Origin of the sequence: Micromonospora sp. NPDC053740 (assembly GCF_040677775.1) — a bacterium.
Taxonomy (GTDB): Bacteria; Actinomycetota; Actinomycetes; order Mycobacteriales; family Micromonosporaceae; genus Micromonospora; species Micromonospora alfalfae.
In genome coordinates, this window is record NZ_JBFASO010000010.1 from 172,232 (window position 1) to 284,925 (window position 112,694).

A 112,694-nucleotide genomic window follows, 5' to 3' on the forward strand; every position below is an offset into this window, starting at 1 on the left:
GCCGCCTGGCGGGGCTGGGTCACCGCCCAGCGCCACGCACCCGAGCCCACCACAGCGCCGGACGAGGCCGCGCCGGCCGCTGACGGCCCGCTGGACGGCCCTGCACGCGCGGGGGGTGTTGGGGCGCGGCGGTGGACGCCGGTGGTCGTACCGGCCGTCGTGGCGGTCGCGCTGACCGTCGGGGGTCTGCTGGTGCCGGTCGCCACCGCCGGGTCCGGCGACACCGTCACCGTGGCGATCGTGCAGGGCAACGTGCCGCGGCTGGGCCTGGACTTCAACGCCCAACGGCAGGCGGTGCTCAACAACCACGTCGACGCCACCATCGAACTGGCCGGTCGGGTTGCCGCCGGGCAGCAGCGGCGACCCGACCTGGTGGTGTGGCCGGAGAACTCCAGCGACATCGACCCGCTGCGCAACCCCACCGCCGGTGCGCGTATCTCCCAGGCCGCCGACACCATCGGCGCGCCGATCCTGGTCGGCGCGGTGCTGCTGGGCCCCGACGCCGGGCAGGTCCGCAACGCGGGCATCCTGTGGCACCCCGGCACCGGCGCGGACCTCGACCAGCTGTACACGAAACGCCACCCGGTGCCGTTCGCCGAGTACGTGCCGCTGCGCGACGTGGCCCGGTTGGTCAGCAAGAAGGTCGACCTGATCCGCAACGACTTCGTGCCGGGAAGCACCCCGGGCGTGGTACGCGCCGGCACCACCGTGCTCGGTGACGTGATCTGCTTCGAGGTCGCCTACGACGAGGTGGTCCGCGACACCGTCACCGGCGGCGCGCAACTGCTTGTGGTGCAGACCAACAACGCCACCTTCGACGTGGCGGAGGCCCGCCAGCAGATGGCCATGGTGCGGTTGCGGGCGGTGGAGCACGGCCGGCCGGCGTTGATGGCCTCCACGGTCGGAGTGTCCGGGTTCGTCGCACCCGACGGGCGGGTAAGCGATGCCACCGGGTTCAACACCCGGGAGGTCGTGGTGCGGCAGTTGCGGCTCGACGACGGACGCACCCTCGCCACCCGCCTCGGCTGGTGGCCGGAGGTGGCGCTCGCCGCGCTCGCCGCGGCGGCCCTGGTCGGCGCGGCGGTGCTGCGCCGGCGGCAGCGGGTCAGGCCCGGATAGCAACAGCCGGTACGCCGGCGGGAGCGGAGGAACCGTGATCCAGGCGACCGATACGATCCGACGCGCGGACGAGGTGCCCGGGGTGGGCCGGGTGCTGGTGGTGATCCCCACCTACAACGAGGCCGACAACATCGCCGTGATCGTGGGCCGGGTCCGGCGGGCCGCCCCGGCGGTGCAGATCCTCATCGCCGACGACAACAGCCCCGACGGCACCGGCGCGATCGCCGACGCCCTCGCCGACGGCGACGCGCACGTGCAGGTGCTGCACCGTCAGGGCAAGCAGGGCCTCGGCGCGGCGTACCTGGCCGGGTTCGGGTGGGCGCGCGAGCGTGGCTACCAGGCGGTCGTGGAGATGGACGCGGACGGCTCCCACGCCCCGGAGGACCTGCCGGCGCTGCTGGATGCCGCCCGCGACGCCGACGTGGTGATCGGCTCCCGGTGGACCAACGGCGCCCGGGTGCTCAACTGGCCGCTGCGGCGGCTGTTGCTGTCGCGCGGCGGCAACCTGTACGCGCGCCTGGCGTTGGGCATGCCCGTCTCGGACGCCACCGGCGGTTACCGGGTGTACCGGATCAGCGCGTTGGACGCCATCGACCTGGAGTCGGTGACCTCCCAGGGCTACTCGTTCCAGGTGGAGTTGTCGCGGCTGGCGCACCGGGCCGGGGTGCGGATCGTGGAGGTGCCGATCACCTTCGCCGAGCGGGAGCGCGGCGACAGCAAGATGAGCCCGAAGATCGTGGCCGAGGCGCTGTGGCGGATCACCGCCTGGGGGGTGCGCGACCGCCGCCAGGCGGTACGCCGGGGCCTGCACGGCACCGCCACCGGCCAGGCGCGGTGGCCGTGAGCGGGTCAGGCACGGTGGCCGTGAGCGCGGCCGTGTCATGCTGGATGAGCGGAACACGTCCGTGGTGTCCGCAGGAATGGCGATGAGGTGAGATGCGCCGAGGACTGAGGTTCGTACCGTTGGCCCTGTTGCTGGCGGTGGTGCTGGAGCTGGCGGTGTTCGTCGGCGTGGGACGGGCGCTGGGGTTCGGCGCGGCGGTGTTGCTGGTGTTCGCCGCGTCCCTGCTGGGGTTGGTGCTGCTGCGCCGCGAGGGGATGCGCGCCTGGCGTGGTTTCCGTGCCGCGGCGGCGGCCGGGCAACCCCCGGGTGGCCAGGTGACCGACGGGCTCGTCGGGCTGGCCGGCACGCTGTTGCTGGCGGCGCCCGGCCTGGTCAGCGGGCTGGTCGGGTTGCTGCTGCTGGTGCCGCCGGTGCGTCGACTGGCCCGCGCCGGGGTGCGCCGCGCCACTGAGCGGCGGGTGTCGTCGATGGTCGCCGGTGACCTGTTCGGGCCCCGCACGGTGCGGGTGCGCCAAGGTGCGCCGCAACCCGCCCCGCAACCGGAGCAACCGGAGCAGCCGGTGGTGGTCGACGGCGGTCGGGCCATCGAGGGCGAGATCGTCGAACCCGGCCGGCACTGACACCAGGCCAGACAGACATGACGGCGCCCCCGGGGATAACCCCGGGGGCGCCGTCATCGTGCGTCGTGCGGCTCAGGCGCGGCCGCGGCGGGTCCGAACCTCCTGCAGGCGCTCCTCCAGGATGTCCTCCAGCTCGGCGATGGAACGCCGCTCCAGAAGCATGTCCCAGTGGGTACGCGGTGGCTTGGCCTTCTTCTGCTCCGGCTCGTTGCCGTCGACGAGTCGGGCGACGCTGCCGTCGAACTTGCATTCCCAGGTCGTCGGGACCTCGGCGTCGACGGCGAACGGCACCTCGAACTGGTGGCCCTTGGCGCAGAGGTACTCGCGGGTCTGACGCGGCGCGAGCTCCGTGTTGCGGTCGGATTCGTAGCTCACCGCGCCAAGGCGGCTTCCGCGCAGCATACGCTCGCCCATGATCGACTTCCCCTCGTTCGTGGTGCTGGTCTTCTGGGTGTAACGGTGCGTCCCCGTCGAGCCATTCCCGCCCGAGGGCGTGAGGCGTCCACGGGTGGGCCGGGACCAAGGGTAGCCGGCCGGGACGCTCACCCGGTGAGGTGATCCCCGGGCGGGTCGGGACAACGGTGTGTCCGCTGCCACCGGGGAGGTTAACCGCCTGAGCCTACCGAAGGTTGCGCCACGATGATCAGGTGGCGTCGCCGGGAGTGGCAGCGCCGAGGCGTGCCAGCGCCAACGCCAGGTCACTGACCTGGTCGCCGAGCTGCGCCACCCGCCGCTGGGCCAGGTCCCGGTCGGTCTCGGCGGCGTCGAGCCGTACCGTCAGTGCGGTGCGATGACCCTCGGCGGTCGCCGCGGCCTGCCGGGCCACCGTCAGCTCGGCGGTGAGCGTGTCGCGCTGGGCGGCCAGGGCCGCCACCTCCGCGCGCAGCCGCGCGGCCAACTCCGCAGCCTCCTGCCGGGCGTCGTCGGCCTGCCGGGCGGCGACCTCGGCGCGGTCGCGGGCCCGGTCGGCCTGCTCGCGCGCCCGGGCGGCGTCGGCGGCCTCCGCGCGGGTCCGCGCCGCGTCGGCGCGCGACTGCTCGATCTGGCGCCGAACGTCCTGCACCTCGGCCTGCCACCGCCCGGCCCGCTCGGTCGCCTCGGCGGCGGCGCGGCTGGCCCGTTCGGCCTCGGCGCGCAGCGCGTCGCGTTCCACGCCCAGGTCGGCCACCCGCTGCCGATCGGCGTCACGCTGTGTGCGCATGTCCCGCGCCTCGGCCCGGGCCTGGTCGCGGTCGCGTTCGGCCTGGGCGCGCAGCGCCTCGGCGGCGCTGGCATCGTGGCGCGCCTGGTCGCGGGCGGCCTCAGCGTGCCGCGCCCGCTCGTCGGCGGCGGTGACCTGCCGCTGCGCCAGCTCGGCGCGCTGGCGGGCGTCGTCAGCCTCGGCGCGGGCCCCGCGGGCCTGCTCGCGGGCGCGCGCCGCGTCGGCCGCCGCGGTCTCGGCGTCGTCGCGGGCCTCGTCGCGTTCAGTCTGCGCCGCCGCGATCTCGGTGGCGGCCTCCGCGCGGACCTGTGCGAGCTGCCGCTGCACACCCACCGGGGACAGCTCGGCGTGCAGCGACTCGGTCAACGTCTCGACGATCTGGTCGAGTCGGTCCACCGCCTCCCAGGTGCGGGCCACCTGCCCGGGCAGACCGGGGGCGTTGCGGTGGCGCATCCGGCTGTTGCGGGAGGCGCGCTGGCAGGCGCCGTCGTTGTCGCGGCAGTAGCGAAACGGTCGACCCGCGCCGACACGCTGCGGCACCGGCGCTCCACAGTGGGCGCACGGGCGGGTCTCGGTGGTGCTGGGCTGGGCGTCCATCGAGGGCGAAGTCTAGTGCCGGCCGATCAGCTCGCGGCCCGGGCCGTCGCGTCCAGGGTGTAGCGGCGTTGCAGCAGCAGCGCCGCGAGCATCGCCACCGCCGGCAGCAACCCGAAGCCGTAGCGGACCGCCGCGAGCGCGGCGTCCGGCTGCACCGGTGACTCACCGGCGGTCGAGGCCACGAAACCACCCACTGTCAGGCACAGCGCGTACGCGTACGGGCCCAGGGCCGCGCCGGTGGCCTCGGTGGCCGTCCACACCCCGGTGTAGGTGCCGGCCCCGGTGCTGCCGGCGTTGCCGGCGGCGCGGATCACGTCGGGCAGCATCGAGAACGGCAGCAGCTGCATGCCGGCGAACGCCACCCCGAGCACCGCCACGGCGGCGACCAGCACCGGCAGGCCGGCCGGTCGGCCCACCGCCAACACCAGCGAGCCGATCGCGAACGCGCCCTGCGCGCCGAGCAACGCCCGCTGCTTGCCGACGCGGCGGGCCACCACCAGCCAGGCCGGGGTGACCAGCAGCGCCGGCGCCACGAACGCGGCCACCAGCACCGTGGTCAGGCCCGGGGCGCGCAGCTCGTACTCGGCGTAGTAGGGCACCCCGGCGAGCACCAGGTGGGTGGTGGTGGACATCGCCAGGTACGCGGCGACCAGCCACCGGAACTGCCTGTCGCGCAGCGCCGTGCGCAACGCCCGCCACCCGCCGTGCCCGGAAGCGGTGCTGACCGGGGCGGACCCGCGCAGCCGGGCGATGCCGGCGACACCGACCAGCATCGCCGCCAGCATCCCCACCGCCAGGACCACGCCCATCCGCTGGTAGCCGTCCCGCGTCGCGGCGTCGCCCCCGGTGAGCAGTGGGGCCAGCAGCCCGGAGACCAGGATGCCCAGGGTCAGCACCACCATCCGGAACGCCATCAGCCGGGTGCGTTCGTGGTAGCCGATGCGCAGGTCGGCCGGTGTGGACAAGTAGGGGACCTGGTAGGCGGCGAAGAGCAGGTTGCCGGCGATGAAGAACACCGCCACCCACGCCGCGGCCGGCGCGCCGGTCAGACCGCCGGGCACCGCGAAGAGCGCGGCGAACGCGACCGGCAGGGCGCAGCCGAGCAGCAGCAGGCGACGACGGTCGCCGCGTCGGGTCTGCTCGACGTCGGCGCGGTGCCCCACCCAGGGGTGCAGCAGCACGTCGGCGATCTTCGGCAGCAGCAGCGCCAGTCCGGCCAGCCACGGCCCGACGGCCAGCACGTCGGTGAGGAAGTAGAGCAGCAGCAGGCCGGGCACTGTCACCCAGACACCCATGCCGAGCGAGCCGGCCGCGAAGCCCGCCAGCGGGCCGCGCGGCAGCGTCTCGTCGGTGGCGGCCGCGGGCCGCCGGTCCAGCCCGGTCATCGCCGCATCCTCTCCGCAATCCAACAGTTGCTGGATTCTAGGGGCAGAATGGCGGCCATGACCATGCCCCGCCGCCGCCCGGGCCGGCCCCGCCGCGACGAGACCCGGCCGACCCGCGAGGTGGTGCTCACCGCGGCGACAGCGCTCTTCGCCGAGCGGGGCTTCGACGCCGTCGGGCTGCGGGAGGTCGCCGCCGCCGCCGGGGTCGACGTCGCCACTGTCGCGCACCACACCGGTACGAAGGCAGCGCTCTACGAGGCGTGCTTCGCCCGGGTGTTCGCCGCCGAGCGGGACGTGCTGACCGAGGCCGCCGCGCAGGCCCGTGCCGCTCTCGACGCCGGTCCGGATGCGGCGCTGAGGGCCCTGCACGAGCTGGTCGACGTCTTCGTCGACTTCCTGGAGGACCGCCCCGAGACCACAGCGCTGTGGCTGCGCCGCTGGTTGGAACCGCAGCGGCACGCCGAGCTCGACCAGCGCTACGCCGACCCGTTGTACCGGCTGGTCGCGGAGCTGCTCACCGCCGCCGCGGCGACCGGGGCGCTGGCGGAGCCGACCCCGCACATCACCGTGCGGAGTCTGGTGTGGGCGACGCACGGGCACGTGGTGGCGCTGGCCGCCGGCGCGCCCGGCGCTCGGGAAAGGCGCGAGTTCCGGGCGTTCGTGCACCGCCTGCTCGACGGGCTGTACGGATCGCCGACCCCTTGACGGGCCGCCACCGCGCGACGATTATCCATCGGACGTTGGATTAATGGGGGCGGCAATGGGCGTACCACAGCGGGTGGCGGTGATCGGGGCCGGCGCCGCCGGCCTCGCCGCGATCAAGGCACTACGCGACGCCGACGTGCCAACCGTGGGCTTCGAGGCCGCCGCGCAGGTCGGTGGCCTCTGGGTCTACGGGGCGCCCGACTCGCCCGCGTACCGCACGCTGCACCTCAACACCAGCCGTGGTCGCACCCAGTTCGCCGACCACCCGATGCCCACCGACTGGCCCGACTACCCCGACCACCGTCGTGTCGCCGGTTACCTCGCCGACTACGCCACGCGTTTCGGGCTGGCCGACACCATCCGGCTGCGCCACACCGTCGAGCGGGTCACCCAGCACCCCAACGGCACCTGGACGGTGGTCGCCAGCGGCCCGAGCGGCCCGGTCGAGGTCACCGTCGACGCGGTGGTCGTCGCCAACGGGCACAACCGGGTGCCCCGGCTGCCCGACCCCGGCTACCCCGGCACCTGTACCGCCGAGCAGATCCACAGCCACGACTACCGGGGCCCGGAACAGTTGGCCGGCAGGCGGGTCCTGGTCGTCGGCGGCGGCAACTCCGCGATGGACATCGCCGTCGACGCGTCGTACGCCGCCACCCGCACCCTGCTGTCGCTGCGCCGGGGCGTCTGGGTGGTGCCGAAGTATTTGCTGGGTCGCCCCTCGGACACCCTCAACGGGGCGTTGGCCCGCCGGCTGCCGTGGCGTCTGCGTCAACGCATCAGCCAGACGATGCTGAGCGCCACCGTCGGCAACCCCACCCGTTACGGGCTACCCGCGCCGACGCACGGCTTCCTACAGGACCACCCGACGCTCTCCGACGGGTTGCTGTCGCGGCTGACCCACGGTGACGTCGAGGCCCGACCCGGCGTCGCCGCCCTCGACGGCGACCGGGTGGAGTTCACCGACGGCCGCAGCGACAGCGTCGATCTGATCATCTGGTGCACCGGTTACCGGGTGGACGTCCCGTTCCTCGACCCGGCGCTGCTCGCCGGGGGCGCCGACACCCTGCCGTTGTACCGGCACGTGTTCCACCCCGACGCCCCAGGGCTGAGCTTCGTCGGGCTGATGCAGTCCACCGGTTCCGCGTTTCCCCTGGTCGAGGCGCAGGCCAAGCTGATCGCGGCGCACCTCGCCGGCCGGTACGCGCTGCCCGACCCGGAGCGACAGCGCGCCGCCTGCCGGGCCGAACTGCGGGCCGCGACCGCCCGCTGGGGTCAGCGCCGCCCGGCGATGCGGGTGGACTTCGACGTCTACCTGGCCGAGTTGGCCCGGGAGTTGACCGCCGGAGCCCGCCGCGCCCGCTCCGGCGCGGCGCCCTCGACGGGGGCACCCCGGTGAGCGGCCGATCACTGGCCGGTCGGCGGGTGCTGGTCACCGGGGCGAGCGGGACCTTCGGCCGCCACCTCGGCGCCGCGCTGAGCGCGGCCGGCGCCCGAGTGGTGGGGCTCGACCTGCACGCCCGTCCCGACGACGACGTGCCGGTGCTGGGCTGCGACCTGACCGACCCCGACGCCGTACCGGTGGCGGTTCGGGCCGCCGTCGACCGGCTCGGCGGGCTCGACCTGCTGATCAACAACGCCGGGGTCGGTGGTCCCGCGCCGGCCGAGTTGCCGCCCGACGAGGTGGTTCGCCGGCAACTGGAGGTCAACCTCCTCGCCGCCTGGCGCACCACCGCCGCCGCGCTGCCGCCGTTGGTCACCGCACGCGGACGGGTGATCTTCGTGGCCAGCCGGATGGCGGTGTTGCCGCTGCCGCTCGCCGCCGCGTACGGGGTGAGCAAACGGGCAGTGGTCGCCTACGCCGACGCGCTGCGCCACGAGGTGGGCACCCACGTCGGTATCAGCGTCGTCTACCCGAGCATGGTCGCCTCCCCAATCCACGACAGCACCGCCGAGGCTGGGCTTTCCCTGCGGGGGGTGTCGCGACCCGAGCCCGTCGAAGGGGTGGTCGCGGCGATCCTGCGGACCGCCACCGCCCGGCGGGCGCCCCGGGACGTGGCGACCACCGCTCGCGGCCGGCTGGAGATGGCCGTCGGCCGGCATGCGCCCGCGTTGGCCGACCGGCTGGTACGCCGTACCCTCGCCGCCCGGCTCGCCGCCGGTGACCTGGACGCCGCGCCGCTGGCCGCCGGGATGCTCGACCGCCACCGGGGCCGCTGACCGCCCGGGTCAGGGCGTGGCGACCGCCGCGCGCGAGCGGTCGGCGGCGATGCGCACGGCCAGCGCCGCGAGCGCGGTGCCGGTCACCCACCGCTGCACCCGCAACCACACCGGTCGGCGGGCGAAGAACCCGGCCAGCGAGCCGGCGCTCAGCACGATCAGCGCGTTCACGCTCAGCGCCACGACGATCTGGGTCAGACCGAGCAGCAGGCTCTGCGTGGCCAGGTGCCCCCGCGTCGGGTCGATGAACTGCGGGAGCAGCGACACGTAGAGGATCGCGATCTTCGGGTTCAGCAGATTGGTGATCAGGCCCATGGTGAACAGCCGCCGGGGCCGGTCCGGCGGCAGCGGCGCGGGCCGGAACGGCGAGTGCCCACCCGGGCGCAGCGTCCGCCAGGCCAGCCAGAGCAGGTAGCCGGCGCCGGCCAGCTTCACCACCGCGTACAGCGTCGGCACCAGGACGAAGACGGTGGCCAGCCCGGCGACCGCCGCCGCCAGGTAGACGCCGAAGCCGGCGGCCACCCCGAGCAGTGAGACCAACCCGGCACGACGGCCCTGCGCCACGGAGCGCGACACCAGATAGACCATGTTCGGGCCGGGCGTGAGCACCAGCCCCAACGCCACCAGCGCGATGCCCAGCAGTGCACCAGTACCCACCACGACGCTTCCCCCGCTCGGTAGTCCTCACACCGACCGTAATCGGGATGAACATCCCACCCCAGGGCCACCTGGCAGGCCGTGGCCTGCGATCGGGGTGATCCACTCGCGTTCGGTGCAACGGCAGCGGCACCGGCGGGAATGCTCACCGTGGCGGACGCGCTGACCCCTGGCAAGTGCGTGTCGCCGGCCGGAGGCGGCGCGTTACGGTGGCCAGGGAGGTGCCGCACGGTGACCGAGGCGTGGGAAGCGTCAGTGGAGGCGAAGATCCAGGATGCCGTTCAGCGCGGCGAGTTCGACGCCCTGCCCGGCATGGGCAAGCCGATCCCCGGTCGGGGGGCGCCGTACGACGAGGCGTGGTGGATCAAGAGCTTCCTGGAGCGCGAGGCACTCCCCAGCGACCTGCTCCTGCCCACGTCGCTGCAACTGCGCCGGCGCATCGAGCAGGTCCCCGACGAGGTCCGTGACCTGCCCACCGAGCAGTCCGTCCGCGACTTCGTGGGGCAGCTGAACGTGCAGATCGTGTCGTGGCTGCGCTTCCCCGACGACGGTCCCCGGGTCGCGGTGCGCCCGGTGAACACCGAGGACGTGGTGCGCCGCTGGCGCGCCGAACGGGCCCGCCCCAAGCTCACCTCGACCGTCACCGAACCGGCGACCGTCGTGAAGCCGTCGCGCCCGCGCCGCACCTGGTGGCAGCTGTGGCGCCGCCGTCGGGGCTGACTCCCCGGCCATGACCACGGCAGACTGTGCCGATGCTGATCGAATCGCGGACGCCCGACACACCCTCGACGCCGGGTGTCGCACTGCGTCCCTGGTGCGCCGACGACCTGGATGAGCTCGTGCAGGCGTACCGGGATCCGGTCCTGCGCCGCTGGACCAGAGCCCCGGTGACCACCGCCGCCGAGGCCCGACGGTGGCTGGAAGGCGCACTGCGCGACCGGGCCGACGGCCGGCGGTACACCTTCGCCGTCATCGAAGAGCAGGCCGACGGCGACCGGCTGGTGGGCAACGTGGTGCTCAAGGGGGTCACGCCGGAGCGCCCGGCCCCGGAGGTCGGCTACTGGACGGCGTCGTGGGCACGCGGTCGCGGCGTCGCCCCGCGCGCGGTCACCGCGCTGAGCCGCTGGGCGTTCGACCGGTTCCCTGAGGTGGCCCGTCTCGACCTGCTGCACCAGGTGGACAACGTCGCGTCCTGCCGGGTGGCGCAGAAGTGCGGCTTCGCGTTCCAGGAGGTGTTGCCGGCCCGGCCGCCCTTCCCGCTCGACGGCCACCGGCACTCGCTGCACGCTTAGTCGTCAGTCCACCCTGGCGTGCCAACTCCAGGACGTGCGCCGGTCCCGACCCGGCAGCTCACCGCGCCCGGTCAACCAGAGCAGCACCTCGGGTACCGCCCCGGGCGGGGCATCCGGGAAGAGTCGGTGCAGCACCAGCGCGCTCAACCGCTGCGGCGGCTGCCACCGCACACCGAGGCCGAGGGTGATGTCGTACGTGTGCAGCAGGGTCTCGGCCACACCCATGGCGGCGAACCCGGTCGGATCGCACGGGCCCCAGTGCCAGGCGCGCGTGTCAGACGGGGCCGCGTCGACGGCGGCGGCGAGCAGACCGGCGCAGGCCCGCACCACTGTGAGCACCTGCGTCGGGCTCGCCTCGGTGGAGACCCGCAGGTCGTACGGGAGATAGCCGTCATCCGGACGGCCGGTGACCTGCCCCGCGTACGCGAGGAGGTCGTGCGCGACGTGCGCCGCGGTGGTCCAGCAGCTCCAGCTCAGCGAGCCGGCCGGCGCCGACCAGTCGCGTTCCCGGTGTGGCAGCAGCACCCGGGTCATCTCCTCGGCCGCCTCCCGCACGTCGGCGCCGGTCACCGCCGACATTCGCCAACCCACCGGGCAGCACCGGGCGTGGGAATCTCGTCGTGGGTAATGGGCATCGAGGCATGCAAGAATCCATCCTCGCATGTGGGGGGAGGCGAGCGGAATGTTGCCCAACATGGTGGTGGACACGACTGTGTTGCCCCCGGCGGACCGGTTCGCGTTCTGGTATGCCCTGGTCGCCCAGGAGACGGCGCCAGCGCACATCAGCAGCGGCCACCTGGACAATTTCGTGGCCTACGCGCAGGCAATCGATCTCGGCCGCATTCGGATGACCTCGCTGCGCTACCCGTCGCTGGACTCGATCCGGCCGACGAGACTCGTCCGCCGCGCCGAGGGGGATGTGTACCAACTCGCGCTCCCACTGACGGGACGCAGCACGTTGATCCAGGACCGCACCGAGTCCACGCTGGAAGCCGCCAACCAGTTCACGCTGTTGGACACCGCGCGGCCGCACGTCGCCCGGCACTACGCGGACGGCCCTGGACTCGCCACCACGATCACCGTGCAGATACCGCACGCGGCGCTGCCACTGGCCTCGGACCGGCTCCGCCGCCTACTGGCCACGCCGATACCGTCGCATCTGGGCGTCGGCGGGCTGTTGGTCCACCACCTGCGCAGCATCGCGGCACACCCGGAGCAGTTCGAGCCGGCCCAGGCCGAGATCCTGGGCGGGGTGGCGGTGGACCTGCTCACTGCCGCGCTCGCTCAGTACCTCGACATCGAGGACACCCTGTCACCGGAGGCGCGGCACACCGCACTGCGGGCCCGGATCGTCAATTTCATCGACCGCCACCTCGACAGCGACGAACTCACCCCTCGCAGCGTCGCCGCCGCCCACCACATCTCGCCGCGGTCGCTGCACCGCCTGTTCGAGGCGGAGGCGACGACCGTTGCCGAACTCATCCGCACCAAGCGCCTGGAGCAGTGCCGGCGTGATCTCGGCAACCCGCTGCTGCGGCAGCCGATCCACACCATCGCCGCCCGTTGGGGTTTTCCGGACAAGGCCCACTTCAGCCGCCTCTTCCGTGCCCACTACGGACGTTCGCCGCAGGAGTACCGCGCGGGCGTCGCACGCCAGGGCCGGTGACCCGACCGACCGCTACCGTCGGCGGTCGGTCGGATCGTCCTCGACGAAGTCCCGGACCGCGGCGCGGATGCTCTCGCCGTACGGGTCGTCCGGTAGCAGCAGCAGGTGTTCGCGGGCTCGGGCGAGGTGCTCCCGGGCCACACCGGCGTTGCCCAGGCGGCGGTGGCAGTCGGCCAGGTTGAGGTACAGCGACGGCAGGAACGCTTGGACCTGGAGCGAGGGCAGATACCGCTGGGCGCGTTCGTCGGTCAGGTCGGACACGGCGGCCAGGGCACGTTCGTCCCAGGTCAGCTCCGCCTCGGTGGTGTCCTGAAGGTCGGCGAGGTAATGCGCCAGGGTGCAGCGGTGCAGGGCGTCGCCGGTGGGGCCGAGTTCGTCCCACAAGGCGGTGAGCAGCTCACGCGCCCGGTCAGGCGCGCCGCTCTGGCCGAGCTGCACGGCCTCGATGATGCGGGTCATTGTGCTGTCGGCGGTCGCGTGGTCGGTCATGTCGCCGATGGTTGGGCCTCAACCCGGTCGAGGGTCAAATCCGCGCCGGCGTAAGGGCTGGGCCCCTCGGCGCCCTGCTCGCCGCGATGTACGTCGCCACCCGTCGGATGACCCGGGCGATGCTGCGCTGACGACCCCCTGGGCCGGGACGGGTCCTCATCGTTGGGCGACGATGGTCTCGAGCACCGCGCGAACCGGGGTCGGGCGGTGGCCGATGACTGTCTCCAGCGTCGGATCGGTTACGGCGAACTCCTTTGCGCGCGCCGCGCGGTACATGCCGAGAGTGAAGTCGGCCGCCGACTCGGGCATGCCTCGGGCGATGGCGGACGCCCGCCACTCGTCGTCATCCGCGACGACACGTTCGACGGTACGGCCCGTGATGTCGCTGAGGATGGCGGCCACCGCTTCGAGGTCGAGCATCTCCGGCGCGGTCAGCGGAGCCGTGACCCCGTCGAGTACGCCGTCCTCGGTGAGGGCGACGGCTGCGGCCTCGGCCAGGTCGGCATGTGCGGTCCAGGACACCGGGCCGTCCGCCGGCGCCACGAGTTGACCGGTCTCCAGCGCCGTGCCGATGGAGAGGCTGAGTGTGCTTGCGTAGAACCCGTTGCGCAGGGCGGTGAAGGGAACCCCCAACCCGGCCAGGTGCTCCTCGGTCGCGGCGTGGGTTGGCTGGGCGGCGAAGAGCGAGTCCCGGGAGGCGGCCTGGTGGCTGGTGTACAGGATTCGGTTCGCTCCCGCGGCGCGGGCGGCGTCGATGGCGGCGCGGTTCGCGGCGATCGCGGCGTGGCCGCGGATGGAGGCGGACACGACGAGAACCTTGTCGGCACCCGCGAAGGCGTGCTCCAGGGTGGCCGGGTCGGTGAAGTCTCCGGCGCGCACCCGAACCCCACGCTCCGCGAGGCCGGCGGCCCTGTCGACGTCGCGCACGCTCACGCCCACGGCGTCGGGTGGTAGCCGGTCGAGCAGCCGGTCGACGATCTGGGACCCGAGCTGACCAGTGGCACCGGTGACGACGAACATGATGAACACTCCCTTGTTATCGACGTTACGGCGTGAACGTTAGCACTGATATTCCAGAGATAACAAGGCGCTGTTAGCATTGGTCCATGGTGACGACGCAGGACACCCGCGACGACGTCCGTGCGGGCATCGTCGCGGCGGCGACCCAACTGCTGCGCGAGAAGGGTGCGAACGCGGTCACGACACGCGCCGTCGCCCAGGCCGCCGGTGTGCAGGCACCCACCATCTATCGCCTGTTCGGCGACAAGGACGGTCTCATCGACGCCGTCGCCGAGCACGTCATGGCCAGCTACGTCAGCGGTAAATCGGTCGCAGCGGACGTAGAGACGGGCGATCCGGTCGCGGGCCTGCGCTCCGGATGGCGCGCGCACGTGGAGTTCGGCCTGACAAACCCCGAGCTGTACGCGCTGATCGCCGCCCGGGGGAGCGGCGCACCCTCGCCGGCGACTGTCGCCGGCCTCGACGTGCTCCGCCGCCGCGTCCGGCGACTCGCCGCGGCCGGCCTGCTCCGGGTCGACGAGCAGCGCGCGCTCCTGATGATCCACTCGGCGGGCAACGGCACCATCCTCACCCTGCTGGGAATGCCCGCCGACCAGCGCGACCTCGGTCTGGGCGAGGCCATGCTCGATGCCGTGCTCACCAGCATCCTGACCACGACTCCGGCGACCCCCGACACCACCGCGAACGCTGTCGCGGTGACCTTCGCGACGGTGCTGCCCGACCTCCCGGGGCTCACCGCCGCCGAACGCGCGCTGATGGCCGAGTGGCTGCACCGATCACTGACCCACCGAGCACCATGATCACCTGGCGGAGAAACAAGTCGACGGGATCGCGCCGGGGGAGATAGGTTGCAGGTGACCGCGACACGGCCCGAGGAGGTGAGACCCATGAACGTTGTAGCGATGTGGGTGCTCCCCCCTGCCGTCCCGGTCGGGCGATTGACGTAGGTGTCGCCGGGAGCGCCCTGCCAACACGGCACTCCCGAAAGGCAGCACCTATGCACTCTGCGCACTTCACCGCCGAGCCGTCGTCGACCGATCCGGTCGAGCGCGACTCCACAGTGAGCGATGTCAGCCCCGCTCCATCGGACCCGCACACCGATCGCGCGCCCGGCAGATACGACGTGATCATCGCCGGCTGTGGGCCGACCGGCGCGATGCTCGCCGCCGAACTGCGACTACACGACGTACGGGTCCTCGTTCTGGAGAAGGAGACCGAGCCGGTGTCGGCCGTGCGCATCGTCGGCCTGCACATCCGCAGTCTCGAGCTGATGGCGATGCGCGGGCTGCTGGAACGCATCCTCCCGCACGGGCGGCAGCGTCCGGCCAGCGCCTACTTCGCCGCCATCGCCAAGCCCGCGCCCCGCGGCCTGGATTCCCGGTACGCCTACCTGCTGGGTATCCCGCAGCCCGTCATCGAACGTCTGCTCGAAGAACACGCCACCGAACTGGGTGCGCAGGTCCGGCGTGGTTGCGCCGTCACCGGCCTCGCGCAGGACGACGAGGGCGTCACCGTCGAGTTGGCCGACGGGGAACAGCTGCGCTCGCGCTACCTCGTCGGCTGTGACGGCGGGCGCAGCACGGTGCGCAAACTGCTCGGCGTCGGGTTCCCCGGCGAGCCCGCACGGACCGAGAGCCTGATGGGCGAGATGGAAGCGGGCGTGCCGCCGGAGGAGATCGCCGCCAAGGTCGCCGAGATCCGCGAAACCCACCAACGATTCTGGCTCCGGCCAGCAGGCGCTGACGTTTACAGCGTCCTGGTGCCCGCGGCCGGCGTCAGTGACCGCGCCGAACCGCCCACCCTCGATGATTTCAAGCGCCAGTTGCGCGCCATCGCCGGGACCGACTTCGGCGTGCACTCGCCGCGCTGGTTGTCCCGCTTCGGCGACGCGACCCGACTGGCCGACCATTATCGGGTCGGGCGAGTGCTGTTGGCCGGCGACGCGGCGCACATCCATCCGCCCATCGGCGGACAGGGCCTCAACCTCGGCGTTCAGGACGCAGTCAACCTCGGCTGGAAACTCGCCGCGCGGATCCGTCGTTGGGCGCCGCCGGCCCTGCTGGACACCTACCAGGCCGAACGCCGGCCGGTCGCCGCTGAGGTGCTGGACAACACCCGAGCCCAGACGGAGCTGTTGTCCACCGAACCGGGCGCACAGGCCCTGCGGAGGCTGCTCACCGAGCTGATGGACTTCGACGAGGTGAACCTGCATCTGTTGAAGAAGATCACCGCAATCGGTATCCGCTACGACTTCGGCGCTGGGCCCGACCTACTCGGTCGTCGGGTGCCTGACATCGCTGTGAAACAGGGCCATCTCTACGGTCTGCTGCACCGTGGACGCGGTCTGCTGCTGGATCGCACCGAACGCCTGACCGTCGGCGGCTGGTCAGACCGGGTCGATCACCTGGCGGATGCCACCGCTGAGCTGGACGTCTCCTGTGTTCTTTTGCGCCCCGACGGGCACATCGCCTGGGTCGGTGATGATCAGCAGGACCTGGACGAGCACCTCTCCCGCTGGTTCGGCGAGCCCGTCCACTGATCTCAGGCCGGCGACCAGGTGCGGAACGGGTCGCGGTCTTGCCCCGTCCGGGCTTTCGGCTACGGCCCGGACGGGGGAGACATCGCTGCCGCCCGACACCTGGTGAGCTTCACCGCTCACCACAAGGTCGAGGTAATCGCTGCTGACCGTGCTCCACCGACGGCTTGCGGTGCCGCAGCGCATGGGACGTGGACGGTCGAAGTCTCAGTGTTCCTGAGGCAACTCGGTCTGTGGCCTGCTGCTTCGTGGCTGCCGATCGATCGCGGTGAGTTCGCTGAGAATCGGGTGCAGCCGATCGGCCAGGGTCGGGTCCGTGCGGGTGAGTTCCGCGGTCAGGGCCCTTGCGGCGGCCGCGAGCGCACGGCGTAACTCGGTCTCATCAGTGGAACGGACCAGGGTCGTTTCGAGCGGGCCGGTGATGTCGGGGGGTAGTAGGTGAGCGCCTTTGGCGTAGCTGGTGGGGTGGCCCAGTCGCTGGCAGGCGAGTGCGATTGTCTGGGCGCGCATGGCGCTGATCCAGTGCTCCGCCTGCCAGTATCTGCCTCGTTCGATGCTGATCCGTGCGTGCAGCGCGTGGTGCCACGCCAGGCCGGCCGTGCCGTCGTGACCGCTCGGCGCGGAGGCCCGGGGTGGCGTGGCTCGCCCGAATATGAGTCGCCAACTCGGGCCTCGCGGCCCGAACTCGACTTCCGGGCTGAACGAGAGGTCGACTTCCAGGCAATGAGGCAGCAGGAACACCCGGTAGATCGCTGACCCGGACGTCAGATCCCAGTGGTGGACCGCCGCGAAGTCCTGATACATCTGCTGCGTCCATCGACCCATGACGGCGTCGAGCGGGTCGCTGACCCCGAAGGCCAGATCGATGTCCGACCAGCGATCCTCATCGTTCGTGGCATGCGACCCGGTGATCGCGGCGGCGACGACACCCGGGTCCTGTTCCGCCAGATGCAGCAGCCGCCGCTGGATCAGGTCGCGTTCCTCTACTGAGAACATCGGGTCACGCTGGTCCGACACCAACGTGCCCCGGCTGCGGGAGACGTCCGGCAGAGCCGGCGGCGAGCCGTTCTCGCTCTCGCCATGGCTGGCAGGTCGCGTGCGTCCATGACGACATCATGCCTCGCCACTCGCAACGGAAAATCGCCAGTGCGTCGAACCAGCGATGGATCCGTCGCATGGTGTTCTGTGCCTGCTGGCAGACTCATCGCATGAGAGGTCTGACCGCCGAGCTCGTGGTCGATGGCTGCGCTCCGCAGACCCCGGCGCTCGCCCCGAACGGGCGTCTGCTCTGCTACGTCCTCGCCCCCACCAGCCGCACCGGTGACCACCTCGACACCGAACTCTGGCTCGTACACACCGATGGCGCCGTCGCGTCGCGCCGGGCGACCGCCGACACCGCAACCGAATCCCTGCCACGCTGGTCGGCCGACTCGGAGACGCTGTTCTTCCTGTCCGACAGCGCCGACCGCGGTACCCCGCAACTGCACGGGCTCACCCCCGCCGACGGCACGATGACCACGTTGACCAGCTGGCCCGCCGGCGTCATCGATCACCTGCCGCTCATCCACCCCAACCTTGTCGCGCTGCTCGCCGAGGACGAACCCACCGAGCAGGACGCGCGCCGCGCCCGGGACCGCGACGACGTCATTGTCGTCGGCGAGCGCGAACCACGTGCCCGGTTGCGCCTGCTCGACCTGCGCACCGGCCGGGTCGCCACCCCGCAGGTGTTCGCTGACCGGCACGTGGTGGAAATGCGGCAACGTCCCGACGGCGGCCCACTTGCCGTGCTGACCTGGGCCAGCGCCGACAACGACCACGGCCCGCGCACCGGCCGACTGCACCTGTTCGATCCCACCACGGGGACTGCCGAGGACCTCGGACCGGTCGAGGTCGACGCACGATCGCTGGCCTGGTGGCCGGGCGAGGACGGTTGGCACCTCGGTTACCTCGCGCTCACCCCACCGGTGCTGCAGGCCGGCACCGCCGTGTTCGATCTGGCCGTGCGCAGCCGTGTCCTGCGCAACCGCACCGCTGGGCTCTCGATGTGCCCCACCGAACTCTGCCAGACCGGTGCAGCCCCGCTGGTGGTGTTCGCCGACGGCCTGAACACGACAGTGGCCCGGCTCGCCCCCGCCGACCTGACGACCCTGTCGCACCACCCGGGACGCCTCGACAACCTCACCGCCACCCCCGCCGGCGACGAGATCGCGGTGCTTACCGGCACCCGCTATCAGCTCCCGAACGTTCACATTGGAGCGCCAACCGGGCCGCTGCGAAGAATCACCAACACCCGGCCCGAACTGGACGACGTCGTACTCGGCACGCAACAACCGCTGGCCTACCGCGCCGCCGACGGCCTCGACCTGGACGGCCTGCTCGTCCTGCCGGTCGGCAGGACCGCGTCGGAGGGTCCGTTCCCGCTGGTCACGATCGTGCACGGAGGCCCCTACGATCGCTACGCCGATCGTTGCCAGTTGTTCTGGTTCCCGAGCGCGCAGTGGTTGGCCGCCGCCGGCTACGCGGTGTTGTTACCCAACGCGCGCGGCGGCCAGGGCCATGGCCACCAGTTCGCCGCCAGCGTCGCCGGCCAGGTCGGCCAGCAGGAGTGGACCGACATCCTGACCGGCATCGACCTGCTCATCGCCGAGGGCATCGCCGACCCCGACCGGCTGGGCATCGCCGGCTGGAGCCACGGCGGCTTCATGTCCGCCTGGGCCGTCGGCCAGACCGATCGCTTCCGCGCCGCGCTGGTCGGCGCGGGCATCGTGGACTGGGGCATGCTCGCCGCGACAGGGGAGAACGGCCAGTTCGAGGCCGCGCTCGGTGGCAGCACCGGCTGGTCCGGCATCGGACCCCACCGACATGACGCGGTCAGCCCAATTTCCTTCGCCAGCAACATCCGCACCCCGGTGCTCATCCTGCACGGCGCCGAGGACACCAACGTCCCCCTCGGACAGGCCGTGTACCTGCACCGGGCGCTGCGGCACTTCGACGTCGCACACGAGTTCGTGATCTACCCGAGAGAGGGCCACTCGATCCGGGAGCGCAACCACCAACTGGACGTCCTGCGCCGGACCCGCGCCTGGTTTGATCGCTGGCTCCAGACGTGATCTGAGCTGACTGTGCGGCTGGACGGGCTGTACGCCACCGGCGCCCGCAAGGTCCGAGCTGTGCAGGGGCGCCGCAGAAGGTGGAGTTCTGTCACCTGGTCGGCACGCCCGGCGAGATCCCAACCGATCAAACGGGCTTGATGTATCTTCGGGGTCATGGGGCCACCAAGTCACACCGCGCCGCCATTCGTCCGGCTGGCCGCACACCCACTGCGCTGGCACATGCTGACCGAACTCGCCCGTAGTGACCTGCGGGTCCGCGAACTGGCCAGCCTCCTGGCCCAGCCGCAGAACCTGGTCTCCTACCACCTGCGACTGCTGCGCGACGGCGGCCTGGTCACCGCCACCCGCAGCAGCTTCGACGGCCGCGACAGCTACTACCACCTCGACCTCGACCGCTGCGCCCACGCGCTGGCGGGCACCGGCACCGCGCTGCACCCCGCCCTGCAGTTGGGCGCGACTCCACCGGCCCCACCGGTTCACCCGCCGCGAACCGTGCTGTTCGTGTGCACGGGCAACAGCGCACGTTCACCCATCGCCGAAGCCCAGCTCCGACGCCACAGCGCCGGGCACGTGCAGGTGACCAGCGCCGGAACCCGCCCCCGGCCGCAACTACACCCCCATGCTGTGCGGGCGCTGCGCGAGAACTTCGGCGTCGACGTCGCGGACCGGCGCCCGCGGCACCTCGACACGCTCACCGGCCGCCGCTTCGACTACGTGATCACCCTGTGCGACAAGGCCCGAGAAGTCTGCCCCGATTTCGGCAACCCGGCCGGCAAGCTGCACTGGAGCATTCCCGACCCCGCCGCGGCCGGCACCGGGGACGACTACCCCGCCTTCCTGCAGGTTACGGCCGACATCGACACCCGCGTGCGGCATCTGCTGCCCGTCCTCGTCACCGAACCCGAGGAGACCAGACCGTGAGCACAGCCGAGCAATACGTCAGCGTCCGTTACCTCGTCGACGATGTGCACGCCGCCGTCGAGTTCTACACCGCCCACCTCGGTTTTCACCTGAAGACCAGCGCGGCCCCGGCCTTCGCCGACGTGGTCCGCGGCTCGCTACGACTGCTGCTGTCCGGACCCGCCAGCTCCGGCGCCCGCGCCACTCCGGACGACGCCAGCAGCCCCGGCCGCAACCGCATCCACCTCATCGTCGACGACCTGGACGCCGAGATCGACAGGCTCCGCGACGCCGGCCTGGCGTTCCGCAGCGAACTGGTCTCCGGGCCGGGTGGCCGTCAGATCCTGCTCGCCGACCCCGCCGGCAACCTCGTCGAACTTTTCCAACCCGCCGGCCGGGCCAGCCCCGTCAACATCTGAGCCCAGTCGCACTTCGCCACTGCGCCAAGGCAAAGCCGATGTTCCTCAGCGCCGACTCGGCCGCAGCCCAGCCGCTCATGCGCGGGATCTCGCGCATCCAACGCACGCCGTGTGGGACCAATCGGGGCACTGGTGGCCTAGGCGACATCCCGGCCCAACTGATCGGCGTGCGCGGTGATCCACCTCGCGTCGCGTCGGTAGAACCCGACGTGACCGCGAATGTTCTCCTGTCCCTGATCAGCCCGCGCCTTGGTGAAGGCGGCGAGGTCATTTAGTCGATGGACTGCGACCTGGAGGATGTGAGCAGGGTCCTGCCCCGAGCCGTAGGCATCGCAGAGCATGCGCAGCCGACGTGTCCGCTCGCCCAGATCACTGTCGATTGCGTCGCCGTTGTCGGGATGGGCCAGCGGCACCAGCCGGTAGGCAAGGTAGGCAAGATCCCACGACCGGGGACCGGGCGACGCCGTGTCCCAGTCGATGACGCCGGTGAGCCGCCGGTCGGTGAAGACCATGTTGTACGGCGCGAAGTCGTTGTGACAGATGACCTCAGCCGGTTGCCGTACCGGGAACTGCCAAACTCCTCCGACGGTGTCGAAGCTGGCGCTGGCCTGGTGAAGTTGTGCGAGGTGGACACCCGCATCGGTGAGGACACCATCGCTCCAGATCCACTCCGGCAACGGGTACTGCGGCACGATGCCCGGCAGGTACGAGACGCTGTCTCGTCCTTGTTCATCCGTCCCGAGCGCTTGCGGAGCCCAGGTGACGCCACGCTCACGCAGATGTCGTAGCAGGCGTTGAACCGTCGAGCTCCATGCCCCGGCACCGCGCCGAACAGTGGCACCGACACGTGTTGCGCCCCCCATGTTGCCGCCGGGCAGCGCTTCCTCCTGCTCGCCGACCGCGTTCGCGCTGTGGTGATTCATGCCGACATCCTCAGCGCGTGGGGCCGGCAAAGCCACCACGTTCCCGAGGCGGGCTGGCGCAGGGGACCGAGGCCAGCGGAGCCAATTACTGGATTGTTATTAACAACAATCCAGTAATTACCTGGGACAAAGGGGACGATACGTACACGCACCATAATGACAGTTCTTGTGCGTAAGGAGGCAGTGTGGTGTAAGCGTTCCCGTAGGCCGGTGCAAGCGCCTCGGCCTGAGGGCTCAGATGACCTCTCGGGGCGGCACGGAGGGCGGCTCCGACTGCAGGTAGTCCAATGCGCGGCGCAGCGCCTCCGGGCCGTCTCGGAAGTGGCCGAGCGCCGAATTGCACCCGTTGCAGAGCAGTCCGCGAACGGTGGTGGTGCCGTGGCAGTGATCCACGACCAAGCGGAACGCCGAGGCTGAGGGCTTCCCGTCCTTTCGGGGGCGACCAGCGAGAGTTGCCGGGAGGTCATCCTCATGGATGCCGCAGATAGCGCAGCGAAATCCTTGCCGTGACCTCAGTTCGTCGTAGAAGGCCTCGGTGATCCGGTACTTGGTCCAGAGATTCATCGCTCGGTCGGAGCCGGGACGGGCGTCCCTACTGGCCTGATTCACGCGGCGGGAATACTCGCGGCATGGTTGACAGGAGAGCATTGTGCGGCCGGTCGCGCTGACAAAGGACTCCGGCGGCCGAAGCTGCTTGCACCGCCCGCACTTCTTGGACTCGTTCACGATCCCCACAACTACCGACTTGAGTGGCGGTCCCGACATCGGACCGCGTGGAGGGCTGACTACGAGCGGCCGTACGCGGCGCGGGCCTGGGCTACCTCGGCAGCCTCGCGTTCACGCCAGCGGCGCTGGGCCTCCCGGTTGCAACTGCGACAGACCCGGCGGTACCGGCCGGTGGCCGGGTCGAGTTCGCGGTCGTGGCCGTTGCGGCACTGTGCCAACTGGTTGCGGCTGCGGCAGGCGTCGGCCCGGCTGAGCTGGCGCAGATGTGTCGGCTCGATGCAGTCGGCGACACCGCAGGTCTGGTCGACGTCGAGGGCGGGGTCGTACCCGCCGACGAGGACGACGTACGCGGCGATGTGTGCCCACGCGCGACCGGCGACCTTTTGGTGCACCCCGCGTCGCCGCCCGTAACCTTCGATGACCAGGCAACCGTTCTCGGTGCGGTGTGAGCGCTCCAGCAGGTGGGCGCGCAGCGACTCCTCGGTGTGGTAGCGGGACAGACCCTTCACGGCCGAGAGCACGGTGTCACCGTACCCACGTCGCGCAGCCTCGTCGAACGACGGCGGACACGCCGACGCGCCTGCTCGGCGAATGGTCGCGCTCCGGCCGTGCTGTCCGCACCCGAAGCTGCCGTAGCCTCGCCGGGGTGGGTCTGCTGTTGGTGCTGCGCGCTCCGCAGCCGCGTCCGAAGAGCCTCCGTCGCGCGACCCGCGCGCAGCGGCGGGAACGCAAGCGCGCCGACGCCGACGAGTGGGCAGCGGCGCAGGAGCGCGGTTTGCTGCTCGACGTGCCGGTGGAGGAGTTGCTGCCGCTGCTGAACGCGGCCGGCGGTAACCGACTTCCGGTGTTGGGTCAGCTCCACCCGTGGTCGGACGGCGTACTCGTTCATGAGGATCTGCCGCAGCTCGCCGCTGACGTCGACCGTCTCGGGGCGGCGGCGGCTGACGACGCGGAACGTGGGCTGGTGGCGGCGCTGAAGGCGTTGTTGGCGCGGTGGCGTGACGAGCCTGGCCTGACGCTGCACTGGTATGGAGAGTGACGGAGATGCGAAAGGTCGCACAGAACGCGCCGGCGTCACCGACATCCGTCGGGGTCGGTGACGCCGACGACCGTCTCAGGTGCGGATGCGGTAGTGCAGGGACGCCACACCGTTGCTGAGTCGGCGGTTGCTCACTAGTTCCAGCCCAACCCGGGTGGCGCTGGGCAGCCCGGGCTTGCCTCCGCCGACGAGGATGGGGTGGATCAGCAGGTGGCACTCGTCGACCAGGCCGGCCTGGAATGCCTGCGCCGCGAGGTGTGCGCCGCCGATGATGAGGTCACTGGTGGCCGAGGTTTTCATGGCGCGTACCGAAGCGGGGTTGAAGCTCGTTTCGAGCCGGGTCCTGGCGGTGGAGGTCGCGTCCAGCGTGGTGGAGTAGACGACCTTGTCCGCTGTCTGCCAGACGTCGGCGAAGTCGGCGGTGAGCTTCGACTGTTCGGCCAGGGCGGGGTTGGTTTCCCAGAGGGACATCGACTCGTACAGGCGTCGGCCGTAGAGGTAGGTGCCGATGGGCCGGAGCAGGTCGGTCATGAACGCGAGGTACTCGTCGTCGGGTGGGGTCCAGTCGAATCTGCCGTGTTCGTCCTCGATGTAACCGTCGAGGGACACGTTGGTCACGTAGATCAGCTTGGCCATGGCGCTACACCTCGACGTCGACGGCGACGGGATGGGCATTCCGCAGTGTGGCGTCCAGTTTGGAGAAGGCTTCGTCCCAGCCCTGGTTGGCGGGGCCAGCCACCCGCCCCGGGAGCCACTGACGGATCTCGAGGCGCGTTCGTCCATCGGCCTCGTCGTGGAACTCGACCCGCATCCTTGTCTCGTGCGGCTCAATGCCCTCCGGCAGCTGCCCGGTGACGTGCGCGACGCCGTCGAGCAGTTCGCCGTCCACGACATCGGTGAGGTCGATGCGGACCTCGACTCGAAGGCCGGGTTGGGTTGGGAAGACCTCGGTCCAGCGCTGGTGGCCACCGGGCCGGATGTCGAACTCCATCTCGTCACGGGGCAGTGAGTTGCCGATCGGCCCCCACCATGCGGCCAGGTGGTCGGGGTCGGTGAAGGCGCGGTAGACCAGCTCCCGTGGCGCGTCCACCACGCGTGAGATGACGATTGGCGGTTTGTCGCTGTCCATCAATTCTCCTTGTCGTGAGCCTTGCTCGGGGATTCCCGGTCGGGAAACGCCGGGCCGTGGGTCGTTCGGTCCGTTGGGCGGTCGGCTGCCTGCACGGCCGCGAGGTGGGCGTCGAGGCGGGTGAGGGACGTGTCCCAGAACCGCCGGTAGCGCTCGATCCACTCGGCCGCTTCGCGCAGCGGGGCGGCCTCGATGCGACTCATCCGCAACTTCCCCGACCGGGTGCGTGAGATGAGCCCGGCGCGCTCAAGCGCCTTGAGGTGCCGCGACACCGCCGGCATCGAGATCGGGAGGGGTGCGGTGAGCTCGGTGACCGTGGCGTCGCGGTCGGCCAGCTCGGCGAGGATCGCCCGTCGAGTCGGGTCGGCGAGAGCCGAGAACACCGCGCTGAGTTGATCGCTGCCAGACACCAGAGCCTCCAGTCACTTAACCAACACGTTAAATGTAGTGCCGGATGGACGCGTGTCAACACGCCGAGACATCGGGCTTGGACCGTCGCGAGTACGGCGCATCGACCTGGCGCCCGGCGTCCGGTGGCGGTCATGGAGGGCGGCGAAGGTCACCGAGCTGGTCCGGGTCAAGCCGGCGGGCCCGGCGTAGACCATCGGGCAGTCACCGCCTACGCGCTTGCGCGCTAACCCCAGGGCGGCAGCCAGACCTCGATGTCGGGGGCCTGCACTCGCCGGGAGGCGAGGTAGTCGCGCAGTGCCCGCAGCCCGGGATGCGGGTTGTCGTCGCGCCAGATGAGTGACATGGGGTAGATCGGCGCCGGGTCGCGCACTGGTACGCGGCGCAGGTCGTAGCTGTCCGGCCACAGGTACCTGGTGCGTTCCCCGGCGAGGGTCGCCAGCTCCGCGGAGTCGGCGATCTCGGCCAGCAGGGCCTCGTTGCCGAAGACCGGCCCGACCAGATCGATGGTGAGACCGAAGGCGGCGGCCAGTTCGTCGTAGTAGGCGGCCCATTCGGTGCCGGGGGCCATGCCGGGCATCCAGATCCGGTGCTCGGCGAGTTGTGTGGGCGTGACGGTGCGGGCGTTGGCGAGCGCGTGGCGGGGGCCGACGAGCAGTTCGTGGTGCTCGTCGATCACGCGGGTGGTTCTGATCGCGGCGGGAAGGTGACGCGCGGCGACGGTGACGGCGTGGAAGGTGGCGTCGACAGTCCCCGCCTCGACGGCGGCCATCGCGGCGTGGACGTCGGCGTCGAGGGTGACGACGTCCAGCTCGATGCGGGGATGTGCGCGGTGGAAGTCCTGCAACAGCACCGCTGGTGCGATCCGTCGGCTGTGCACGTCGACGCGCAGTGCCCGCCGGCCGGGGCGTACGGAGGCGTCGGCGCGCGCCTCGGCTCGCAGCAGTTCACGGGCGTGCGGCAGGAAGGTCTGGCCGTCGACGGTGAGGTGGGTGCCGCGCGCCGTGCGGGTGAACAGCCGTACCCCGAGGTCCTTCTCCAGAGCGGCGATGCGCTTGGAGACGGCCTGCTGGGTGATCGACAGCGCGGCGGCGGCGTCCTGGAACTGGCCGGCGTCGACGGCGGCGACGAAGGTGCGGACGGCGTCGAGATTCACCTGACAAACCCTACTGACACAACCTTGGGTTGTGCCGCGCCGCTCATCCGGTTGTTTGATCCATGGTCGCCGGCCTTGCTTTGATCCTGACGGTCAACGCTGAGTTGTTGGGAGCGGGAGGAGTGGGCTTGTCGACGAGACGATCCCTGGGGCGGCGGTTCGGCTGGTTGTGGGCGTCGTACGCGGTCAGCGCCTACGGTTCCGGGCTGGGCTTCGGGGCGTTGCCGTTGATCGCCGTGCTGGTGTTGCAGGCCAGCCCCGCCCAGGTGTCAGTGTTGGCCGCGCTGGGGCCGGCGGTGGGCGCGCTGCTCGCGTTGCCGCTCGGGCCGTGGGTGGAGTTCCACCGCAAGCGGCGGGTGATGATCGCGATGGACCTGGCCCGGTTCGCGGCCCTGCTGACGATCCCCATCGCGTACGCGATGGGCCGGCTCAGCTTCGGGCAGTTGCTTGTCGTCTCGGCCGTGGTCGCCACCGCCAAGATCGCCTTCAACGCCGCCAGCGGCGCCTTCCTCAAGGCCCTCGTGCGGCCGGACGACCTGCTGGCGGCGAACGCGCGGTTCGAGTCGACCACCTGGAGCTCGATCGCGCTCGGGCCACCGCTGGGCGGCGCGGCGGTCGGCTTGTTCGGGCCGGTGGTCACCGTCGTGGCCGATGCGCTCAGCTATCTGCTCTCCGCGCTGGGCCTCACCGCCATTCGCGACCCCGAAGACCACCCCCGGCGCACCGTCGCAGGCCGGGTACGGGCCGGTGAGCTGCTCGACGGCTGGCGGCACCTGCTGACCCACCCCGGCCTGCGGGCGCTCTACCTCAACCAGTTGCTGGTCGCCGGGCTGATCATGGCAACCGAGCCGCTGCTGGCCGTGCTCCTGCTCGGCGAGTTGGGCTTTCCACCCTGGCAGTACGGCCTCGCCTTCGCCGTGCCCTGCGTCGGTGGCCTCATCGGGTCCCGCCTGGCCCGTCGGGTGGTGGCACGCTACGGCCAACATCGGATCATCCGCACCGTGGGCACGCTGCGCGCGATCTGGCTGATCGGCCTCGCCTTCGTCCAGCCCGGCGTCGTCGGTCTCGCCACTGTGATCACCGTCGAGTTCGCGATCATCATCAGCATGAGCCTGTACAACCCGGTGCTCGCCACCTACCGCCTTCAACAGACTCCGAAGGATCGCATCGTCCGTACCCTGTCGGCCTGGTCGATCGGCAGCAGCGCGACCATCGCCACCCTCAGCGCGCTCGGCGGGCTGCTCGCGCAGGCCACCAGCCCCCGCACGGCGATCATGGTCGCCGGGCTGGTGATCCTCGCGAGCCCGCTGCTGCTGCCCCGGCGCCCGGACCCCGATCGGCCGGCACCGCAGCCCCCCGCTCGGGTCTCTACGATCGCGTGATGTTCCAGCCGACCTACCCGATCCGCACCGCACGGCTCGTCCTGCGCCCGGTCACGGTCGACGACCTCGACGACGTGTACGCGTTTCAGCGCCGACCCGACGTGGTGCGCTGGATGCTCGGGGCGGAGCCGCGTACCCGTGAACAGTCCCTGGCGTCGGTGCTCGCCATGGCGGGCGAGGACGCGTGGCACGCGGAGGGTGACTGCCTGACGGTGGCCGCGGTCACCGACGCCGGGGTGATCGGACTCGTGGAGCTGGTGTGGCGCAGCCAGCTCGACCGTACCGCCGAACTCGGGTTCGTCTTCCACCCCGACCACGGCGGTCGCGGGTTGGCCACCGAGGCCGCCACAGCGTTGCTGGCCTGGGGGTTTACCGAGTTCGGGCTGCACCGGGTCTACGGTCGGTGCCACGCCCGCAACGCCGCGTCGGCCCGGATGATTGCGCGACTCGGCATGCGGCAGGAGGCCCGCCATGTCGAGAGTTACCTGTTCCGGGGGGAGTGGGCCGACCGGCTCGTCTTCGCGATCCTCGCGCACGAGTGGCGGGCCGCGACTGGCACGTCACAGGGTGGGACACGCCGGTAATCGGCCTTGCCCCGTACCCGCGCGTCGCGGCGGCGGTCGATCGCCGCCGCGAGACGCGGGGTGTGTGCCTGTTCAGACCTGGCGGCCGAGCCACTCCCGATAGGCGGTGGGGGCGATGACGGCGTCGTCGCCTGCGATGAGGACATCGCCGGACATGGCGGCGAACATGCCGGCGGTGTTGTCGGTGGTGACGGTGCGCTGGTCACCGCGGGCGGCGAGCGTGATCCGCCCCAGCTCGTCGAGGGCGAAGACGTCGGGCCCGGCGACGTTGCGGATGCCCCGCAGCGGCGCGCCCATGCTGACCTCGGCGACGGCCTGCGCCACGTCGGCGGCGGCCATCGGCTGCACCGGCGTGCTGGGCAGGCGGACTGTGGTGTCGTCAGCCGTCCAGGACAGGATCGACTCGACGAACTCGAAGAACTGGGTGGCGCGGACGATCGAGTACGGAATCGGACCGGCCGTGAGGATCTCCTCCTGGAGGCTCTTGGCGCGGTAGTAGTCCAGGTCGGGCACCTGGTCGACGCCGACGATGGAGAGGATCACCGCGTGGCCGACGCCGGCGTGAGCGGCTGCGGCCAGCAGGTTGTCCATGGTCGTCTGGAAGAAGGCGGGCGAGGCCTCGTCGAAGGTCGGCGAGTTCGTCAGGTTGACGACGACCTGGGCGCCTGCGAGCCCGTCGGACAGGCCCTGCCCGGTGAGCAGGTCCACCCCGGTGGACGGCGAGAGCGGCACCGCCTCGTGCCCCGCGGCCTTCAGGATCTTGACGACCTGCGACCCGATGAGGCCGGTCCCGCCCAGTACGGCGATCTTCATGCCTGTGCACCTTCCCGTGAGTGTGGTCCGACCGCTGAGGTTCAGCCGATACTCGGACCTCTCTTGTCCGAGAACTATACTCGGACACAATGAGTCCGAGTAACGGGGTGACTAGGGTGACGTCATGAAGATGTCCGGCGGGGTCGAGTGGGCGCTGCACTGCTGCGTTGTGCTCACCGCCAGCCACACGCCCGTTCCGGCGGCCAAGCTCGCGGAACTGCACGACGTCTCCAGCAGCTACCTCGCCAAGCAGCTCCAGGCGCTCGCCCGCGCCGGCCTGATCCACTCGGTGCAGGGCAAGTCGGGCGGCTACGTACTGACCCGCGCGCCGGAGAGCATCACCCTGCTCGACGTGGTCCGGGCCGTCGACGGACCCGGCCCGACCTTCGTCTGCACCGAGATCCGCCAGCGCGGCCCGTTCGCGACGCCGGCCGACGCCTGCGCCACGCCGTGCCCGGTGGCCCGCGCCATGTGGGCGGCCGAGGACGCGTGGCGCCAGGCGCTCGCCGCGGTCACGATCGCCGATCTCGCCCGCGACGTCGACGCCACCTCCGGCCCCGAAGCCCTGGTCGGCATCCAGGCATGGCTGACCGGCGGGGCCAGCTGACACTGGCTGACCAGCCAAGCCGGTGGTGCGCTGTCAGCCGGTGTGGCGTACCTCGGTGTCCCAGATCTGGGCCCACGGACGCCGCAGCCCCCGGCACACGTGGATCGGGCCGCCGTTCTCGTCGTTCTCCACCTCGACCCGCTGGTCCACCCGCCCGGCGAGGGCGCACTGCTCGAACCAGGTGTTGAGCTGGTCGGGGCGCTCCCAGCCGACGGCGATGACCACGTCCGCGTCGGCGGGCGGCCGACCGAAGTCGACCATGCTGTTGTGCCCGGAGTACGCCCGCGGCAGACCACGGGCCGGCCCGTAGCGGGCCACAGCGCCGGCCTCGCCGTAGTTGCCGGTGAGAACGACCGCCCGCGAACGATCCTGCGGCGGCAGTCCCCGATGGACGGCGGCGAGGGAGTCGGCGAACTCCGGCCAACCGATCGTCTCGCCAGCGTCGTAGTTGACGTCGACCACGAAACCGGGCAACCGGTCGGCCGGCAGCACCGGCAGCAGCAGCACGACGTTGGGCAGCAGGAACGGCACCACGCCCAGCGTGAGCAGCCCCCGACGCCACCAGAGCGACCCGCGCGAGGCCCACGCCACGGCGACCAGCGCCCCGGCGGCGGTGAGGACCAGCAACAGTGGCGCGTCGTAGTAGCCCTTGCCGCCGACGATCAGCACGATGCCGACCACCACCAGCCAGGCCCAGCCCACCGCCCGGTAGGCGCGCCACGCCGGTCGACGTAGCAGCGCGACGAGGCCCGCGATCCAGATCGGTACGGCGTACGGGCTGATGATGACGAACTGGAGGGTCAGCGCGTCGAGCCGACCACTGTAGGAGCTGTCACCGTCGGAGATGGACGCGGCCACACCGAGCTGCGGAAAGCCGTGCGACGCCTGCCAGATCAGGTTCGGTGCGGCCAGCAGCACGGTGATCCCGGCGGCGGCGACCACCCACCTGTCGCGCAGCAGCCGGCGTGGCCCGGCGATGAGCACCCCGACGACAAGACCGACGGCCAGCAGCGCCGGCAGCAGCTTGCTGAGCATGCCCACACCGAGCGCCAGCCCGATGCCCAGAGCCCAGCGGCTGTCACCGGTGCGCAGCAACCGCACCGCACACCACGCCGCCACCAACCAGACCAGCAGGTCGATGGTGGTGGTGCTGAGCAGGTGACCACTGGCGAGCACGATCCCGGAGAGCGCGGCGAGCACCGCCGCGAAGAGCTGCCCGCCCCGGCCGGCGCCCAGCTCGCGGGCGATGGCGGCGACCAGCAGCACCGCGCCGCCGGCCAGCACCGCCGACGGGGTACGCAGCACCACCAGGTTGCCCGGGGCGATCGTGTCGAGCAGCCGGGCCAGCACCGGGACCAGGGGCCCCTGATCGACGTAGCCCCAGTCGAGGTGCCGACCGGCGAGCAGGAAGTACAGCTCGTCGCGGTGATAGCCGTAACGGCCCGCGAGCAGCAGCAGCGTCACGGTGGTGGCGGCGGCCACCAGCCATGGGCCACGGGTACGAACGCCGGGCTGCGGCGGTCGCCCCGACGGCGGCGACTGGGTCGGCCGCTCAGGTCGGTCGATATCGATCGCGGGCTCGCTCACCCGCTCATGATGACCCTCGCGGCGGCCGCGTGGGTGCCCCTACCAGCGTTCGGCACGGTCCCGAATGCAGGTGGTCGAGGCGGGTGCGAAGATCAGCTTTGTCACTCGGACCGAAAGGACGATATGCGCTATCGCACTCTGGGCAACACCGGCACCCTGGTGTCCACCCTGTGTCTGGGCACGATGACCTTCGGCGCGGAGACCGACGAGGCCGGCAGCTTCGCCCAACTGGACCGGTTCGTCGAGGCTGGCGGCACCTTCATCGACACCGCCGACGTCTACTCCACAGGTGTCTCCGAGGACATCATCGGACGCTGGCTGCGCAGCCGACCCGACCTGCGTGACCGCCTGGTGATCGCCACCAAGGGGCGGTTCCCGATGGGCCCGGGGACCAACGACGCCGGCCTGTCCCGGGTGCACCTCACCCGCGCCCTGGACGCCAGCCTGCGCCGGCTCGGCGTAGACGCCATCGACCTGTACCAGGCGCACGCCTGGGATCCGCTGACCCCGCTGCCCGAGACGCTGCGGTTCTTCGACGACGCGGTGAGCGCCGGCAAGATCCGCTACGCGGGGGTCAGCAACTTCACCGGCTGGCAGTTGCAGAAGGCCGCCCTGCTCACCCAGCACCTCAACCTCACCCCGATCGTGACCCTGCAACCCCAGTACAACCTGCTGGCCCGGGAGATCGAGTTCGAGTTGGTGCCGGTCTGCGAGAACGAGGGCATCGGCATCCTGCCCTGGTCACCGCTGGGCGGCGGGTGGCTGACGGGCAAGTACCAGCGCGACAGCACGCCCACCGGAGCGACCCGGCTCGGCGAGAACCCGCAGCGTGGCGTCGAGGCGTACGCGGGTCGCAACGCCGAGGAACGCACCTGGCGGGTGCTCGACGCGGTCCGCCAGATCGCCGGGGACCGCGAGGTGTCCATGTCGGCGGTGTCGCTGGCCTGGCTGGCGGCCCGGCCGGCGGTCACCTCGGTGATCCTCGGCGCGCGGACCACCGAGCAGCTCGACGACAACCTGACCGCCGCCGACCTGGTCCTCGACGCCGATCAGATGCGGCTGCTGGACGAGGCGAGCGCCCCGCTGGTGGGCGACTACCCGTACGGCGCGGCCGGGGTGCGCCAGCGCGCCCGTGACCTGCCGGCCGGGTCATGACCTCGTTCCCCAAGCCCACCGACCCGGCCGGCAGCCGCACCGAGGTCTTCCTGCGCTACCTGGACTACTTCCGCGAGTCCACCGTGGCCAAGGCGTCGGCGCTGGCCGAGCCGGAACTGCGGCGCAGCCGGCTGCCGTCCGGGTGGACGCCACTGGAACTGCTCACCCACCTGCGCCACGTCGAGCTGCGCTGGATCGAGTGGGGTTTCCAGGGCCGGGACGTCGCCGAGCCGTGGGGCGACCGCCGCGACGACCGCTGGTACGTCGCCCCCGACGAGACCCGCGCGGAACTCGTGGCGGCGCTGCGGGCGCAGGGCGCGCACACCACGGCCGTGGTGACGGCACACGACCTGGCCGAGGTCGGCGCGCCGGGCCCGCGGTGGAACGGCGCGGACCCGGCTTCGCTGGAGCGGGTGCTGTTCCACCTGGTGCAGGAGTACGCCCGCCACCTGGGCCACCTCGACGTGGTCGCCGAAATCGCGGGCGGCCCGACCGGCGAGTGAGACCGTCGGCTCGACGATGGTCTGATGTCGCTGCTCGGCGCTTCGTTCGTGAACGGGTGTGCGTGACTTCTGAGCCCGGGCCGAGCGGTTTGTCGGGCAGCGGCACCAGATCTTGGACAGTTTCCGTTACGTCCTAACGGAAACTGTCCAAGATCTGCACCGAGTAGCGGGACCGGTGTCGTCGTGCGGGCGGAGACAGTTGACGGTTGGACGGCCGCCAGCGGATGATCCAGCGATGTGTCGCTCGGGTCAGCGAGCCGGGACGCTGGATCTGACGGGCGACATGATCGCCGTCATGCGGTGGCTTCAGGAGAGCGGATTCCATGAAGTTTCTTCTCACGTCGTCGGGCATCTGCAACCCGAGCATCGCCGACGCGCTCGTCGACCTGCTGGGCAAGCCGATCGCCGAGGCCACGGCCCTGTTCATCCCCACCGCTGTCTACCCCTTCCCCGGCGGCGCCGGGAGAGCCTGGAAGGCGATCCACGGCCATGACTCGATCCCGCTGACGCAGCTCGGTTGGAAATCCCTGGGGATCTTGGAGCTCACCGCGCTGCCGACCATTCGAGAAGAGAACTGGGTCCCCGCGGTCCGGGAGGCCGATGCCCTCCTCGTCTGGGGCGGCGATGTGCTGTACCTGACCCACTGGCTGCGCCAGTCGGGCCTGGCTGACCTCCTGCCGTCGCTCAGTGACACGGTCTATGTGGGGGTCAGCGCCGGCAGCATCGCCGTCACCCCGTACAACTGCGACGCCGAATTCGACAGTCAGTTCGTCCCGGACGGCAGCGACATGGCGCAGGGCGCCGACCGGGCGCTGGGGCTGGTGGATTTCACGCTCTACCCCCACCTCAACCATCCGGACATGGAGGACACCGAGCTGTCCACCATCCAGAAGTGGGCGTCCGGAATCCCGGTCCCGACCTACGCCATCGACGACAACACCGCCATCACGGTGGTCGATGGCACCGTTGACGTCATCTCCGAAGGCGACTGGAAACTGATCAACCCCTGACCGGGGGTGGTCTCCGAACTCGCCGGCAGCCCGCCCGGAGAGTGAGGCCGCCGGCTCGATAATGGGCGAATGCCGCTGCTCGTCGCACCCGCCCTGCCCGCCGGTAGCCTCGCCGCCCAGGAGCAACCCCACCTTCCGGTACGCCCCGGCCTGGCGCTGCGGCCGTGGCGTGACCACGACGCTCCGGCCGTCCGGGCTGCCTTCGACTGTCCGGTGATCCAGCGATGGCACGTGCGCCGCATCGACAGCGACGACGAGGCGCGATCGTGGACAGCGCAGTGGGCCGGCCCTTGGCGCGACGAGAGCGCCGCCAGTTGGGCGGTCGTCGACGCCGACGACCGGCCCGTCGGTCAGGTGGGGTTGCGCGACGTGCTGCTGACCGAGGCGTCGGCGCAGGTGTCGTACTGGGTGGTGCCCGCCGCGCGCGGTCGGGGCATCGCCACCGGGGCGCTGCTCGCCATGACCCGGTGGGCCTTCACCAGCGGCGGGTTTCACCGGCTGGCGCTGGAGCACTCGACCGGCAACGCGGCGTCCTGCCGGGTGGCCGCGCGCACCGGGTTCACCGAGGAGGGCGTGGCGCGCGGGTCGGTGCGTCACGCCGACGGCTGGCACGACATGCACCGGCACGCGCGGTTGGTGACCTCGATGGCATCAGGAGCCGACCGGGACGGTGGTGGTGGTTTCCGTGGGTGTCGGTGACCCTGACCTCGGTGGCGGTCGCGGGCAGGAGCGCCGACCGTCAGTAGGGGCAGGTGCGCTTGTCGCGCACCATCTGCGCGTACTCGGCACCGGTGATGCGCAGCCGATCGGTAGTGCTGCCGTCCTTGGCCCGACAGCCGTTGAGCGGGTTGAGGTAGATCGAGGCGTAGGCCGCGTCGTCCGCGCGCCCGGTCACCTCGAACGGCTTGTCGCCGGGCGCCGACACCACCATCGTCTGACGTCGTCCGTCGGCGAGGTAGTCCAGCTCCAGTCGCCATCGGCAGTGCTGCTTGGCGCTGAGGGCTCGTACCTGGATGACGTTCTTCTCCCCCCTGGGCAAGGTGATCTTGTTCGTGGCGAAGAACGGGGCACCGGCATCCTCGCCACCCGGATCCTCGATGAGCATCCGGGGATTCGCTTGATCCACGTGTGTCACCAGGACGAGCTTCTCGGAGGCGCCCTGGGATTCGTTGGGATCCCGGACCCCGGTGAGCGGGGGGCGGCAGGGTTCGACGAGGACGGGCCGGAGGTCGACGGCCTCCACTGCCTCGTCCCGGGTGCCGACGAGGGTGATCTCCCAGGTGCTCCGTCCGATGTCGACCGCGCCGGCCTCGACGGTCGGATCGGCCGGCCGCTCGGCGTCCAGACGAGCCAGGTCGGCGCCGGCGGGGTAGACGTAGTCGAGCGCACCCTCGTCCGGGTAGGGGACGTGCTTGACGTCCAGGACGACGAGTGGCCCCCGGCCGGCCAGCTCCTCGGCCAGCTCGTTCGCGGGCTTCCACTGGTTGAACATGCCGAGGAGAACGGCACCGAGCCAGGCGCCGACGGCACCGACCACGATCGTCAGCAGCCAGGTGACGGGGCGTTTCCACCAGGCGACGGGTGCCGGCGCGGGAGCCCTACGGCGACGCGGACGCTTGTTACGTGGACTCATGGACCGGAGTCTCCTGCATTTCGGTGGACGTACCAGTAGATGTGTCGGTGTCGAGGAGCCGGCGGGCCAGCAGCACGGGCAGCGCCACGAGCCAACCCCACGCCGCGCCGAAGCGCAGTGCGGCGGTCAGTTGGAGGCCCAGGGACTCCCACGGCGCGCAGCCGGTCGGGGAGTCCGACACCGCGCAGTCGACCAGGACGTCGGACGTCGCGATCAGCGCGGACGCCGCGATCGTGGCACCCCAGCAGACGACGACGAGCCCGAGGCGATGCCCGGAGTTCGGCAGGCCGGCGAGCAGCACCCAGAGCAGGAGCCAGAGCACCAACAGCAGGGCGACGGCGAGCACCGACCTGTGTATCCACTCGTCCAACGACAGGGAGTTCGGCTCGATCTCGTGAGTCAGTCGGTACTCCACGTCATCGTGTGCGCGTGGCGGCGGGGACAGGGCGGGGCGGTACAGGAACACCCTGAGCAGCGCCACGAATCCTCTCCCGGTGTAGCTGTCCCAGACCGCCTGGGTGCCGTTGACCAGCATGAGCACCAGCACCGGAAGGACACCGGACAGGGCAAGGTTCGCGCTGCGTCCCCGCACGTCGCCGATCAGCGGAACCCAGCCCGCCGGATCGGCGTCGTCAAGCGATTCCTGAGCCTCGTCGTCGACCGCGTCCTGAGCCTCGTCGTCGCCCTCGTCGGTGTCCTCGTGCAGCTTGTCCAGCAGCAGTCTCGCCAGGCTGGAGCAACCCACAAGGGATGCGTTCATGCCCGCGAACAGGCAGCCGAAGAAGAGGGCGTCGGACGTCCAGCCCGTCAGCGTCAGGTGCGCGCTGGCGAGAAGCGTGGAGTGGTCCAGTGCCTCGTTGGCGTACCAGCCGGTGGGGGCGGAGTGGACACGGAACACCAAGGTGGCCCACCACAGCAGGTCCCCGACCGCCGTGGCGGTGAGGGCGGCGGCCGCGCCGGTCATCGCCGCGACGAAGGGATGCGTCCGTCGGGTGACCAGGCCGCAGGCCAGGTACGTCGAAACCCCGATCAGCAGGATCACGGCCCAACGGATCAGCGGCGTCACCGCGTCCATCATGGGAGCGGTCGTGGGGTCGAGGGGGGCGAAGAAGACGTACCCCTTCGCGACGAGGGTCGGGAAGTCAACGGCGGTCCGCGTGAAGGTGATCGGCCCCGTCATCGAGCGGACCTTGAGGGTGACGCTCAGGTAGATCAGGGTGGCGGCCACCGCGGCGAGCACGGCCACGGCGATCCTGAACGGGCGGCTCATCTGGCCGGCCTCATCCCGGGGCGGGTCGTCACGCCGTCAGTCTCCCGCATCGCGCTGCCTCGCACAGACCCGTGCGTGCCCCGCTCGGCGGTGGCTGAGGCCGGGTCAGCGGATTTCCGCCCAGCCGACGAAACGCGGCGTCAGGTCGGGCAGCGTGACGTCCGGGTTGAGCTTGGTGAGATCGGCGGTGGCTTCCTCCTGGACCTTCGCCAGGTGGATCAACAGGCCCGGTCGGTCCTCGCGATACTCGCCGAGCAGGCGTAGCTTCGCGGCCGAGCACGGCCAGAGGATGCCGCAGACCGGGCAGCGCCAGGACGGCCGCAGCGGCGTGTGCTTCGGTCGCTCGTGCATCAGCCGACCCCCACTGTCACGCAGCGCCGGGCCGGTGTGGACGGATCGGCGTGGACCTGCACACCGTGGCGCATCACGAACAGCTCGCGCCGTGCGACCGCTTCGCCTTTCCTGCTCAGCTCGTACGCGTCGAGCCAGAGCCAACCGTCGTAGGTGTACCGGTCGGGCAGTTCGCGGATGACCCGCACGACGATCGGTTTGCTGAATTGGACGCTCGCGGCGGTGGTCAACAGGACCACGTCGCCGGCTCTGAGAGCACCCCGTACCTCGTTTCGCACAGCTTCTCCTTCTCGTTGCAGCACCGTCTACACCGCACTTTGCCGGGAGTTGCTGGACAAACACACAGCGTTACGTAACCTCTTCATCGCAGCGGATTTGTTCCAGGGGAGGGACGGCATGAACCACGCCTTTGTCGCAGCGCTGGCCGCGGCGGGTCACACCGCCGAGAGCCTGGCCGGTCAGCTCGGCGTGCACCCGAAGACCGTCGCCAGGTGGGCAAACCCGGGGCACATTCCCCAGAGCCGACACCGTGCGACAGTGGCGGGGCTGCTGGCAAAGGACGCCGACGCGCTGTGGCCGGACGTGGTCCGTCGGCGCGAGCCGGTGTGGTTCCGGCCGTGGGTCGACCTGGAACGCGAGGCAGTGACGCTGCGGTCGTTCGAGCTGACGTGGGTGCCCGGGCTGCTGCAGACCGAGGCGTACGCCCGGGCGACCCTGGCCGGTGGGGTGCTGACACCGGAGGCGGTCGCCGAGTTCGCCGAGGCGCGCATCCACCGGCAGGCGATCCTCGGCCGCAGCGGCGGACCGTTGCTGATCGCCGTGCTCGACGAGGGGGTGCTGCGGCGGCGCGTCGGCGACGACCGCGCGTTGATGGCGACGCAACTGGCGCGCCTGCTCGCGCACGCCGAGACGGGCACCATCCAGCTCCACATCATTCCGGCGGACGCGCCCAGCTATCCGGGGCTCGACGGACCCTTCACCATCGCCGACATGCCGGACGGGTCGCGGGTCGCGCACGTCGACAGCGCGGCACGGGCGCAGATCCTCGACCAAACGTCGGATCTTGTTAGCCTGGAGCGGCGGTGGGAACGTATTCGCGGCGAGGCCCTGCCCCGAGGGCGTTCGTTGGAACTTCTCAGAGAAGCGGCAGCATCATGGACATGACCGGTGCGCAGTGGCGGAAGAGCACGAAGAGCGGCGGCAACGGTGGCAACTGTGTCGAGGTTGCCGACAACCTTCCGGGCGTGGTCCTGGTTCGCGACACGAAGGACCGCGACGGCGGCACGCTGACCTTCAGCCCGCAGTCGTGGCGTGGCTTCGTCGCGATGACCCGCGACGCCGGCTGACCGACCACATCGGACGGAGGCTCCCGGCCATGCCGGGAGCCTCCGTCGTGGGTGGGCGGGACGTCGGCGTCGCGCACCGACGATCGATGGGATCAACGAACAACGGTGGTTCGGCCGGTTGCGGTTGCGGGGTTGCCGGCCAGGTGAGTCGGCGTACGCCCGGAACGAGCGCGGTGCCGGCGCAGGAGGCGAGGACCAGCAGGCCCGCGACGGCCAGCGGGACGGGTGCGCCGAACGCGTCGGCGGCCAACGGCGCCAGCGCGTAGCCCAGCGGCATGGCGCCCAGCGAGACCAGCCAGTCGTACGAGGTCACCCGGGCCAGCACCTCTGGCGGGAAGTGGTGCTGCACGACGGTCTCCCACACCGGGTTGAGGTAGCCGAGGGCGGTCAGCGCCACCGCGTAGGCGACGATCACCGCGGGGGCGGGCGCGGCGACGGCGAGCAGGAACAGTGGCGCGGCGTAGCAGGCCAGCCCGAGGTTGGCCAGCAGCACCGGCCGGTGCAGCCGGACCCGCCCGGCCAGCAGCGAGCCGGTGAGCATCCCGATCGCGCCGGCCTGCAACAGCAGCACCCAGGTCGTCTCGCCACCCAGGCGGTCGATGGCGACGGCTGGCCCGAGGGTCATCAGCACGGCGGCGGCGCCGTTCCACACGCCGTGCCCGAGCAGGCTGGTCCAGAACCAGTCGCGGGCGCGTACCTCGCCGAAGCCGTGCCGCAGGTCGGCGAGGACGGAACGGCGGGGCACCGGCACGTGGCGGACCCGCACCAGCGCGAGGAGCGCGGCGCTGAGTGCGAACGACGCGCCGTCCAGGATGAACGCCCAGCCGGGTCCGGCGGCCCAGATCAGCGCGCCGGCCAGGGCCGGGCCGGCGAGGCGGCTGGTGTTGGCGGTGATTCCCATCAGGGCGTTGGCCCGCTGCCTGTTCGCCGATTCGACGGTGCCGGCGACCAGCGGAGACGCGGTCGGGATGGCGAACGCCGAGGCGGTGCCGCCGAGCGCGGACGCCACCACCACTGTGGTCAGTGACGGGTCGCCGCCGAGCAGCTCCACGCCGACCGCGAGCTGCGTGGCGCAGCGGACCAGGTCGGCCAGGAGGGCGACCCGGCGGGCGTCGAACCGGTCGGCCACCACCCCGCCGAACGGCAACAGGACCAGCCGGGGAATGACCGCCGCGGCGAGGACGACGGCCAGCGCGCCGGTGGAGCCGGTGGCTCGCAGCACTGCCAGTGCCAACGCGGCGGGCACCACCGCGTCGCCGAGGGCCGAGATGGTGCGACCCAGGAACAGCAGCCGGAAGGAGTGGTCGCGCAGTGGATGAGCCATTGCCACAACATACTTCGACATCAAATATTTCGGCAATGAATATTTCGACGCTGAGGTAAGCTGGCACGGTGACCACCACTCCGGACGCCGTCGACCGGCACATTGAGCGCTGGCTGCCCGTGGTGCCCGACCTCGACGCGGACGTCGAGGGGGCGGTGACCAGAATGATCCGACTGACCCGGCACCTGCGGGCCGTCAAGGAGCGCGTCCTGGTCGACCTCGACCTGCCGGCCCACGAGTACGACACCCTGCACGCCCTGGCCGGCCGCGGTGGCCGGGCCGCGCCCTCGGACCTCGCCGCGGACCTCACGATGGCCCCCGCCTCGATCACCGCGCGGGTGGACTCGCTGCTGCGGCGGGGCTTCGTTCACCGGATTCCGTCGACGGTCGACCGGCGACGCGTCGACGTGGAGCTCACCGAGGCGGGTCAGGCCGCGTGGCGCGGAGCGATGGAGGTCCAGGGCGCCGAGGAGCATCGCCTGCTCGGCGCGCTCACCGCTACCGAACGGCGACACCTCTCCGACCTGCTGCGCCGGGTGCTGCTCGTCGCCGAAAAGCCACAGAGCACGCCGCAGACCGACTGAGCGAGGCCGAAATCGCCTGGCGGCCCGCGTACCGCTGATGCAAGGGTGACCGGCGTGACTGCGCATGTGCTGGCCGGGGCCCTGGCCGACGACGGACGGCGACGGATCTTCGCGGCGATCGTGCTGGGTGCGACAACCGCGACCGAGGTCGCCGAGCGGACCGGCCTGCCGGCGCGGGTGGTGCTCACCGGGGTCCTTCCGGCTCACCGACGTGGGCCTCGTCACCGGCGCGGACGGCACGCTCGCGGCCGACGAGGCGTCGCTGCGGGCCACCGCGCGCGACGGCGGCCCGGCCGACGACGCCGAACCCGGCGTCGACCCGGTGCTGCGGACCTTCCTGCGCGCGGGCGTCCTGGTGAATCTTCCGGCGCAGCGCGGTCGACGGCGGGTCCTGCTGGCGCACATCGCCGAGCAGTCGTTCGAGCCGGGCACCCGCTATCCGGAGCGGGCCGTCGACGACGCGCTCAAGCCGTGGTGCGCCGCAGGCGGGTCGGATCACGCGACGCTGCGCCGGTATCTGATCGACGAGCAGTTGCTGACCCGCGAGCACGGCATCTACCAGCGGCTATGAATGTCCGCCGCGCGAACGGTCCGGTTGCGGAAGATCTTGCTAGCCTCGGCGCATGACCTCCTGCACGCCCTCCGATGGCCCGCCGGACCTGTTGTTCCTGCTCTCCTGGGCGAGTCACGCGTTGCAGACCGAGCACGCCGCCGGGCTGGCCGAGCTGGGCATCTCGCCGCGGGCGCACTACGTGCTGGCGCAGGCCCACACCGGTGAGCTGACCCAGCGGGAGATCGGCGAGCGGTGCGGTGTGGACAAGACCACGATGGTGGTGACGCTCGACCAGTTGGAGCGGGCCGGGTTGGCCGAGCGCCGTCCGGTGCCGACGGACCGACGGGCCCGGATGGTCGCTGTGACGCCGGCGGGGGAGCAGGTGCTGCGGCAGGCGCAGCAGGTGGTCCGGCGCATCCAGGACGACCTGCTGGCAACCCTGCCCGAGCAGGACCGGGAGGTGTTCCTGCGGGCTCTCCTCGGGCTGGTCAGCGGACCACTGGCCAACACCTCCCCGTACGCGCCGGGAGCCCGCTCCGGCTGTTAGTTCTGACAAAGATAGTTCCGAACAAGACTATCTGTTACGGTCGTACTCGTTCGTTTCCCCTGAACGAGGAGCCGTCATGAGCGCTGCCACCGTCACGACCCCCACCCCCTCGCCACTGCGCCGCCGCGCCCTCGGCGTCGCCGCCGCCGTCGTGGCCCCCCTGGCCGTCTGGGCGATCGGCGCGCTGGCCGGAGTCGACTACACGGTCGAGAGCCCGGGCCAGCCCGCCACTGTGATCGGGGCTGGCGCGATCGCCATGATCGCCCTGGGAGCCGCCCTGCTCGGCTGGGCGGCGCTGGCGTTGCTGGAACGGTTCGCCAGCCGGGTCGCGCGACCGGTCTGGATCTCGCTGGCGATCGTCGTGACGGTGCTGTCCTTCGTCCCCGTGCTCAGCGTCGAGGCCACCGGCGGCGCCAAGCTCGCCCTCGGCGCGACGCACGTGGCAGTGGCGGTCGCGTTGATCGCCCTGCTGCCCCGCCCCCGCCGGTAAGCGTCGCGACATCGCCGACGCCCGTCCGGCGGCACCCGGGACCGGCGAGCCGTCGACACCGGACGCGTGACCGGATAATGCCGTTGACCGGGCGGTGATGATCAACAGGTGACCATCACCGCCCGGCCCACCTGGACGACCAACACCAGCCGGCCCGACCACCCCGACGCCCTGCTGCTGCTGCGCGAGTACATGACCGAGATGGTGGTTCGCTACCACCGTCGCCCAGCCCTGCCCGGCGAGGTCGACGCGGCGCTGGTCGAGTTACCCAGCGACGACCTGACCGCGCCGAGCGGGCTGCTCCTGCTCGCCCACCACGGCACCGAACTGGCCGGCTGCGCCGGGCTGCGCTGGCAACCCGGCTGGGCCGAGCTGACCCGGGTGTTCATCCGCTCCGAGCACCGTGGCGCCGGTGGGGGCGCCGCGCTGCTGGCCGCCGTAGAGGAGCAGGCCCGCGCGGCCGGGGCGGGCCGGATCCGGCTCGACACCCGCCACGACCTGGTCGAGGCTCGCGCCCTGTACGCCCGGCACGGCTACGCCGAGATCCCGGCGTACTCGCGAGGCCCCTACGCCGACCACTGGTTCGAGAAGCAGTTGACGTCGGCGCATGGACGCGCTAAATAAGAAGTAGAAGTTGAGTCACCAAGGCTCAACTCATCACCTTCGGCCAGGAGAACCGAGGAGGCATGACGATGTTGATGCGTACCGACCCGTTCCGCGAGATCGACCGGCTCACCGAGCAGTTCTTCGGAACGGTGGCCCGTCCCGCGACGATGCACCTGGACGCCTACCGCGACGGCGACCACTTCTACGCGGCGTTCGACCTGCCCGGCGTCGATCCGGACACCATCGACTGCACCGTCGAGCGCAACGTGCTCACCGTCCGCGCCGAGCGTCGCCGGCCCGCCGGCGACGGCGTCGAACTGGTCGCCGCCGAGCGCCCGATGGGCACCTTCACCCGGCGGCTGTTCCTCGGCGACACGCTCGACACCGACAAGCTGGAGGCCGGCTACGAGAACGGGGTGCTGACGCTGCGCATCCCGGTCGCCGAGCGGGCCAAGCCCCGCCGGGTGACCGTCCAGGCCAACGGCGGCTCCCGCCGAGAGATCAACGCCTGATCCGACACGGTGACGGGTGGGACCGGCGCGCCTGCACGCCGATCCCACCCGAGGCTGAGAGCCTTTTTCACATGGTGTTCTCCGACGCTCCGGTGCTCGCCCGCCCGTCCGCGCCACCGGCGCTGCCGAGCGGGCCGGTCGAGGTCACCGAGGCGTGGCTGCGCAACCGGCGGCTGTCCGAGCACACCCGCGACGCCTACCGGCGTGACGTCACCGGCTGGCTGCGCTGGTGCGCCAGTCACGACCTCGACCCGCTGCGGGCGACGTTCCTGCACGTCAACGAGTACGCCCGAGCGTTGGAGAGCAGCGTCGGCGCGCGCAGTGGCCGCCCCCTGACCCCGGCGACAGTCGCGCGCCGACTCTCGGCGCTGTCCAGTTGGTACGACTTCCTGGTCAAACTGGGGGCAGTGCCGGCCAACCCGGTCTCCGGCGCGGACCGCCCCCGCGTCGACCGGGACCACTCCGCCACCGTCGGGCTCACCCCCGAGGAGGTGGACGCCCTACTCGGCGCGGCCGACGCGGACACCGGCGCGACCGCCGTACGTAACCGGGCGGCGCTCGCGCTCCTCGCCGACCTGGGTCTGCGGGTCGGCGAGCTGATCTCGCTGGACCTGACCGACCTCGGCACCGAACGCGGTCACCGCAGCGTGCGCTTCATCGGCAAGGGCGGCAAACAACGCCGCCGCGCCCTCACCCCCGGCACCGGGCACGCCCTGGACGCCTACCTGGCCCAGCGGGCCGCCGCCACCGGCGTGCCCGTGCCGCAGCTCACCGGCCCGCTGCTGGTCACCGCCAGCGGTGCCCGGCTGGACCGGCACTCGGTGTTCCGGATGGTCCGTCGGCTCGCCCGCGCCGCCGGCATCCCGGCCTGGGCGAAGCTGTCCCCGCACTCGCTGCGGCACGCCTTCGCCACCACGGCCCGCTCGGAGGGCGTGCCGTTGGAGGACGTGCAGGACGCCATGGGGCACGCCGACCCGCGCACCACCCGCCGCTACGACCGCGACCGGCACAACCTGGACCGAGACCCTGCCTACGCGGTGTGGGCGGCCCGGTCGCGCCGTCGCGGCTGAGCAGCCCGGGCGGCACTGCCGAGGCCGAGCGGCCCGGGCGGCACCGTCGCGGCCGAGCGGCCCGGGCGGCACCGTCGCGGCCGAGCGGCCCGGGGCGGCGTCAGCTCTGTGGGCGGGGGCAGATGCAGAACGGCTGCCCGATCGGGTCGAGAAGCACCACCCACCGCTCGCCGCCGGGCTGGAAGGCCGGCTTCGACGCCCCAGCGGCGACGAACTTCTCCTCCGCCGCCGCCAGGTCGTCGACGTAAAGGTCCAGGTGGTAGCGCTTGTCGCCGGTCTGGTCGGGCCAGGAGGGTGGTCGGTAACCCTCGACCAGCCCGAAGCCGATGGAGACGCCACCGGAGCTGATCATCGCGTACTCCGGTTGGCTGTGGGTGACCTCCCAGCCGAGCGCCTCGTGATAGAACGCGGCGTGGCCGGCGGGATCGGAACTGTCGAGGTTGACCATCGCGAGGTCGGCAGAAGCTGTCACGCCGGCAGTATGCCGCCGGGGCCCGACAACTCCGGCCCGTGACACTCGTCGGGGGCTGGTGTCGGGCCCCCGCCCTACGGTCGACGGATGAGACACGGTCTGGAGATTTCCTGCGGCGGGGCCTCGGTCGCGGTGTCCACCCTGGTCGAGCTGGCCGAGCGCGCCGGGTGGGACGGCGTGTTCCTGGAGGACTATCTGATCCACTATTCCGGCGACGAGCCGTTCACCTACGACCCGTGGCTGGTCCTCGCCGCGATCGCCGGGCGCACCGACCGGGTGCGACTGGGCACCACTGTCACCGCGCTGCCCCGGCGTCGCCCGGCGAAGTTGGCGCGGGAGGTCCTCACTCTCGACCACCTCAGCGCGGGCCGGGCCACAGTGGCGGTCGGTGTCGGCGACCCCGGCGACCGGGGCCTGGCCGCCTTCGGCGAGCAGACCGAGGTGTCCGTGCGGGCCGCGATGCTCGACGAGGGTCTCGACCTGCTGACCGGGCTGCTCAGCGGTGGGCGGGTCAGCCACCAGGGCACCCACTACCGCGCCGACGGGGTGTCGCTGCGGCCCGCGCCGGTGCAGTCGCCGCGGGTGCCCGTCTGGGTCGGCGGGAGCACCCAGGCCGGGGCGGTGCGCCGGAGGGCCGCCCGCGCCGACGGCATCGTGCCGTACAAGCTCACCGACACCGACGGGTGGTCCGACTTCACCCCCGACGAGGTACACGACCTGGCGGACGCCCTGCCACCGACGCGCGCCGACGGTCAGCCGTTCGACGTGGCGGTCGGCGGCCGGCGGCGCCGTTCCGACGAGCGCACCGAACGGGCCTACCTCGCTGAGCTGGCCGCCGCCGGCGCCACCTGGTGGCTGGAGTTCGTCCCGGCCGGCGACCCGGCGACGATGCGCGCAGCCGTTGCCCGAGGCCCCCTGCGCTGACCACGGGGGTCAGCTCGCGCCGGCCGGTCAGCAGAGCAGGTCGAGGTGGTGGTGGGCGTCCTCGGCGATCTCCTCGTGCCGCAGCCAGCGGCGCGCCCACAGCCGGGCGGCCAACTCCGCCTGCTCGTCGCCCCACGCGGCGTGCTCGACGAGCAACGCGGTGGTCAACGCGTACGCCAGGCGCAACGCCAGACCGCGGGCGCCCGCGAGCACCGCCGACGCACCCGGGTCCACTGTCACCGCGGTGATGGTCTCCTGCAACTGCGCGACGGCGGTGGCCAGGGTGTCGGCCAGCACCGGCGACAGCGGCCGAGCCAGGTCGACGGCGGCGGTCAGCCGGCTCAGCAGCGGCGCACCGGCGTCCTCCCGGGTCAGCGCGCGCAGCACGTCCAGGGCCAGCACATTGGTGGTGCCCTCCCAGATCGGCAGCACCTGGGCGTCGCGCAGCAGCCGGGGCACGCCGGTGTCCTCCACGTAGCCGGCACCGCCGAAGCTCTCCACGTACTCGCTGGCGGAGCTGACGGCGAGCCGGCCGGTGGCCAGTTTCGCCAACGGCGCCACGATGCGCAGCTCGGCCGCGGCCTCCGGGTCGGCGCCGACCTCGACCCGGCCGAGCAGGGCGAAGGCGTGCCCAGCGAGAGCGAACGCGCCCGCCGCGTCGACAGCGAGGGTGCCCAGTGTGGCCCGGTGCAGGGGCGAGGACACCAGCGGGCCGCCGGCGACGTGCCGCACCTCGGCGTACGCGCGGGCGTAGGCGAGACCCCGTCGCATCCCACCGGCCGCCGCCGCGGCGTTGTGCACCCGGGTCACCACGACCAGGGTCATCGCCCGGACCAGACCGGGCACCGCGGGGTCACCCAGTGGAAGGGCGTACGCGTCGCGCAGGCCGATCTCGGCGGTGGGCAGCGCCCGGGTGCCGAGCTTGTCCTTGAGCCGGTGCACTGTGACACCCGGTGCGGGTGCGCCCGGTGCCGCGCCGTCGCCCAGCGGCGAGTCGACCGCGTACCGGGGAACGAGAAACGGGGCGAGCACCCGGCTGCCCCGCCCGGCGCCCTCCGGCCGGGCCAGCGCCACCGCCATCGCCGCGTCGGCGGCGGAGCAGAACCACTTTTCCCCGGTCAGCCGCCACGAACCGTCCGCCGCGGGTCGGCCGAGCGTGCTGGAGCGGCCCAGATCGGAACCGCCCTGCGCCTCGGTCATCCACTGCCCGCTGGTGATCGCCGTGGCCGGGTCCGTGGAGATCAGCCGGGGCAGCCACGCGTCGCGGACCGTGGCGTCGACGTCGGGCATGCTGAGCAGCGCCGCAGCCCCGTCGGCCATCGCCACCGGGCAGGAGAACGTCGCCGACTCCGGCCCGTACAGGTGCAGCAGGGCGTGCTGCACGACCCGCGCGGCGGCACCCCAGGTGCCCCGGGCGTCCGGCAGGTAGGGCAACGCCACCACGGCGTGGCGGGCGGCGGCGGCGCGTTGCGTCTGCCAACCGGCTGAGGTGTCGATGCGGTCGATGCGGGCACCCCACGCGTCGTAGCGGACCAGCGTCGGCGGGTGCGCCTCCGCGTCGGCGTGCGCCGCGCGCAGCGGCCCGGTGACGTCGGCGGCCAGGTCCGCGAGACGGCCCTTCGCGGCGGCGTGCCCGCCCGGGCCGAGGTGACGCTCCAGCCAGGACCGCAGCAGGCCATCGCTGGCGTACGGGTCGACGGGGGGTGGTACCGGCTGCACGAAGCGGCTCATCGATCGGCTCCTGGCACTGCTCGGGGGTGTGCGCCGACGGTAGACGATGCGGAGCCGCCGCGAACAGGGCACACCCGCCCATCGGGCACACCCAGTTTCCGGCTTGTCGCCCGTCGGCGTGAGCGTCTTCTCTACGGTCGGTAGTCGTGGGTGCGGGCCAGTCGTGGAGCCGACCGGCCCGGCGTCACCGCCCGATGCGCACCGGGTTGGCGTTCGCCGGGTTCGGCGTGGCGCTGTGCTGCGTGGGGGTGGCCGGGTTGGGGGCCTGGAACCTGCAGACCGTTCGGCAGGCCGCCGGCCCGATCCGGGAGACCGCCGACGGTTTCCTCAGCGAGGTGGCCCTCGGTGACAGCGACCGGGCGTACGAGCGGCTCTGCGAGGACGCGCGCAGCCGCTGGAGCGCGATCGGCTTCACCAGTTGGGTGCGGACACCACCGATGGTCACCGACTACGAGATCACCGACGTGTCGGTCGCCACCCGCAGCGGACGACCGCACGGCACGGTGACGGTGAAGCTGACCCGCGACGGCGGGCTCAGCGAGGAACGTCGCCTGCCGGTGGTCCGTGAGGACGGGAACTGGCGGGTCTGCGGTGACCCCTTCTAGACCCCCGGTCGCCGCCCCGCTACGCCCGCAACTGCTGCGACCACGGGAGGGGGTGCAGCCGACCACCTCGACCGAACTCTTCTTCGACCTGGTCTTCATCTTCACCATCACCCAGTTGTCGCACTACCTGATCGCGCACCCGGACTGGCGGGGCGCGGGTCGTACCGGGCTGTTGCTGGCGCTGGTCTGGCTCGTCTGGGTCTACACCACCTGGCTGACCAACTGGCTGCAACCGGACCAGGGACCGGTGCGGACGATGCTGATCGGGGTGGGGCTGGCCAGCCTGCTGTTGTCGGCGGCGATCCCGCAGGCGTTCGGCTCGACCGGTCTGCTCTTCGCGCTGGTCTACGTGATCGTGCAGGTGGGTCGCACCCTGTTCTCGTTGTGGGCGGTGCAGGGCAGCCCGTGGTTGGTGGCCGGATTTCAGCAGTCGCTGCCGTGGATCACGGGGACGTCGGTGCTCGTGGTCCTCGGTGGCCTGGTCGGCGGGGCCGCCCGGGACGCGGTGTGGGCGGCGGTGATCGTGATCGAGGTGGTCGGCCTCTCGATCGGCTATCCGCTGCCGCGACGGGGACGCAGCCGACCCGAGCGGTGGATGGTGGAGGGCGGGCACCTGGCCGAACGGTGCGCGGCGTTCGTCCTGATCGCGCTGGGGGAGTCGATCCTGGTCACCGGCAGCACCCTCACGTCGCACGTGGACCTGGTGACGTCCGGGGCGTTCCTGCTGGCGTTCGGCGGTTCGGTGGCGCTGTGGTGGGTGTATTTCGCCCGCTCAGCCCCGGCTGCCACGGAGGTCATCGCCGGGGCCGGGGAGCGCACCGGCGGGTTGAGCCGAGTCGCGTTCAACTTCCTGCACCCGGTGATCGTCGCCGGTGTCGTCGTCACGTCAGCGGCCGACGAGCGGTTGCTGCGGGAGCCCGGCGCGTCGGCGACCACTGTCGACGTACTGCTCACCCTGGGTGGTCCCGCGCTGTTCCTGGCCGGGCACGCCGCCTACAAGGCGCTGCTGTGGCGGACGCTGCCGATCAGCCGGGTCACGGCGGTGGTGGTCCTGCTGGCGCTGATGCCGGTCGGTGTGGTGCTGGAGGCACCCGTCGCGGTGTGCGCCGCGGTGGCGTTGGCGGTGACGGTCGCCGTGATCCTTACCGACCGGTTCCGGGTGCGAGCCGCCGCACGGCAACAGTCCTGACCATACGGCCGCGTCGGGTCGGTTCTAGGACAACGGCACAGTAGGTGGGCCGGCGGATGGTTAGCGTGGGTCACCGGCCCTCCGGGTGACCTTCCGCAGTGCTCGGACGAGCGGAGGCGACCCGATGACGACCGCGCAACAGACCTGGCCACAGCGATGGTTGGTGCTTGTCGCCGCCGCCGGCTACGGCAAGACCACCGCCCTGGAGACGATCGGCGGCGACGGACCGACAACCTGCCACCGGGCGACCGACCTGATCGGGGCGGCGTCACACGCCAGCCCGCCGCCCCTGGAACGGGTCGCGGTGGACGAGGTGTCCGCGCTCACCGCTGACGACCAACTCGCCCTGGTTCGCCTGTTGACCGCGCTGCCGGGTCAGCCGGCGGTGACACTGGCCGCCCGGCAACCGCTCACCGCCGCGGCGTTGAGCGCCTGTGCCGTACCCGTTGTCGAGCGTGGGCCGGAAACGCTCGCCCTCAGCCGGGACGCGGTCGCCCGGATCCTGCGCGACGAGCACGCGGTGCCCGACAGCGACCTGGCCTACCTGGTGTACGAACTGACCGCCGGCTGGCCAGCGTGGGTGCACCTCGCCGGCGACGCCCTCGGCCGACAGGGCGTCGGCCGGCGGGAACTGCTCGCCGCCCTCACCGAGCCCGGCACCGCGGGCGGGCACTTCGCCCGCGACGAGGTCCTCGCCGACCTGCCCGCGCCGGTGGCGCGTCTGCTCGGTCGCGTCCACGACCTCGACCCGATCAGCGCGCCGCTGTGTGCGGCCGTCGACGGTCACGCCGTCGCCGAGGGCACCGCGGAGGCGCTGCGCTGGGCGACCCGTACCGGACTGTTGGTCGCCCACCCCCGCCGGCGCCCCGGTCGCACGCCGCCGACGTTGCACCTGGTCCGGGTGCTCGCCGAGGTGTTGGCGCAACAACCGGGCCGGCCCGAGGCCGCAGAACGCCGTCGGCGGAACGACGCCGCCGACTGGTACCTCGCCAACGCGTACCCGCTGGCGGCGGCCCGAGCCCTGCACGACGCGGGGGACACCGCCCGGTGTGCCGACCTGATCGCACGCCACGGCGGGGAAATGCTCGCCGCCGGCGGGGCGCCGGACGTCACCGACCTGGTAAGCGCGTTACCGCAGGCCGACCAGAGCCCCGACATCCGACTGATCCACGGTGAGGCGCTGCGAATGTCCGGGTCGGTGACCCAGGCGGCACGGGTCTTCGCCCCGCTGCTGGCGCAGGCGGACCGCGACCGTCGCTGGCCGGCACGGTTGCTCTGGCGGGCGGCGATGGTGCCGTACCTGCGTGCCGACTATGGCGGCGCCCTGGCCGTGCTCGACCTGGTCGGTACACAGGCGCCGGCCACCCCGCCCGGCCCCGACGACGTGCTGGTGCTGGCCTGGCGCGCCAGCACCCTCGCTCAGCTCGGCCAGGTCGAGGACGCCATCACCACCGGGACCCGGGCGCTCGCCGTGGCGCAGCAACTCACCGAGGACGCCCCGCTGGCGGCGGCGCACATCGCGGCGGCACTGACCTCGTCCGGCACCCGCCGCGACGGGCACCTCGCCGAGGCCCTGGCGGCGGCGGAACGCGCGGGCGACCTGGTCCAGCAGGCGCGGGTCCTGGTCAACCAGGCGCACTGCCTGCTGCGGGAGGCCCGTTACCCGTCGGCGCTGGCCACCGCCGTGCGGGCCGTCCGCGCGGCGGAACTCGCCGGCCCGCCGGGTGTGCTGGTGACCGCGCTGCACAACGCCGGTGAGGCGCTGCTGCGGCTGGGGCGCTACGACGAGGCGACGCTGCACTTCAGCCGGTCCACCTCGGTCTCACAACGGTTGGGACTGCGCAGGGCGGCGGCCGGTGTCTACGGGATAGCCGAGGTCGCTCGCCGTCTCGGCCGACGGGAGGAGGCGTTGGCGGCCTTCAGCGAGGCGGCGGAGCTGGCCCGCGACGTGGGAGACCTGCAGGTGCTCATTCCGGCGCTTGTCGGCCTGGCTCGGCTGCGGTGCGAGGGCGGGGGCGCCGACCTCACGCCCGCCCGCGCCGCCGCCGACGAGGCGTATCGTCTCGCGCCGGCGTACCTGCTCTCGTCCGCGCTTGTCGCGACGGGCTGGGTGGCGTACGCCGGGGGTGATCTGCGGGTGGCCCGGCGGCGGGCGGCCGAGGCAGTCGGCGCGGCCCGGGCCGGGCGTCAGTCCGACGCGTTGGCGGAGGCCCTGGAACTCACCGCCGCGGTCGCCGCCGAGCCGGAGGCGAGTCGCGCCGCGTTGCTGGAGGCCGCAGAGATCTGGCAGGCGGCGGGCGCGGGTCCGGCCGCCGAGCAGATCACCGTCCTGCTCGGCCGCGTCCCAGGTGCCGACGGCGCGCAGCGGTCGGCGGCGCAGGTGGCCGCCGACCGGTTGGTGGCGCTCGGGGTCGAGACGGTCGACGGACGGCAGTTGTCCGAGACCTCCGCCGGCAGCGGTGCCGTCGAGGTGCGGGTGCTCGGCCGGTTCGAGGTCGTCGTCGACGGGCAGGAGGTCCCGCTGCCGGCGTGGCGGTCCCGGCAGGCCCGTACGCTGCTGAAGATCCTCGTCGCCCGGCGTGGCCGTGCCATGGGGCGGGCGGAACTGTGTGAGCTGTTGTGGCCCGACGACGAGCCGAGGCGCACCGCGCACCGCCTGTCGGTGCTGCTGTCCGCCGTGCGTGCCGTACTCGACCCGACCCGCCGGTGGCCCGCCGACCGGTACGTCCGCGCCGACCTGACCGGCGTACGCGTCGACCTGACCCGGGTGGTCGTCGACGCGGAGAGCCTCCTCGCCGACGTCCCCCGGGCCGAGCGCGTCGCCCGCGACGGTGACCCGGCGCGGGCCCGTGAGCTGCTCGCCGAGGTCGACGCCGCCTATCGGGGGGATGCCTTCGCAGACGAGCCGTACGAGGACTGGGCCGACGGACTGCGGGAACAGACCCGCTCGGTGTGGTTGCGGGCCCTGCGCGAACTCGCCCGCCTGTATCGGCGCGACGGTGCCGCCGACCGGGCCGCCACCACCCTGGTCCGGCTGCTCGACGCCGACTCCTACGACGAGTGGGCGCACCGCGCGCTGGTCGGGACGCTCGTCGGCGCCGGCCGGCACGGTGAGGCCCGCCGGGCGTTCGACAGGTGGTCCGGGGCGATGCGCGGGATCGACGCACCGCCCCCGGATCCGGGTGTGCTGCGCGGACGGGCAGGTCAGCAGCTGTAGAGGTTCTCGTTGCCCGCGCCGGTGTCCACGTACGAGTAGAAGATCGCGCTCGGGTCGGCCTCGTCGTCCTCCGCGCAGGTGTCCACGCCGGGCCCCCCGTCGAGGGAGTCGCCGTCGGAGACAACACCCCAGACGGTGACGCCGGCCACCCCGATCAGCAGGTCCGCGCCGTTGGAGCCGGAGAGGTAGTCGTCGCCGTCGAGCCCGGCCAGCACATCGTCGCCGGCCCCGCCGACGATGATGTCCCCGCAGCCGTTGCCGAAGATGATGTCGTCACCGCCGCCGCCGTGGATCGTGTCGACGCCACCGCCGCCGTAGATGGTGTCGTTGCCGCCGAGCCCGTAGATCTCGTCGGGTCCGCCGCTGCCGTAGAGGACGTCGTCGCCGTCGGTGCCCATGATCGGGTCGCCGTCGCTGCTGGCGCACGGGTTCGCGTCCGGATCGGCGTGCGCCGCGACGCCACCGACGCCGACTAGAGCACCGCTGAGCAGGAGGGCAGCCAGAATTGCCGCCACTCGGGTACGCATGATGGAACCTCCTGTTCGTGGGCCCCGTCCGGAGCCCGGCGACGCCACGATGACGTCGCGCGCACTGTCGCAGCCGCACGTCATCGTGGCGTCAGTACGACGCGCTGCTGATGCCCTCCTGACGACCGTGCGGAGTCTGATCCCACAGCCGTCGTCGACAGTCGACGAGGCAGTGCGGAGGGAAAATCCAATGAAGCGGAAACTGGCTGGTCTGGCAGTGCTGACCGGCATGGCGGCGGCCACGACGTTGCTCGTACCGGCGACCCCGGCGCAGGCGTCGGTCGGCCTGTACCGGGTCGCCGCCACCAGCGTCCTGGACGCGACGAACTCCAAGACGATGCCCATCTCGTGCAACGGGGCCGATCAGGTCGTCGGTGCCGGCGGGCGGATCAACGACGGTCAGGGCGACGTCCTGATGACCCGCGTGTACGCCGACGCCGCCCTGCACACGGTGACGGTGGTCGGGGTGGAGGCCAACGCCACAAACGTGCCCTGGTCGGTGGGCGCGTTCGCGGTGTGCGCCCCGGCCGGCACGGTGGCCGGCCTGCAACTGGTCACCACCACATCGGCGAACAACGCCCTCGACAAGGTGGGCATCACCGCCGTCTGCCCACCGGGCAAGAAGACCTTCGGCGGCGGGTACCGGATCGACAACGCCAACGGGGCGGTGGCGATCGACGAGCTGGCGTTCACCCCGGCGCTCGGCTCGGTGTCGAGCACCGCGTACGTGTTCGGCGCGCCGGGCAACTTCACGTTGCAGACGCAGGCGTTCTGCGCCAACCCGCTGCCGGCGATGGCGTTGAGGGAGGCGACGAGCGCGCTCAACGCGAACTCGCCGAAGCCCGTGACGACACCGGCCTGCCCGGCGGGGTCGCAGACCGCAGGGGTCGGCGGCGTGCTGAACGGGCTCCTCGGGGCCGGCTCGGTGACGACCCTGCTGCCCAGGGCGACGCTGGACGCGGCTGAGGCGACCGGATGGGAGATCGTCGCGTTCGCAGCGGCGTGGAACCTCAGGGCGCAGCAGGTCTGCGTGGGCTGATCCACCCGTGCCCACGGCCGGCCGTCCCCAGCACGGGGGCGGCCGGCTACCGCGGCGGGCACCTCAGTCGCGGGGGCCGAGGTCGCCGCTGCGGTAGTGCCGGCGGCAGAGCACCTGGTAGCGCACCTCGGCGGTGTCGACGGTGTCACCGATGACGACCTGGGCGCCCTCGCGGACGACCCGCCCGTCGACGACGCGGGCGTTGAGCAGCCCTTCGCGGCCGCACCAGCAGAGCACCTCGACCTGGATGCGGGCCACCTCGTCGGCCAGCTCGAACAGGCGTTGCGCGGCGGGGAACAGCCGCGACCGGAAGTCGGTGGCCAGGCCGAAGGCGAACACGTCGACGTCGTAGCTGTCGACCAGCTCGGCCATCTGCTCGACGTGCTCGACGGTGTAGAAGCACGCCTCGTCGCAGATCAGGTAGTCGACACGTACCCCGTCGGCCCATCGGCCACGCACCAGGGCACGCAGGTCCAGGTCGTCGGTGACCTCGATGGCCTCGTGGGCCAGGCCGATGCGGGTGGTGACCTGCGGTCCCAGCGACCTGTCGATGCGGGTGGTGACCAGCCCGCGCCGGCCCTGCCGGGCGTGGTTGTAGTTCATCTGCAACGCCATCGTGGACTTGCCGCAGTCCATCGGCCCCCAGAAGAACTTCAACGCCGCCGCGTGCACCGGACGCCCGTCGAGCCCGCGCGCGGCCGCGCACCCGGCCGGGGCGTGTGGCTGGCCGGGGAACGGGTGGGCCAGGCAGGTCGGGGCGGTGGCGGCGTCGTCGGTCACGGTCGGGCAGCCTAGCCCATTGACCGGCCCGGATCGGTCGGGCGCGGGACCCGTGCTCAGAGCACCCGGGGTGGGGTGTTGCCAGCGGCCACGATGGCACGGCGGATCGGCACGGCGGCGAGCAGCAGGAACCCGACCACGAAGAAGATCAGCAGTGAGACCAGGCCCACCCGGTACGAGGCGGTGAGTTGGAACACCAGGCCGAAGGCGAGCGGGCCGAGCCAGCTGGTGCCCTTGTCGCTGATCTCGTAGAAGCCGTAGTACTCGCCCTCCTTCCCGGCCGGGATGAGCTGGCTGAACAGCGACCGGCTCAGCGCCTGGCTACCGCCGAGGACCAGGCCGATGGCCGCGCCGAGGACCATGAACGGCACCGGCGCCTCGGCCGGCAGCCGGAACGCGCCGATGATCACACCGGTCCAGAGGACCAGGCTGAGCAGCACGGTCTTCCAGGCGCCGATGTGTCGGGCCAACGCGCCGAGGCCCAACGCGCCGCCGAAGGCGAGGAACTGCACCAGCAGGATGGTGATGATCAGGGTGCTCTGGCCCAGCCGCAGCTCCTCGGTGCCGTACTGGCTGGCCAGGGTGATGACGGTCTGGATGCCGTCGTTGTAGACCAGGAACGCCAGCAGGAAGAACAGCGTCAACGGGTACGCCTTGACCTCCCGCAGGGTGTGGCCCAGCTGCCGGAACCCGTCGGTGAGCACGTTGCCCCGCCGGGCCAGCGCCGCCGCCGCGCTGGGGCGTTCCCGCAACCAGCGCAGCGGCACCAGGGTGAACACCGCCCACCACACCCCGGCGGAGACGATCGACCAGCGGGCCAGGTCCAGAGTGCGCTGCGGGTTGTCGTCCTCGCTGAACAGGGTGACCGCCACCAGGTTGAACGCCAGCAGCAGGCCGCCGCCCAGGTAGCCCAGCGCCCAGCCGCGGCTGGAGATGCCGTCGCGTTCGTCGGGGCCGCCGAGCTGTGGCAGGAACGAGTTGTAGACCACGACGGCCGCGCCGAAGGAGATGTTGGCGACCAGGAAGAGCGCCCCGCCGAGCAGGTAGCGGTCACCGGTGACGAAGATCATCGCGATGGTCGCGCCGGCGCCGGTGAACGCGGCGCCGCCGAGCAGTCGCTTCTTGTGCGCCGACCGGTCGGCGATAGCCCCGATCACCGGCAGCACGAACACGGTGAGGAACACCGACAGCGAGATCAGGTACGGGTAGTAGGACCCGGCCGCCACCCGGATGCCCAGCGGGTGCACGTACCCGTCGCAGGTGTCCGCGCCCAACTCGCACCCGGCGGCCAACTCGGCGACGGTGGTGATGAACGGTCCCAGGAACACGGTGATGACCGTGGTCTGGAACGCGGAGTTGGCCCAGTCGTAGATGTACCAGCCGCGCCGCTCCCGGCGGGTGCTCGCCGGAGGCGGGGTGTCGTCCACCGTGGGGGTCACGGTCTCGGCCATCGGGGGTCCTTCGATCCTCAGGCGGCCCAGTGGCCGCGGCTGCGGTAGACGTCGCGCAGCACGCCGACGTGATCGGTCATGATGCCATCCACGCCACGATCCAGTAACTCGTGCATCTGGGCGGGTTCGTCGATCGTCCAGACGTGCACCTGCAGGCCGATGCGGTGGCAGTAGTCGAGGAACCTGCGGTCCACCACCGGCACCCGCCCGTAGCGCGGCGGCACCTGCGCGGCGACCACCGACGGCGGCAGCCGCAGCGGACGCCCGTGCAGGGAGGCAAGCCGCAGCCGGGCGACGCCGCGCATGCCCAGGCTGGTGGCGACGCGTCCCTCGGTGAGCGCGCGCAGCCGGGTCAGCCGGGCGTCGCTGAACGAGGCGAGCAGCACCCGGTCGTCGGCGCCGGCCCGGGTCACTGTCGCGACGGTCGGCGCGACGCCGCCGTCGGCCTTCACGTCGATGTTGAAGCGGACCTGCGGCCATGCCCCCAACACCTCGTCGAGCCGGGGTACGACGGCGGCGCCGCCGACGCGTACCGAGGCGAGGTCGGCCCAGCTCATGTCGGCGATGCGTCCCGCCTCACCGGTGACCCGTTGCAGCGTCGGGTCGTGGAAGATCACCGCCACGCCGTCCGCTGTGGCGTGCACGTCGGTCTCCACGTACCGGTAGCCCAGCCCGATGGCCCGGGCGAACGCCTCGGTGGTGTTCTCGTCGCCATCGGCGGCCCCGCCACGGTGGGCGAACGCCAGCGGCGCCGGTGCGTCGAGGTAGCCAAATCGGGTCAACACGCGACGCAGTATGCCCTCGGTTGGTGACCGGCGGGTGGCCGGCCGGCGTCTGTCGCCCGCCCGCGCCGCCGCGCCGCCTGGTGATCGACTCGGATTCCGGAAAGTCGCGGTGTCCGCGGCGCGGGCATGCCCCGGCTTGCAGGAAACCGAGTCGATCTTCCTGCCTCTCTCAGCTCCAGTCGGTGTGGTAGCCGTCGTGGCGCAACAGGTCCAGCAGTTCGGCGTCGCCGGGCCGGTGGACGTGGGTGAGAGCGGCGGTCAGCTCGTCGACCCCGACCGGGTCCGGTCCCTGCACCTCGATCGCCCGCACCCTGGCCCCATCGGCGCGATAGAGCGCGACGGACGGATCGCTGTTGTCGGTCTTGTGGGTCACGATCAGCGTGCTCCCGCCGCCCAGATCGGTGCAGGTGCGCAGCCGTGGCGAACCGCAGTCGACGCCGTCGGGCAGCCCGCTCGTGGGTTGCGGCACGCGGAGCTGCCAGAGCACCGGCACGGCCCGACCGTCGGCGGTACGCAGCGGGTAGGCGACGTCGAGGCCGCCACGCTCCAGCCAGCCGACGACGCCGGGCCCCGTCGCGCCGTCGGGGAGCAGCAGTTGGTCGCGGGGCCACGGTGCGGATCGGGTCAGGTCGGCGAGATCCCGCCGGTCCTTGGCCTGGTGGTGCGCCGTGCGCAGCCCGGCGTAGCCGATGGCACCGACGACGAGGAGTACCACTGCGGTGAGAACGAGAGAGCGGCGCGACACTTGATCATTATCCCCCGTCGCCGGTACGGCTCAGGTGCCCGGGCACCTGAGCCGTACCGGTCAGCGCTCCAGGAGCCGGAGCGTCTCGTCCCAGAGGAGGTCCGCGTTCTTGTCATCGAGGGCGTACGGGAGCACGCCGCTCCTGCCGTCGATCGGCTCGGCGATGACCTGGGCCTCGTTGCAGTCCTCGAAATAGCGGCCGGTCACACCCTCGACCTCGGGGCTGGCGGCCAGCAGCACCGAGGTGGCCGCGCCCTGCTGGGTGGTCTTCCAGCCCGGCGGCACCTCCAGGCGGTTGCCCTGCTCGTCGAGCGCGCCGACCCAGCGCAACTGCGTGTCGTCGAGGTGCCGTTGCAGGTTGGTCATGATGCCGCCGGGGTGCAGGGCATTGGCGGTGATGCCGTCAGCGGCCCAGTTCTTGGCCGCTGCGACGGTGAACAGGATGGTGGCGGTCTTCGACTGGCCGTACGCCGACCACGCCTCGTAGGGCCGGGCGGCGAAGTGGATGTCGTCGAAGACGACCGGCGACTGCTGGTGGGCCGACGAGCTGACGACGACGATGCGGGCTCCCCGCGCGGCGGCCAGCGCGTCGCGCAGACCCAGGGTCAGTGCGGCGTGGCCGAGGTGGTTGGTGGCGAACTGCGCCTCCCAGCCGTCGGCCGTCCTGGTCAGCTCGGGCACGGCCATGATGCCGGCGTTGTTCACCAGGATGTGCAGCGGGCCTGTCCAGCCGGCCACGAAGGCGTCGATGGAGGCGCGGTCGGCCAGGTCGAGGTGGTCGACCCGGATCTTGCCGGGCGCCCCGCCGGCTGTGATGTCGGTGGCGGCGCGCTCACCGGCGGCGGTGTCGCGTACGGCCAACGTCACCTCGGCGCCGGCGTCGGCCAGCGCCCGGGCGGTCTCAAGGCCGATCCCGGACGCGCCGCCGGTGACGACGGCCCGCCGGCCGGTGAGGTCGACGCCCTCGATCACCTCAGCAGCTGTCGACTGGGACGAGTAGGGCGTGATGATTCGTGACATTTCGGGCCTCCAGGGGTGCACGATCATGGCGTATCGGGGTGGGGTGTGTCAGCGGTGCAGCAGCCGCAGAGCCCGGCGCAGCCGGTCGCGGAACTCGTCCCTGGAGGTCGAGGTCGACTTCCAGGTGAGCGCCGCGGAGAAGAGCAGGTCCATGACGTCGTCCGCGGTCCGCCCCTCGTCGAGCAGACCGGCCGGGGCGGCAGCCTCGATGTGGGCTCGCAGTGCCGCCTGAGCCCGCACCTGGTAGTCGTGGAACATCGAACCCAGCTGCGGCTCGCTGTTCTCCAGCAGGTCGTTGAGGTCGCGGGCCATCTGGGTGTCGATGTACGAGCCCATCAGGGCGTCCAGCCCGGCCACGACCCGCTCGTCGAAGCTCGGCGATCGGTCGGCGAGGCAGGCTTCCATGGCGTGCTGGGCGCGCTCCATGACGCCCTGCATGGTGGCGCGGTACAACTGCTCCTTGTTGGGGAACATCAGGTACAGACCCGGTCGGGAGATGCCCGCCGCCTTGGCGACCGCCTCCATCGACGTCTTCTGGAAGCCGTAGCGCCCGAAGACCGCGACCGCCGCTGCCAGGACGGCGGCGCGCTTGGGGTCTTCGACATTCGTCTCCACGGCGCTCATGCTAGACAGATTAGACGACTTTTCAAAAGTTGTCTAACGCGTCCAGCGGAGCGGTCAGGTCGAGCGGCGGCGGTGCGCCCGGGTGAGGTCGCTCGGGCGGCCGGGGTCGACGTGGCGGGGCAGGTCCGGCTCGTCGGGGCGCAGCGGGGCGAGGGTGTCGGTGAGCGCGTCGATGATCCGGTCGGTGGCGCGGCGGGCCGCACCGGGGTTGGCGGCCGCCGTCTCGCCCAGGTCGACGGGGGCGCCGAAGTGCACCCGGATCACCGGGCGGCGCCACAGCGAGCGGGCGATGCCGCGCAGCATTCCACGGGGCGCCCGGTAGGGCAGCACCTCGTGCGCGCCCCACTGAGCGACCGGGACGACCGGAGCGCCGCAGGCCAGGGCGAGGCGGGCGGCGCCGGTCTTGCCGCGTTCGGGCCACAGGCCGGGGTCCAGGCCGATGCGCCCCTCGGGGTAGATGAGGATCACCGAGCCGCGCGCGACGGCCGTGGCGGCGTCGTCGAGGGCCCTGTGCACGGCGCTGGTGCCCCGGTCGACCCGGATGTGCCCGGCGTGGCGCATGGCGGCGCCGAACACCGGGACGCGGAACAGGCCGGCGGTCGCCATGATCCGCGGGGCGATGCCGCGGGTCTGGCAGGCGGCGGCCATGACCACCGGGTCGAACGGGCTGATGTGGTTGGCGGTCAGCACCAGCGGGCCGCGACGCAGGTGCGCCGGGACGTCGCCGGTGACCTCGAGGCGGGCGAGCAGGCCGACCAGGCCCCGGGTCAGCAGCAGGGCTGCGCGCCAGATCAGCGGCGGCTGCCAGGTGGCGTGTGCGGTGTCCATCAGCGCGCCATCGTCGCACGCGTCGGCGGGGCCGCGAGGGCGGGTCGGGTGATCAGGGTCATTGGTCCCGGGTGTGTTCGGGCCGCCCGGCCCTGCCCAATCGTCTACGACGAGCAGTAGTATTTACTACGTCTTGTAGTACGGATGGTTGGGGGATTTCAGGTGGACGCGTTGGACGTTGCCCGCTGGCAGTTCGGTGTCACCACCGTCTACCACTTCCTTTTCGTGCCGCTGACCATCGGCCTCTCCGTGCTGGTGGCCATCCTGCAGACGATGTGGCACCGCACCGGCAACGAGCGCTATCTCAAGCTCACCAAGTTCTACGGCAAGCTGTTCCTGATCAACTTTGCCATGGGCGTGGTCACCGGCATCGTGCAGGAGTTCCAGTTCGGCATGAACTGGAGCGACTACTCCCGCTTCGTCGGCGACATCTTCGGCGCACCCCTGGCTATCGAGGCGCTCGTCGCGTTCTTCCTCGAATCCACCTTCATCGGCCTGTGGATCTTCGGCTGGGACCGGCTGCCCAAGCGGGCACACCTGGCCAGCATCTGGGCCGCCGCGATCGGCACCAACCTCAGCGCGTACTTCATCCTCGCCGCGAACTCGTTCATGCAGAACCCGGTCGGCTACCGGATCAACCCCGACAGCGGGCGCGCCGAGCTGACCGACTTCCCGGCCGTGCTGACCAACAAGGTCGCCCTGATCACCTTCCCGCACACACTGGCCGGCTCATTCCTGGTCGCCGGGTCACTGGTCGTGGCGGTCGGCCTGTACCACGTGATCCGCAACCGCGACTCCGCCGACACCGGCGCGTACCGCTTCGCCACCAAGTTCGGCTCCTGGGTGGTCCTGGTCGCCTCCGCGGCCGTGCTGTTCACCGGCGACATCCAAGGCAAGATCATGACGGACGTGCAGCCGATGAAGATGGCCGCCGCCGAGGGCCTCTACACCACCGAGAGCCCCGCCTCGTTCTCCGTGCTCACCATCGGCAGCCTGGACGGCAGCCGCGAGGTGTTCGCCCTCAAGATCCCGTACCTGCTGTCGTACCTGGGCACCGGCGACCCGAACGGCACAGTGCACGGCATCAACGACCTCCAGGCCCAGTACGCCACCCAGTACGGCGCGGGCAGCTACACCCCGATCATCCCGGTCACCTACTGGAGCTTCCGCTTCATGATCGCCTTCGGGATGGCGGCCGGCGCGATCGCCCTGCTGGTGCTCTGGAGCCAGCGCAAGGGCCGCACCCCGAGCAGCAAGTGGCTGCTGCGCGCCGGGCTGGCCATGCCGGTGCTGCCGTTGCTGGCCAACTCCTTCGGCTGGATCTTCACCGAGATGGGCCGCCAGCCGTGGATCGTCTTCGGCGAGATGCTCACCCGCAACGGAGTGTCCCGCAGCGTCTCGCTGGCCGAGGTGCTCACCTCGTTCACCGCCTTCACGCTGATCTACGCCACCCTCGCCGTGATCGAGGTCAAGCTGCTGCTGCGCTACGCCAAGGCCGGCGTACCGGACGTCAACGAGCAACCCCCCACCGACGACACCGACGACGCCGAGCGCCCGCTCGCCTTCGCCTACTGATCACCGGAGCCTGCCGTGGACCTCACCACCATCTGGTTTCTCCTCATCGCCGTGCTCTTCACCGGGTACTTCATCCTGGAGGGCTTCGACTTCGGCGTCGGCATGCTGCTGCCCGTGCTCGGCCGCGACGACCGGGAACGCCGCGTTCTGATCAACACCATCGGCCCCGTCTGGGACGGCAACGAGGTGTGGCTGATCACCGCCGGTGGCGCCATGTTCGCCGCGTTCCCCGAGTGGTACGCCACCCTCTTCTCCGGCTTCTACCTGCCGCTGCTGCTGATCCTGCTGGCCCTGATCGTCCGGGGGGTCGCCTTCGAGTACCGGCACAAGCGCCCCGAGGCGTCCTGGAAGCGCCGGTGGGACGCGGCGATCGTGGTCGGCTCGCTGCTGCCGGCGATCCTGTGGGGCGTCGCCTTCGCCAACATCCTGCGCGGCGTGCCACTGGACGCCGACCACGAGTACGTCGGCGGCCTGCTGGACCTGCTCAACCCGTACGCCCTGCTGGGTGGCGCGACCACCCTCGCGCTGTTCCTCACCCACGGCGCGGTTTTCCTCGCCCTCAAGACCACCGGCGACATCCGGGAGCGTGCGGGCGCGCTCGCCGTGCGCCTGGGTGTGGGCGCCGCAGTGCTCGCGGTCGGGTTCCTGAGCTGGACGTTGAGCATCCGCTCCAGCGCGGCCGCCGTCGTGCTCGCCGTCGGCGCGGCCCTCGCCCTGCTCGGTGGTCTGGCCGCCGCCAGGGTACGCCGAGAGGGCTGGGCGTTCACCGGCACCGCCGTGGCGATCGGGCTCGCCGTGGCGACCCTGTTCGCGGCGTTGTTCCCGAACGTGCTGCCCTCCACCCTGGACGCTGCCGGCACGCTCACGGCCACCAACGCCGCGTCCACCCCGTACACCCTGAAGATCATGACCTGGGTGGCGGTGATCTTCACCCCGATCGTGCTGGCCTACCAGGGTTGGACGTACTGGGTGTTCCGCAAGCGCATCGGCGTGGCCAACATTCCGCAGCACTGACCGACAGGGTGCGTGGCCCCCTGGCTGGCCGAGCTTCCCCACCCGCCCCCGCGGTGCACGTGCACCCCGACCTGAACGCACCCGCACCCCGCACCCCGCCGATCTTGCAGTTTCGGTTGCTGAAATACGAGCAATGCCCCTTATGCCGTGACAGCAACTGCAAGATCGCGGGTGCGGCGCGGTCGATCATGGAGTTGTGGTGCCTGGTTTGGCGTGATCACGGGTGCTTTGGTGTCCACCACAACTCCATGATCGGCGGGAGCGGGGGGCCGGCGGCATGCTGGGCGAAAATCGGCGGTCGGCGCGCGGCCGCCCCGCTACGGTGTGCCGATGCCCGCCACTGTGCACGTACGCGAACTCACCGCCGACGACCTCGACGCCGCCTGGGAGCTGGGCCGGTTCGCGTTCGGCTCCGAGCCGCAGCGGCCCGCGCACCACACCGCCACAGTGCCCGGCCTGACCCGTTACGGCGCGTTCGACGACAGCGGTCGGCTCGTCGGGAAGGCCGTCGACCTGCGCCACGACCAGTGGTGGTCGGGCCGGGCGGTGTCGGCCGCCGACGTGGCCGGGGTGGCGGTCGCTCCCGAGGCCCGCGGCCGGGGCGTAGCCCGTGCCATGCTCACCGCCTTGCTGCGCGGCGCACGTGAGCGCGGGGCGGCGGTCAGTGCCCTCTACCCGACCGTCGCCGCCCCGTACCGGGCCTGCGGGTGGGAGGCCGCCGGTGTGCTGCGTACCGTGAATGTGGCCACCGCCGCGCTGCCTCGGCACCAGCCCTCCCCGGATCTGGCGGTGCGGGCCGGCACCCCTGCCGACCTGCCCGCCGTCGCCGACCTGTACGAGCGGGTCACCCGCCACCGCAACGGCATGCTGACCCGCCGGGGCGAGTTGTTCGACTTCTTCGCCGCCGACGGGGGCCTGCCCGGTGACGGCCTCACCCTCGTCGAGGCCGACGGCAAGTTGGTCGGTTACGCCACCTGGCAGCGGGGCCGCGGCTACGGGGCCGACTCGGTGCTCACCGTCGACGAGGCGCTGGCCGTCACCGCCGACGCCGCTCGGGAACTCGTCGGGGTGCTGGGCAGTTGGGCCAGCGTCGCGCCGACCCTGCGGCTGTGCCCGCTCGACGGGGACGCGGTCAGCCGCCAACTGCCGTTGGAGTCGGCCCGCGAGCACGAGCGGGACCTGTGGATGCACCGTCCGGTCGACGTGGCGCGGGCGGTGACCGCACGGGGGTGGCCCGCCCACGCCCGGGGCGCCGTCGACTTCCATCTCACCGACACGTTCGCCGACTGGAACTCCGGCACCTGGCGGTTGGCTGTCGCCGACGGCGCCGCCGAGCTGACCCGGGTCGGCGGCGAGGCCGACCTGCGGTTGGACGTGCGCGGTTTCGCGCTGCTGTACGCCGGGGCGGCGCAGGCCCGCTCGGTCGCGCAGGCCGGGCTGCTGCACCACAGCCCGGGTGTCGACCCGGCCGCATTGGACCTGCTGGGCGTTGGAGGCCCGGCGCAGTTGCTCGACTACTTCTGACCGACCAGGCCCGGCGCGGGCCACTGACAGGTTGGTGCTGACCGACCGGGCCCGGCACGTGGGCCACTGACAGGTTGGCTGGCTCCGGCCCGGCGTGCGGCAGGACCGGGCCCGTGCCGACGGGTTCTTGCCGGTCAGGTCGGGGTAGCGGCCAGTTCGGCGTTGGCGCGCTGAGTGACCAGGGCGAGCGCCCGGGCGGCGGCGCTCGCCTCGTCGGCGGGGATGTCCGCGTAGAGGCGCGCGCTGATGTTCGCGACGGCGTCGGCGATGCGGGCCTGCACGGCATGACCTGCGTCGGTGAGCCGCAGCCGTGGTACGTCGGCGTCGTGGTCTGCCTGGGCGAGGTTCGCGTCGACGAGAGTGGTGAGCACCCGTTGCACCTCCTGCTCGTCGACCTTGAGGGTGCTGGTGATCCGGTGCGTGAGGTGGGCGCGTTCGGCCGGGCCGTTGGCGAGGACGTTGAGGGCGAGCAACTGGTTGAACTCGATGCCGAGGGGAGCGGTGGCCCGTTCGAGCAGGGCCCGGGTGGCGTAGTGGGCCTGGCCGATGACCTGGCCGTTGAGGGTGGGGACGGTGGACATGACGCCTCCTTCGATACGTTGGCCGAACCAACGTTGGTTGGACCAACGTAGCATCAGATCGTGGGTCGCGCCAACGATTACTGGTAGGCTGCGCCGCATGGACAACACGGCCCCGCAGTCACCCGCCGGGCTCAGCACCACCCCGACCTGGCTGCTCAACCAGACCGCCGGTCACGCCGCCCGCCTGCTCAGCGAGGGGTTCGCCGCGCACGACCTGCGCGGCTACCACTACCGGCTGCTCGCCACCCTGGCCGAGGACGGGCCCGCGAGCCAGGCCGACCTCGGCCGGCGCTGCGGCATCGACCGCAGCGACGTGGTGGCCGCCATCAACGACCTGGCCGGCCGAGGGCTCGTGGTGCGTGCCCCCGACCCGGCCGATCGCCGCCGCAACGTCATCAGCGCCACCGACGCCGGCGCCGACGAGGCCCGCCGGATGGGCGCGACCGTCGAGCGCGTCCAAGCCGACCTGCTCGCCCCGCTGTCCGCCACCGAGCGCAAGCAGCTGACGCGACTGCTCACCCGACTGCTGCACCACCACAGCCGGCACTGACCCGGCTCAGCGGGCCTCGCGCAGCTCCGCCAGCCGGGCCTCGATCTCGGCCAGCTCCGCGCGCAGCTTCTCTGCCTGCTGCTCCGCCTCGGCCCGCTCGGTGCCGAGGATCTGCTCCACCGCCTCCTGCACCCCCGGCACGTCGACAAGGGCCACCATCTTCAACGCCTCCGCCGGCTTCACCACGTACGGCTTCGCCAGCGCCTTGCTGCCCTGCTGCGCGGCGACGGTCCACTCCCCGTCGGCGTACGCCAAGGTCACGGTGAGGCCCGCGGGGCCCTTCGGCTTGACGGCCTTGACCGCCCGCCGCGCCGGCGGCTTCTCCGTCTGCTCCACCTTCGGCTCCTCCTGTCGCTGCGCGGGCACCCGCGGCGTGTCCAACACGAACTCCGGCGCGGCCACCGCTGGCGGCTCGGGCTCGGGCTCCGGCTTCGGCTCCACCACCCGACGAGTGACGCCCTTGGGCGCCACGGCCAGGTCGGCGGGGGAGAACGGCAACTCGTCGCGGCCGAAGCGCACCACCACGAACTCGTCGGACACCTCCGGGTCGGTCAACTCGATCACCTGACCGACCTGACCGGCGATCTGCCCCGCCGCAGCGGTGAACACCACCCGCGGTTTACGCCCGGCCGCCAACGACTCCCGGATGCTCTGCACCTCGCTAGTGGACAAACCCTGGCCGGCATCCATCACAACCCTCTTCCGTACACCTGTTTGATTGCTGTCTTGATACCAGCCGACTGCGACACCCGCCGCACGGGGCTCGCGCCCCGCTCAGCCGCCCAGCGCCCGCAGCGCCCGGTCCGCGTGCTCGTTCATGCTGACCTCGCTGTGGATCACCTCGATGATCCGCTGGTCGGTGCCGATGACGAACGTCATGCGCTTCATGCTCAACGGCCCCAACGGCACCCGCCGCTTGACCCCGAACTGCTGCGCCACCGCGCCGTCGACGTCCGACAGCAGCGGATAGTCGAAGCCGTGCAGCTTCGAGAACTCGGCCTGCTTCGCCACCGGGTCGCGGCTGATGCCCACCCGCGTCGCGCCCAGCGCCGTGAACTCCGCCGCGAGGTCGCGGAAGTGGCAGCTCTCCGCCGTGCACCCCCGGGTCATCGCCGCCGGGTAGAAGAACAGCACCACCGGCCCGGCCGCCAGGAACTCCGACAGCCGCCGTGGCGTGCCCGTCTCATCAGGCAGCTCGAAATCATGCACCTCGTCGCCGACACCCACACCCGCCACCGCGCACCTCCGTCGTCTGATCGACCGCGCGGTGAGCGTAAGCGATCACGCCCAGAGCGCCGCCACCTCGTCGGCCACCACGTCGGCCTGGGCCCGTCCGGCCCGCGCCGCGCCCGCGCGCCGGGCCGGGTCCAGCACGTTGCGGCCGATCGCCGTGCGCGCCGCCGCGTCCGGCGTCAGCACCACCACCCGCGACCCGGCCGCCCGCAGCGCGTCCACCTGCGCCGACAGCCGTGGCATCGGCCCGAACGCCGACGACGTCGGCGCGAGCACCAGCACCCTGCGCGCGTCCGCCGCCAGGTCCGCGTTCACCGTCGAGCGCATCCCACCGTCGACGAAGCGGCGCGCGCCGATCGTCACCGGCGGCCACACCCCGGGCACCGCGCAACTCGCGCCCACCGCGTCCACCAGGGACACCCCGCTGTCGCTGTCGAACACCACGAACTCACCGGACGACGCGTCCACCGCCGTGATCAGCAGCCGCTGCCGCGGCCACTCCCGGACCGGCAGAAGGGCCTCGATCACCGGCCGTCGCGACGCCTCAGACTCGGTACGCGCCGCCACCGCCATCGCCCCGATCCGGGCCCGCGCGCGCACCGCGTCGCGGGTCCGCCCACCGGCCCAGATCAACCGCGCCAGCGTCGCGAAACCCAACCGTGCCGCCAGCGCACTCGACGGCGGCGCCAACTGCTTGCTGTAGAAACGCTCGACGGGCAACCCGGAGCACACCTGCGCGCCGACCACCGAGCCCGCCGACGTGCCAACCACCAGATCCGCCCCGGTGACCGGTACGCCCCGTTCGACCAACCCGGCCAGCAGCCCCAACTCCCAGGCCACCCCGGTCACCCCGCCACCGCCGAGCACCAACGCCCGCTGCATGTGACTCTCCTCTCGACGACCGACCCGCGCCGGTCACGGTAGCGTCGGCACGACCATCGCGCAGGCGTCAGACTCCCGGGGAGGCACCGTGGCACCCGTCACCGTCATCACCGGCGGCGGCCGGGGCATCGGCGCGGCCACCGCCCGCCGGCTCGCCGCCGCCGGTCACCACGTCGCCCTGTGCTACCGCCGCGACGAGGCCGCCGCCACCGCCGTCCTGGCCGACCTGCGGGCCGTCGGCGCACAGGCCGTCGCGGTACGCGCCGACACCACCGACCCCGAGCAGGTGCACGCCCTGTTCGACGCGGCCGCCCAGCTCGGCCCGCTCACCGGCCTGGTCAACAACGCCGGCGTCACCAGCCTGATCGGGCCCTTCACCGAGCTGCGCGTCGAGGACCTGCGTCGGGTCGTCGACGTCAACCTCGTCGGCTACGTCCTCTGCGCCCAGCAGGCCGCCCGCCGGCTGACCGACGGCGGGGCGATCGTCAACGTCTCGTCGGCGGCCGCGACCCTCGGCAGCCCGGGGGAGTACGTGCACTACGCCGCCGTGAAGGCCGCCACCGACACCCTCACCGTCGGACTGGCCAAGGAACTCGCCCCGAAGGGCATCCGGGTCAACGCCGTGGCCCCCGGCATCGTGCGTACCGACATCCACGCCGACTCCGGGGTGCCCGACCGCGCCGAATCCGCCGTCGGTCGCATCCCGCTGGGCCGCGCCGGCGAACCCGACGAGATCGCCGCCGCCATCGCCTGGCTGCTCGGCCCGGACGCCTCGTACGCCACCGGGACCGTGCTGCGCGTCTCCGGCGGTCTCTGACCACGCCTTCACACGGTCGGAGACCGCCGGATCCGGCTCAGTGGGTGAACAGCTTCGCCGCGGTGACGACGGTCTGGGCGACCCCGTAGCCGAGCAGCGCCGCCACCACCAACCAGGAGATCCACAACCGGGCCTGCTGCCCGGGTCGGCTGTCCTCACTCATCGCGTACCACTCCTCTGCGCCGTCGTGTCCTCGTCCAGGTCCCGATCCGCGTTCTCATCCGTGCTCTGCTCCGTCGACGGTTCGTGGTAGCGCTGCGGCACCGGCCGCACCAGCAGGTTCGCCACGAAGCCCACGGCCAGCACAACCACCATCGTGAACAGCGCCGGACGGTAGGCCGCGGCGGTCAGCGAGCCCGGCTCGCCCTGCGCGTCGAGGAACCCGTTGACGATCAGCGGACCGGCGATCCCCGCCGCCGACCACGCGGTCAGCAGCCGACCGTGGATCGCACCGACCTGGAAGGTGCCGAACAGGTCCCGCAGGTACGCCGGCACCGTCGCGAAGCCACCGCCGTAGAACGACAGGATCACGCAGGCCAACAGCACGAACAGGGCCGTCGAGGTCTGCCCGACGAGGGCCAGCAGCGCGTAGAGCACCATGCCGACACCCAGATACACCAGGTAGATCGGTTTGCGGCCGATGAGGTCCGAGGTGGACGACCACACGAACCGCCCGGCCATGTTGAACAGCGACAGCAGACCCACGAACCCGCCGGCCGCGGCGACGGTCACCGCCGAGGTGCCGTTGTCGCGGAAGAAGTCCTGGATCATCGGGCTGGCCTGCTCCAGGATGCCGATGCCGGCGGTCACGTTGCAGAACAGCACCACCCACAGCAGCCAGAACGAGCGGGTCTTCACCGCGTTCGCGGCCGACACGTTCGCCGTGGTGACCAGCGGCTTCGCCGCCACGCTCGCCGGGTCGAAGCCGGCCGGCCGCCAGTCCTGCGCCGGCACCCGCACGTTCGCCACCCCGAACATCATGATCACGAAGTAGCCCAGGCCGAGCGTCACGAACAGCCACACCAGGGCGCTGCCCGACGCCGTCGACCCCGCGTTGGCCGGGTCGTAGCCGGCGTCGTAGAACGACAACAGTTGCCGCGACAGGGGAGAGGCGACCATCGCTCCACCACCGAACCCCATGATCGCCAACCCGGTGGCCAGCCCCGGCCGGTCCGGGAACCACTTGATCAGGGTGGAGACCGGGGAGATGTAGCCGATTCCCAGCCCGATGCCGCCGAGCAGCCCGTAACCCAGGTACAGCAGCCACAGCTGCTTCGTGGCGATGCCCAGTGAGCCCACCAGGAAACCGGCCGCCCAGAAGCAGGCGGAGACGAACATCGCCTTACGCGGTCCGTTCGCCTCCACCCAGGTTCCGGCGACCGCGGCGGACAACCCGAGCATCACGATCGCGATGCTGAAGATCACCCCGATCGCCGTCTGGCTGGTGTCGAAGTGGGCGATCAGGGAGTTCTTGTAGACGCTTGTGGCGTAGACCTGACCGATGCAGAGGTGGATGGCCAACGCGGCCGGGGGGATGAGCCACCGGCTGTAGCCGGGTGGCGCGACGGTGTGCCGACGATCGAGTGCGGAAAGCATGCGTTGCTTCCTCTCCGATGAGGACGAGAAACGTCGCCCCCAACGTGCCCGCACCACTCGTCAGCGGCAAACCTCGCCGTCGCCGGACGGTCGTTCCGCTGAGCTGAGCGGTCACTCAGCGCCTGCGGCGGCCCTGTGATCGACTCGGCTTCCGGAAAGTCGGGCCATCGCGGCGACCCCGACACCGCGACATGCCGGGAAACCGAGTCGGTCACTCCGCCGTCGGCTCGGGCCGCGACTACCGCAGGGCCGGCAGGTGCCAGCCGCCGGCCAGCGCGTCGGCGTCCGCCGGACCCCAACTGCCCTTCTCGTACGACTGCACCGCCGCCGGCAGATCCAGGATCGGCTCGACGATGCGCCACTCCTGCTCGATCGTCTCGGCCCGCGCGAAGCGCAGGTGCTGCCCGTCCATCGCGTCGTCGAGCAACCGCTCGTACGCCTCCTGCCGGCGACCGAAAGCCGAACCGAAGTCGACCGACAGATCCACCGGACGGCTCGCCACCTCGGCGCCCGGGCTCTTCGCCTGGATCGACATCGTGATGCCGTCACCACGCCCGAGGCGGAAACGCAGCAGGTTCGCGGCCCTCGCCGTGCCCCGCTCGGCGGGGATCAGCGAACGCTGCGGCTGCTTGAACTCGACCACGACCTCCGTCGCCGTCCCCGGCAGGGACTTACCGGTGCGCAGGTAGAAGGGCACGCCCGCCCAGCGGGGCGAGTCGACAGTCAACCGGGTCGCCACGAACGTCTCCGTGTTCGAGTCCGCCGCCACGCCCGGCTCGTCGCGGTAGCCGGCGTACTGCCCCCGGACTGTGGACTCCGGCGACAGCGGCGCGATCTGCCGCAGCACCGTGGCCTCCGCCTCCCGGAACGCCTCGGTGTCCTCGCTGGCCGGCGCCTCCATCGCGATGAGCGCCACGACCTGCAGGATGTGGTTCTGCAGCACGTCCCGGGTCGCGCCCACGGTGTCGTAGAAGCCGGCCCGACCCTGGGTGCCGAACCCCTCGGCGAGGGTCACCTGAATGTTGTCGATGTGCTCGTTGTTCCACAGCGGCTCGAACAGCCGGTTGGCGAACCGGAAGGCATAGAGACCCTCGACGGCTTCCTTGCCGAGGTAGTGGTCGATGCGGAACACCCGCTCCGGCGCGAAGGCCGCGCCCAGGGTGCGATCCAGCTCGCGGGAGGACTCCAGGTCACGCCCGAACGGCTTCTCCACGATCACCCGACCCCGGTCGGCCAGACCCACTGACGCCAGGCCCTCGACGACGGAGCCGAACACCGCCGGAGGGATCGCCAGGTAGAAGACCGGCTGCTCGGCGTCGCGCAGCCGCTCAGCCAGCCGCTGGTACGTCGTCGGGTCCGCGTAGTTGCCGGAGATCATCGAGAGGTTGTCAGCCAGCCGATCGAAGGTCTCGTCGTCGATCTCGTCATCGGCCTCGGTGACCGACTTGCGTGCCATGGTGACCAACTGCTGATCGTCCCAGGGGGAGCGGGCCACGCCGATCACCGGAACGTCGAGGCGGTCGCGCCGGGTCAACTCGTACAGCGCCGGAAACAGCTTCTTCGAGACGAGGTCACCCGTGACGCCGAACAGCACTACCGCGTCTGAGCGCATGTGCATGGCACTTCCCATTCGATCATCCGAACCTGATCTTCCGAACGGACAACGGCACGACCCACTCCAGGAATTCCCCAGCGTGGGGCGTACGTGAGGTCGGCGACAACACTGTCTCGACGAGCCCTTATGTTAAGGAAGGTTTACAGTACAGGCGGAACGCCGGTAGCCTGCGACTCTAATCGACGAAGGTCGATCATGACGAGGCCTGGAGGTACCGTGCGTCGCCGACACACCACCACACGGCTGCTGGCCATAGCCGCACTCGCGCTACCAGTGATCCTGCCCGCCACGCCCGCCGCCGCAGCACCCACCGCACCAGCCCGACACCTCAGCGACGTCATCCCCGCACCGGTCGAAACCCACCCCGACCCGCACGACACATTCCGGATCACCCCCCTGACCGTCATCCGCACCACCCCCGGCTCCGCCGCCGCCCGGCACGTCGGCCAGCAGCTCGCCACCACACTGCGCCCCGCCACCGGCCACCCCCTGCCCGTCCTGCCCGTACGCTCCACCCCGCTACCCGAGATCGCCCTGCTCATCGGCGGCGCCGACACCCGCATCGGCCAACAGGGCTACCAACTCGACGTCACCCGCCGCAGCATCACGATCCGAGCCAACACCCCCGCCGGACTGTTCGCCGGCACCCAGACCCTGCGCCAACTGCTCCCCGCCGACATCGAGGCACCCAACCGGCAGCGAACCACCTGGACAGTCCCCGGCGGACGAATCATCGACTACCCACGCTTCGCCTACCGGGGCGCGATGCTCGACCTCGCACGCCACTTCCACACCGTCGACGACATCACCGCCTACGTGGACCTGCTCAGCCAGTACAAAATCAACTACCTGCACCTGCACCTCACCGACGACCAGGGCTGGCGCATCCAGATCGACTCCTGGCCCCGCCTCACCACAGTCGGCGGCGGACCCGGCACCGGAGTCGACGGCGTCGGCCCCGGATACCTCACCAAGGCCGACTACAAGACCGTCGTCGCCTACGCCGCGGCACGACACATCACGATCATCCCCGAGATCGACATGCCCGGGCACACCAACGCCGCCCAGTCGACGTACCCCGAACTCAACTGCGACGGCGTCGCACCGCCCCCGCGCACCGACATGGCGGTCGGCTACAGCTCCCTCTGCATCAACGACGAACTCACCTACCGCTTCGTCGAGGACGTCATCCGCGAACTCGCCGCCATCACCCCCGGACCATTCCTGCACATCGGCGGCGACGAAGCCCACGCCACCACCGACGAGGACTACCGCACCTTCATGAACCGGGTCCTGCCCCTGGTCGCGAAGTACGGCAAGCGCGCCTCCGGATGGAACGAGATCACCCAGGCCGACCCGCCCACCGACGTCGTCGCCCAGTTCTGGGGCACCGGCACCACAAACGCCAGCCTCGCCGCGGCTGCCGCCCGCGGCAACAAGGTCATCATGTCGCCGGCGAACAAGACCTACCTCGACATGAAGTACGACGCCAACACCCGCCTCGGCCTGCGCTGGGCCGGCCTGATCGAGGTGTCCGACGCCTATGGCTGGGACCCGGCCACCCGGGTCACCGGCGTCGGCGAGAACGCCATCCTCGGCGTCGAGGCCCCACTGTGGTCCGAAACGCTGCGCACCCTCGACGACATCGAATACATGGCCTTCCCCCGCCTACCCGCGATCGCCGAACTCGGCTGGTCCACCCCCGCCAGCCACGACTGGGAATCGTTCCGGACCCGGCTGGGGGAGCAGGCACCCCGCTGGCGACTGCAACAGGTCGATTTCTACCCGTCCCCACAGGTGCCCTGGACCTGACCCGTACCCACCTCACCCGCCGTTCGTGGGCACCGGCCGACCCGGCCGGTGCCCACAACCGTCAGCGACCGCAGGCGGTGTCCAACACCTTCAGCGGCGGGTCGAGATCCGGCGCCTCGACCTCGGTGGCCTTCGGACCGGCCAGGTGCTTCTCGACACCCGCGGCCAGAGCCTCCAACGCGGTGCGCACCTGCGGGTCGGCAGCAGTCGGCGCCGCCGTCCGCAGATCCTGCAACAGCGCGGTGTAGTGGCCGCGGACCTTCGCGCCCGCCTCCTTCGCGCTGACCGGCTTGTCGATGGCGGCGATCGCATCGTCGGCCATCGCGACGTAGTGCTTCTTGACAAAATCGAGACTGGCGTCGCAGACCTGCTTGCTGTTCGCCGCCACGTCGACCGTCGGGCTGGGCGCCACGGTCGGCGACGGCGCGGGCGCCCCCGCGCTCTCCTTCTCGGCAGGCTGGCAGCCCACAACGAGGCCGACGGCCGCGACCAGGCCAACCACAATACGGACAGGCTTACTCGTCAAGGTGTTCCCCCGTGGTGATGTGCGGCCCCACCGTTCGCGGTGAACGAGCGGCAGCCAGAACGCACCACTGTAGACATCACCCGCCGACACCGCACACCGCTTTCACGTCCGGTGTCCCAGCCCGACCTCGCCGGGCATGAGACGTTGGAGCACACCCAGCAATCTCCAGCGAGGACTCTCCCATGCACCTGGCGTACGACCAGTCAGCGGACACCGGACCAGCGGTGGTGTGCCTAGCCATGTTCAGCATGAGCCGCGCCGCCACAGCCGCCGCCCTCAGCCCCGCCCTCGCGGGCACCGGCCTACGAGAGATCTACCTGGACCTGCCCGGCCACGGAGACACCCCCGCGAACTGCCCACCCACCTCCCAGGCGTTACTGGAAACCGTCTGCGCCTGGCTGGACCACCACGTCGACGCGCCGGCCCTGCTCGCCGGCGGCTCCTACGGCGCGTACCTGGCCGCCGGCATCGCCCGCCAACGACCCGACCTCGTCCGCGGCCTGCTCCTCGTCTGTCCCGGCGTCACCATCGCCCGCGACAGCCGGGACCTGCCCGACGACCCACCACTCGAAGCACCCACCGGCTGGCTCGACGCCGCTCCCGCCGCCCTGCACGCACACCTCGACGCCGCCCTGGGCCACCGCACCCCAGCCGTCGTCGCGACAGTGCTCACGGCACTGAACTCCGGCGGCCCCGGTGACCCGACATTCCAACAGGAGTTGCAGAGCGGCTCCAACTACGCGCTACCCGACGAGACCGCAGAGATCGTCTTCGACGGCCCGGTCAGCGTGATCACCGGCCGGCAGGACCGAATCGTCGGGTACGCCGACCAGTTCCGCGCCATGCGCCACTTCCCCGCGGCACCTACACGGTGATCGACGCGGCCGGCCACTACCTGCCGTACGAACAACCCGCCCTGCTGCGATCACTCACCTAGGACTGGCTGCGCCGTACACGCATCTGACAACCCGAGATGGGGGAGCGGGCCTTGTGGCAATGCATCTACGTTCGATTGATGTCTTCCTCGGTGCCAATCAATACGGGGAGCGGCACCAACCAACAGAACTACGACGAGTACGACGGCTACTACTCGGGCATCGGCCTTGCCTGGGCCGCCAAGGCCAACTACCTGAACCTGACCCGCGGCTGGGCGAACGCCACCGTCACCTGGGGCAGCTTCACGATCACCGCGAACGGCTGGCTCTGCTACTCGTACTCGCCCACCACCTCCACCACCATCACCTCAGCGGAAGCGACCCGGGGCGCTGGTCGGGCCACGCCTGGCCCGGCCAGCGCCTTCGCCCGACCTCTCCCGCTGCCACCCGCAGTAGCACCATGATGAACGGCAACAGAGGACAACCCGTAGGACGAGGAGGCCGGGATGAAACACGACCCGTCACCCGGCCCGGACGAACGCTTCGCACAACAGACCGAACGCGTCCGCCGGGAACTGCTGGACAGCGCGACACCGGTCATTGCGCTCACCGGCCCGGACCGCCCGGCCGCCGAGTGCTTCGCCGGCACCGAAACCTTCAACGGCACGATCACCGTCATCCGGATCGTGCACGGCGACCCCACCGCCGGACCGTGGGCGAGCGTCGACACCGCCCGCTGGGCGGACCTCCCGGTCAACGCCGGCCCGTTACGCACGCACCTGGAACACGGCATGCGACTCGCCGGAGACCGATTCTCCGACCTGCAATGGACCGAGAACGACACCACCGTCCTGGTCGACGAGCAGCCAGTCCCCGGCCGCACGGTACGAGCCGGCCACCGATGGTGGGCGACCCGCTGCGAACGCGACGGTGTCGAGATCACCGTGACGGCGCGCGACTGGCACCCGGCCACCGTCCACCTCGGCTCGGTCACCGACCTCACGCCACTGCTCGACGCACTGGGCAACCGACCTGCGGCGGAGACATCGCCCACGGAACCGGTCGCCCTGCCGCCTGACCTGGCCCGGGAACCACACTGGGCGCTCATCGACGCCGCCCTGCGTGCCCGTCGGGACCACCACGCCTGGATGGCCGCCGGGGGAGCGCCGCCGCACCTGCCCCCGTACTGGTCGACGCTCTGGCGGGCCGCCGTACGCCGACAGAGGCAACTCACCGATCAGGACGAAGCTGACGCCGACCGCGCGGTGAGCGACATGACCGCCCACGTCACCAGCCTCGCCGATGACAGCACCTGGTTCGATAAGCACCTGACGCTACGTGAGCGCGCCATCAACGAGATCCTGCTGTACGGCACCGGGCTGGGTGAAGGTGTGTCCAGCCAACCGGCTCAACGCGCCTGGCGCGAACGGCAACACCTCATGCCCCGACAGGGCGTGCCCATCAGCGAGCGCGAGGCCGTCGACCGGCACTGGCGTGACGCCTGGGCCAGGTGGGCCGACACGGCCGTTGTCGCGTCTCACTTGACCTGAGCCAGCGGCGTAGCGCCTGAGCTGCGGTGGCTCACGATAGTGAGAATCAGCGCGGAAGCGTACCTCTCATTATCTTGAGCCAACTCGTGATTGATGCGAGCCAGCAGCGCAGCCTCCATACCGGAAGCACCCCCCGGGAGACTGCTGCAAGCGAGCCGGCCAGCATCATCATCATCGAGGGCCTCTACCGGACGGGATTCGAACCAACGCCGGGCTGCGCCCCGGTGGCCGGGCTGTCGACGACGGGCTGCTTGTTCACACACAGCCGACCCACCATGAGAACCCTGCACTCGTACGGCACCGACCTGTCGCCATCCACGACCAACTCGCCCGGTTTAACACCGACGGGTATCGACCCCTGCGCCCGCCCGAGCCTGCCGAGGCGGGGCATCTATCCGGGTGACCTGAAGAAGCCGTCGCCGCGGCGCTCCCAACGCGTCCGACACTCCGACGCTAGGTCGAGCGCTCGCTGAGCGCTAAGCTGTCATGAGTACTCGGCGGGCGCTCACAGGAGGTTGCCATGTTCCCGCAGCGATCCACCAACCCGGTGCGGCAGCGTCGCATCGAGCTCGCGCTCACCCAACAGGAAGCCGCAAGACGCGCCGAGGTCTCCGTCGCCACTTGGCGCCGTCTCGAAGCCGCCAGCGGGCTCGACGGGTTCAAGGCCGACAACGTCAGAGGCTTCGCCCGAGCGCTGCGCCTCGGAATGGCCGAGTTCCACCGGCTCATGGGCTCCGACGAGGTGGACGAGGTCGACCAGGAGAGCGACGACCTCGTGCGGTTTTTCAATGCGTCGTTCACTGGTGACCCAATCACCGCGGCCGACGCCATGGCGCTGCACAGCACCGTCGCGTTCTCCGACTTCGCCCCGATGAACAGCAAGCGGTTCGCGGTGGAGCACGCCCTCGGGTGCGGCTTTCCCGCATTCCTCAAAGGAGAGGCCTCCATCAGAGAGGTGGATCTCCTGCGCGACCTTCCCGAGCTGGCGCTCACCCAGGTGAACAACCACTGGCTGGTTCGGATGGGTGAACGCATCATGCGCGTGGGCGGCCTGCTGGGCGAAGGCCGAGTTCCCCGTGCCGTGTGCCTCGCCGACGAGTACGCCCTCTCCATCGTCATCATGAACACCGATCCACCCAGCGTTGGCGACGTGCTCCACATGTATCCGGGTCTGCACGACCGTGAGCATTTGGCGCCGCGCTACTGGGAGGACGAGGACGGACACGAACTCGTCGTAGACTGGCGTGATCGTATGCTCGGCGCGCTCCTGCCTCCAGAGGAGGCTCACGACTATCGGCGCCACGACCTCCTCGTCCTAGAGATGCACGGCCAAGGCATTTACGACATCTCCGACCCACGCCACCCGCTGCGCTGGTTCGACCGTGACGACCTGCAGGGGCGGTGCCAGTCCTCCCTCGACTACGCCAGGCTGTCCGACGAGGAGAAGGAGACACGGGAGAGGGAGGCGCTCGAGCGCATCGGCTGGTAGCACGTTGTGCTCCCTCGGGCAAGGCCGCCGGCGACCTGGGCTGTCAGGTAGCGTGCCGCGCAGCTCAGCCGGCGGCGCCGCAGCGGGAACATGGCATGTCGCTGGCGGCCATGGCGGGTTCGAGACGCCTGTCGGGTCGGGGCCTTGGATTCGAGCGTTGATACGGGCCTCGCACCCGGCGGACCCCGGCCGCCCGGTTCGGTCACTGCAACGCGTGGTCGGCGGCGCGGGCCTCGGCGGAGAGTTCGTGCGGGGGATCAAGCCCGTTACGCCGGTATACCGCTGTCGCAGGAGCCGTTCGCCGTCAGGGTTGTCGGGCAGCGGAGGGTGCCGCTGATGGTCGGCCCACGAGTGCAGGGCGCGGGCGTGTCCCACCGGGTGCGGCTCGGTCCCGAGAGACATTTCGTCGAAGAAGCGCTCCCGGGCGGCGAGATTGAGTGAGATCGCCGCGCGGCACCAGAACAGTGAGGAGATGTGGCTTCTGACGGGATGAGTTTGAAAGGTTGGTGAGAGTCGCTTCGCAGTGGCGGTCGATCCCATCACGCACTACGCCACCGGGGGTTCGGCTGCCTCCACCCGCCTACGCCCGCACGGCGGCCGGCAGCCGCAACGTCACCCTCGCCGGCTACGAGGCCTACCGCCTTCGGTGCTGATGACTACGCGTTGCGTCCACGCCCGTCCGCGCATGATTGCGTCAGAGCACGAGAGACCCGCGGGAGCGGGTCTCTCGGCGGGCGCGGGAGCCCGTGGGCGTCCTGCGAGACCACTTTATCAGTGGGCTTTACCTCATGCGCGAAGTCGTCACCAGCAGCAGCCACTCGATGACGAAGGGAGCCGCTCGTAGGGAGAGGCCAGTTTGGTCTTAGCTCTAGAGTCCAGGGTCCGGTCCGGGTGCGGGAGCGATGCTGGTCTTGATAGTTATGCTTGCGCTCCCAGGGGACGGTGAGGTGCATCGGCTGCGGGGTCATGCAATTGCAGCACTCCGGCGGTGCCCAGATACAGCCGGCGCAGAGTTCGCTCGCCGTCGGGGTCAGCGGGGCCAGTCGGGTTTCGCTCGTGGTTGATCCATGAGGCGAGTCCACCGTGGCTGTAGCTGGAGGGGTGCGCTGGACGCTCCTTGAGGATTTCGTCGTAGAAGCGGAAGCGTTCCGCGATCTCGATCGACGTGGCCATGCGACGCCAATACGGTGAGGAGATCACGGACAAGATCGGGACGACCTCGGGGTACTGCGCCGCGTAGCCGTAGGACAAGGGTAGGAACTCCGCGTGCTCGCGGGCGTGCAGGCGCCGCATGCGCTCGTTGCGTGGGGTCAAGGCAAACGGGTCGCGCGAGCCCCAGTGTTCGATCGCGCAGGCGTCGGAGAAGTAGTAGCGCACGCGGGGGTAACCGCGGCGGCGGATGAGCCGCTGCAGCCGCACCTGCGCCTGGACAGTCTCGGGCATGTCGGCCACGTCGACCTGGTCGGCTGATTGTGAGACACCGTTGCCGACCCACAGTTGGTGACGGACGCAGACGTTGTAGTCGCATCGTGCCCAGATCGTCACGGGGCCGGTGGTGCCCGCACACCGTCGGCATAACGGATGCCGCCGGTTGGGGTAGCTGCCGACGACCTGTCCGATCATCGGCGGCGCGTAGCAGTACGGGACGCGCTGGCGGATCTCCGGCAAGGCGTAGGCCAGCCGCGGCTCGGCGAATCCGGTGACCGCCGCGAGGGACTCCGACGCGATGACGCCGCGGCGGCTGCCCTGGCGCCGCGGTGTGAGGTGGGTCGCGAGGTCAGCGCGGGACAGATAGTTTCTCGCCGCGAGTCGGCCGATGTACGACTCGAGCGTCTCGTCGTGTACCGGGGGGATGCGTCGGGGCAGCCGCCGCAGCTGCGGCTGCCCCCAGCCGGCGGTCGCCGGGATCATTGTCGCGAACCCGCGCGGCGGGCGGAGGACTCGGCGGCGTGGTCGATGCGCACGGCGTCCATCGCGTCCCGCGAGATGGTCTCGGTTCCGTCGAGGATCGCACGTATCGCCGCGGCGCGGATGAGGTGCGACAGGCTGCCGATCATGCCCCTGGTGCGCTGGTGCAGGTACTTCGCCGACGCGGTCAGCGTGCCGGGCTTATGGTGGTGCAGTCGCAGCGCACTTTCCATGCTAGCGACGAGCTGTTTCCACTCGTTGTGATGGGGAAACGGGCCAGTGTTGACCAGGACGCAGCGTCCGGCGAGTTGTCGGCCACGTACGCCGGTGAACATCCCTGACCGTTCGATGTCCATGCCGGCGTAGATGAAGGTCGCGGGCAGGTGCTCAGTGAGGTACTTCATGTGGTCGGAGTGGTCCTCGCCCGCGGTGGTCGCCATGTTGATGTTATGAAGTTCATCGACGATGACGATTTCGCATCGGACGTCGATCAGGATCCGACAGACGGCGTCGGCGATGTCGGTGGCGTTGGCACGAGACGTGACTCTGGGCAGGCCGAGGAACCGCGCGAACTCCATTGCCAGCTTCCGCGGCGAGCCTTTCGGAGGTGCTGTCACGTAGACCACGGGGATGCGTTCGGTGTCGGGATGCCGGGCTCGAGTGCGCAGTTCGTGGAGCCGGCCGAGCTGCTTGATGGCGGTGCTCTTGCCGGTCGCCGCCGCACCGGAGACGATCAGCCCGCGGCGAGCACCGTTCTCCCGTTGGTTGAGCAGGGCCAGCAGCCGGCCCTGGTTGGTGATCTCGCGGATCGCGGACGTGGTGACCACCACCAGCTCGGCGTGGTACGCGATCCGCGCCTCGTCATAGATCAGACGTTGCTGCGCAGTCAGCGCCGACCACTCGCCCTTGGGTAGCAGGGTGACGTCGGCAGGATCGGCTTCGACGAACCGCTGCCAGCCTTCCACGGTGGTGGTGGGTTGCGGTCGGTCTTCCAGTTGGCTGACGTCGTTTAGAAACTCCACCTGCGGGCCTCCTCGCGGGCGTCGAACAGCGGCAGGGGGATCACCTCCGCCAGCGGTTCAGGGTCGTCTTCACGAGCGGCGGGAACGGCGTGCGCCGCGTCCTGTTGCCCGGGCGGATTCGGGCGCGGGCCTGAGGGTGTGTTCGTGGAGCGAGTGCGTCCGGCGACGCGGCGATCCCGTGGCGTGGTGACCTTTGGCTCGGGGCCTTGTTCGGCCCGGTCGAGCAGTCGCGCGGCGGCCGCGGCGATCTGCGCCTCGGTGGCGGTGTCTTCGCCGCGGCGCCCCAGGATGTTGCGGGCGTGCTGCCAGGCCACCTCGCCGAACGGCATCGGGGCAGTGCGCAGGTGCTTCCAGCCGACGGTGATCCAGCCGCCGTCTCGGTGGTTGCGCACCCAAATGCGGGTGACGTCGTACGGGTCGAAGTGGACCTCCCACCGCCCGTCTCTCGCGATGACCCCCGAGTGTTCGCCGCGCAGGTTGTATTCGTCGATCGCGTTGTCGTCGTAGGTGCGTCGGTTGAGCTTGATCCCGGCGCGGCCGATCCTGTTCCAGGAAACTGGCAAGAGTTCAACGTAGTCGTCAGCGTTCAACGCGACCGGCACGTAACCGGCGACCTCGACCAGAGCGGCATACTGCTCGTTGGGCGTCAGGGCTGTGTCCGGGGCCAGCGGGTTACGCAGTCCGTCATGCGGCCGGTTTTGCCAGACCGTGACGATCCATTCGTCTAGCAGTGCCTGCAGCTCAACGATTGACCACACCGCGTTTTTCTCGGCGCTCTTGCCTCGGTGTTCGACGCTGCGCCCGACGTAGCCGGCGACGTACTGGGCAAACAGGGTGCCCACGGAGTTGAAGCTGCGCTCGACGGCACCGTTTTCCCACGGCGAGCCGAGGTGGGTGGGCTGGAGGTTGATGCCCATCGCCCGACAGGCGGTGCGGAACGTCTGCGACACGTACGCCTTACCGTTGTCGCAGACGATGGTTTCCGGAACTATCACCGGCCGGGCGGCGGCGTGCGTCAGCTGGTCGTCCAAAGCGGTGAGGCGACGGTGCGGCAACACCGACCGCGACATGCGTACCGCGTCGACCCAGCCCGGGCGCATTGGCTCCGGTGTCAGCGCCCGCGCCAGCAACACCGCCGCGTCGGCGGCTTTGGTTGTGGGTCGCAACACCGCCGCCGGAATGCTGCGGGTGGCCAAGTCCACCAGCCACGTCAGCTCCGCCCGGTCGATCACACCGTTGTCCAAGACCACTCGTACATCAATCGGTGTGGAATCGATGTGCACCCACTGGCCGGGGCGCAGCGCCGGCACCGACCCGAATGGCCCTTTCGGGGTTTTTGCCAGCGACCGGCGGGTCTTGGCCGAGCCGAACGTGTGTCTGCCCTGCGTCAGTCGACCTACCAAGCGGTAGAACGTCGCCGTCGACGGCAGCGCCGGAGCGGTGTTGCCGTGCTCGGCGGCCAGGATCTGCGTGACCCGCCGCGCCAGCCTTTCCACTGTTCCCGTAGAGCGGTTGGTCTCTTCGTCGATCGCCTGCACCGTCGCGTCGACAACCCGCTGGTCAACTCTTCCGGTGGGGCCAGACACCCGCGCATAGCGCTGGTCGACCAACCCCCACAGGCCTTGCCTTTCGTACGCCGCCCGCAGCCGTTTGATCGTGGTGAAGCTGACCGAGTGACCCGCCGCCCGCAGTTCGGTCAGCTTGGCTAGCTCACGCTGGCGCAGCGTGTGCCGGCGCGGATCGTAGCCAGATTGTGGCGCCGAATCGTGTGCCGCATCCGGCGCCACACCGGTCAGCAGTTCGATCAGGTGCCGCTCCCACCACCGCGCACGCGCCATCACTGGCTCGGGCACGACCTCGAGCATCCCAGTCGGGGGCAGGGGAGCGGCGCCGCGCGGCGTGGACACCCATTCCAGATCGCGGCCGGTGAGCACCTCGCCCAGCGGCAGGGTTGTCTGCGCGCCGACGACGTCTTCTAGCCGCACTCCGCTGCCCGTCACTGACGCCACCGTGTACCGCGCGCCTCGTAGCCGTACCTCGTCACCAACGCGCAGCATCCGTGGTCGCGACACCCCTGCCATCAGATGCCGCCGCCGTGCACCAGCGATTCCGCGCCGATGGGTGCGGTGTCCAGGTCGGTGTGCAGTACCTGTCGCCAGAGCAGATGAAACAGCGTGGGCAGCACGGCGATGGGATCCCCGACCTGACGCGCGCCGTCCATCAGCGCCGCACCCTCGGCGAATACCCGTCGCAGGTCTGCCGTCCACCGCGCGTCGAGGCAGCGCGGATGCCGATAGCCCGACAGCCAGCGCAGGTTCGCTGTACGCACCGGGTCCATGACGTCGACGCGCCACACCGTCCAGCCGACCTGCTGGCACGCGTACGCGATCGATTCCCCCATCGGCTGCTCGCCGCGTCTGCGGCGACGCTGCGACCGCACCTCGATCACCACTGCCGTACCGTCGCGTAGCCGCGCGAAGAAGTCCGGTGTATGGGTGACGGTCTTGTCGTCGCGCTGCCACGTCAGGCGCAACGGCCGTGACACCAGCGACATGACCGTCGGGTCGAAGTCCCACGCCATGACATGATCCCGCTGCAGCCACGATTCATAGCCGACGTGATCCGCGGTCGTGGCGAACCACCACAACCCCGCGAAACCCTTCGCGCCCCGCTTCGACCGGGTTGCGTCTATCGGGCGAGCAGCCTCGAACGGCCGCATCCAGCACTGGGCCAGCGGCTCCCTGCGGTCCTGCCCGTCATCGCCGACAAAGCTGACGTCGACCTGCCCCGCCGCGACACGCCCCTGCCCCAAGGCGGCAGCGTGTGAGCGTGACATGCCGGTCCTACCGCGACCCGCGCGGCGAACCGTGACATTGAAACCGCCCAGCGCGCGTCCGTGACGAGGCTGCTACGACCGCGAGAAGCGCGGCGGCCGGGCCGCCTGGGGGTCTGGCGACGTCATCGTCGTTGATCAGTCGAATGCGCACGGCCACACCTCCCAGCGTCGAGGAACCCACCGTAACCGCTGCTCAGGCCTGGTGTCATCACCGGCGCGCCACCGTACTGGCGAACATGCTTATTGATCCGAGTGGTCGCCGAGCGTCTGCACGGCGTTGGGTCCTGGGTGGGCGATGGTGGAAACGGTGGGATGCGGGTAGTCGAAATCCAGCTCGGCGAAGTCGCGCTCTACCGCCTCGGGGAGTTCGTTATCTGCGACGATCATCTGCAGCTTTCCGGGCCTGGCTGCGGCGAGGTCCCGCAGCCGGCTGTAGAGCGCGGTGGAGATGCCGGTGGCGGAGTTCAGCGCCATGCGAGGGCTGTCGATGAGCAGGAAGGACGGGTAGTAGGTGTCGCCGCGGCTGACCACGACGTACAGGATTGATGTCCAGTAGGCGATTTGGACGGCGGTTATGATGCCGCCGCCGCGGCTGACCTTGGTGTAGGGCTGGCCATTGAGAATGGGCAGGTAGTTGGTGGGGTGGATGTGCGCAGTTTTGATGCTAGGCACGCCGATGCTGCGTAGCGCCCGGTTGAACTCTGCAGTGAGCGCGTCGATGATTTCGTGACGCCGCTCATCGATGGCTGCTTCCCGACGAGCGATCTCCGCGTGGACCCTGTCCCGCTCGACGGTGCGCTGCTGCTCGGCGGTGGTGAGGTCATCGACACGGTCCCACTGCCGCAGCACGCCCTCAAGTTCCCGCTGGCGCGCCTGTGCGTAGGCCAAGCTGGTGGAGGCGTCGGTGAATGCCTGCAGGCGAGGACTGACGCGCGTGGACGTGCGCTGCTCGATCGTGGCGGTGAGATCTTTGACCAAGCCCTCACGCTCGGCGACAGCGACGCTGGTGGCGGCGAGTTGCTCGGCGAGGAGGGCCAGTTGGTCGCTCATCTCGTGCAGTTGGCCGGTGAGCTGTCGCTGCTCGTACTGGTCTGTGTCGGAGTCCGGGGTGACCGGGTCGGGCTGTAAGCACAACCGGCAGGCGCCCTCGGGGACTGCTCTGTCGGTCACCGACTGCAGGCACCGGGGGCAGGTAACGAATTCGATGGAGGCGATGCGGTCGCCGGCGTCGCGCATGCGGTGCAACCGGGCGAGGTCGCCTTCGACACGGCGTCGTTCGGCGGTCAGGTCGGTTCGCTGCCTGATCAACGCCTGGACGGCTGCCTTGGCCTCAGCGAGCCGGCGTTCTGCGTCGTAGAGCAGATCACGTATCACCTGCGTTTCGCGGTCGGCGACCGGGCTGATCTCGTTGCGCAGCACCCGCAATGACGCTTCGGCGGCGATTTGCGCGTTGCGGGCGTCGCCTTGTGCGTTGAGCGCTTCCTGCTTGCTGGTGGTGTTCGTCGTGGACAGGAACTCGCGGATCGTCGCGGTTTCGCGGCGCGCGTCGTCGACCTGCCGGTTGAGCGTCGTGAGGTCGGAACGCAGCGCCAGCACGGCTTCGTCGGTGAGACCGAACAGCAACTCGAAAACGGCTTTGCGTTTCGGGGCGAGGTACTGGTCCTGGCTGCGGGCGATGTCGCGGTTCATGTCGGCTTGGGGGACATACAGGTAGGAGAACACGTCGGCGAAGGTGATGCGGGCGCCGGCGTTGGTGCTACCGGCGGTTCTGGCGGCCGCGCGCATGTTCTCGGCAAAGCCCAATGCCCGCATCAACAGACCGGAGACGCTGGGCGACTCACGGGCGTCTGCGCCGTGATCGGGCAGCCGCTCGCGGGTCTTGACATCGGTGACCCGCACGGCCCGGCGTTTGACCGCATCGACGCTGCGCACGAGCAGGTAGCGTTCGGTGCCGACGGTCACGTCGACGCTGATGTCGTGCACGCTGTCGGTGATCACGGGCGCGAGCATCCCGTCACACCCGAATCCGAACTTCACGGCCTCCAGCAGGGTGGTTTTCCCGACGCCGGTCGGCCCGGCGAGGATGGTCAAGTCTGCGGGGAAGGCATACCTGACGGGGCCCTCGACGGTGTCCAGGGTGACGGCGTTGAGCCGGAACGTCGTGGTCAACGGATCACCTGTCGGTGTGGTCGGTCCATCAAGTCAGCCAGCCTCTGGTAGATCAGGTCCTTCAACGCGTTGCCTGTCAGTCCTGTCGACGCCTGCGCGATCACCTGGCCGCGTTCGGCGATCTCCGACCACGGCGCGGTGGCGGCGATCGTGGCGGCGTGCCTCTTGCCCTTGGAGGTTGGCGCTAGCGCGACGCTGCCTTTCCTGCCGGGGGCATAACGCAGGAGCCCACGACCGACGAGCGCGCCGATGATCATGTAGTAGCGGTCATCCCACGGGCCGTACTTGTACCGGGTCATGGGTGCTTCCACGGCGGTGGGGTCATACCTGTCTTCCTCCGCCAGATGCAGCCGGGGATCTGCCGGCTCCAGGGAGTCCAGCACGTTGCTGGCCAAGGCCGGGTACCGCAACAAGAAGTCGAGCTTCGCCAGCTTCGTCAGGCCGTCCAGCCTTCGTTGGTGGCCCGTCTCGGCCGCCACGGCGGTCACGAGCAGCAACACGCGGGTCTGGTGGTAGGCGAGGTCCTCGCGCAGCAACGCCAGGTCGGCGGCATCCGCAGCGTGCATGCTCATCAGCTGCCCCCTCCTCCCACCGGACGCCGGCGCGCCTGCTCGCTTGCGACGTCAAAGCCCTCGCTGAACCACACCTGACACCGATTGGACAGCTCACACAGCCCACCGAGCGCCAGGTCGACGTCCATTTCGTCCGGCACGGTGCGCTGCTGCCGGTCCAGCGCGGCCTCAAGTTCCCTCCACAACTGCGGGCCCCAGGCGGCGCCTGGCCGTTTCACCTGCTCGGCCGCCGCGTCGTTGATCCGCAGCAGCGCCCGGTTCAGCCGCTGTTGACGGGCACGCGCTGCCGGATCGAATGCCAGTGAGTCACGCCAATGCTCGGTCCAGTCTGACCGGAGCTGCTCCGCGCGTTCCACGGTGTTGTCGGAGCAGCCCCCGACCTCCATCTTGATGGCCAACCGGCTGGTGCGCACCAACCGCGGCAGCGGCGCAAAGCCCGTTGGGTGCGCTATCGCCGTCCGGATAGCCAGATCGATGTCCGTTAGCGTCACGATGCGGCTGGTCAGCTCGGTCTCACGGTCACCGGACGTGGACGCCGCGCCGCCCATCGGGAAGGCCAGGACCGTCGGCAGGCCACCGGTCGGCGTGGGCCCCGCCGCGCGCATGCGGACGCGGAACAGGGCGAGAACGGCCTCCCACACCGCACCGGCGGGAGCGGCGCTACCGAGCCTGTCCAGCACCGGCTGCGCGTACATCGACGGCGCCGCGTGCGGGGCATACTTTCGGGTCACGCTGTCCTGCACCGTGAACACCGACAGGAAGCGGGCGATCTGCTCGCGATGCTGCGGTAGCACCTCCAGCTCACCGCCGTCGGGTGGTTTCCACCGGGTGGCGAGGCCGTCACAGTGCTTGAGCAAGCTCTTGCCGAAGCTGGTGAGCAGCGTGATCTCAGGGCCGCCGGCGATAAACGTCCCGCCAGCGACACGCCGATCACGGGCGAACTCGGCGAACTTGATGAGCTGCTGAGGCTCTCCGGACATGCCCGCAGTGGTGACCAGCCGGCACGCGGGCTTCTCCTGCATCGCCAACCAGCGGTCGAACAAGTGCGCGACACCGCCGTCACCGGCCAACGAATTGAGGGTGCTGTAGGCGCCGAAGGCCAACCCTGGATGTTTCGCGGACACCAGTTCCGCATTCCCGTTACGCAGGGCAACCCAGTCCTCGTGATACTCGCAGAGCAGCCGGCCGTCGTCGCCATCGTCGAGGTTGCCGTGCCCGTCGAGAGCCGTCAGGTACAGGCTCAGACCATCAGCGGCAGCCATCACCGCCTGCCACTCGTACTGGTCTGCCGTCCGGGCTCCAGCATCATCAGGCGGCTTCGCCGCCACAACGAGATCGGCTGCCGAAGCGCCGACATCACTAGCCCGCAATTGCCACCTGCGCCGCAATCGGTAGTTGTCGAAGCACTCACGGTTCGCGTGACTGCTCGGGGGGAGTGTGCCTCACGCACGTGCCCTTACCGGGCGAACTGTCACTTAGGCGACAGGCCCCAAGCGAGTAGAGGCCCTGCCACCACAAGCTTCCTCTACCCCGGCCAGACCCGCATCGACGAACGAAATGTCTCCCGCCGTTGAGGCGGCCGCCTCACCCTGCGCAGCAGCGAGAGTAGTCCCATCCGGTGCTGACCGGCTGCTACAAATGTGCTGTCTTATCGGCCAGAGCGGGCGTCGGACATCAGGCCGCGTTGCCTTCGATCGGATAGGTGATGGTTTTGAGCCGACGCGGGCACGCGGACAGCAACCGCTGCTGGACTTCGCAGCCGGCCACCCTCGCCCAGCTCGTCCGGGTGGCCGGGATCCGCAGGACCGTCGAGGAAGCCGTCCAAGCCGCCAAAGGTCAGGTCGGCTTGGACCAGCACCAGGTCCGCCGCTGTAGCGCCGTGGCAGGACCAGACTTGTTGTATGCAGTCCGACCACTACCCTGAGCATGACGACACGAGGCGGCAATCGGTCGGGACGACAAACTCGGGGGGCAGCGTTGGGAGCACCGGAGTCCAACGCCGGGGACGACTTTCACTTTTGGTGGGCCGCAACGCGCGCGCTCAAACTAATCGAGCCGGGCACTAGCAGCACGCTGATCGTGATCGAGGGCCTAGGCCGTGTAGATGATCCAAACGACGACTACGAGGCAGTTGACGTCGCCGAGTACATCGGTGGAGACAACCTGGACACTGCATCCCGGGTCGTAATGTCCCAGTTGAAGTACAGCACTCGACACGCAGATAAGGCGTGGACGGTCAGCCGTATCTGCGAGAAGAAGACCAAACGTACAGTCGGCGGTAACGCCCAGTCGCCGAGGTCAGTGATCGCGGACCTAGCCGGCATCTACGCCAAACTCCTCACCGAAAAGTTGGCCGAGGAGCTTCGGGACAAGGTGCGGATTAGCCTGGTCAGCAACCAGCCTGGAGATCCGCTACTCCTAGCTGCCGTCGCGGCGGCAGCGGACTGGACAAGGACGTCGCGACCGCCTGGCGCGGGTAAGGCAAAGCTCCTCCAAGCCCTCGACGCGCCGCACTCAGACGCGGTCCAAAAGCTCGCCGAGGCCGTCGGCACCCGACTGGGCAGCAAACAGTTCTGCGACTTCTTGGCAGTGCTCGACCTCTCACAAACAGGCACGCTCAGCCGGACCGCGCTGGCGCGAGGTGTCCTTGCCGGCGCGGCAGAGCTTGTGCCCGGGCGCGGACCGGATTCAGCGCGTCGACTCTTCGACCTTGTGCGTAGGGAGGCCCTGCCGGACTCCCAGCGGTCCGGCATCCGCGCCGAAGACGTGCTCGCAGAGCTTGGCGTAGCCGATCCTCTTGACCTGTATCCGGCGCCTGCCCGTTTGGCGCCCCTGGTCGATCCGCTCCCAGCACCGGGTGCCGAAGTAGTCGTCGACGCGGTGCGAACGCATCCTGGAAGCCTCGTGGTGGCGGCAGGCCCTGCCGGCGTTGGGAAGACGACAGCGCTCCGACAGCTCGCTGACCACTTGCCGCATGGTTCGGTTGTCGTGATATTCGATTGTTACGGCGGCGGCGAGTACCTGAGTTCCGGCGAGGAGCGGCACACCGCGCAGCGGTTTGTGACGCAAGTTGTCAACGACTTGGCGCAGCAATGCGGGACCCCGTTGCTCGTTCATGCGCAGACCTTCGAGGAGGACCTGTGGCGCCGGCTGCGTCGCACTCTTGAAGCTGCCGCCGATGCCCTCGACCCAGGTGCCGTGCTTGTCCTTGCCGTGGATGCTGCTGATAATGCAGCGTTTGCGGCCCAGAGCAGAGGGGACCGAGGGTTCCTACCAGCTCTTCTGGCGCTACCGTTGCCGTCGCACGTAACTATCGTGCTTACTGCCCGAAGCCATCGCGTTGAGTCTCTCGGAGCGTCGGGGGCGGCTCAGGTAGAGCTGGCACCGTTTGACGCGGACACGTCCGCTGCCCACCTTCGTCGATACCGAGCGGACGCGACGGAAGCCGACGCCGCGGAATTCCATGAGCGCACTGAGGGAAACCCCAGAACCCAGTACTACGCGTTGAACCGAGCTGCTGCCGAGAACCTAGATATGCCAGCACTGCTCAAAGCGTGTGCTCGCACGCCAGACGAACTTTTCAAGGAGTTGGTCGACTCGGCCCTTCGGGTGAGCGGCGTGGACGCGGGTGGACAAAAGTGGCTGTCGTTGATGCTGGCGCTCGCCCGGCCAGTGAGCACAGCAACCCTAGCCGCCGCCCTAGGAGTGGATCCAGCCGCTGTCGTGGCGTTCGCGCACGGTTTGACACCCGGCGTCACGGTCACGGACGGCGCAATTCAGTTCCGTGACGAGGACTTCGAGACATACGTGCGGGGCCAGGTCGACCCGGCGAGTGTGATCGCGGCACACGACCAGCTCGCGGACATGTTCCTCACTACTCGGGCCGCTGATGCCGACGCGGCGGCGCACGTCGCCGACCACCTGTACGCCGCCGGCCGGCTCGCCGACGTGCTGCGACTTGCCCTTGATGAGAAATGGCCCGAAGCTATCCCCGACGGCCTGAGGCGTGCAGAAGCTCAGGGCAGACGGCTCGATCTCGCCGCACGCGCCGCCGCCCAGATGACCGACAACGCCGCCGACGCTGTACGCCTTGCGGCACAAGGGTGCGACGCAGCGTCCCAACTCGAAAACCTCTCGTGGCTCGTCGATGCCCGCCTGGACCTGGTAGCGCTCTACGCGGACGTCGACCTGCTGCGCACCTACGTACTGCGTCAAGCCACGCGCACTACCTGGCTGGCACCGGTACACATGCGACTGGCTGCGGCTCTATCGCGCCGCCCGGAGCGGCACGCCGCCGCGCGGGCAGAACTGGAACGCGCGGACGCCTGGCTCCGCCGGTGGAAGGCAAGCCCTCCTGAGGAGACCCGTGACTGGCACATCGATCCGGACGAGGTTGCATGCGCAGCGGAGGCTCTCTACCGCCTGGACGGACCCGCAACCGCCATCGCCCATCTTCGAAGGTGGCGACCCGCGGAATTCGCGCTAGAGGCTGCCGCGGCGTTCGCCGCCCGCGTTGCCGCAGAGGAGGACCCGCAGCAGGTCAAAGATGCGCTCCACCAGTACAAGGTGCCGTTAGCCGCGCAGGCGCCCTTCCTGGCCTACGTAGCATGGCACGAAGCCGCACCTGACCAAGTATGGGTTGATCAGGTTGTAAACGCGGTCATTGCCGTAGACCGGACGGATGAACAGCCATGGCACGGCCGCCTGGTCCAGGTTGCTACGCGTTACGGCAGCCGCGAATCGGCAGTGGCGCTTGCCCGGCACTGGACTCGACCGCTTCCGTCGCGCCGGTGGGGGTTCCGCAGCGGTGACGTTAACGGCGTCGCCGCCCTCCGCGTTCAGGCCATTGCGGCCGCTCTCGAGTCAACCGGTCTAAGCGTTGGTGATCTTCTGCCGGAACGACTAAGACCCGAGAGGGAGGAATCGGCGGAGGGCACCGACCACAAGCCGATCAGCGGGGACGATCCGCATGCTCACGAACGGCGAGAGTGGTCGGAGACAGTCGGACCGCTGGTGCCCGCGGCGGTGCTTGCTGCCCGCGCAGCAATCGGTGAGGTGAGCGCGACTGACGTCGCCTCGTTCGTTGCCGCGGGCCTCGCGGAACGGACTGAAAGGGCAGGGCATCGCTGGTTCGCCTTCGACAGGTCGTATAGAGCTTGGTCTGCCCTCGTCGCTGATGCTGCAGTTGATTCGGCAGCTTCGCTGGATGTGATCGACCGGCTGGCGAACGTGGCGCCAATGCTGCTCCGGGGCGACGCTCCCCATCATTGGCTCGAGTTGGCGGCCGGTCTCGTGGCTCGGAGCGTCCACACCGAGCGGGCCGCGGAGCTCTGTCAGCGAGTTTCCGCCTACATCGCGTCCCACGAGTTTCCGGCGCGCGACCGCCTCGAGCTGCTTGCCCGCGCTGCAGAAATAGCGGGCGTTGTGGAGCCCGAACTTGGACGGCGCCTTTTCGACCAGGCGGTCGATGCCTCAACCGGGATCAACGACGAGGCCGCCCGGATGCTTAGCGTGTACTCCAATCTGGCCGACCGCGCCATCTTCAGCGATGCTGAGCGTCCCGTCGTTGCCGCCCGCCTCGTTGCGGCGGCAGAGGAAGTCGCGCCCTACGTGACTGACAGTGATGTCATCCCGCATGAGGATGTCGCGAGAGCCGCAGGTCGCCTCCACGCCGGCATCGGTCTAGCGGCCGTAAGCCGGTGGGACGACGAGGATCGGATTCGGCTGGCGTCGACATTGCCAGCCGCGCTCACGGGAAGCGTCGATGGCGGTGGTGTCTCGCCTGGGCATGCATTGGCGCTAGATCACATGATTGAAGACGACCAACTCCGCCTGCAGTTTTTGCTCGCCGTCGTTGATCGCCTCCGAGTGGGCGCGGCTGGTACCGCCAAAGCCCGGGTCGCATTGCGCCGCGCCACGGATTGGTTGCGCCAGGCTACGCCTGCCCGTGATCAACCCGCACTCGCTCGACAGCTCCTCAACTGGGCCGTTGAACGTGGTCTTCACGGGAACATCGAGGCCGACCTCATTCCGGTCATCAGGCTCGGTCGCGAGGACGCAGAGCCGGCTGAGGCGTCGTGGGGGCGCGACCTGTCCGACGAGGCTGAGACACTCTTGTCAGACGTGGCGAATCACAGTTGGACGACGCTCGCCAGCGATGTTGCTGCCCTGACAGAGGCATCGGTTTATGGCTCACGGCTGGGCAACTTCATCACCGCGGTCGCCCATGCCACTCCGTCCGCGCAACGAAGCGACGCTCTCACTGCGATTACTCAACTGGTAGACCCCGCTGGTGCCAACACCATCCTCGGAGTCCTCGCCAGCTGCCTGAAGCGGTGGCGCTACTCGTCGGGCATCACTGACTGGGCCAGGGCGATGCTGCCGACATTGCTCACCCGGCACCTACCCGACCTAGCCCTGGGACACGGCACTCCAGCGCTACTCGACCAGCTTCGGGCGTTCGGCAGCGACGCCGACGTCCGCCATGCAGTCCTCGTTGCGCTTCCTGACGCCCGGCCTCAGTTGACTGCCTACGGCTGGCAGAAGATAGCGGCTCTCCTCGGCCAGCTCTGCGGTCCAGCGGACGCCGCCACGGCCGTCAGAAAACTGCTAGCTGACCGGCTGCCCGAGTCGAGAGCGGGAGAAAGGGAGGCAGACGCGGACAGCAACGAGTTGGCCAACTCGCTGCCGCTCTTGCTGTGGAGCGCATTCGGACACCCGCGGCGTGACATCCGATGGCGCGCTGCGCATGCCGCACGTGATCTGCTCACCCGCGCTGACCCGAGTGCAAGTGCCACCATCGCCACAGCCCTCGTCAACTGCCTCGACCGCACGGACGCCGGACCCTATCGAAGCCGCACACTGCACTTCTACCGATTCTCGGCCATCAGCATGCTGCTTACCGCCCTGGTGCGCGTGGCCGCCGAAGCGCCCATCGTCCTCGCTCCGCACCTGCAGGCCTTGATCCGTCACGCGACCAGCCAAGAGCTACCCCACGCCCAAATCCGCGAGCTAGCCCGTCAGGCCGCTTTTTCCGTCGCCGGACCAAACGGTCCGGGCGCCGACATTCTCGGCCGCGCCAACCAGCCCACCTCCTGCCTCGCCCGCCGCAAGGCCGAACGCAGCAATGACAGCCGTCAGCTTGCGGAGAACCGGCGCTACGACTTCGACACCATGGACACCATCCCCTACTGGTACGCACCCCTCGCTCGCGTTTTCGACCTACCAGTTGACAAGATCGCCGAGCGCGCCGAACGATGGATCGTCGACGAATGGGGCCTCGCCAACGACGACTGGTGGAACGACGTGCGCGAGCTACGTGATCAACGTTCGTACCAGCGGACAAACAATGGGCATGGATCGATCCCACCCGAAGAAAATCTGCGCCTCTACCTGGAGTACCACGCCATGCTCGCAGCCGCCGGCGAGCTCATAGATACAGAGCAACCGATGCTCGTCGACTCATGGGACGACCTCCGCGACCCATGGGACAACTGGCTCCACCAGTACCTACCGGCTTCCTCGAGTCACTGGCTGGCCGACTTCCGAAACGGCATTCCCACCGAACCGGACCTGTTCGGTCACGTACCACCGATTGAAGAGTGGGAGAAGCCGGCCGATCCGGAATTCGACCACATACTCGGCCTCGCCGGCGGATGCCTGCCCGGCTCCGTGCCCATCGCCGGGCGGATCAGCCTGCACAGGTCAGGCGCCTATGGTGAAACATACATCCGGAGTGCGCTGGTGGCACCCGCCCACGCAGTAGACCTGCAGCGCGCACTCGCCGCAGCCGAAAACCCGCGGGATTGGAAGCTCCCCGCCGAAGACGAGCATGAGTTCGAGGTAGATCATGACCAATTCGTGCTGCGAGGTTGGTTAACCGAACCAGCCGACTCGTCCGAAACCCTAGAGGAGCATGACCCCTACGCTCAAGGTATCCATCTTGCGCGTCCGCTCCCGGGACGCCAGTTCTGCAGCGTCGTCCACGCCTTCACGGACGGCACAGGACTTACTCTCCGGAGCTCGGGCGGCACCATACTCACTCGCACGGAACAGTGGGCCGACCAGGGCGATGACACGGGTGCCGTCACCTCCGAGGGATACCGCGTGTACGTCGATCGCGAAGCGCTGACGCGATACCTGTGTGACACCGGCATGATGCTCATTTTGGAGGTTCAGATTGGGCGACACCGACGCAACGACCGCACCGGCGGATGGCGCTCTCCCCGCAGCCGTCTCTATCTCGTCGATCCCAGCGGATCAATCACGGCTCGCTGACCCGGTAACGGCGCTCGGCGAACAGATCCTCGCCGAGTTGGGCGGCACGCACACCAACAACACGCTGACTCGCTGGCTCGCACACCACACCGCCGCGCTTCTCCATGCAGCCGAACATGCGCGGAAAACCTCCGAACCCGATGCTGATGCCCGCGCCGCCGATGCCCGCACCGCAATCCTGCAGCTGTGGCAGCACCGCCAGGCTTGGCTGCCTGGCTGGCCCCCGCCTCGTGCTGCTGCGGTTGCACAGCTGCTCAACGAGCTGCCTGATCTTGATGACCCTCAGTTCTATCGCGGCACGACTCTCGCTCAACTCCAGAACCTTCATTACCAGATCCTCGCCGCCCTCGTCGATCTAGCAACCTCCGTGACGGAGGACGTCGAGCAGGGCTGGCTGGAGAGGTTCGGCGAGCACCTCACCGCAGACGAAGCCATGCTGCTAGCGCGGACGGCTGATTCAGGCCGGCGGCTGGGCAGCCTCTTTCGGCTACGCGGCCTGATACGGGGGGTCGGCATCGGGGACGACGACGCCGATGAGGTCGCTGACGACGCGGGGCAGCCTGATATTGCCACGGTCCATCCCCTCGCCCAACTTGTTGACGTCTACCGCAAGATCGTTCTTAACGCTCTTCAGACGCCGAAGTCCCGTGGCGGCGACGAGGTGGTCACCCATGAACCTGTAAGTCCAGACCTGGACGGCCAGGACAACAACTAGTAGTGCTTTGTTAGGTCAGCGCGTCGTTGGTCTCCGTTAGGGCAACCGCCGCCGATCGTGCCGAACTCGGCGCATCGGGTCGTACCTGACCGGATTCCATGGGGCTTGACCATGTACAGGTGATCCAGGGTCTGCGGAAGATCTGCACCTGTCGCACATGATCCTCCTGCAGCGGCAGCGGCTCAGTTCATCGGGGCTAGCTGGAGTGCCTTATCGACGACGGAGGCAATAGGGCCGGCCCGTGGCGTACGGCTGGTGGACGCTGGTGCCCGGGACGCCGCGGTAACGTCGTCGCAGGGTAGTAGGCACTCCGGTCTCCTCGGATAGGTACTGCTCGGTGCTGGTCTCACTCCAGATGAGCCCGCTGCCGGTACCACAGGCCGCCCAGGAACACCGCGACCACGCCGAACACGGCCGAGCCGACGCCGCCAGCGAACCGCACCATCCCCGAGTCGGTCCAAGAGGCGATCAACGCCACCGTGGTCACCACCGCGCACACCACCGCCACCCGGAGCAGCCCACGATCGGAGGGCACCGCCTCCCGGGCGGGTTGCCGCTGCACCAGCAGCGCGTTCGCGTTCGCGTCATCCGCCTCAACCTGGTAGCCGGTCCGCTCCAACACCCGCCGGGAGCGGACCGTCATCTCCGGCTGATCGGCGGTGCCGCAGTAGGCGACGGCGAACGGCTCGGGCCCGTCGGTGCTGCTGTTGGCGCCCTCGACCGCGAAGCCGTTTAGGTGCCGCTCACCGACGTCGCGCAGCCCGGCCCGGCGCAGCACCCGCCGGATCGCCTCCGCGTCACGGTCCCGTGGCGACCACAACGGCCGCAGCCCTCTGCCGTACCCGTACCGAGGCTGCTTCTCATCCATAGCCGTCACCGTACCGACATCCGGCTGCAGGCGCCGTAGCGCCGCAGGCTGAGACGGTGCAGGGGTTGGTCGGTGTGATGCCCTCTGATCGAGGAATGTTGGGCATGGCTCGCCGGAACCGTGCCATGCCTCCTCCTCGTGCTCCTGTCGCGGTCCAGCGCGGGAGGCTCAAATGCTGCGAAGGACACTGGTGGCGTGTGCGTACAGGGGGCGCCGTCGAAGGCGTGCCGGACGTAGCGGCCGGCGGTGCCGGTGGCGTGGCCGAGGATCCGGGCGATCACCGTCTGAGGTACGCCGGCGGCCTCGAGGGCGGTGGCGAGCCTGGTCCGGAGGCTGTGCCCGGCGAGCGTGTCGACCACCTCGGGCGGCTGACCGGTGTCCCGCACGGCTTGCTTCACGGTCTCGGCGACGTACCGGTCGCTCAACGCCGTGGCGCGGACCCGGGCGCCGACGTTGATGCCGGACAGCACCGGGATCACGCCGGTGCGGCGGCGGCCGGGCCGGCGCAGGTGCTCGCGGGAGCGGCGTTATTGTTCCTCGGCTGGATCATCGATACGCCGCGAGTAGACCATTTGCCGGTCGGTGACGTCCTCGGGGATCTCGCGCAGGAAGTCGAAATGAGCGACGTCGTTCTCGTCTGGCGTCAGCCGGGCGCTGCCGTCGGGGAGCTGTTCAATCCGTGCGGAGAGCGGCCGCGCCCTCTGCGCGCCGAGAACATGCCGTGCGGATCCCAGCGACACGGTCAACGGCTCGATGACCATGAACTCATAAACCCCGGCCGGATCGAACTCGGCGGTACCGGTATCGGCGACCTTGAACGGCCGCCAGCGGGCGACCAGCGTACGGCCGCTGATCAGCGACGCCGTCCGCATGATGGTGAGGCGTTCTTGGGTGCTCATGGCCGAGACGTCGGGGATCACCACCGGCATCGTGGTGACGGTTTGGATCGTGTCTAGGTTCTCGACGAAGCGGACGACCACCTCGGGCAGGAGCGGCTCGGCCATCGTCAGTTGCACCATGTCGCTGAAAGGGCCGTAGGCACCGGCGAACTGCAGCGTGTTCGGCGCGGTCAGGGAACCGGCGAACCGGACCGGGCCGAGCACCGCGTTGGCCTCCCGTCCCGCAAGCGCCCCAATCCGGAAGTCGGTGGTGGTGGATCCGTCGGTCGCGATGAGCATCTCCAGGCCCAAGAGGGCGGCGTCGTCCGTCCCGCGTACCCACATCCCGTCGCTGCCGTTCGCCGACTCCGTGCGGAATGCGCACTCCGCCAACGGGGTCCCCGCAGGATTCACGATCCGCAACCGGACCCGGGCCTGCTTTAGCACGTCGGCCGCCGGCGAGAGAAGCACCGTCCCGGCCCGACCTCCGCGACTCAGTCCGCCCGGCATGTCGGCCTCGATCGTCCCGGCAGCCTGCACCGGCTTTCCGAACCTCTGCCAGAGCTCGATGGCCCGCAGATCCTCGGCGGACTGCTCGAAGTCAAAGGTCATGGTCACCGGGATCGGCCGTTCGATCAGTGACTGCGCCGACCGTACGTAGACCTTGAACGTCAGCCACCGCCCGCCCGAGATCTGCTCCTGGGTGGCCGCGACCAGGCCCGGCTCCGGAAGCAGGTCGGTAGGGTTGACGTCCAGGCTGTGGCCGTACCGGAAATGGGGGTCGGTGTCGAGCGCGCGGTCTAGCCGCAGCAGGTGCTCCCGGATCTCGCCCGGCGTGAGCAGCGCGGCCTTGGGTTGCGCATCACCTGCGGCTGCGCCGTCGTTGGCCTGCAGTGGTAAATCCCGCTGCAGGAGCTTGGCCACCTCGGCCACCGCGTCGCGGATACGTTGCTGGCCGCCGTGCAGGTAATAGTCGACGACGTACGGGTAGTCGGCGACGAGACTCTCGCAAGCATTGAGACCCAGCCAGGCAATGGTGCGCCCCGGGGCATCGAGCCATTCACGGATCCGCCCCAACTCGTCGGCCGTGAGAGCAAGGTCGGCGTCGGCTTCCAGCTCAGCGTACGCGGTGGCCGGCATTGCATTGAACCATGTGACGTTGTCCGGGGTTGGGTCCAGCGGCATCACGACGTACCAGTCGTTGAGCGGCAGCCCATGGCGCACGAGGGCGACGAGAGCCCGCCTGAACGACGCCTGGATCTGGCCCTTCTGACCAGAAGTCAGATTCAGGGCGAACTTCTTGATCTGGTAGACGTCCCAAAGCTGCGGATTAGCAGCTACGGGCAGGATCAGGTCGACACCGAAGTCGCCTTGAGCAGGCCGGATTCGCAAGAATCGCCCGTCACGGTTGTAGTACAGGTTTGCCAGTAGCGTCTCGACCTCGTCGCCGCTAAGCGCCGACCACTCCACCCGAGCCATCGTGGCACCCTATCTGCCCCTAGGACTGACCCGCAGAGACGTTGCCGCTAAAGGGAACCAAATATCGCAGTCGCATGCACGCCTCCCTTCGCGGGAAATGACTCGGTGACCCGAGCGACCCCTCACGATGGAGGCCGCCCCGTTCGGGTGGGGCCACGTCAGACCGCCAGCATCAATCTGCCGAGCCGCTCAGCGGTCTTTGTCGCAAGGATGGCGGAGGTGCGCTGCAAGGCGGTCCTGGCGGCGTAGGCGTGCCAGTCTCCAGCGGCCCCGCGTTGCCAGTCCACCGCGCTGCTGATGTCAATGCCCAGACAGCGGGCGAGCAGACCCGCAGGTAGGTCGACGGCGAGTTTGGACCAGGGCGGCGGTGCGGGCGCCGGCCCTCCGCCGGGCGAGGCCCATCGCCCGCGCCGGGCGTGAACACCCCTCACCTTCGCATCATGGGGGAGGGGCGACCGGGTAGGGGCAAAGATCCGCGACAACGAATGCGTGTCCGGCTAGCCAGGTGAAGGATCGCGGAGGCGGCGCCGAATCCACGCTGCGAACGCGCCTGCGCCGATGAACGCGGCGAGGATGGTGATGATCTGAGGCACCGACCATTTCGTGACGTCCAGGGTCATGGTCCAGAGCTTCTTGGCGGTGTACTCCGCCGTTCTCTCCACCGTCAGTTTGATGGTAAAGGTTTCCCGGGTGACCAGTTCCCGGTCCGTCTCCGCGGCGAGGACGAACACCGCGCCTCTCAGCTCGTACGTGCCAGGTTTGCTGGCGCGGACGTTCCACCACCAGGTAGCGGCGTCGGTGGGATCGGTGAGCGGCTGGGCGGACCCCTCAGGATTTAGGTCATCCTTGATCTCGATTTCGGAGTAAGGCGCGGTCAGGATGACTCCGACGCGGCCGCCGGCTGGCACCGTCATGCTGGTCGACGGGCGCCGCGGTGCTGCGCCCACGCTAGCCAGTTCCGCCGGGTAGAGGCATAGCTCGTCATTGTTAGCGGGCCCGCAGATGAGGACCCTTACGGCGAACCACTCAGCGACCTCCTCGGTCCGGTCGGTGGTGACGTGGAGTTCGCCCTTGAACAAGTCCAGGCGGCCGTCCTGCACGGTCGCCTGGTATTGGAGCTGCTCCGACGGCGACCGCTCGGCTTGGGGGGTAGCCGTCGTGGGGGTCGGGGCAGGCCTTGCGGGCGTGCGCAGAACGTCGAAGAAGTCTGCCGCGAGGCCTGCCAAGGCCATCAGCAGCGACAGCGCGACGCCGATACGCGTCCACGAATCTCGACGTTCCGTTCCCTGCGCCGTACCTGCGGGGGTGCCTGCGCGGCGCCGGCTCGCCGACTTGGGGGTTCGACTCCTCATCACTGCCTCCTGACAGCGCGTAACCGGCCCAGTGTGGACTACCCTCGCACGTGATCCACCACCGAGATGTAAAGCAGATGCCGGACGAGACCATCCCTGCGGCGACGTGGCGGGAGGCGAGAGTGAACGACATCGGCACGACGGGCCTCGGCGATGATGGCGGTGTGCGAGACGGTCGACATCCGGCTGGCCCTGGTGCCGGACGCGGACGGTTGGCAGGTACGCCACGGCGAGGTGACGCTGGCCGCAGCGGCCGCGCCCACGGAAGGACGGCGCCGACGCCCGGTCAGCAGACGTCGGCCGGACGCTAGACGCGCCGAAGCACGCAGACGACCTTGCCCAGGATGACCGCGTGTTCGGCGGAGATCACCTCGTAGAATGGATTCCGCGGGACCAACTCGACGCGACCGTCGCAGGTCCGGTAGGCCTTGACCGTCGCCTCTCCCTCGATCATGGCGGCAACGATGTCGCCATTCCCGGCAACTGCCTGCTGGCGCACGATCACGACGTCGCCGTCGCAGATTGCCGCCTCGATCATGGAATCGCCCTTAACCATCAGAGCGAACAACGTGCCGTGCCCTACCAGGGCGCGAGGCAGCGCCAGCTCGTCCTCCACATGTTCCTCAGCGAGGATCGGGGCACCAGCAGCGATAGTGCCAAGCACCGGAACTTTCACACCTGGCTCGTCTGCTTCGTTGGACGCCGCGCCGACCTGCGCCCTGCGGATGTCGACCGCCCTGGACGCGTTTGCCTCACGACGCAGGAGGCCACGCCGTTCCAGCATGTTCAAGTGGTGCGCAACGGACGAGGGGGAGCCAAGCCCGACTGCTGCACCGATCTCGCGCACCGTGGGCGGGTAGCCGTGCTGCTGGATCCAATCGTGTATCACAGTCAGGATGCGTTGCTGCTTGGCACTGATGTGGGGCGGCTCGGCCTCGGCGCCAGCGGTGGTTGTCATTCCAGGACAATACAACCAATTTTAGAACGCGCGTACTAACACGCCCGATACCGGCTCGGGTCCCCTACCCCCTCGGGCTAGCGGCCGGGAGGCGGTGAAGTCGTACCCCAGAGGTGCGTCATGAGGCAGGTGTGGGTGTAGTCGGCGTTTCGCCGATCGTCGTCAGCCACGAACACTTGTTCGGCTGCGGCAGGTTCGTATCCACCAATAACCGCCCGTGCATTGGGTCTGGCCTCGTTCGGGAGATGGAGGCTCGGCTCTACCGTGTGCAGCCAGCCGACCGGCTGCGCAAGGCCCATGGCCTCGACGGTCGCGAGACGAACGACGGCTGCCACCGCCCCCACATCGGAAACGAGTGCGGGAGATGGTGAGATGGCGTTTTCGATTTTGGCAGGCGGCGGAGGCAGTTGATGGCGGACCTAGACACCCTGGTCAATCAGGTATGGAGCCCGGAGACCCGGCGCCTAGCCGGGGAGGCGCTGCGGTGCTACAACACTGGCGCGTTTCGGACCAGCATCGCCGCGACGTGGACCGCCATCACCGCCGACATCATCACGAAGCTGATCGGGCTCGCCGACGACGGCGACTCGACGGCGATCCCGTTCCGCACGGCCGTCACCAACGCCCAGGCACACGGGCTCAACCGCGAAGGCGTCAAAGCCATGCAGGCCATCGAGGCCGACCTGCTCACCGACGCAGAGAAGTTCGAACTGATCGACGCGATCGACGCCCACGAGCTCAGCCGCATCCAGGAGGACCGCAACCTCTGCGTGCATCCGTCCCTGCGGCTGCACGGCGGCACCTACGAGCCCCACGCGGAAGTGGCCCGCGGGCATCTCGTCATCGCGCTTACCGCCCTGCTCACCCATCCACCGACCCAGGGCAGCCGGGCACTCGATGAGTTCAAGAGCTACATCTGCGATTCCAGCTTTTCCCCGACACCGGCGCACCTACAGGCAGCATTCTTCGACCGCGTCCGCTCCGCTGCCCAACGCCGCATCATCCAGCTCGCCGCCAAGAGCGCCCTGCTGGAGCTGGACCCGGGTGGTCTGCTGCCGGCGATCGAGCACGCCGACCGGATGGCGGTCGCGCTGGAGGCGTTCGCTGCCCGCAACCGGGCCCTCGTCCGAGAAGCCGTGACCGGCCAGCGTGACAAGTTCCGCACCATCGACGGCCCGGCCCAGACGCGGGCGCTCATCCGGTTCGCCGACGAGGACTACTTCTGGGACCTCGTCGACGAAGGGCTGGCCAACCGGCTGCAGGACCTGGTCGTGCAGGTCCCCGTCAGCGCACCCGGACAGTTGACCGCAGTACAGGCGATCACAACCTTGGCGCTCGTGCGCAGCCCGCTTGTCCGGGATCGGCTGCCCAAGCTGGAGGCCCACTTTCTCGCCCATAGCTGGTGGGACCAGATGACGGTCGCCGGAGCGCACCCGGACCGGTACTTCGCCGAGCTGATCCCCGGCTATCTGACGCAGGCCGGTGCCTGGCGGGTGGGAGAACAGGTAGGCCAACTTCTCGTCAAGCACGCCCGTTTCCTGACCCTCGACATCCTCAGCGCGGCGCTCACCGCCTGGGTCGAGAACTACCAGTGTCGAACCGCGAACCTGATGGAAACCATCGCCGTCGACCTGTGGAACCAGACTGCCCACCTAGGGCCGGCGCGCATCGAGGCCTTCCAGAACTTCCTAACCCGGGCCCGGGAACACGAAGGCGACACCGCCGCACCCGGCTACTACACCTACCGAGCCTTGGAGCTCGCTCTCACCGCCACCCCATAGTCGCGGCCGCCCCCGCCCCAGGGCTCCACGTGCTCGGCGGTGCACCGTCCTGTCCCACTTGGGTTGATGCACAAGGCTGGGGCCCTCGGGCACGGCGTCGACCGGCATGGCGAGTACCGGCGCGACCGGTCGGCGCAGCGCACGATGTGACCCAACGCGGTCACGAGGCGGCAAGCCGGCGCTGGCTCCGCTTTCGTCTCCGACATCCCCGACGCGGGCGCCGTGCACGTGGTCAACAACTGCGCCGCCGCGTGGTCCGCGGCCGCGCTGGCCCGGCGCCGGGCCGGGCTCACCGCCCGCGCCGACCGCGAACGCTCCTCAACTTCGCATCGTGGGAGATAGGACACCTGGCGGGGGCAAAGATCCGGAACAACGAATGCGACAGGTCAACCTGGCGTTCAATTGGCCATCGGGGCAGGATCGCCCACGTGCTGATCACCTCGATGCCCGGCGTTCACCGGAACAACCTTCGCCAGTCGCTCGTTCACCTACACCAGGCCGTCGTCAACATCCGGGGCGGCGCCACTAACCCAGCAATACACCCGGTCTTCCCCTACCTCGACTGGGCCAACGAGGTTCGACGCCAGCTCGGCACTCAGATCAGCGCCTCGAGCCTCAACGTGCTCGTCCCGCCCGACCGTTACCAGTTGCTCATGTCCGCCGCTGCGTCGCTGTACGGCAAGCCGGACGGCGCCGACATGGTTCTCAACAGTTTGCTCGCGGTCGAGCTCGACGAACGGACGCGCGCCTTTGAGGAGGCCATCGCCGGGCTGGACGACCAGGTCAAGCGGTTCGAGCGCACCGGACGACTAGTCGTGCTCGACAGCAACGTCTACCTCCACCACCCACAAAAGCTGGAGGAGATGGACCTTTCCGAGGCGCTCGGCACCCAGATGGATCGCATCCACATCCTCGTGCCGATGGTTATCGTGGATGAACTCGACGCCCTGAAACAGCACAGCAAGGCCCACAGCCGGTGGCGGGCCGGCTACACCACGGCCGTCCTCGACCGCCATGTCGTTTTGCCTGACGGCTTCGGCGCGCTGATGTCTAAGAACTCTAGCGGTCGCCGCGTGACCTTCCAGATCATGTTGGATCCGCCGGGCCACGTCCGGTTGCCCATTAACGACGATGAGATCGTCGATCGGGTGCTGTCCGTCGAACCCTTCGCAGGCCGGCAGGTCACCATGGTCACATACGACGTCGGCATGAGGAGGCGCGCGAAGGCGGCGGGCCTCGAGGTGGTGAAGCTCGAGCAGGACCTGGGCGAGGAACCAAAGACACCATAATGCCGACCGATGACAAGCCGTCGGCTGATGCAGCCAGGCCACCCAGCTTTGTGGTGTTCGAGGGTGACCACCGCACGGCGTGTCGGTGCTCAGCTGCGCTACAACGGCGGGCGGCGGGCTCAATGAGGTCAGACGCGCAGCCTGGATGCTGACGGTCCAGGAGCCCCCATTGGCGTCCGACTACTAGTGGTGACTGTGGTGTTGGGGTGTCCCTCAAGCTGACATCGGCTAAGCGTTGTGGCCCCGGACGAGTTCGTCCTGGGCTCGGCCGTTCATGACGCACCTGCCCACCGTGTCGACGTTGCTTAGGTAGCCCGTCACGGTAGCCCGAAGGCGCGGATGGATCCGGCCTCGACAATCACCGCGTCGAAGGGGTAGCGAGCGAAGGCTTGGGGCAGGACGAAGTGCGTCCAGAGGTGCCGTTGGTCGGCGAGGCCGATGAAGCTGAAGTCCTGCGCGGACTGGCAGGCGCGATAGAGCCTCGCCGACGCGGAGGAAGCCGCAGGGGCGAGCAGCGTGCCGATCTCCATCAGCTCGGGGGAGTTCAGCAGGATCTCGCGCGGCACGTACGCCCGGACACCGCCGCGACCTCGGCCGGCGTCGAAGCCGAGCTCGATCAGGTCCTTCTCGGCGTACCCGAAGGTGAGCGCCGCCATCTCGCCGAGGTCGAGCGGATGCGGATAGCCAGGATGATCGGCGCTCGACAGAAGACCGCTGACCTTGAAGGACAGCGCCCGTTTCAGGATCGTGCGGATCTCGGCGTCGGTGTAACGCGCGGCATGCGCGGCACGAGCCAGCCGGACCAGTTCCGGCCCCAGCCTTGCCGACCGTCCCATTGCCATCCGGACCGGACGCAGGATCTGCTTCTTCACGTCGTCGTCCGGAATGTCGAAGGCCGAACGTCGGGCGAGTTCGGCGGTGAGCCAGTCGGTCAGCAACGGCACTTCGACGTGTACGGACTCGATGATCCCGGTCAGGGTGAACGCGACGTCGTCGCCGAGCATCGGGACCCAGTCGGCGACGAACAAGTGCCCGGGGCCCTCGCCGGTTTCCGGGCGGGCGATGACGACGGCCGTCATGTCGGCGGCTGGTGGAGGCTCCGGGGCGGAGGCGTTATCGCTGGATTCGTCTCGCAACGGCCCCGATGGCCGATCGAACGGTTGCATCAGCTGGGTAACCTGATCGACGATCTTGTACTTATCCTCGCCACAGGCCAGCGCTAGCACCAGGGCGACCGCGCGGACATCATCCAGGGCAGCGGGCCCACCCCGGGAGATGATCTGGTGGATCACGTCCTTCTTCGGTGAACCGTCGAGGCGGTCATCGCCGGCGATTCGCTTCTCCAGATCCTCCAGCGCGGGCCTGCCTGCTTTCTCGCGCAGATCGTAGAGCAGATCGCGGACATCGCGCTGCGGCCCGGCGTCGAGCTCGGGCCGGGCCAGCTTCCGCGGACGGCGCACCGGGGCGCGATTGGCGGCCGCGGTAGGCGGGCGGGGGACTCGTCGGGACTTGTCGGCATTCATCGCCGACCGATGATGCCCCACCGCCACCAGTCGCGGGCTGCTCGACACTCGTCGGCACTCAGGTCAGCCCTCCCGAGACGGGCCGAATCTGAATTCGCAAGCCGGCGCTGACTCCGCTTTCGTCTCCGACATCCAGGGAGCATCCGATGACCCGATCCCCGCAGCACCCCCATGGTCCCCAGCCACGCCGCACCCAGATCACCCTCGCAGTGATCACCGTCGTCATCGCTAGCGCTACCCGCGCTCTGACCGGCTGGCTCCTCGACCACCTGAGCACCGACAACTGACCGGCCCCCGGGCGGGATCCCGCGCTGTACCGACGGGCTGGCGGGATCCCGCCCTTCTCACTTACGCGTGCAGAGGAGTACGGACCCCCGCAGGCGGCTCCCGGAAATCGACAGCATCGATGCCGTAGAGCCGCCAGTAGCAAATCACCGTGGTCTCGATCAAGCCGCGTGGGTTCGGCATGGTCAGGTTGACGCCGCCGACGTCTCGCCCCTGAGACACCTCAGAGTCTCTAAGAACCATCCCACTCGGGTTCATGGACCAGATTTGGGCCTTCGGGCACGGCGTGGACCGGCGCGGCGAGCATCGGCGCGACGGGTCGGCGCAGCGCGGGGTCCTCCGCCGAGCTGGCCCGGCGCCGGGCGGGGCTCATCGGTCGCGCCGGCTGTGAACGGTCCTCACCTCCCCGTCGTGGGGGAGTGGGCGGAAATAGGGGCGAAGATCCGCGAAGCAAATGCCGACTGCCGGCAAGCCGGAGTGGTCAGGGCACCTGGTTGAGCATCTCGGGCGTTACGGTGACCTCGCCGCGGTTTAGCACGATGTCGGTGAGCCGCTGGTCGAGCCATGCCTCCAGCGGGTCGTAGCCGTTGGCGTACAACCACTTGCGGTATCGAGGTGGAATCTCACCCACCAGGGCGAGTTTGTTGTTCGTCGCCTTTTCCATCAGCCCTTGCAGGTCGGCGGCAAGCTGCTCACCAAGAGCGACATCGCTACCTGTCGCCTTGCGGACGTAGATCGAGGCACCGCTGCCGGGGTGGGTCAGCGCGATCGTCTCATTGGCGGGAATCGGCATGTCCTGTTCGGTCTCGCCGCCGTGCCACGGGCAGTTCTCGCCGACGACGTTAATGCACCAGGCGATGAATTGGGGCGGCGGGATCGCCTCGCTGTCCCAACCCCAGTCGGCCACGCAGCCGCATCTGTGCTTGAGCGGCGTCCACGCGATTTTGGCCGGCAACTGCTTGATACCCAGGTAGGTCATCTCTGGCTCCCTTCGATCCTCGCCGCTCGAGCGGGCGACGTGCGGCAAGTGCAGAGCCTTCCATATCTGGCCTGCCCGATTGAGGATCTCGTCGTGGGAGAGTCCGGGTCAGCGGGTGGGCCGGGCCTGCGTGGGGCGTGATCGCGCTCGCCAGCGTCGGCGGTCGGCGGGGCCGCGGTGGGCCATCCGGTGGCGGGCTTGGTGGCGGCCGGCTATGTGCTGATCGCGCCGTGGCTGCTGGCCGAGGTGCTGGTGGTGGCCGGCTTCATGGTGGTGGTTCGCAGACGCGGCGGACGTCGGGGCCCGGGGCCGGCGAGGGCACGGTTGAGGTGATCGACGCGCTGCGGCGGCTGCTCGACCGCATGCTCGGCCGCTGACGCAGCAGACCCAGGAGAGAGTCGTGACTGTCGGCTGTTTAGGTGCGCTCACGGCGCGGCGTAGCTGGCGACCGCTTCATTCACGATAACGTTCCTTCTCGTGAATGAGATTGAGGCCCGGGAGAGCGCCGACCCAACCACCTTCATCGATCCAAACGAGCAGCTGTCGGAAGCGGCGCGGCGGCGCATCCGCGAGTCGGTGCCCGCGTCGACGCGGCGGGCCTACGCCGGGGACTGGCGCCGCTTCACCCACTGGTGCGACGACCACCAACGATCACACCTGCCGGCCACCGCGGCGACCCTGGCCGAGTACGTCTCGCACCTCGCTGACGAAGGCAAGGCAGCGTCCACGATCGAGCGCGCCATGGCGGCCATCACCGTCGCCCACGCCGCCGCCGACCTCCCGCCGCCCCACACCCGGCCGGCGCGCGCGGTGGTGCGCCGGCACCGCGCCGAGCTCGCGGAAGGTGGCCGAGGAGTACGCAAGGCCAAGGCGCTGACCATTACAGCGCTGCGGGCGATGGTCGACACCCTCGACATCTCCACCCTGGCAGGAGTGCGCGACCGGGCCCTCATCGTGGTCGGTTTCGCGTTGGGTGCCCGGCGCAGCGAACTCGCGGCGCTCAACATCGCCGACCTCGCTTTCACCGACCACGGCCTGCAGATCGCCATCCGACGCTCCAAGACCGACAAGGAATCCGTGGGCCGCAGCACCGCCCTGCCCTACACCTCGCGACCGGCCACCTGCCCCGTGCGCACGATGCAGGCATGGCTGGACGCCCTGGCCGCCCGCAGGGAGACGTCGGGACCGGTGTTCCGTCGCATCGACCGGCACGGCAACCTCGGCCGGGTGCCGCACGGGCGCGGCGAAGCGAGTGGTCGCATCACCGGCCAGGCCGTAGCCATCATCGTCCGCCGCACCGCGCTGCGCGCCGGTTTGGACGCCGCCTCCGCGTTCTCCGGTCACTCCCTGCGCCGCGGGTTCGCCACCGAAACCCATCGGCGGGGCAAGAACCCGCTGCGGATCGCCCGGCACGGCGGGTGGAAGGACGGCTCCGCGACGCTGGCCGGGTACATCGAGGATGCCGACCAGTGGGAGGATAACGCCCTTACTGACGTCGGTCTCTGATGGAGCCGGAGCGGTTCCTGACGATTCCGGATATCCGAACTGGAGTGAGCCGAGATGGGCGCAGAGGAGCTACCGCCGCGCGCCAGGCCACGCTACCGACCGGGGCCAGGTGAGCCATGGCCGGAGCAGCCGACAGCGAAGCGAAGCCCCGGCACGAAGGCCGGCCGGATCGCGGTTGCCGTTGTGTGCGCTCCGTGCATCATCGCGGGCGAGAAGGCGGGCGGCATCGTGGGTGCCGTCCTTGCCCTCCTGATGGTTGCCGCCGTCGTGGCGTACGTCCAGCCGAGTAAAGGACGAAGCGGGCGGCGGTGATGAACACCGAGCTCTGAGCTGACCGTGTATCTCCTCGCGGGTCTTGGCAGGCTCCACGCAGGCGGTCAGACCCATGGCGTCCTTCCATTCTTAAAAGGACTTCTGAGTTTGGAGGCGTTGGTGGCGAGCGCGTGGCGTAGTCGATCTCGGCGCCGCCCTGGTTAAGCGCCTTGACCAACGTCGGACGCATCCGCCTCACAGCTGCGACAGGTGTACCCCAAGGACCAGCGGTGCCCACGTCGGAGGAGCGCGTGGCTCATCTGTGTGCGGCTGAGGACGTCTCAGCGACGCCCGAGCCGACGCCGGATTCCGGCGGCCACGTCAGCGCGCAGGTCGCCGAGCCCGTAGACCTCGGCAGAAGGCTGCTCGACGGCGCGGTTGGCCTCGTGGGCGGCATCGTGCTTGGCGTTGCCGCAGCAGACGTGGTCGGTGACGTAGGGCCTCGCCTTCTTGGTACAGATGCGGTGCGCGCAGACGATGTAGCCGGGCGCTGACTGGGCCTCGAGCCATTCGGCGGGGATGGGCATGGTGTAGATCCTCTCGCGGTGGCTGGTCAGCGACCCACGCGGGCCCGGGGCGTTGATTACGAACGTGCGCGTCGATTAGTTGGCACCAGCTGCGCCGGTCCCGATGTGTTTCTCTGAGATCGCCAGGGGCGAGTGTCGCGCCAGCGGGCGGCAACCAGTCGGACGGCGGCCTTCAAACTCACCGCTCGGCGGCCGTCCGATCTCACCGTAACCACCCAGCGTCGCGGTGCGTCAGGTTCCTGACCGGTGCGGCACTAATCGCTGAACCAGTTGTTCTCGCTGGCGATGTCGGCGAGGGCGGGCAGAGTGGACAGGGCGCTGGACAGGATCACCTGAGCGGTGATGACCACGTCTGGTGGCCATTGCTGGGGTTGCTTGAGGATGCGACTTGCCGTGACGGTGGTGACGGCTCCGACGCGGGCTTCGCTGAGCATGCCTGCGGCGAGGTGCGGCCGGGTGCCGGCCAGCAGCGCTGTTCGTAGCGGCTTGGTGTGGTCAGCCACGACGGACAGGGCAAGGACGGTCACGTCGCTGCGCACCGTGAGCACGTCGCTGACGTTGTTGGCGATGATCCGTAGCAGCTCGGGTTGGGTTGAGTCGAACGCGGTGAGGTGCAGCAGAAGCGCGGTGAGCGCCGAGGGTGTGATCAGCCGGTTGTGCAGCGGCGCATACAGGTCGAGGCGACGGGGCGAGGTGTGAACGGTGAAACGCCGAGCGGTGGCCATCACGGTGGCGATTTCATGGTTTGTGAGTCGGCCCAGGATGGCGTCTATCTGTGGGATGCACGCCTGCACCACCTGCGCTCGGGCGAAGAGAGCAACAGCCAGGATCCACGTACGGACCGCAAGGCGGTCACTGATCTCGGGCTCCCTGTCCAGCCACCATGCGGTGTCGTCGTTGTGGTGGTGCGCTTGGCGCATCCACGCCGCGATGGCGGCTGGAGTAGCGCCAGCGGCGAGCTGAGGCTCGGCCGGCGTCGTGACGGTAAGGCCGTCTGGGGCGGCTAGTACCGCTTCCCGCAGCAGCCAGCTGTCGCCGAACCCGCCGGCGAGCACATTCAGCAGGTGCGCCCAAGCCTCCTCGGTTGCCCAGTCCTCGGTCGATTCTGCGGCCTTCAACTCGGACAGGAGCACCGTGGGGTCACCGATGTGCGGGGTGCTGCGGCGCCGGCGGCGGCGCATGGCCGCTTCGCCGCTGTGGGCGGCGCGGAGAGCTGCGAGTCGCTTCGCGTAGAAGCCGTCCGGGTGGGAGCTGGCGTGGAGCTGCTCAAGGAGGGTTGGACCGTCGCCAGGGCGGCGGTCGTGGCAGTACCCGTCGCCGAGGTCGGCAACGCACGCCTGCGCGAGGGGGCCGCTCTCGACGTCGCTGCCGGCGTCGAGCAAGAGCGGCAGGACAGGCTCTCGGGCGGCGAGGAGGGCTGCGCCGCTGGCGCAGGACAGCACGTGTGCGGCCTGCCAGGTGTTCATCCCTGACAGGGCGCGCAGGTGCGCGGCGGTGCGCAACCAGCTCATGGTCGGCTGACGCATGCCATCGCCCCAGCACCAGCTGTGGGTGCGCTCCGCCGGTTCGTGACGGGATAGCAGCCGACCCAGCGCGTCGCGGTGCGCCTGGTCAGGTTCGGTTTCCAACCGCGAGCGCGCGTACACGGCGATCTGGGCGGCTCCCACACCCGGGGCGAGCACCAGTGGCTTCCCGGTGTCATCAAGCAACCCGTCTTCGGCGAGCACGCAGCCGGGCCCTTCGAGAGCTGCTTCGACCGCGCCGCGCACCGCCACAGCAGTGAAATCCTGGTAGACCCGGTCGCGCAGTAGCTGCACCAGGACGGCGCGGGTCAGCGGAAGGACGTCGAACGGCGCGTTCGCCCGGACCTCTCGAATGGTCGTCGGCAGGCTCTTGATCTCGGCCTCGGACAGCAGACCGACGAAGAAGCGCAGCACGTTCGACCAATAAGGACGCTTCATCATTTCCGCCAGCCGCGCGTCCTTCGTCCCCAGGCCTCGCGGCTGCGCTCCTTCAGCCAGGTGGCAGGCTGCGAAGTACTCCCGCAGAGGCTGCACCTCAAACTCGAAACCCCTGCTGCGCTGCACGAGGCAGACGACCCGCGAGGTGACCGAGGTGAACAGCGCCCCAAGGTTCGGACTAGTCTCGTCGTAGTTACTGAGGAACTCAGCGATCAGTCTCTGCAGATCGTCCAAATCGAGTCTGCCGCTGCTGCTGCCCTGCTCCGCCTGTGTCTGCAGGTGCCAGGCCAGGAACCGGTGCAGCGCCAGCACCAGCCGGCGGTGCTGAGCGACCATCGGCTCCTTGGGTCTCTCCCGGTCGAAGAACACCTCCACGTAGTCCTTGTACAGCTCTGTGCGTTGCTCGGGCAGAATGCTGCGCCGCTGCAGCAAATGCAGCAGGATCGCCATCTGCATGGGGCTGGCCGCCAGCTCCCGAACATGAGGCAGCTCTAGATTGCCGATGAACTGTTTGAGCAGCGCGCTCGTGGCTTCAACGGTCAGGCCAGTCTGCTCGGCCCAGCGTTTGAGGTAGGCCACCTGCAGCCGCTTCGTCAACCGCTGGACCACCAGCTCAGGAAAGGCGGAGCCGAGCTTGAGTGGAGCGGCGGTGGCTCCGGGGCGAGTGGTGATCAGAATGACTATGTCGATGTCCGGACCGTCCCACCGCCGCGCCGTCGTGGCGATCTGCTCCGCGACCCGTTCTCGCAGCCGCAGGTCAGCGACCTCGTCCAGCCCGTCCAGGGCAAGCAAAACCGGTCCGGCGGCGAACACGGCGCCCAGGTCGTCAATGGTGAACGTCTGACCGCCACTGTGCGCGCTGACGTGGGCGGCGAGGTACTCCTCCAAGGGCGCGGCGAGATCTGGCTCCTTTTTGCGCCTCTTGTTGCCACGCGCCAGCCACTCCCCGTAGGCCCGCAGGTCGACGCGAAAAGGTGTTCGGGCTACGTGCGGGTCGTAGCGCTCGTTGCGGTACTCGTGCCGGTCCAGCAGCATGGACCGGTACACCTGAGACACGTATTGCAGCAGGGTGGTCTTCCCCTGCCCAGGACCTCCGATGATCACGGCGTTGCCGCGCCACGCCGGATGCAGCAGCAGCCGCGCTGCACCGGTCTCCCACTGGCCGGTCCGCGGAAGTTCAAGCTCGTCGACTCGGTCGGCATCGACTCCGCTGAACTGCGCCATCAGCCGAAAGGGGACGCTGAAGCTTTCCCGACTTGCCACCTTGACGTCGACGAAGAGCCTATACACCGATGGTCCGAGGAGATCAACCTCGCCGAACCTCACCTGATCATCAACCTCGTACTGATCGAGCAGGTACGCGCGCAGCACGCGATCCCGCCGGCGAGCAGCCTCGGAGTCGTCCCGACCTATCAGGGCCAAGATCTGATCCGCTGGCAGCATCCGAACGAACTTCCGCACCAGGTCAGCAGGGGCGGCGCTCACCTGCGCGTCGACGGTCTCCCGCCACCAGGCTGTGATGCGAATCGACCAAGCCTTCGCGCGGGCCTCAAGCGCCGCATCGAGTTGATCGATGGTGCCTTTGTCCAGGTTCCCCGTGCCACCGACGTTGGTGACCAGGTAGTACTCCCGCGCGCCCCGCCGCGCCAACGCACGGATCTTCTCCGCCTCGCCATCGACGGCGTCGAGCAGCCACTTGACCGGCTTGGTGATCGCCTCCGGTGAAATCGTGAACTTCACCTGATACACGGTCGAGGCGTGCACCGCGTCACGGCCGCCGTCTGCCTTGCCCAGCGGCATGGCCCGCAGGCCCGGTCCCAACGAGTGCGCCAG

The 112,694-nt window shown here is 70.0% G+C and carries 110 protein-coding genes (2 of these 110 running past the window's edge); 53 read left to right on the forward strand and 57 right to left on the reverse strand.

What is annotated here, in order from left to right:
* The 3 genes from lnt to AB0K35_RS25265 form a co-directional block, all read left to right on the forward strand.
* On the forward strand, positions 1 to 1,119 hold the 3' portion of the coding sequence (gene lnt / locus AB0K35_RS25255) for an apolipoprotein N-acyltransferase (RefSeq protein ID WP_363888313.1). The gene continues 543 nt to the left of window position 1, outside the view; 1,119 of the gene's 1,662 nt are visible here — the last part of the coding sequence; the start codon falls outside the window, past its left edge; the stop codon is at positions 1,117 to 1,119.
* Between the two features lie 34 nt (positions 1,120 to 1,153).
* Positions 1,154 to 1,963, forward strand: coding sequence for a polyprenol monophosphomannose synthase (locus AB0K35_RS25260; RefSeq protein WP_363888066.1), 810 nt, complete (start codon positions 1,154 to 1,156; stop codon positions 1,961 to 1,963).
* A 92-nt stretch (positions 1,964 to 2,055) separates the two neighbouring features.
* Positions 2,056 to 2,583 (forward strand): FxsA family protein, encoded by a 528-nt coding sequence (locus AB0K35_RS25265; RefSeq protein ID WP_363888069.1) that lies wholly within the window; start codon positions 2,056 to 2,058, stop codon positions 2,581 to 2,583.
* Between the two features lie 72 nt (positions 2,584 to 2,655).
* On the opposite strand, the gene AB0K35_RS25270 is transcribed toward AB0K35_RS25265, so the two are convergent.
* From AB0K35_RS25270 to AB0K35_RS25280, 3 genes are all read right to left on the reverse strand, one after another.
* Positions 2,656 to 2,997, reverse strand: coding sequence for an RNA polymerase-binding protein RbpA (locus AB0K35_RS25270; protein WP_091398247.1), 342 nt, complete (start codon positions 2,995 to 2,997; stop codon positions 2,656 to 2,658).
* 229 nt (positions 2,998 to 3,226) lie between these two features.
* Positions 3,227 to 4,381, reverse strand: a complete 1,155-nt coding sequence (locus AB0K35_RS25275) for a hypothetical protein (protein WP_363888072.1) — start codon at positions 4,379 to 4,381, stop codon at positions 3,227 to 3,229.
* Between the two features lie 26 nt (positions 4,382 to 4,407).
* Positions 4,408 to 5,766 (reverse strand): MFS transporter, encoded by a 1,359-nt coding sequence (locus AB0K35_RS25280; RefSeq protein WP_363888075.1) that lies wholly within the window; start codon positions 5,764 to 5,766, stop codon positions 4,408 to 4,410.
* 57 nt (positions 5,767 to 5,823) lie between these two features.
* On the opposite strand from AB0K35_RS25280, the gene AB0K35_RS25285 reads away from it, so the two are divergent.
* The 3 genes from AB0K35_RS25285 to AB0K35_RS25295 are packed head-to-tail and all read left to right on the forward strand — an operon-like array spanning position 5,824 to position 8,688.
* Positions 5,824 to 6,471, forward strand: a complete 648-nt coding sequence (locus AB0K35_RS25285) for a TetR/AcrR family transcriptional regulator (RefSeq protein ID WP_238669867.1) — start codon at positions 5,824 to 5,826, stop codon at positions 6,469 to 6,471.
* A gap of 55 nt (positions 6,472 to 6,526) precedes the next feature.
* On the forward strand, positions 6,527 to 7,867 hold the full coding sequence (locus AB0K35_RS25290; protein WP_363888078.1) for an NAD(P)-binding domain-containing protein: 1,341 nt from the start codon (positions 6,527 to 6,529) through the stop codon (positions 7,865 to 7,867).
* The gene (locus AB0K35_RS25295) at positions 7,864 to 8,688 is read left to right on the forward strand and encodes an SDR family NAD(P)-dependent oxidoreductase (RefSeq protein ID WP_238669865.1); all 825 of its coding nucleotides are present in this window, start codon (positions 7,864 to 7,866) and stop codon (positions 8,686 to 8,688) included. Before AB0K35_RS25290 ends, AB0K35_RS25295 begins: the two co-directional genes overlap by 4 nt.
* Positions 8,689 to 8,697: 9 nt before the next feature.
* Here AB0K35_RS25295 and AB0K35_RS25300 read toward each other — a convergent pair whose 3' ends face one another.
* Positions 8,698 to 9,348: a LysE family translocator gene (locus AB0K35_RS25300; protein ID WP_238669864.1), complete on the reverse strand. Its 651-nt coding sequence runs from the start codon at positions 9,346 to 9,348 to the stop codon at positions 8,698 to 8,700.
* Positions 9,349 to 9,576: 228 nt separating this feature from the next.
* Between AB0K35_RS25300 and AB0K35_RS25305 the strand changes: the two genes are divergently transcribed.
* Both AB0K35_RS25305 and AB0K35_RS25310 read left to right on the forward strand, forming a co-directional pair.
* Entirely contained in the window at positions 9,577 to 10,065 is a 489-nt protein-coding gene (locus tag AB0K35_RS25305; protein WP_357363487.1) for a DUF1992 domain-containing protein, read from the forward strand.
* 32 nt (positions 10,066 to 10,097) lie between these two features.
* Positions 10,098 to 10,637, forward strand: coding sequence for a GNAT family N-acetyltransferase (locus AB0K35_RS25310; protein WP_363888082.1), 540 nt, complete (start codon positions 10,098 to 10,100; stop codon positions 10,635 to 10,637).
* Positions 10,638 to 10,640: 3 nt separating this feature from the next.
* On the opposite strand, the gene AB0K35_RS25315 is transcribed toward AB0K35_RS25310, so the two are convergent.
* Complete coding sequence (locus AB0K35_RS25315; RefSeq protein WP_238669861.1) at positions 10,641 to 11,216, reverse strand: maleylpyruvate isomerase N-terminal domain-containing protein; 576 nt, start codon at positions 11,214 to 11,216, stop codon at positions 10,641 to 10,643.
* Between the two features lie 103 nt (positions 11,217 to 11,319).
* Between AB0K35_RS25315 and AB0K35_RS25320 the strand changes: the two genes are divergently transcribed.
* Positions 11,320 to 12,303 (forward strand): helix-turn-helix domain-containing protein, encoded by a 984-nt coding sequence (locus AB0K35_RS25320; RefSeq protein ID WP_363888085.1) that lies wholly within the window; start codon positions 11,320 to 11,322, stop codon positions 12,301 to 12,303.
* A gap of 12 nt (positions 12,304 to 12,315) precedes the next feature.
* Here the strand turns inward: AB0K35_RS25320 and AB0K35_RS25325 are convergent, their stop codons facing one another.
* Both AB0K35_RS25325 and AB0K35_RS25330 read right to left on the reverse strand, forming a co-directional pair.
* Positions 12,316 to 12,792, reverse strand: a complete 477-nt coding sequence (locus tag AB0K35_RS25325; RefSeq protein WP_238669859.1) for a hypothetical protein — start codon at positions 12,790 to 12,792, stop codon at positions 12,316 to 12,318.
* 156 nt (positions 12,793 to 12,948) lie between these two features.
* The gene (locus AB0K35_RS25330) at positions 12,949 to 13,812 is read right to left on the reverse strand and encodes an NmrA family NAD(P)-binding protein (RefSeq protein WP_363888087.1); all 864 of its coding nucleotides are present in this window, start codon (positions 13,810 to 13,812) and stop codon (positions 12,949 to 12,951) included.
* Between the two features lie 86 nt (positions 13,813 to 13,898).
* Between AB0K35_RS25330 and AB0K35_RS25335 the strand changes: the two genes are divergently transcribed.
* Complete coding sequence (locus tag AB0K35_RS25335) at positions 13,899 to 14,612, forward strand: TetR/AcrR family transcriptional regulator (RefSeq protein WP_363888090.1); 714 nt, start codon at positions 13,899 to 13,901, stop codon at positions 14,610 to 14,612.
* A 197-nt stretch (positions 14,613 to 14,809) separates the two neighbouring features.
* The gene (rox, locus tag AB0K35_RS25340) at positions 14,810 to 16,351 is read left to right on the forward strand and encodes a rifampin monooxygenase (RefSeq protein ID WP_274525920.1); all 1,542 of its coding nucleotides are present in this window, start codon (positions 14,810 to 14,812) and stop codon (positions 16,349 to 16,351) included.
* A gap of 204 nt (positions 16,352 to 16,555) precedes the next feature.
* On the opposite strand, the gene AB0K35_RS25345 is transcribed toward rox, so the two are convergent.
* On the reverse strand, positions 16,556 to 17,344 hold the full coding sequence (locus AB0K35_RS25345) for a nucleotidyltransferase domain-containing protein (protein WP_363888093.1): 789 nt from the start codon (positions 17,342 to 17,344) through the stop codon (positions 16,556 to 16,558).
* A gap of 212 nt (positions 17,345 to 17,556) precedes the next feature.
* Here AB0K35_RS25345 and AB0K35_RS25350 point away from each other — a divergent pair, with 212 nt between their 5' ends.
* The 3 genes from AB0K35_RS25350 to AB0K35_RS25360 all read left to right on the forward strand — a co-directional run bounded on the left by AB0K35_RS25350 (position 17,557) and on the right by AB0K35_RS25360 (position 20,780).
* Complete coding sequence (locus tag AB0K35_RS25350; protein ID WP_363888096.1) at positions 17,557 to 19,458, forward strand: prolyl oligopeptidase family serine peptidase; 1,902 nt, start codon at positions 17,557 to 17,559, stop codon at positions 19,456 to 19,458.
* 156 nt (positions 19,459 to 19,614) lie between these two features.
* Entirely contained in the window at positions 19,615 to 20,382 is a 768-nt protein-coding gene (locus AB0K35_RS25355) for an ArsR family transcriptional regulator (protein ID WP_363888098.1), read from the forward strand.
* Positions 20,379 to 20,780, forward strand: coding sequence for a VOC family protein (locus AB0K35_RS25360; RefSeq protein ID WP_363888100.1), 402 nt, complete (start codon positions 20,379 to 20,381; stop codon positions 20,778 to 20,780). Before AB0K35_RS25355 ends, AB0K35_RS25360 begins: the two co-directional genes overlap by 4 nt.
* A gap of 137 nt (positions 20,781 to 20,917) precedes the next feature.
* On the opposite strand, the gene AB0K35_RS25365 is transcribed toward AB0K35_RS25360, so the two are convergent.
* From AB0K35_RS25365 to AB0K35_RS25375, 3 genes are all read right to left on the reverse strand, one after another.
* Positions 20,918 to 21,742, reverse strand: a complete 825-nt coding sequence (locus AB0K35_RS25365; RefSeq protein WP_363888103.1) for an aminoglycoside phosphotransferase family protein — start codon at positions 21,740 to 21,742, stop codon at positions 20,918 to 20,920.
* 195 nt (positions 21,743 to 21,937) lie between these two features.
* Positions 21,938 to 22,267, reverse strand: a complete 330-nt coding sequence (locus AB0K35_RS25370) for an endonuclease VII domain-containing protein (protein ID WP_363888106.1) — start codon at positions 22,265 to 22,267, stop codon at positions 21,938 to 21,940.
* A gap of 221 nt (positions 22,268 to 22,488) precedes the next feature.
* Positions 22,489 to 22,950 (reverse strand): HNH endonuclease, encoded by a 462-nt coding sequence (locus AB0K35_RS25375; protein WP_363888109.1) that lies wholly within the window; start codon positions 22,948 to 22,950, stop codon positions 22,489 to 22,491.
* A 125-nt stretch (positions 22,951 to 23,075) separates the two neighbouring features.
* Between AB0K35_RS25375 and AB0K35_RS25380 the strand changes: the two genes are divergently transcribed.
* Positions 23,076 to 23,468: a hypothetical protein gene (locus AB0K35_RS25380; RefSeq protein ID WP_363888111.1), complete on the forward strand. Its 393-nt coding sequence runs from the start codon at positions 23,076 to 23,078 to the stop codon at positions 23,466 to 23,468.
* A gap of 75 nt (positions 23,469 to 23,543) precedes the next feature.
* Here the strand turns inward: AB0K35_RS25380 and AB0K35_RS25385 are convergent, their stop codons facing one another.
* From AB0K35_RS25385 to AB0K35_RS25400, 4 genes are all read right to left on the reverse strand, one after another.
* Complete coding sequence (locus AB0K35_RS25385; protein ID WP_363888114.1) at positions 23,544 to 24,104, reverse strand: dihydrofolate reductase family protein; 561 nt, start codon at positions 24,102 to 24,104, stop codon at positions 23,544 to 23,546.
* A gap of 4 nt (positions 24,105 to 24,108) precedes the next feature.
* A complete protein-coding gene (locus tag AB0K35_RS25390; RefSeq protein WP_357363456.1) occupies positions 24,109 to 24,597 on the reverse strand; it encodes an SRPBCC domain-containing protein in 489 nt (162 codons plus the stop codon).
* The gene (locus AB0K35_RS25395) at positions 24,597 to 25,007 is read right to left on the reverse strand and encodes a metalloregulator ArsR/SmtB family transcription factor (protein ID WP_363888117.1); all 411 of its coding nucleotides are present in this window, start codon (positions 25,005 to 25,007) and stop codon (positions 24,597 to 24,599) included. Before AB0K35_RS25395 ends, AB0K35_RS25390 begins: the two co-directional genes overlap by 1 nt.
* Before the next feature lie 224 nt (positions 25,008 to 25,231).
* Positions 25,232 to 26,161, reverse strand: a complete 930-nt coding sequence (locus AB0K35_RS25400) for a LysR family transcriptional regulator (protein ID WP_363888120.1) — start codon at positions 26,159 to 26,161, stop codon at positions 25,232 to 25,234.
* Between the two features lie 128 nt (positions 26,162 to 26,289).
* Here AB0K35_RS25400 and AB0K35_RS25405 point away from each other — a divergent pair, with 128 nt between their 5' ends.
* A complete protein-coding gene (locus AB0K35_RS25405) occupies positions 26,290 to 27,543 on the forward strand; it encodes an MFS transporter (RefSeq protein WP_363888122.1) in 1,254 nt (417 codons plus the stop codon).
* The gene (locus AB0K35_RS25410) at positions 27,543 to 28,127 is read left to right on the forward strand and encodes a GNAT family N-acetyltransferase (RefSeq protein WP_363888125.1); all 585 of its coding nucleotides are present in this window, start codon (positions 27,543 to 27,545) and stop codon (positions 28,125 to 28,127) included. The genes AB0K35_RS25405 and AB0K35_RS25410 overlap by 1 nt, the downstream gene beginning before the upstream one ends.
* A 72-nt stretch (positions 28,128 to 28,199) precedes the next feature.
* Here AB0K35_RS25410 and AB0K35_RS25415 read toward each other — a convergent pair whose 3' ends face one another.
* A complete protein-coding gene (locus tag AB0K35_RS25415) occupies positions 28,200 to 28,940 on the reverse strand; it encodes an SDR family oxidoreductase (RefSeq protein WP_363888128.1) in 741 nt (246 codons plus the stop codon).
* A 124-nt stretch (positions 28,941 to 29,064) separates the two neighbouring features.
* On the opposite strand from AB0K35_RS25415, the gene AB0K35_RS25420 reads away from it, so the two are divergent.
* Positions 29,065 to 29,547 (forward strand): Rrf2 family transcriptional regulator, encoded by a 483-nt coding sequence (locus AB0K35_RS25420; RefSeq protein ID WP_238669841.1) that lies wholly within the window; start codon positions 29,065 to 29,067, stop codon positions 29,545 to 29,547.
* Positions 29,548 to 29,580: 33 nt separating this feature from the next.
* Here AB0K35_RS25420 and AB0K35_RS25425 read toward each other — a convergent pair whose 3' ends face one another.
* Positions 29,581 to 31,134: a glycosyltransferase family 39 protein gene (locus AB0K35_RS25425; protein WP_363888131.1), complete on the reverse strand. Its 1,554-nt coding sequence runs from the start codon at positions 31,132 to 31,134 to the stop codon at positions 29,581 to 29,583.
* Between the two features lie 123 nt (positions 31,135 to 31,257).
* Here AB0K35_RS25425 and AB0K35_RS25430 point away from each other — a divergent pair, with 123 nt between their 5' ends.
* The 4 genes from AB0K35_RS25430 to AB0K35_RS25445 all read left to right on the forward strand — a co-directional run bounded on the left by AB0K35_RS25430 (position 31,258) and on the right by AB0K35_RS25445 (position 34,501).
* Complete coding sequence (locus AB0K35_RS25430; RefSeq protein WP_357363441.1) at positions 31,258 to 32,289, forward strand: aldo/keto reductase; 1,032 nt, start codon at positions 31,258 to 31,260, stop codon at positions 32,287 to 32,289.
* A complete protein-coding gene (locus AB0K35_RS25435; protein WP_363888134.1) occupies positions 32,286 to 32,792 on the forward strand; it encodes a DUF664 domain-containing protein in 507 nt (168 codons plus the stop codon). Before AB0K35_RS25430 ends, AB0K35_RS25435 begins: the two co-directional genes overlap by 4 nt.
* 323 nt (positions 32,793 to 33,115) lie before the next feature.
* A complete protein-coding gene (locus AB0K35_RS25440) occupies positions 33,116 to 33,802 on the forward strand; it encodes a Type 1 glutamine amidotransferase-like domain-containing protein (RefSeq protein WP_357363439.1) in 687 nt (228 codons plus the stop codon).
* Between the two features lie 69 nt (positions 33,803 to 33,871).
* Positions 33,872 to 34,501, forward strand: coding sequence for a GNAT family N-acetyltransferase (locus AB0K35_RS25445; RefSeq protein WP_238669836.1), 630 nt, complete (start codon positions 33,872 to 33,874; stop codon positions 34,499 to 34,501).
* A 40-nt stretch (positions 34,502 to 34,541) separates the two neighbouring features.
* Here the strand turns inward: AB0K35_RS25445 and AB0K35_RS25450 are convergent, their stop codons facing one another.
* The 4 genes from AB0K35_RS25450 to AB0K35_RS25465 form a co-directional block, all read right to left on the reverse strand.
* Positions 34,542 to 35,435: a hypothetical protein gene (locus AB0K35_RS25450; RefSeq protein WP_363888138.1), complete on the reverse strand. Its 894-nt coding sequence runs from the start codon at positions 35,433 to 35,435 to the stop codon at positions 34,542 to 34,544.
* Entirely contained in the window at positions 35,422 to 36,705 is a 1,284-nt protein-coding gene (locus AB0K35_RS25455; protein ID WP_363888141.1) for a hypothetical protein, read from the reverse strand. Before AB0K35_RS25455 ends, AB0K35_RS25450 begins: the two co-directional genes overlap by 14 nt.
* A 105-nt stretch (positions 36,706 to 36,810) precedes the next feature.
* Positions 36,811 to 37,056 (reverse strand): flavin reductase, encoded by a 246-nt coding sequence (locus tag AB0K35_RS25460; protein ID WP_238669833.1) that lies wholly within the window; start codon positions 37,054 to 37,056, stop codon positions 36,811 to 36,813.
* The gene (locus AB0K35_RS25465) at positions 37,056 to 37,334 is read right to left on the reverse strand and encodes a hypothetical protein (RefSeq protein WP_363888144.1); all 279 of its coding nucleotides are present in this window, start codon (positions 37,332 to 37,334) and stop codon (positions 37,056 to 37,058) included. The genes AB0K35_RS25460 and AB0K35_RS25465 overlap by 1 nt, the downstream gene beginning before the upstream one ends.
* A 118-nt stretch (positions 37,335 to 37,452) precedes the next feature.
* On the opposite strand from AB0K35_RS25465, the gene AB0K35_RS25470 reads away from it, so the two are divergent.
* On the forward strand, positions 37,453 to 38,220 hold the full coding sequence (locus tag AB0K35_RS25470) for a DUF5753 domain-containing protein (protein WP_357363431.1): 768 nt from the start codon (positions 37,453 to 37,455) through the stop codon (positions 38,218 to 38,220).
* Positions 38,211 to 38,402, forward strand: coding sequence for a DUF397 domain-containing protein (locus AB0K35_RS25475; RefSeq protein WP_357282505.1), 192 nt, complete (start codon positions 38,211 to 38,213; stop codon positions 38,400 to 38,402). Before AB0K35_RS25470 ends, AB0K35_RS25475 begins: the two co-directional genes overlap by 10 nt.
* Here AB0K35_RS25475 and AB0K35_RS25480 read toward each other — a convergent pair.
* Complete coding sequence (locus AB0K35_RS25480) at positions 38,350 to 39,726, reverse strand: MFS transporter (protein ID WP_363888147.1); 1,377 nt, start codon at positions 39,724 to 39,726, stop codon at positions 38,350 to 38,352. The two genes, AB0K35_RS25475 and AB0K35_RS25480, sit on opposite strands and share 53 nt — an antisense overlap.
* A gap of 68 nt (positions 39,727 to 39,794) precedes the next feature.
* Between AB0K35_RS25480 and AB0K35_RS25485 the strand changes: the two genes are divergently transcribed.
* From AB0K35_RS25485 to AB0K35_RS25515, 7 genes are all read left to right on the forward strand, one after another.
* Complete coding sequence (locus tag AB0K35_RS25485; RefSeq protein ID WP_363888150.1) at positions 39,795 to 40,310, forward strand: MarR family transcriptional regulator; 516 nt, start codon at positions 39,795 to 39,797, stop codon at positions 40,308 to 40,310.
* Between the two features lie 211 nt (positions 40,311 to 40,521).
* The gene (locus tag AB0K35_RS25490; protein WP_363888153.1) at positions 40,522 to 40,881 is read left to right on the forward strand and encodes a DUF2087 domain-containing protein; all 360 of its coding nucleotides are present in this window, start codon (positions 40,522 to 40,524) and stop codon (positions 40,879 to 40,881) included.
* Between the two features lie 52 nt (positions 40,882 to 40,933).
* On the forward strand, positions 40,934 to 41,410 hold the full coding sequence (locus AB0K35_RS25495; protein ID WP_238669826.1) for a MarR family transcriptional regulator: 477 nt from the start codon (positions 40,934 to 40,936) through the stop codon (positions 41,408 to 41,410).
* Between the two features lie 76 nt (positions 41,411 to 41,486).
* On the forward strand, positions 41,487 to 41,900 hold the full coding sequence (locus AB0K35_RS25500; RefSeq protein WP_238669825.1) for a DUF6069 family protein: 414 nt from the start codon (positions 41,487 to 41,489) through the stop codon (positions 41,898 to 41,900).
* Positions 41,901 to 42,008: 108 nt separating this feature from the next.
* Positions 42,009 to 42,524 (forward strand): GNAT family N-acetyltransferase, encoded by a 516-nt coding sequence (locus AB0K35_RS25505; RefSeq protein WP_363888157.1) that lies wholly within the window; start codon positions 42,009 to 42,011, stop codon positions 42,522 to 42,524.
* A gap of 68 nt (positions 42,525 to 42,592) precedes the next feature.
* Positions 42,593 to 43,018: an Hsp20/alpha crystallin family protein gene (locus tag AB0K35_RS25510; RefSeq protein ID WP_238669874.1), complete on the forward strand. Its 426-nt coding sequence runs from the start codon at positions 42,593 to 42,595 to the stop codon at positions 43,016 to 43,018.
* Between the two features lie 71 nt (positions 43,019 to 43,089).
* A complete protein-coding gene (locus AB0K35_RS25515) occupies positions 43,090 to 44,088 on the forward strand; it encodes a tyrosine-type recombinase/integrase (RefSeq protein ID WP_238669823.1) in 999 nt (332 codons plus the stop codon).
* Positions 44,089 to 44,188: 100 nt separating this feature from the next.
* On the opposite strand, the gene AB0K35_RS25520 is transcribed toward AB0K35_RS25515, so the two are convergent.
* Positions 44,189 to 44,560: a VOC family protein gene (locus AB0K35_RS25520; protein WP_145788419.1), complete on the reverse strand. Its 372-nt coding sequence runs from the start codon at positions 44,558 to 44,560 to the stop codon at positions 44,189 to 44,191.
* Positions 44,561 to 44,647: 87 nt separating this feature from the next.
* Here AB0K35_RS25520 and AB0K35_RS25525 point away from each other — a divergent pair, with 87 nt between their 5' ends.
* The gene (locus AB0K35_RS25525) at positions 44,648 to 45,484 is read left to right on the forward strand and encodes an LLM class flavin-dependent oxidoreductase (RefSeq protein ID WP_363888160.1); all 837 of its coding nucleotides are present in this window, start codon (positions 44,648 to 44,650) and stop codon (positions 45,482 to 45,484) included.
* 27 nt (positions 45,485 to 45,511) lie between these two features.
* On the opposite strand, the gene AB0K35_RS25530 is transcribed toward AB0K35_RS25525, so the two are convergent.
* A complete protein-coding gene (locus tag AB0K35_RS25530; RefSeq protein WP_363888163.1) occupies positions 45,512 to 47,215 on the reverse strand; it encodes an acyl-CoA dehydrogenase family protein in 1,704 nt (567 codons plus the stop codon).
* Between the two features lie 194 nt (positions 47,216 to 47,409).
* On the opposite strand from AB0K35_RS25530, the gene AB0K35_RS25535 reads away from it, so the two are divergent.
* The 3 genes from AB0K35_RS25535 to AB0K35_RS25545 all read left to right on the forward strand — a co-directional run bounded on the left by AB0K35_RS25535 (position 47,410) and on the right by AB0K35_RS25545 (position 52,226).
* Entirely contained in the window at positions 47,410 to 47,820 is a 411-nt protein-coding gene (locus tag AB0K35_RS25535) for a hypothetical protein (protein WP_238669873.1), read from the forward strand.
* On the forward strand, positions 47,807 to 49,009 hold the full coding sequence (locus AB0K35_RS25540) for a low temperature requirement protein A (protein ID WP_238669820.1): 1,203 nt from the start codon (positions 47,807 to 47,809) through the stop codon (positions 49,007 to 49,009). Before AB0K35_RS25535 ends, AB0K35_RS25540 begins: the two co-directional genes overlap by 14 nt.
* Before the next feature lie 124 nt (positions 49,010 to 49,133).
* Entirely contained in the window at positions 49,134 to 52,226 is a 3,093-nt protein-coding gene (locus AB0K35_RS25545) for a BTAD domain-containing putative transcriptional regulator (protein WP_238669819.1), read from the forward strand.
* Here AB0K35_RS25545 and AB0K35_RS25550 read toward each other — a convergent pair.
* Positions 52,214 to 52,753, reverse strand: a complete 540-nt coding sequence (locus tag AB0K35_RS25550) for a calcium-binding protein (protein WP_238669818.1) — start codon at positions 52,751 to 52,753, stop codon at positions 52,214 to 52,216. The genes AB0K35_RS25545 and AB0K35_RS25550 overlap by 13 nt on opposite strands.
* Before the next feature lie 190 nt (positions 52,754 to 52,943).
* Between AB0K35_RS25550 and AB0K35_RS25555 the strand changes: the two genes are divergently transcribed.
* On the forward strand, positions 52,944 to 53,792 hold the full coding sequence (locus AB0K35_RS25555; RefSeq protein WP_238669817.1) for a hypothetical protein: 849 nt from the start codon (positions 52,944 to 52,946) through the stop codon (positions 53,790 to 53,792).
* 63 nt (positions 53,793 to 53,855) lie between these two features.
* Here AB0K35_RS25555 and AB0K35_RS25560 read toward each other — a convergent pair whose 3' ends face one another.
* From AB0K35_RS25560 to AB0K35_RS25590, 7 genes are all read right to left on the reverse strand, one after another.
* Positions 53,856 to 54,464: a thymidine kinase gene (locus AB0K35_RS25560; protein WP_238660175.1), complete on the reverse strand. Its 609-nt coding sequence runs from the start codon at positions 54,462 to 54,464 to the stop codon at positions 53,856 to 53,858.
* A gap of 164 nt (positions 54,465 to 54,628) precedes the next feature.
* The gene (locus tag AB0K35_RS25565; protein WP_357363410.1) at positions 54,629 to 56,023 is read right to left on the reverse strand and encodes an MFS transporter; all 1,395 of its coding nucleotides are present in this window, start codon (positions 56,021 to 56,023) and stop codon (positions 54,629 to 54,631) included.
* 17 nt (positions 56,024 to 56,040) lie between these two features.
* On the reverse strand, positions 56,041 to 56,808 hold the full coding sequence (locus tag AB0K35_RS25570; protein WP_363888168.1) for a glycerophosphodiester phosphodiesterase: 768 nt from the start codon (positions 56,806 to 56,808) through the stop codon (positions 56,041 to 56,043).
* A gap of 169 nt (positions 56,809 to 56,977) precedes the next feature.
* Positions 56,978 to 57,553: a hypothetical protein gene (locus AB0K35_RS25575; RefSeq protein WP_238669814.1), complete on the reverse strand. Its 576-nt coding sequence runs from the start codon at positions 57,551 to 57,553 to the stop codon at positions 56,978 to 56,980.
* A 60-nt stretch (positions 57,554 to 57,613) separates the two neighbouring features.
* Positions 57,614 to 58,573 (reverse strand): SDR family NAD(P)-dependent oxidoreductase, encoded by a 960-nt coding sequence (locus AB0K35_RS25580; protein WP_363888171.1) that lies wholly within the window; start codon positions 58,571 to 58,573, stop codon positions 57,614 to 57,616.
* A gap of 48 nt (positions 58,574 to 58,621) precedes the next feature.
* Complete coding sequence (locus tag AB0K35_RS25585; RefSeq protein ID WP_363888173.1) at positions 58,622 to 59,197, reverse strand: TetR/AcrR family transcriptional regulator; 576 nt, start codon at positions 59,195 to 59,197, stop codon at positions 58,622 to 58,624.
* A gap of 54 nt (positions 59,198 to 59,251) precedes the next feature.
* The gene (locus AB0K35_RS25590; RefSeq protein ID WP_363888175.1) at positions 59,252 to 60,025 is read right to left on the reverse strand and encodes a lysophospholipid acyltransferase family protein; all 774 of its coding nucleotides are present in this window, start codon (positions 60,023 to 60,025) and stop codon (positions 59,252 to 59,254) included.
* A gap of 162 nt (positions 60,026 to 60,187) precedes the next feature.
* Here AB0K35_RS25590 and AB0K35_RS25595 point away from each other — a divergent pair, with 162 nt between their 5' ends.
* From AB0K35_RS25595 to AB0K35_RS25605, 3 genes are all read left to right on the forward strand, one after another.
* The gene (locus AB0K35_RS25595; RefSeq protein WP_238669810.1) at positions 60,188 to 61,600 is read left to right on the forward strand and encodes a cytochrome ubiquinol oxidase subunit I; all 1,413 of its coding nucleotides are present in this window, start codon (positions 60,188 to 60,190) and stop codon (positions 61,598 to 61,600) included.
* 15 nt (positions 61,601 to 61,615) lie between these two features.
* A complete protein-coding gene (gene cydB / locus AB0K35_RS25600) occupies positions 61,616 to 62,614 on the forward strand; it encodes a cytochrome d ubiquinol oxidase subunit II (protein ID WP_363888177.1) in 999 nt (332 codons plus the stop codon).
* A 330-nt stretch (positions 62,615 to 62,944) separates the two neighbouring features.
* Positions 62,945 to 64,138 (forward strand): GNAT family N-acetyltransferase, encoded by a 1,194-nt coding sequence (locus tag AB0K35_RS25605; protein ID WP_363888180.1) that lies wholly within the window; start codon positions 62,945 to 62,947, stop codon positions 64,136 to 64,138.
* A 134-nt stretch (positions 64,139 to 64,272) separates the two neighbouring features.
* On the opposite strand, the gene AB0K35_RS25610 is transcribed toward AB0K35_RS25605, so the two are convergent.
* A complete protein-coding gene (locus tag AB0K35_RS25610; protein WP_238669807.1) occupies positions 64,273 to 64,719 on the reverse strand; it encodes a hypothetical protein in 447 nt (148 codons plus the stop codon).
* A gap of 97 nt (positions 64,720 to 64,816) precedes the next feature.
* On the opposite strand from AB0K35_RS25610, the gene AB0K35_RS25615 reads away from it, so the two are divergent.
* Positions 64,817 to 65,269 carry a MarR family winged helix-turn-helix transcriptional regulator gene (locus tag AB0K35_RS25615; protein ID WP_238669806.1) on the forward strand — a complete coding sequence of 151 codons (453 nt, stop codon included), beginning with the start codon at positions 64,817 to 64,819 and terminating at the stop codon, positions 65,267 to 65,269.
* A 6-nt stretch (positions 65,270 to 65,275) separates the two neighbouring features.
* On the opposite strand, the gene AB0K35_RS25620 is transcribed toward AB0K35_RS25615, so the two are convergent.
* The 3 genes from AB0K35_RS25620 to AB0K35_RS25630 form a co-directional block, all read right to left on the reverse strand.
* Positions 65,276 to 65,959, reverse strand: coding sequence for a hypothetical protein (locus AB0K35_RS25620; protein WP_238669805.1), 684 nt, complete (start codon positions 65,957 to 65,959; stop codon positions 65,276 to 65,278).
* A gap of 84 nt (positions 65,960 to 66,043) precedes the next feature.
* On the reverse strand, positions 66,044 to 66,505 hold the full coding sequence (locus AB0K35_RS25625) for a peroxiredoxin (RefSeq protein ID WP_308193510.1): 462 nt from the start codon (positions 66,503 to 66,505) through the stop codon (positions 66,044 to 66,046).
* 45 nt (positions 66,506 to 66,550) lie between these two features.
* Positions 66,551 to 67,384, reverse strand: a complete 834-nt coding sequence (locus tag AB0K35_RS25630) for a patatin-like phospholipase family protein (RefSeq protein WP_238669804.1) — start codon at positions 67,382 to 67,384, stop codon at positions 66,551 to 66,553.
* Positions 67,385 to 67,472: 88 nt separating this feature from the next.
* Here AB0K35_RS25630 and AB0K35_RS25635 point away from each other — a divergent pair, with 88 nt between their 5' ends.
* Positions 67,473 to 68,201, forward strand: a complete 729-nt coding sequence (locus AB0K35_RS25635) for an SDR family oxidoreductase (protein WP_238669803.1) — start codon at positions 67,473 to 67,475, stop codon at positions 68,199 to 68,201.
* Between the two features lie 37 nt (positions 68,202 to 68,238).
* Here the strand turns inward: AB0K35_RS25635 and AB0K35_RS25640 are convergent, their stop codons facing one another.
* The 3 genes from AB0K35_RS25640 to zwf all read right to left on the reverse strand — a co-directional run bounded on the left by AB0K35_RS25640 (position 68,239) and on the right by zwf (position 71,415).
* Positions 68,239 to 68,364 carry a hypothetical protein gene (locus AB0K35_RS25640; RefSeq protein WP_256442137.1) on the reverse strand — a complete coding sequence of 42 codons (126 nt, stop codon included), beginning with the start codon at positions 68,362 to 68,364 and terminating at the stop codon, positions 68,239 to 68,241.
* Positions 68,361 to 69,797: an OFA family MFS transporter gene (locus AB0K35_RS25645; RefSeq protein ID WP_363888183.1), complete on the reverse strand. Its 1,437-nt coding sequence runs from the start codon at positions 69,795 to 69,797 to the stop codon at positions 68,361 to 68,363. Before AB0K35_RS25645 ends, AB0K35_RS25640 begins: the two co-directional genes overlap by 4 nt.
* Positions 69,798 to 70,035: 238 nt before the next feature.
* Positions 70,036 to 71,415 (reverse strand): glucose-6-phosphate dehydrogenase, encoded by a 1,380-nt coding sequence (gene zwf, locus AB0K35_RS25650; protein WP_363888186.1) that lies wholly within the window; start codon positions 71,413 to 71,415, stop codon positions 70,036 to 70,038.
* A 213-nt stretch (positions 71,416 to 71,628) separates the two neighbouring features.
* Between zwf and AB0K35_RS25655 the strand changes: the two genes are divergently transcribed.
* Positions 71,629 to 73,224: a beta-N-acetylhexosaminidase gene (locus AB0K35_RS25655; protein WP_363888189.1), complete on the forward strand. Its 1,596-nt coding sequence runs from the start codon at positions 71,629 to 71,631 to the stop codon at positions 73,222 to 73,224.
* Between the two features lie 61 nt (positions 73,225 to 73,285).
* Here AB0K35_RS25655 and AB0K35_RS25660 read toward each other — a convergent pair whose 3' ends face one another.
* Positions 73,286 to 73,840, reverse strand: coding sequence for a hypothetical protein (locus AB0K35_RS25660; protein WP_363888191.1), 555 nt, complete (start codon positions 73,838 to 73,840; stop codon positions 73,286 to 73,288).
* Between the two features lie 92 nt (positions 73,841 to 73,932).
* Between AB0K35_RS25660 and AB0K35_RS25665 the strand changes: the two genes are divergently transcribed.
* The 4 genes from AB0K35_RS25665 (at position 73,933) to AB0K35_RS25680 (ending at position 77,664) form a co-directional block, all read left to right on the forward strand.
* A complete protein-coding gene (locus tag AB0K35_RS25665; protein WP_363888193.1) occupies positions 73,933 to 74,625 on the forward strand; it encodes an alpha/beta hydrolase in 693 nt (230 codons plus the stop codon).
* A 140-nt stretch (positions 74,626 to 74,765) separates the two neighbouring features.
* The gene (locus tag AB0K35_RS25670; RefSeq protein WP_363888196.1) at positions 74,766 to 75,089 is read left to right on the forward strand and encodes a hypothetical protein; all 324 of its coding nucleotides are present in this window, start codon (positions 74,766 to 74,768) and stop codon (positions 75,087 to 75,089) included.
* 42 nt (positions 75,090 to 75,131) lie between these two features.
* Positions 75,132 to 76,175: a hypothetical protein gene (locus AB0K35_RS25675; protein ID WP_363888198.1), complete on the forward strand. Its 1,044-nt coding sequence runs from the start codon at positions 75,132 to 75,134 to the stop codon at positions 76,173 to 76,175.
* Positions 76,176 to 76,695: 520 nt separating this feature from the next.
* Entirely contained in the window at positions 76,696 to 77,664 is a 969-nt protein-coding gene (locus AB0K35_RS25680) for a helix-turn-helix transcriptional regulator (protein ID WP_363888201.1), read from the forward strand.
* 918 nt (positions 77,665 to 78,582) lie between these two features.
* Here AB0K35_RS25680 and AB0K35_RS25685 read toward each other — a convergent pair.
* The 7 genes from AB0K35_RS25685 to AB0K35_RS25715 all read right to left on the reverse strand — a co-directional run bounded on the left by AB0K35_RS25685 (position 78,583) and on the right by AB0K35_RS25715 (position 87,499).
* Entirely contained in the window at positions 78,583 to 79,575 is a 993-nt protein-coding gene (locus AB0K35_RS25685; protein WP_363888204.1) for a TniQ family protein, read from the reverse strand.
* Positions 79,572 to 80,537 (reverse strand): TniB family NTP-binding protein, encoded by a 966-nt coding sequence (locus AB0K35_RS25690; protein WP_363888206.1) that lies wholly within the window; start codon positions 80,535 to 80,537, stop codon positions 79,572 to 79,574. The genes AB0K35_RS25685 and AB0K35_RS25690 overlap by 4 nt, the downstream gene beginning before the upstream one ends.
* A gap of 44 nt (positions 80,538 to 80,581) precedes the next feature.
* Entirely contained in the window at positions 80,582 to 82,594 is a 2,013-nt protein-coding gene (locus AB0K35_RS25695; RefSeq protein WP_363888208.1) for a Mu transposase C-terminal domain-containing protein, read from the reverse strand.
* Between the two features lie 80 nt (positions 82,595 to 82,674).
* The gene (locus AB0K35_RS25700; RefSeq protein WP_363888210.1) at positions 82,675 to 83,406 is read right to left on the reverse strand and encodes a TnsA-like heteromeric transposase endonuclease subunit; all 732 of its coding nucleotides are present in this window, start codon (positions 83,404 to 83,406) and stop codon (positions 82,675 to 82,677) included.
* 264 nt (positions 83,407 to 83,670) lie between these two features.
* Positions 83,671 to 85,599, reverse strand: a complete 1,929-nt coding sequence (locus AB0K35_RS25705; protein ID WP_363888212.1) for a hypothetical protein — start codon at positions 85,597 to 85,599, stop codon at positions 83,671 to 83,673.
* Positions 85,596 to 86,171: a hypothetical protein gene (locus tag AB0K35_RS25710; protein WP_363888215.1), complete on the reverse strand. Its 576-nt coding sequence runs from the start codon at positions 86,169 to 86,171 to the stop codon at positions 85,596 to 85,598. Before AB0K35_RS25710 ends, AB0K35_RS25705 begins: the two co-directional genes overlap by 4 nt.
* Entirely contained in the window at positions 86,171 to 87,499 is a 1,329-nt protein-coding gene (locus AB0K35_RS25715; RefSeq protein WP_363888217.1) for a hypothetical protein, read from the reverse strand. The genes AB0K35_RS25710 and AB0K35_RS25715 overlap by 1 nt, the downstream gene beginning before the upstream one ends.
* A gap of 751 nt (positions 87,500 to 88,250) precedes the next feature.
* Between AB0K35_RS25715 and AB0K35_RS25720 the strand changes: the two genes are divergently transcribed.
* Positions 88,251 to 94,448, forward strand: a complete 6,198-nt coding sequence (locus AB0K35_RS25720) for an AAA family ATPase (protein ID WP_363888220.1) — start codon at positions 88,251 to 88,253, stop codon at positions 94,446 to 94,448.
* Positions 94,351 to 95,163 carry a hypothetical protein gene (locus AB0K35_RS25725; RefSeq protein WP_363888222.1) on the forward strand — a complete coding sequence of 271 codons (813 nt, stop codon included), beginning with the start codon at positions 94,351 to 94,353 and terminating at the stop codon, positions 95,161 to 95,163. Before AB0K35_RS25720 ends, AB0K35_RS25725 begins: the two co-directional genes overlap by 98 nt.
* A gap of 346 nt (positions 95,164 to 95,509) precedes the next feature.
* On the opposite strand, the gene AB0K35_RS25730 is transcribed toward AB0K35_RS25725, so the two are convergent.
* The 6 genes from AB0K35_RS25730 to lexA form a co-directional block, all read right to left on the reverse strand.
* Entirely contained in the window at positions 95,510 to 96,031 is a 522-nt protein-coding gene (locus AB0K35_RS25730; protein ID WP_363888225.1) for a hypothetical protein, read from the reverse strand.
* A 5-nt stretch (positions 96,032 to 96,036) separates the two neighbouring features.
* Positions 96,037 to 96,501, reverse strand: coding sequence for a tyrosine-type recombinase/integrase (locus tag AB0K35_RS25735; protein WP_363888228.1), 465 nt, complete (start codon positions 96,499 to 96,501; stop codon positions 96,037 to 96,039).
* A 57-nt stretch (positions 96,502 to 96,558) separates the two neighbouring features.
* Positions 96,559 to 98,388 carry a hypothetical protein gene (locus AB0K35_RS25740; protein WP_363888230.1) on the reverse strand — a complete coding sequence of 610 codons (1,830 nt, stop codon included), beginning with the start codon at positions 98,386 to 98,388 and terminating at the stop codon, positions 96,559 to 96,561.
* Positions 98,389 to 98,546: 158 nt separating this feature from the next.
* Complete coding sequence (locus AB0K35_RS25745; RefSeq protein WP_363888233.1) at positions 98,547 to 98,819, reverse strand: hypothetical protein; 273 nt, start codon at positions 98,817 to 98,819, stop codon at positions 98,547 to 98,549.
* 66 nt (positions 98,820 to 98,885) lie between these two features.
* Entirely contained in the window at positions 98,886 to 99,740 is an 855-nt protein-coding gene (locus tag AB0K35_RS25750) for a hypothetical protein (protein WP_363888235.1), read from the reverse strand.
* Between the two features lie 307 nt (positions 99,741 to 100,047).
* On the reverse strand, positions 100,048 to 100,698 hold the full coding sequence (lexA, locus tag AB0K35_RS25755; RefSeq protein WP_363888238.1) for a transcriptional repressor LexA: 651 nt from the start codon (positions 100,696 to 100,698) through the stop codon (positions 100,048 to 100,050).
* Positions 100,699 to 101,108: 410 nt separating this feature from the next.
* Here lexA and AB0K35_RS25760 point away from each other — a divergent pair, with 410 nt between their 5' ends.
* A complete protein-coding gene (locus AB0K35_RS25760) occupies positions 101,109 to 102,479 on the forward strand; it encodes a hypothetical protein (protein ID WP_363888240.1) in 1,371 nt (456 codons plus the stop codon).
* 428 nt (positions 102,480 to 102,907) lie between these two features.
* Entirely contained in the window at positions 102,908 to 103,768 is an 861-nt protein-coding gene (locus AB0K35_RS25765; RefSeq protein ID WP_363888242.1) for a PIN domain-containing protein, read from the forward strand.
* 317 nt (positions 103,769 to 104,085) lie between these two features.
* Here AB0K35_RS25765 and AB0K35_RS25770 read toward each other — a convergent pair whose 3' ends face one another.
* Positions 104,086 to 105,291, reverse strand: a complete 1,206-nt coding sequence (locus AB0K35_RS25770) for a hypothetical protein (RefSeq protein ID WP_363888244.1) — start codon at positions 105,289 to 105,291, stop codon at positions 104,086 to 104,088.
* A 146-nt stretch (positions 105,292 to 105,437) separates the two neighbouring features.
* Here AB0K35_RS25770 and AB0K35_RS25775 point away from each other — a divergent pair, with 146 nt between their 5' ends.
* Entirely contained in the window at positions 105,438 to 105,578 is a 141-nt protein-coding gene (locus tag AB0K35_RS25775; protein ID WP_363888246.1) for a hypothetical protein, read from the forward strand.
* Positions 105,579 to 106,057: 479 nt separating this feature from the next.
* Here the strand turns inward: AB0K35_RS25775 and AB0K35_RS25780 are convergent, their stop codons facing one another.
* Positions 106,058 to 106,555 carry a hypothetical protein gene (locus AB0K35_RS25780; RefSeq protein WP_363888248.1) on the reverse strand — a complete coding sequence of 166 codons (498 nt, stop codon included), beginning with the start codon at positions 106,553 to 106,555 and terminating at the stop codon, positions 106,058 to 106,060.
* Positions 106,556 to 106,744: 189 nt separating this feature from the next.
* On the opposite strand from AB0K35_RS25780, the gene AB0K35_RS25785 reads away from it, so the two are divergent.
* Together AB0K35_RS25785 and AB0K35_RS25790 are read left to right on the forward strand one after the other, a co-directional pair.
* The gene (locus AB0K35_RS25785; RefSeq protein ID WP_363888251.1) at positions 106,745 to 106,888 is read left to right on the forward strand and encodes a hypothetical protein; all 144 of its coding nucleotides are present in this window, start codon (positions 106,745 to 106,747) and stop codon (positions 106,886 to 106,888) included.
* A 144-nt stretch (positions 106,889 to 107,032) separates the two neighbouring features.
* Positions 107,033 to 108,061: a site-specific integrase gene (locus AB0K35_RS25790; RefSeq protein WP_363888254.1), complete on the forward strand. Its 1,029-nt coding sequence runs from the start codon at positions 107,033 to 107,035 to the stop codon at positions 108,059 to 108,061.
* 593 nt (positions 108,062 to 108,654) lie between these two features.
* Here the strand turns inward: AB0K35_RS25790 and AB0K35_RS25795 are convergent.
* Positions 108,655 to 108,900 (reverse strand): hypothetical protein, encoded by a 246-nt coding sequence (locus AB0K35_RS25795; RefSeq protein WP_363888256.1) that lies wholly within the window; start codon positions 108,898 to 108,900, stop codon positions 108,655 to 108,657.
* A 254-nt stretch (positions 108,901 to 109,154) separates the two neighbouring features.
* Positions 109,155 to 112,694, reverse strand: the 3' portion of a protein-coding gene (locus AB0K35_RS25800) for a hypothetical protein (protein WP_363888258.1). It continues 60 nt past the right edge of the window; 3,540 of the gene's 3,600 nt are visible here — the last part of the coding sequence; the start codon falls outside the window, past its right edge; it ends in the stop codon at positions 109,155 to 109,157.

Excerpts from the sequence above, each read along its gene's own strand:
- AB0K35_RS25515 (WP_238669823.1), top strand. The coding sequence starts at position 43,090 with ATGGTGTTCTCCGACGCTCCGGTGCTCGCCCGCCCGTCCGCGCCACCG.
- AB0K35_RS25275 (WP_363888072.1), bottom strand. The coding sequence starts at position 4,381 with ATGGACGCCCAGCCCAGCACCACCGAGACCCGCCCGTGCGCCCACTGT.
- lexA (WP_363888238.1), bottom strand. The coding sequence starts at position 100,698 with ATGACAACCACCGCTGGCGCCGAGGCCGAGCCGCCCCACATCAGTGCC.
- AB0K35_RS25390 (WP_357363456.1), bottom strand. The coding sequence starts at position 24,597 with ATGGACAGCGACAAACCGCCAATCGTCATCTCACGCGTGGTGGACGCG.
- AB0K35_RS25665 (WP_363888193.1), top strand. The coding sequence starts at position 73,933 with ATGCACCTGGCGTACGACCAGTCAGCGGACACCGGACCAGCGGTGGTG.
- zwf (WP_363888186.1), bottom strand. The coding sequence starts at position 71,415 with ATGCACATGCGCTCAGACGCGGTAGTGCTGTTCGGCGTCACGGGTGAC.
- AB0K35_RS25565 (WP_357363410.1), bottom strand. The coding sequence starts at position 56,023 with ATGGCCGAGACCGTGACCCCCACGGTGGACGACACCCCGCCTCCGGCG.
- AB0K35_RS25675 (WP_363888198.1), top strand. The coding sequence starts at position 75,132 with ATGAAACACGACCCGTCACCCGGCCCGGACGAACGCTTCGCACAACAG.
- rox (WP_274525920.1), top strand. The coding sequence starts at position 14,810 with ATGCACTCTGCGCACTTCACCGCCGAGCCGTCGTCGACCGATCCGGTC.
- AB0K35_RS25355 (WP_363888098.1), top strand. The coding sequence starts at position 19,615 with ATGGGGCCACCAAGTCACACCGCGCCGCCATTCGTCCGGCTGGCCGCA.
- AB0K35_RS25640 (WP_256442137.1), bottom strand. The coding sequence starts at position 68,364 with ATGAGTGAGGACAGCCGACCCGGGCAGCAGGCCCGGTTGTGGATCTCC.
- AB0K35_RS25330 (WP_363888087.1), bottom strand. The coding sequence starts at position 13,812 with ATGTTCGTCGTCACCGGTGCCACTGGTCAGCTCGGGTCCCAGATCGTC.
- AB0K35_RS25445 (WP_238669836.1), top strand. The coding sequence starts at position 33,872 with ATGCCGCTGCTCGTCGCACCCGCCCTGCCCGCCGGTAGCCTCGCCGCC.
- AB0K35_RS25290 (WP_363888078.1), top strand. The coding sequence starts at position 6,527 with ATGGGCGTACCACAGCGGGTGGCGGTGATCGGGGCCGGCGCCGCCGGC.
- AB0K35_RS25480 (WP_363888147.1), bottom strand. The coding sequence starts at position 39,726 with ATGGCTCATCCACTGCGCGACCACTCCTTCCGGCTGCTGTTCCTGGGT.
- AB0K35_RS25325 (WP_238669859.1), bottom strand. The coding sequence starts at position 12,792 with ATGACCGACCACGCGACCGCCGACAGCACAATGACCCGCATCATCGAG.
- AB0K35_RS25460 (WP_238669833.1), bottom strand. The coding sequence starts at position 37,056 with ATGCACGAGCGACCGAAGCACACGCCGCTGCGGCCGTCCTGGCGCTGC.
- AB0K35_RS25335 (WP_363888090.1), top strand. The coding sequence starts at position 13,899 with ATGGTGACGACGCAGGACACCCGCGACGACGTCCGTGCGGGCATCGTC.
- AB0K35_RS25585 (WP_363888173.1), bottom strand. The coding sequence starts at position 59,197 with ATGAGCGCCGTGGAGACGAATGTCGAAGACCCCAAGCGCGCCGCCGTC.
- AB0K35_RS25775 (WP_363888246.1), top strand. The coding sequence starts at position 105,438 with ATGACCCGATCCCCGCAGCACCCCCATGGTCCCCAGCCACGCCGCACC.
- AB0K35_RS25605 (WP_363888180.1), top strand. The coding sequence starts at position 62,945 with ATGCCCGCCACTGTGCACGTACGCGAACTCACCGCCGACGACCTCGAC.
- AB0K35_RS25610 (WP_238669807.1), bottom strand. The coding sequence starts at position 64,719 with ATGTCCACCGTCCCCACCCTCAACGGCCAGGTCATCGGCCAGGCCCAC.
- AB0K35_RS25710 (WP_363888215.1), bottom strand. The coding sequence starts at position 86,171 with ATGAGCATGCACGCTGCGGATGCCGCCGACCTGGCGTTGCTGCGCGAG.
- AB0K35_RS25500 (WP_238669825.1), top strand. The coding sequence starts at position 41,487 with ATGAGCGCTGCCACCGTCACGACCCCCACCCCCTCGCCACTGCGCCGC.
- AB0K35_RS25420 (WP_238669841.1), top strand. The coding sequence starts at position 29,065 with ATGAAGATGTCCGGCGGGGTCGAGTGGGCGCTGCACTGCTGCGTTGTG.
- AB0K35_RS25740 (WP_363888230.1), bottom strand. The coding sequence starts at position 98,388 with ATGGCTCGGGTGGAGTGGTCGGCGCTTAGCGGCGACGAGGTCGAGACG.
- AB0K35_RS25475 (WP_357282505.1), top strand. The coding sequence starts at position 38,211 with ATGGACATGACCGGTGCGCAGTGGCGGAAGAGCACGAAGAGCGGCGGC.
- AB0K35_RS25495 (WP_238669826.1), top strand. The coding sequence starts at position 40,934 with ATGACCTCCTGCACGCCCTCCGATGGCCCGCCGGACCTGTTGTTCCTG.
- AB0K35_RS25435 (WP_363888134.1), top strand. The coding sequence starts at position 32,286 with ATGACCTCGTTCCCCAAGCCCACCGACCCGGCCGGCAGCCGCACCGAG.
- AB0K35_RS25550 (WP_238669818.1), bottom strand. The coding sequence starts at position 52,753 with ATGCGTACCCGAGTGGCGGCAATTCTGGCTGCCCTCCTGCTCAGCGGT.
- AB0K35_RS25795 (WP_363888256.1), bottom strand. The coding sequence starts at position 108,900 with ATGCCCATCCCCGCCGAATGGCTCGAGGCCCAGTCAGCGCCCGGCTAC.
- AB0K35_RS25685 (WP_363888204.1), bottom strand. The coding sequence starts at position 79,575 with ATGATCCCGGCGACCGCCGGCTGGGGGCAGCCGCAGCTGCGGCGGCTG.
- AB0K35_RS25315 (WP_238669861.1), bottom strand. The coding sequence starts at position 11,216 with ATGTCGGCGGTGACCGGCGCCGACGTGCGGGAGGCGGCCGAGGAGATG.
- AB0K35_RS25780 (WP_363888248.1), bottom strand. The coding sequence starts at position 106,555 with ATGACCTACCTGGGTATCAAGCAGTTGCCGGCCAAAATCGCGTGGACG.
- AB0K35_RS25440 (WP_357363439.1), top strand. The coding sequence starts at position 33,116 with ATGAAGTTTCTTCTCACGTCGTCGGGCATCTGCAACCCGAGCATCGCC.
- AB0K35_RS25385 (WP_363888114.1), bottom strand. The coding sequence starts at position 24,104 with ATGGCCAAGCTGATCTACGTGACCAACGTGTCCCTCGACGGTTACATC.
- AB0K35_RS25470 (WP_357363431.1), top strand. The coding sequence starts at position 37,453 with ATGAACCACGCCTTTGTCGCAGCGCTGGCCGCGGCGGGTCACACCGCC.
- AB0K35_RS25535 (WP_238669873.1), top strand. The coding sequence starts at position 47,410 with ATGCGCACCGGGTTGGCGTTCGCCGGGTTCGGCGTGGCGCTGTGCTGC.
- AB0K35_RS25280 (WP_363888075.1), bottom strand. The coding sequence starts at position 5,766 with ATGACCGGGCTGGACCGGCGGCCCGCGGCCGCCACCGACGAGACGCTG.
- AB0K35_RS25450 (WP_363888138.1), bottom strand. The coding sequence starts at position 35,435 with ATGAGTCCACGTAACAAGCGTCCGCGTCGCCGTAGGGCTCCCGCGCCG.
- AB0K35_RS25680 (WP_363888201.1), top strand. The coding sequence starts at position 76,696 with ATGTTCCCGCAGCGATCCACCAACCCGGTGCGGCAGCGTCGCATCGAG.
- AB0K35_RS25265 (WP_363888069.1), top strand. The coding sequence starts at position 2,056 with ATGCGCCGAGGACTGAGGTTCGTACCGTTGGCCCTGTTGCTGGCGGTG.
- AB0K35_RS25555 (WP_238669817.1), top strand. The coding sequence starts at position 52,944 with ATGAAGCGGAAACTGGCTGGTCTGGCAGTGCTGACCGGCATGGCGGCG.
- AB0K35_RS25510 (WP_238669874.1), top strand. The coding sequence starts at position 42,593 with ATGTTGATGCGTACCGACCCGTTCCGCGAGATCGACCGGCTCACCGAG.
- AB0K35_RS25620 (WP_238669805.1), bottom strand. The coding sequence starts at position 65,959 with ATGGATGCCGGCCAGGGTTTGTCCACTAGCGAGGTGCAGAGCATCCGG.
- AB0K35_RS25580 (WP_363888171.1), bottom strand. The coding sequence starts at position 58,573 with ATGTCACGAATCATCACGCCCTACTCGTCCCAGTCGACAGCTGCTGAG.
- AB0K35_RS25310 (WP_363888082.1), top strand. The coding sequence starts at position 10,098 with ATGCTGATCGAATCGCGGACGCCCGACACACCCTCGACGCCGGGTGTC.
- AB0K35_RS25760 (WP_363888240.1), top strand. The coding sequence starts at position 101,109 with ATGGCGGACCTAGACACCCTGGTCAATCAGGTATGGAGCCCGGAGACC.
- AB0K35_RS25410 (WP_363888125.1), top strand. The coding sequence starts at position 27,543 with ATGTTCCAGCCGACCTACCCGATCCGCACCGCACGGCTCGTCCTGCGC.
- AB0K35_RS25750 (WP_363888235.1), bottom strand. The coding sequence starts at position 99,740 with ATGAGGAGTCGAACCCCCAAGTCGGCGAGCCGGCGCCGCGCAGGCACC.
- AB0K35_RS25670 (WP_363888196.1), top strand. The coding sequence starts at position 74,766 with ATGTCTTCCTCGGTGCCAATCAATACGGGGAGCGGCACCAACCAACAG.
- AB0K35_RS25430 (WP_357363441.1), top strand. The coding sequence starts at position 31,258 with ATGCGCTATCGCACTCTGGGCAACACCGGCACCCTGGTGTCCACCCTG.
- AB0K35_RS25590 (WP_363888175.1), bottom strand. The coding sequence starts at position 60,025 with ATGGACACCGCACACGCCACCTGGCAGCCGCCGCTGATCTGGCGCGCA.
- AB0K35_RS25415 (WP_363888128.1), bottom strand. The coding sequence starts at position 28,940 with ATGAAGATCGCCGTACTGGGCGGGACCGGCCTCATCGGGTCGCAGGTC.
- AB0K35_RS25645 (WP_363888183.1), bottom strand. The coding sequence starts at position 69,797 with ATGCTTTCCGCACTCGATCGTCGGCACACCGTCGCGCCACCCGGCTAC.
- AB0K35_RS25345 (WP_363888093.1), bottom strand. The coding sequence starts at position 17,344 with ATGTTCTCAGTAGAGGAACGCGACCTGATCCAGCGGCGGCTGCTGCAT.
- AB0K35_RS25770 (WP_363888244.1), bottom strand. The coding sequence starts at position 105,291 with ATGAATGCCGACAAGTCCCGACGAGTCCCCCGCCCGCCTACCGCGGCC.
- AB0K35_RS25615 (WP_238669806.1), top strand. The coding sequence starts at position 64,817 with ATGGACAACACGGCCCCGCAGTCACCCGCCGGGCTCAGCACCACCCCG.
- AB0K35_RS25730 (WP_363888225.1), bottom strand. The coding sequence starts at position 96,031 with ATGGATGAGAAGCAGCCTCGGTACGGGTACGGCAGAGGGCTGCGGCCG.
- AB0K35_RS25525 (WP_363888160.1), top strand. The coding sequence starts at position 44,648 with ATGAGACACGGTCTGGAGATTTCCTGCGGCGGGGCCTCGGTCGCGGTG.
- AB0K35_RS25530 (WP_363888163.1), bottom strand. The coding sequence starts at position 47,215 with ATGAGCCGCTTCGTGCAGCCGGTACCACCCCCCGTCGACCCGTACGCC.
- AB0K35_RS25285 (WP_238669867.1), top strand. The coding sequence starts at position 5,824 with ATGACCATGCCCCGCCGCCGCCCGGGCCGGCCCCGCCGCGACGAGACC.
- AB0K35_RS25350 (WP_363888096.1), top strand. The coding sequence starts at position 17,557 with ATGAGAGGTCTGACCGCCGAGCTCGTGGTCGATGGCTGCGCTCCGCAG.
- AB0K35_RS25270 (WP_091398247.1), bottom strand. The coding sequence starts at position 2,997 with ATGGGCGAGCGTATGCTGCGCGGAAGCCGCCTTGGCGCGGTGAGCTAC.
- AB0K35_RS25455 (WP_363888141.1), bottom strand. The coding sequence starts at position 36,705 with ATGAGCCGCCCGTTCAGGATCGCCGTGGCCGTGCTCGCCGCGGTGGCC.
- AB0K35_RS25545 (WP_238669819.1), top strand. The coding sequence starts at position 49,134 with ATGACGACCGCGCAACAGACCTGGCCACAGCGATGGTTGGTGCTTGTC.
- AB0K35_RS25630 (WP_238669804.1), bottom strand. The coding sequence starts at position 67,384 with ATGCAGCGGGCGTTGGTGCTCGGCGGTGGCGGGGTGACCGGGGTGGCC.
- AB0K35_RS25370 (WP_363888106.1), bottom strand. The coding sequence starts at position 22,267 with ATGAATCTCTGGACCAAGTACCGGATCACCGAGGCCTTCTACGACGAA.
- AB0K35_RS25320 (WP_363888085.1), top strand. The coding sequence starts at position 11,320 with ATGTTGCCCAACATGGTGGTGGACACGACTGTGTTGCCCCCGGCGGAC.